This window comes from Lacimicrobium sp. SS2-24, from assembly GCF_002201535.1.
GTDB lineage: Bacteria > Pseudomonadota > Gammaproteobacteria > Enterobacterales > Alteromonadaceae > Lacimicrobium.
In genome coordinates, this window is the sequence record NZ_NIWW01000003.1 from 173,015 (window position 1) to 288,357 (window position 115,343).

Below are 115,343 nucleotides of genomic sequence, written 5' to 3' on the forward strand. Positions count from 1 at the left end.
TCCTGGCGAATCAGGATGATACCCCTAGAAACCTGGATGCCACCCAACTTTACCTCGGCGAAATAGGTTTTTCTCCCCTGCTCAGCGCTGAAGAAGAAGTTTACTTTGCACGCCGCGCTCTCAAAGGTGATGAAGCCTCAAGAAAACGGATGATCGTCAGCAACCTGCGTCTGGTGGTAAAAATTGCCCGCCGCTACAATAATCGGGGTCTCGCCCTGCTGGATCTCATCGAAGAAGGTAATCTGGGACTGATCCGCGCTGTCGAAAAATTTGATCCTGAACGAGGCTTTCGCTTCTCTACCTATGCCACCTGGTGGATACGCCAGACCATTGAACGGGCGATCATGAATCAGACCCGCACCATCAGGCTGCCGATTCATGTGGTCAAAGAACTCAATGTCTATTTGCGCGCAGCCCGGGAACTGGCGCAGAAACTCGATCATGAGCCAACTGCCGAAGAGATTGCCGCCGCACTGGAAAGGCCGGTAGAAGACATTACCAAAATGCTGAGACTGAACGAGCGTATCAGTTCTGTGGATACGCCAATTGGTAGTGATAATGACAAAGCCCTGCTGGATATTATCGCCGATGAAAAAGGTCATGGGCCGGAGGCCGACCTGCAGGACAAGGATATGAAGAGCAGCATTATTCACTGGCTGCATGAACTCAATCCAAAACAGCGGGAAGTCCTTGCCAGACGTTTCGGTCTGATGGGTTATGAACCCTCTACCCTGGAAGATGTGGGCGCGGAAATTGGTCTGACCCGTGAACGTGTTCGTCAGATACAGGTAGAGGCCTTACGCCGGCTACGGGATATGCTTGGCCATCAGGGACTCAACCTTGAGTCTTTATTCAGCAAAGACTACTGATAGCCTCATAACACGTCTTCTGCCAGCAACAACAGCTTACCCAGCCCCTGTTCTTTGAACAGGGTGAGGGTAACCTGGTAGGGATCAGGCTGAAACCACTGATAATCCAACGCCTTTCTGTCCGGTAAAAAATTGTGCACCTTAGCCGGCTTCCCCAACAATGCGATCACTTCGGCTTCTGACATCCCTGCACGCAGGGGAATATCGAGACATTGCAATATCTGTGTGGTCTTATGGGGAGGGAGATTAAGTAAGTCCAGACTTATCAGGCGAGTGTCACTGGGTGACACTTTACTGCGCAGAAACTCGGTGGCGCCGACCGCCTCACCCAGCCATTCGCGGCCCATAAACTGCCAGCTATCAAATTCCTCTACAGATTCTGGTGCTAAAAAATGAGACAACCTCAGTCTGGCAAAGTCACGATGGCTTATCACAACAGATCCTTTTATCGATGTGCCACTGATGCAGGTACCCCCTGCTATTACTAGCCTATTCCACTCTCGTCAAAACACAAACTTCCTGTTAACACTTCTTCAAAAAAGTGTCATATAAATTTACACTTTATGACACGGATGACACAGATAATTTCATATCTTATTGTTTTAAAAGCATAAACAATAATGGCACGGTTTAAGCTACCTGAGCATACAACGAGCAATTTGTTACTACATGTAATGTACTGAGGGAATAAACTAATGAAATTGTCAAATTTGCTAAAAATATCCGCACTCGGCATGGCCGCCGTGCTGACCGCAACCCCCGCTTCCGCCATCCTGCTAAGTGGCTGGACTGGCACAGGTAACTCCGGCACCTTGGGCGCCGATGGTGTTGTGACTCTTTCTCCTTACGGAGACAGCCAGTACGGTTATGTCAGCACCAACGGTGGCGTTACTGGTGTAGGTTTGCCAGGTGTAGGCGGCACAGGCAACGCTACGGATGGTTCGGTGATCACCTCTCCTATTTTTGCCGCAGAGTCAGGTGATGCCCTGGAGTTCTACTTTAACTATGTTACCTCCGATGGTGCAGGGTATGCCGATTATGCCTGGGCGCGGCTTCTGGATGCAGCGTCTAACGAAGTGGCGCTACTTTTTACCGCCAGAACCCGCAGCGATGGTGGCGATACCGTACCCGGATTTAGCATGCCAGCTCCCACAGCCACACTGACTCCGGGCAGCACCCCTATTATTGGCGGTGCACCAACCTGGTCTCCTTTAGGTAGTGAGTCAGGTAGTTGCTACGACACTGGTTGCGGTTACACTGGCTGGATACAGGCAGCTTATAATATTGGCTCGGCTGGAAACTACCGCCTGGAAATCGGTGTTGTTAACTGGAATGACAGTGCCTTTGACAGCGGGATGGCCTTTGACGGAGCCACCATTGCCGGTACGGTAATCGGTGAACCTACTGACATACCTACCCCTGCGCCACTGGCCTTGTTGGGCCTGGGTTTGATGAGCCTGTGGCTGTCACGCCGTCACACCCGCTAACATAGACTTATATTCTCCAATTAAAAAGCGCTCTTACTGAGCGCTTTTTTATGTCCAGGGATGGACGGTATGCCGAAGTGGTAAGGAACTTTCTACGGCGATGCCCAGGGACTGAAAACGCCCGGAAAATGCAATGCGGTTTCAATTAAATGCGCTAAACCAAAGAGACTAGGTTTTCAGGAGTCTACTCTTTCGCGATGCCAGTGCACCGCTAATCAGCCTTGTCTGCCTGCTTGACTTGCTGCCATACTGTTTCCATCTGCTCTAAGGTAGATTGCTCAAGGGATGTGTCTGATTCAGCAAAGTGTTGTTCCACGGCCCGAAAGCGTCTCTCGAATTTATTATTGGCGGCTCGCAGTAAGGTTTCAGGATCTTTTTTTAGCTTACGGGCCAGATTGACCGTGGCAAACAGCAGGTCGCCAACTTCTTCTTCCAGCGCCTGCTGATTAATTTGCGGTTGATTAAGTTCCTGCTGTACTTCGAGGATTTCTTCCTGAATCTTAGCAAACACACCCTGTGTGTCGGGCCAGTCGAAACCTACATTGGCGCAACGTTTTTGGATCTTAGCGGCGCGGGTCAGTGACGGCAGGGCCTGTGGAATATTATCCAGTACACTGCTATTGCCTGTGGATTTTTGCGCTCTTTCTCTCGCTTTTTCGGCCTCCCAGTTAGCTTTAACCTCCTGTTCAGTAAAGACTTTCTCGCCAAACACATGGGGATGGCGGCGGATCAGTTTTTCCGCCATCGTGGCGGCTATATCCTCAAAATCAAACAACGCCTGCTCCTTGCCCAGTTTGGCGTAAAAAACCACCTGAAATAGCAGATCGCCGAGTTCCTCACGAATCTCCTCCGGGGTACCGGTTTCAATAGCATCAGCCACTTCATAGGCTTCTTCCAAGGTAAAGGGCACAATGGTTTTAAAGCTTTGCCTTAAATCCCAGGGGCAACCGTCGTCAGGGTCGCGGAGTTTATCCATCACCCACAAAAGCTTATCGAGATTTGGGTAATTTTGATCATTAATAATGGTCACATGGGTTCCTTTTTTCTGTGAAGTGTCCAAACGTATTAGTGAGGTGAGAGAAGTCAGGGGTGAACGAATCCCCCACCTCACTCCTGACTCTTTACTAACAAACTAGTACTCCGTGCGACGAACTTCGCTCACGCCATTAATCTGTTTTAAACGACTGACCACCCTGGACAAACTGTTCAGATCACGTACTTCCAGTTTGAGACTAATGCGGGCGGTATGATCCTTATTATTACTCAGGCTGTTCACGCCTAATAACCCCACCTTGTCGTTTGCCAACACGGTAGTGATATCCCGCAATATTCCGTCTCTATCAGCACAGCGTATCTCCAGCTCAGATTCAAAGGCGGCACTGCGCTCATTGGCCCAATGTACTTCGATAGCGCGCTCAGGATGGGTCTCCATCAGGTGCAAGAGTTGGTCACAGTCTTCGCGGTGCACACTGACACCGCGCCCCTGAGTAATAAAGCCCTGAATCGCATCGCCTGGCAAAGGTTGGCAACACTTAGCCAGCTGACTCATCAGATTCCCCACGCCCTCTACGACCACAGCGTCTTTGGCCACACTGTGTTTAGGCCGCTTCTTGATACGCGGGTCCAGCTCTGGCGCGGGTGCATGCAACTGCTGAAGATAATGCACCACCTGATACAAACGAACATCTCCACCCCCGATGGCAGCGTACAGATCGTCCACGCTGGTGAGATTGAACTTAGCACAGGCCTGTGCAGCGTCTTTAAGGGCAATATGGTTGCGCTGCAGTTCTTTCTCCAGACTCTCTTTGCCGGCTTGCAGATTCTTGTCTCTGTCCTGTTTCTTAAACCAGGTATGAATCTTGGCTCTCGCACGGTTTGAATGAACATACCCCAGTTGTGGATTCATCCAGTCCCGGCTGGGGTTCAGAGCCTTGCCTGTGAGGATCTCCACTTGATCGCCGGTCTGTAGCTGATAGGTAAAAGGTACGATGCGGCCAAATACTTTCGCGCCAATACAGCGGTGACCCACATTGCTGTGAATATAGTAAGCGAAATCCAGTGGCGTGGAGCCCAATGGCAGATCCACCACATCCCCTTTAGGCGTAAACACATACACCCGGTCATCAAACACCTGACTGCGAAGCTCTTCCACCAGGTCGCCGGATTCGGCCATTTCCTCCTGCCACAACAGGATCTTACGCAGCCAGTTTATTTTATCTTCGTAGCCACTTCTTCCACCCGGACTACCCTCTTTGTATTTCCAGTGCGCCGCCACGCCCAGCTCGGCGTCCTGATGCATCTGCTGGGTACGAATCTGAATCTCAACCGCCTTCCCTTCTGGCCCTACGACCACGGTATGAATGGACTGATAACCGTTAGGTTTTGGTGTGGCGATATAATCATCAAATTCGCGGGGAATATGCTTCCAATTCGCATGCACGATACCCAGGGCGCCGTAACAATCCTGCAGCCGCTCGGCAATAATTCTGACGGCGCGGATATCAAACAACTGCTCGAAACCCAGATGCTTTTTCTGCATCTTCTTCCAGATGCTGTAGATGTGTTTGGGGCGACCATAGACTTCTGCACGAATCTGCTGTTCATTGAGCTGACCTTGCAGGTTAGTCACAAAGTCATCGATATACTGCTCGCGATCCTCGCGTTTTTCATCCAGCAATCCAGCGATCTGTCGGTAGGTTTTAGGGTGCAGATAGCGAAAAGAGAGATCTTCCAGTTCCCATTTCAGCTGACCAATGCCTAAACGGTTTGCCAATGGCGCATAAATGCCGGCACACTCTTTGGCCACCAGCACCCGGGTTTCCTCGTCAGCATCTTTCACTTCCCGTAAGGTACAGATTCGCTCGGCCAGTTTAATCACTACCGCCCGCACATCTTCCACCATCGCCAGTAGCATGCGTCGTAGATTATCTATCTGCACTTCATCGGTGCGGGCCTGCTTATTATTGTGCAGGGCTCGGATGGCATCCATTCGCCGCACACCTTGTACCAGCATCCAGATAGCCGGGCCAAAGGCATCGGTAATCTTTTGCTCATCCCAGTTCTGTTGTTCAAACAAAGGTAACAGTAAGGCTGTCTGCAAGGTTTCATCGTCCATGTGCAGTTCATGGAGAATCTCCACCATCTCGCGTCCGGCCATTGAGACGTCAAACTTTTCAGCCAGCCCGCCTAGCTTGCCTGCTGTGGCCGCCGGTAAATGCATTGAACGAAGCCAGTCAGGAAAAGGGGTCGCTGCCTGTTTATGTACCTTGCGAATGGAAACCATGTCATCTCAATATGTCGTTATCAGTGTACGTGCCCCGAAAAAACGGGGTGAAAAGAAAAATCAGCACCCGCTGCGCGCAAACAATGCCATAAGCTCAGTATGGGCAGTGTTAGGAAACATATCCATCAGGCCTATTTTATCTACCCGCCAACGGTTCTCAACCAACATCGCCGCATCCCGCGTGAACGTTGCGGGATTACAGGAAACATACAAGATTTGCGCCGGGTTTAATTGTTGCAGCCATGACGTTATAGCGCTGGCTCCTGCCCTGGCCGGGTCAAGAAGCACTTTATCCACCTGTCCGATCTCAGACACCAGACGTTTTAGCTCTTTTTCATCACTCAGATCAGCCTGTATAAATGCAGCGCTCAGACTATTGCGATGGGCGTTATCCTGGGCCTGTTCAACCATAGCCTGGCTACCCTCAATGCCGATAACCTGCGCGCCCCGACTGGCCATAGGCAAAGCGAAGTTTCCAACACCGCAAAATAAGTCCAGTACCTTATCCTCAGCCCGAATATCCAGCCAGTTCATAGCCTGATTGACCATAGCCTGGTTGATGTGATGATTGACCTGAATAAAATCGGTAGGCCTGAATGCCAGGCTCAGATGAGGCTCTGGTGCGTAGGTCGCGTCCACCTCCTCGCCGGCAATCGCGTCCAGCTCTCCTTCGGCCTTTTGCAACAGTATGCTGCAGTGTTGCTGCCGGGAAAATTCCTGCAAGGTCAGGCGGTCAGCTTCAGGTAAAGGTTGTGTCATTCGCAGGCATAACTGCAACTGGTTGTCCGCATCCACCATACTGATGTGCCCCAGATGACGCACGGATACCAAGCCTTTCACCAACTTGCGCAGCGCCGGTAAAACCGCCTGCAACGGATCAGTCAGCACCTGACACGCGTGAATATCAACCACAGTATCAGATTGTCTGGCCCGAAAACCGATGCGCACCGATGAGTGAGCAGCTTTGTCCTTACCCGCTCCCCGGCGCGCGTCTACCGCCAGCCGGACTTTACGGCGATATGCCTGCGACTTGTCATACAGCGGTGCCTGCCAATTCAGTGCATCTATGCCTGCGGCTTTTTGCAACAGCTCTGCAACCGCTTCTTGCTTATAGTTCAGCAGGGGTAACTGACCAACATGCTGATGCTGGCAGCCTCCACATTCACCAAAATAGGGACAAAATGGATCGATTCTTTCAGGGCTTGCCTGAATCACCTTGTGTGTTTGTGCCTGCCAGAAACGCTTTTTGCGCGCCTGCACCCTGGCCATCACCACTTCACCGGGCAAGGCGCCTTCGACAAACACTACCGGCTGGTGACTGCGGCTGACACCATTGCCATGATGATCCAACGCATCAACCTTAAGCTTCAGGTCTTTGGCCGGCGTCGCTTTTTTGCGCGCAGCCTTGTAAATTTGCACCATGGTAGTGACTCCTTACTTTTCCAGCACCACCGTCGCCATGGCATAGTGCTGCTCATCGGCAATACTGATAAAGGTGCCACTCAGCATCCACTGCTGCGACAGTTGCTCTAAATAACCGGAGAAATGTAGATAGGGCTTGCCACTGTCGTAGTGACGAATTTCCATTTGCCGAAAACTCACCCCATTGCCAATACCGGTACCAAAGGCTTTCACCGTAGCTTCTTTCGCCGCAAAACGCTTGGCCAGAAAACGCGCCTGAAACGCGTGTGTACGCCACTCAGCCAGTTCTGCCTCGGTCAGAACACGCTCGGCCAGCCTTGATGATTTTTGCAACTGCCCCTCTATGCGACTGATTTCGACAATGTCGGTACCAATTCCGATAATCGCCATGTCAGGCTCCGCTATGACAAGAAGGAGGAAATCTGACGTCGTGCATCCGTGGCTTTTTCGTCCTCAGTTCAAAGGCCATTTCCCTCACCATCTGGCTTCCAGCATCAGGCGTTTCATATCGGCAACGGCCTTTGCCAAACCATCGAAAGCGGCACGGGCAATAATGGCATGACCAATGTTCAGCTCCACCAGTTCGGGTAAGGCCGCAATGGGTTTAACATTATGGTAATGCAGACCATGACCTGCATTGACTTTCAAACCCAGGCTATGGGCATAGGTGACCCCTTTGGCAATACGCGCCAGTTCCTGCTCTTTCATTTCTTCAGATGGAGCGTCCGCATAAGCACCGGTATGGATCTCGACATAGGTGGCGCCGGCTTTGGCACTGGCCTCAATTTGTCGCAGATCGGCATCGATAAACAATGACACCTCAATATCGGCCGCCATTAAACGCTCGCAGGCGTCCTTGATGCGGGCACCGGCCCCCGTCACATCCAGGCCGCCCTCGGTTGTCAGCTCCTCGCGTTTTTCTGGTACCAGGCAACAGAACTGCGGCCTTATCCGCTCCGCGATACTGAGCATCTCTTCCGTGACGGCCATCTCAAGATTCATGCGCGTTTGCAGGGTCTGACTGAGCAGTTCAACGTCACGGTCACGAATATGGCGACGGTCTTCTCTCAGGTGGACAGTGATCCCGTCGGCACCGGCGCCCTCAGCAATCTGAGCTGCATGTACGGGGTCCGGATAGGTGGTGCCACGGGCATTGCGCAGGGTAGCAATATGGTCAATATTGACACCGAGTAAAATATCTTTCACTGACTGAACTCCTGAATAGGTTGTAAAAAAAGTTCCCGGCTCTTAAGGGGCTTGTCGCCCAGTAAAGGTTTCAACGCCATGCGGGTCAGACGCTTCGCCGCTTTTAACGACTGTGGGTGCCAGTGTGCCTGAGCCATGTCCAGTAACACCTCGCCGCTGAAGCTATGCTGGGGTACATAGCGCCCCTTATGGGCAATCAGCCCCAGTTGTGGCGAATACTGATACACGCCTGTCTGCTCTATGGGCTCGCCGCTATCACCGGTATGGCTCAGGGGTATACCGTAGCCCAGTTCCTGCAACAGCAACAATTCATATTCGCGCAGTATGGGTTCGATATCGGCTTTCGCCGCCAGTCCCTGCAAGCTCATGGTATAAGCCTGATAAAGGATATCAAAGGGCATATCCGGTGGTAAAAGCCGCAGCAGCAGCTCATTGAGGTACATGGCGCAATACAGGTGATTGCCCAGCAGGGAAAACCCCTTCCCCGCTGATTCCAGGTGGCGCAGCGTCTTCAGTTCATGGCGCCCGGCAACACTCAGTTGCAAGGGCAGAAAGGGCTGAACCAGGCTGCCCCTTGCTGATTTACTGTTACGTACGCCTTTGGCCACAACCCGCAACTTACCCTGTTCCAGGGTAAACACGTCCACCAGGAAACTGGTTTCCCGGTAAGCCCGCCGGTGCAATACGTAACCATTTTGGAAAAGGGTGTTCAATCGCAAAACCACTGCCAATCCGTCATCTTTTACTCCAGTTCAGGACTGACGGATCCTGACGATCTTCATATATTCAAATTCCATCCCGGCGACAATCTCCGTTTCCGAATAATAGGTAATGTTGACCCTGGCACCCTGCAAGCTGCGATAACGCTTTTTGCGCTTAAAACGAAAGGGCACGTCATGACCTTCGAGCATCAGCGTATTCACCAGCCAGTCGTCATCTTCCCGCTGCACATGGGATATCACCTTCATCTGCTCAGAATGAGTCAGATTGGGATGTTGTTCCAGCAGCTGCTTGGTTTTGTCTTTTTTGGCCATGCTCTTATCCGAATCTGTTAGCGGCTTGCATTTACACGCGTCTGTCTCTAGTCTGACAGACCAGATAAACACAGGAAAGCGCTATCCACATGCATTATATCTCGTTGCTGTTGGCGGTGTTGCTGCTCACGGGCTGTAACGACAGCAACGGGCCATCACAATCACAACTGAGGCTGACTAAAGTACACCAACAGGCGCAGGCATATCTTGATCAGGCTAAGATAACCCTGAGCCCACAGGTCATGCAAAACCCCGCAGGTCATGTTCAGACCATCTTTACCGCCCACCACCTTGTCATTGAAGCCAGACAAGTATACCGCAAAGCTGAAGTTTTTGGACTTGAACTGCCAGCAATCTCCGAGTTTGAGAACAAACTGGCCAGCTTAAACCCGGCTCTGGCAGAACAGGTTCTGACACTGATGAGCGAACTCATGCAACGGACACTGGTATTGCGTGAGAAAGTACAGAAAATACGCAATGCCGAATCAGGAGTGGGCAAGGTCTCAGGAGCTGAGTCGATTAAACGGTTGTCGAGACTGTACAATGAAGAGGTACAACAGTGCTGCCTCAAAGAAACCTACAGCATTATCGAAATCCTGCATGAGCAACAGCCTGAGACTTACAAAGGTATTGTCAGGCTCGGCATGGGTGCCACCGACGACATGGTGAAAATCTTACAGGATAAAGACCATGCTACCGTTTTTGCACAAAAAATCTCCCGCCTCCGTTCTGCCTGACACCCACCGCGGCTTCCGGTTCACGTGTCTCAGCCTGCGGGTGCGAGATCCTCAACCAGCAATTGCAACGACACCCTGCCGCGGAAATAATTGATGTCCAGACGATAAGCCAGCTGAACATGTTTAACCCGGGCGCTGGGCCACTGCGCCAGATCCACATTGAAGGCGATGGCATCAATCAGTTTTCCGCCCGGTTCCCGCACCATCATTTTCAGGTGTTTACTGCCCACCAGACGCTGATCCACCAGCTCAAATTCACCATCGAACAAGGGCTCTTCAAATCCCTGTCCCCATGGGCCACCCTCTTTAAGCAGTTGGGCAAAGTCCAGAGACAGCTCCTCAGAAGACAATGCTCCATCGGTGATAATTTCCCCTTCCAGCGCATGACCTTCAAGCCACTCTGCGGCCACCTGCGAGAATACCGTTTCGAACGCAGCTAAGTTGTCGACTTTAAGTGACAACCCTGCGGCCATGGCATGGCCGCCAAACTTATCAATCACATTAGGGTAGCGGCTGTTTACTTCCTCCAGCAGATCGCGAATATGCAATCCCGGAATTGAGCGCGCGGAGCCTTTGAGGGAAGCCTCATCCTGATGGGCGAAGGCAATGGTCGGACGGAAGTAACGCTCTTTAATACGCCCGGCCAGAATACCAATCACGCCCTGATGCCAGTCGGGTTGGTACAACACCAGCGCACTGGGAAGTTGTTGCTCATTAAAGCTAAGTTGCTGCAAGGTTTTCAGCGCTTCTTCCTGCATCCCTGACTCGATTTCCCGGCGTTCACGGTTGAGGTTATCAAGCTGCACCGCCATCTGCCGGGCTGTACCCTGGTCCTTTGCCAGCAGGCACTCTATGCCCATGGCCATATCATCCAGTCTCCCGGCAGCATTTAATCGTGGGCCCACAACAAAACCGAGATCACTGGCCTGAATTCGCGTGGGATCACGGCCTGCCACCTCTAACATGGCCTGTATACCAGGACGACAGCGGCCATGGCGGATACGCTGCAATCCCTGGTACACCAGAATACGATTATTCCCATCCAGCTTTACCACATCGGCCACAGTACCCAACGCCACCAAATCCAGAAAATCGGCAGGGTTGGGCGTCGCCAGCCCCTGCTGCTGCAACTGCCGGCACAAGGCCAGCATCAGGTAGAAGGCAACGCCCACACCGGCAAGATTCTTGGAGGGAAAGCCGCAATCAGAAAGATTCGGGTTAACGATCGCATCGGCCTCAGGCAGCTGTGTTGCGGGCAGGTGGTGGTCTGTAATGAGCAGCTTTAACCCCAGCTCTCTGGCGCGTCTGGCTCCGTCCAGACAGGCAATGCCGTTGTCCACAGTAAGCAGCAACTGCGCCTGCTGCTGGTGCGCCAAATCCACAATCTCCGGGCTCAGGCCATAACCAAAGTCAAAGCGATTGGGCACCAGATAATCCACATGGGTGAAGCCCATGCTTTGCAGCGCCAGCATACACAATGCAGTACTGGTGGCCCCGTCGGCATCAAAATCACCGATAATCGTAATTCTGGTCTGCTGTTCACGGGCCTCCAGTAACAAGGCGACGGCAGTATCAATACCCTTTAGCTCACGGTAATGGGCCAGATTTGAGGTCTGACGCTGCAATGCTGCTTCACCTTGTATGCCACGACTGGCATAAATTTTTCGCAAACGCGGTGGTATCGCACTACTGCCATCCAGCCATTGTCCTTCTGGCCTGGCTTTAAGCTTGAGCGTCATTTCAATCGGATTGTCTGATGATAAGGTTATTTAACCGGTACCCGGACATCAGGAGCTGATGTCCTGCAAAATTTTAAGCAGCTCCGCGGGAGGCTGGTATCCGGGGATCATGTTGCCATTGCTCAGTACAATTGCCGGGGTGCCTTGTACGCCAACCTGCTGGCCAAAGTTATAGTGAGCACTGACATTATTCTTACAGCTCTTGTTACTGATATCGTCACCGGCTTTTGCGGCAGTCATCGCCTTCTTGGGATTGTCGGCACACCACACCGACACCAGCTCCTTAAAACCGCCGCTACTGACGCCGCCGCGCGGAAACGCCAGATAACGCACACTGATGCCTTTCTCGTTATAGCTGTCTATCTGCGAATGCAGCTTACGACAATAGCCGCAGGTGGTATCGGTAAACACCGTAACCTGATATTTCTCGTCATCGGCCTTAAATTCAATCATTGAATCTGAAAAAGTATCGATCCCCTGCAGACGCACTGCCGACAAGGCCTCTTCCGTTTCATTCTGCAGCCCTTTGTCCAGGTTAAAGACTTTGCCGTGCACCAGGTAAGTGCCATCTTCAGAGATATAGAACAAGCCTCTGTTGGTCATTGCCTGTAATAAACCGGGAACCGGAGACGGCGTCACCTCGATAACAGACAGCCCAATACTGTCGGTAATTTTGGCGCGGATATCAGCATAATCCTGCTGCGCCTGTGCATGAAACGACAAGGACGCCAACAGAGCGATAAGGATGATAGAAAACATTCTGAGCATAAAAAAATCCGAATAAAGAGGTGATGAACTATCAGACCTGCCAACGCAGGAAATCATTACAGCGACACATTGTAAACGCTGGCTCCCCAGGATACCAACCACAACAGGATAAAGCGCCTCAATACTGCGCCGATAGACTGAGCAGAAGCAAACCGCCAACCTGCTTCCACTCGATGTCATCGCGCCGGTGATGCCTTCCTTTGCCCTGTCCGCTGCCGCGGAGCACCGTGTTGAAGGGGCCTAGCCCCGCGGGTGGTGCTCATCAATCAGACTTTGCAGCCGCTGTGTCGCCACATGGGTGTAAATCTGTGTTGTCGAGAGGTCAGCATGGCCGAGCAACATCTGCACCACACGTAAATCTGCACCATGGTTTAACAGGTGGGTGGCAAATGCATGACGCAGCGTATGGGGAGAAAGGTTCTGCTCAATGCCGGCCCTGACCGCATAATGGCGAATACGATGCCAGAACGTCTGGCGTGTCATCTGGCGGCCGCGGCTCGAAGGAAACAGCACATCACTTTGTTGTTTGAGTAACATGCCCCGGCCTGCACGCAGGTATTCCTGGATCCAGCTCAGTGCTTCTTCGCCCAGAGGCACCAGGCGCTCCTTATTACCTTTACCGGTAATACGCACCACGCCCTGCACCGTGCTCAATTGCCCCAGGCGCAAGCCAACCAGCTCGGAAACCCGCAACCCGGTGGCATATAACACCTCCAACATGGCCTTATCACGCAGCTGTATCGGATCGCCGGTATCGGGCTCGTCCAACAATGCTTCCACCTGATGCTCACTTAACGTCTTCGGTAAAAATTTTCCCAGTTTGGGATTTTGCAGCAGTGCCAGCGGATCCTCTTCGCGCATTCCCTGCGTAATATGGTATTTCACCAACGCCCGCAGACTGGACAAAAAGCGCGCCGTGCTGCGCTCTGACAGCCCTTGATCATAGCGATCGGCCAGGTAGTGCTGAAGTTGCTGCAAATTGAAGCTGTCCAGGCCAACACGCTGTTGACTCAGATGAAGACAGAAGCGGCTCAAATCACTGCGATACGCTGACAGAGTGTTATCACTGAGCCCTTTTTCCAGCCACAGGGTATCGATAAAGCCGTCCACGAGTGCCATGTTGTGGCGATGTGTGGCCTCGTTATCAGTGTGCTTGTCAGTGTTGTTAGCCAATGGATATCTGCTGAGTCAGTTTACCTCTATGCTAACACCCCCAGTAACAAACCGGCACTGGATCTCACCTGTTTAAGCAAGCACAATAGGCGCAACGTTTGTTAACCATGCTCACTTTATGACCCAAGCCAGTGCCAGAATTGGTCTTTTTTATGGTTCCAGCACCTGCTACACGGAGATGGCGGGGGAAAAAATTCGCGATGCCCTCGGCGAAGAACTGGTAGATATGCACAATATCAAGGATGTGCCCCTCAAAGAAGCGGAGCACTACGACATACTCATTTTCGGCATTTCCACCTGGGACTTTGGTGAACTTCAGGAAGACTGGGAATCAAAATGGGAAGACATACGCCATCTTAATTTAAGCGGCAAAATAGTGGCCCTGTATGGTCTTGGTGATCAGATTGGTTACACCGACTGGTTTCAGGATGCACTGGGAATGTTGCATGATGAACTGGTACTGCTGGGCTGCCATATCGTTGGATATTGGCCCAACCAGGGGTATGAGTTTGCTGCATCAAAAGCGCTGACCGAGGACGGCAGTCATTTTGTGGGCCTGTCTCTTGATGATGAAAATCAGTATGACCTGAGTGATGAGCGCATCGAAAAATGGGTCGGGCAGATACTCGATGAGATGCAACAACTGTGAACCATACTCCAATAGTGGACGTAGGTTTTTTATTTAAAGCAAATTATGTCTGATTCCAGCGAAGTGATTCTGATCACCGGTGCCGCCCAGCGTATCGGCCTGTATTGTGCCAAAGCCCTGAACCGCAGCGATTACAAAATTGTCATCAGTTACCGTAGCACAAGGCCGGTGATTGACGCTCTTGAAGAAAAAGGCATTGATTGTATTCAGGCTGACTTTGCTACCACTGGGGGGGTGGAGAGCTTTATTGAGGAGGTGCGGGGTCGCTACTCCCACCTGCGCGCTATCATTCACAATGCCTCTGACTGGAAGCCAGATAGTCCGTCACAACAGGCGCAAATTTTCGAGCAAATGATGGCCGTGCATGCCAAAGCGCCGATGCTGATTAACCAGCAGCTGGCGCCGTTACTCAAGGGGGAAAAGGCAGACATCATTCACCTCACCGACTATGTGGCCAGCACTGGCAGCAATAAACATATGGCTTATGCCGCTTCCAAGGCGGCGCTGGAGAACCTGACTCTGTCGTTTGCCCGCCTGCTCGCCCCGAAAGTTAAAGTCAACGCCATTGCCCCGGCACTGATTTGCTTTAACGACAATGACGATGAAAGCTATCGTCACAACGCGTTGCAAAAATCCTTGATGGCGATTGCACCCGGCGAGCAGGAGGTGCTCAAAACCATCACCTGGTTAATGGAGTCAGATTATGTCACCGGGCGCATTATTGCCCTGGATGGTGGCCGTCACCTCAAGTTCTGATGACGCAGACCCGGCTCCATCGCCCCTACTTCCGTAACGGCCCGAACCACAGAGATGGTGAGGACGTAAGTTTTGCTGACATCAACCGCGTGTTTGGTTTTCGCGCCGTCACCATCGGTAAATGGGTGACGCGCAGTGAACAACAGCTGGCTGCCAATCTGTTTTTCGATGCGTTTTGTGATTTGATGCTGATACTTTCGGTACCTGAGACCGTAATATCCCTTAATGGCCAGCTTTCACTGAGCTTTGGCAGCGGTGGAAACAAGTACGCCAGTGCTCACTATGATGCCCGTACCCGCACTTTGGCACTGGCCAAGAATGCCGGTGGTGGTGCACTGGCCCATGAGTGGTTCCACGCCTTTGACCACTATATCTGCCCGCGGGTGTTTGAGCAGGTGGGCCGCACTGATTTTGCCTCAGCCAGTTGGCTGGAAAAAACACCACTGCTAGACCACCCACTTAACCAGCGGTTGGCAAAGTGGTTTAAGCTATTGTTTCTTACCGATGACGGTGAGCATGGCAACGCCTACCTTCAACAGGCGGTCAGCATTGACAAGCAAATGAACAGTTTCTATTTCGCTCAGCCACAGGAACTTGCGGCTCGGGCTTTTGAGGCCATAGTGCAACATCAGCAGTTGAAGAATGCCTTTTTGGTGCAAGGCACCAAACAAAGTCAGGAAGCCCTCATGGGTCTCTACCCTGAAGATGCGCACCTGCTGACACTACAGAGCATCCTTTTTGAATATTTTTATCTGCTTGGCCGCGCCCTGGATGGGCGCAGCTGAATTAATGGCGAGGGAGAATACCCTCCAGCTAGCCGGTTAACATCGATCGAAATGATGACAGCCTGCTCAGTGCATCCTGTATTCAGAACCAAAGCGTTGGTGTGGGCCATCATTAGAGCATGCAGGTCTTTTTCTTTCAGTCACTGCCTTGTGTCTCCCGCTGTTTGGTTTGCCAGTCAGCAGCTGAAAAAGCCTCTACATCGGCCGGTGGTAAGCTACGCCCGAGAATATGGTCAGCACCCTTTTCACCAATCATAATGCTGGGCGCATTAATATTGCCATTGGTGACAAAGGGCATAATAGACGAGTCAATCACCCGCAGGTTTTCTACCCCATGCACACGGCACTCGGGATCCACCACCGCCATTTTATCCGTGCCCATCTTGCAGGAGCCACAAGGGTGATAGGCCGAAGCCGCGGTTTCTGCCACCCAGTCATCAATTTCATCATCGGTTTGCACATCATCACCCGGTGACAACTCCCCCGCTCGATAAGGATCGAAAGCCCGCTGGTCGAAAATCTCCCGGGTCAGGCGCAGGGCATTGCGATAACATTGCCGGTCTTCCTCTTCGCTGAGGTAGTTGAAAAAAATCTTCGGCGCGGCCGCAGGGTCCTTACTGGCCAACTTCACCCACCCCCGACTCGCCGGCTTGTTGGCGCCCAGATGCACCTGATAGCCATGACCTTTGGCGGCACTGGAGCCATCATAGGCAATGGCACCGGGTAAAAAATGATACTGAATATCTGGATACTCCAGACCCGCGCGGCTGCGAATGTAGCCATTAGACTCGAAATGATTAGTAGCGCCGAGCCCCGATTTGAAGAAAAACCAACGCGCGCCAATAAGCAGCTGCCCAAACGGATTGAGCCAGCCATTGAGGGTAATCCGTTTCTTACAGTGATGTTGTACCCAGACTTCCAGATGGTCATGCAGATTCTGCCCCACCCCCGGCAGGTCGTGTACCACATCAATTCCTTGCTCTTTAAGGTGCTCGGCCGGACCAATACCGGATAGCATCAGTAATTTAGGCGAGTTAAAGGCACTGGCAGAGAGAATCACTTCCTTTTTCGCCTGCACCTGCAATGTCTTGCCCTGATACTGATACTCGACTCCCACCGCCTTTTTGCCATACATCAGCACACGAGTTGTCAGCGCATGGGTCTGTACTTGCAAGTTAGGTCTGTTCATGGCCGGTTTTAAATACGCATTGGCAGTGGAGCAGCGCACCCCGTCACGCACGCTCATGTCCATGCGACTGAACCCTTCCTGTCGAAAGCCATTATAGTCCTGACTTTCGCCATAGCCCGCCTGCTTTCCGGCTTCAATAAAGGCCCGGTACAGTTCATTCTGCATGTTGTTGCCATTACACACACCCACCGGCCCGCCGGTGGCCCGATACTCATCGGCCCCATAGAGACAGTCTTCGGCACGCCTGAAATAGGGCAGCACATCCTCATAATCCCAGCCATCAGCGCCCAGCTGCTGCCATTGACGATAATCCCCGGCACAGCCTCTGACATACGCCATACCATTGATGGAAGAGGAGCCGCCAATGACTTTACCTCGGGCCTGATGAATCTTCCGACCTTTCAATCCGGGCTCAGGCTCGGTGTAATACTGCCAGTCGTACTTCGGCTTATTCATGGGAATTGAAAAGGCGGTCGGCATCTGAATAAAAATAGAATTATCTTTGCCGCCGAATTCCAGTACCAGCACCTGATTGGTTCCGTCCTCACTGAGTCGACTGGCCAGGACTGAGCCGGCCGAGCCGGCTCCCACAATGATGTAATCAACACTCTGATCAAATTTAAATTCAGCCATGGGCATGCTCTGTTTTATCCGGGTCATCAGGTAATTGGGTGTCTATTCCCATCGACTCACGCTGAGTGTGCAGGAAGTACAGATGACGTTCGTACTGATCCAGAATATCTGCAATCACCTGCTCCTTGCTGTAACCGGCAAGATCATAACCCTGGCCGCCCTCTCCGATATGAACTTCGAGGCGATAATAGTGACTCGAGGCGCCCGCAGCCTTGATAGAAAAAGCGGGCATCAGACAACGTCGTGGCCACACCTGATAGGTAAAGTCCTGCTCCGTGCCTTTATCCACATTCAGCGCCAGGTACTCTTCCTCTGCACTGCCTTCTTCAATTTCCACCTTCAGGCCTTTGTCTGCCAGCTCCTTAGAAATTTGCTCCATGGCAGGTTTGGCTACCTCTTGCAGGAACTTGCGAGCTTCTTTATGGCTGGGGAAACTCAGCGCGTTACTTAAGCGCTTGCGCCAACTGGTAGAACTTTCTTCACCGGTACGCCCGGATAAAAAGCCGGCCATGCTGCCGCGGTAACTCGCCTCCTTTAAGCCCTCGACCCGTAAGGCTTTGCTCAGGCCCACCATCATCAGTAACAGCACAAAGGCAAAGGGCAGGCCCATTATTACCACGGTCCCCTGTAACGCGCTGAGCCCGTCGGTCATCAGTAAGGCCAGTGTGAGTAATCCAATCAGCGCCGCCCAAAAAACACGCATCCAACCGGGTGCATCATGATTAGGGTCCGTCAGTACCGACGTCAGATTAGAGAGCACTAATGAGCCGGAGTCACCAGAGGTTACGAAGAACACGATGGCCAGAACAGTCACCACCACTGTGGTAATGCCAACCCAGGGCAGACTCTGCATAAACAGGTAAATGGAAGAGCCGGGATTATTCATGGCCTGCTCACCGAAATTCTCCACGCCACCGCCACTCATGATCAGTTCAATGGCGCTGTTACCCATAATTGACATCCATGCCATCATAAAGGTGAGCGGCAAGATCAATGACCCCGCAACGAACTCCCGTATGGTGCGCCCACGTGAGATACGCGCAAGAAACAAGCCTACGAAGGGTCCCCAGGCAATCCACCACGCCCAGAAAAATACCGTCCAGGCATTCAGCCAGTCTGTTGGGGGATCAAATGCATAGGTATCCATCGACAGGCTGATAAACTTGGAGAAATAATCTCCTACATTCATCACCAGGGCATTGAGTAAGAAAATGGTCTGCCCGCTGAACAACACGAAAAGCATCAGCAACAGTGCCAGTAACATATTGAACTCAGACAAACGCCTTATGCCCTTATCCACACCGGTCAGCGCCGAGATCGTAGCAAAGATCACGATCACCACCGCCAGGGATGCCTGAGTTACCACCGACTCAGGAATACCGAACATGTAGTTCAGACCAAAATTAAGCTGAATGATGCCAATGCCAAGACTGGTAGCAATGCCAAAAATGGTGCCCAGTACCGCGGCAATGTCCACAGTGTGCCCGATGGGACCATGAATACGTTTGCCGAAAATCGGATACAGCGCCGAGCGAATAGTCAGGGGTAACCCATGCCGGTAACTGAAATAAGCCAGCGACATGCCCACCAGCGTATACACGCCCCAGCCAGATAATCCCCAGTGCAAGAAGGTCAGCTCCATTGCATGGCGGGCTGCCGCTTCAGTGCCGCCCTCACCCACCGGAGGTGCGAGAAATTGTGTCACAGGCTCTGCAATGCAGAAAAACAACAGATCGATACCGATACCGGCAGAAAACAGCATGGCCGCCCAGGTCACAATATTAAAATCAGGCGTGGAGTGGGCAGGCCCCAGTTTGATGCTGCCATAGCGGGAGAAGGCTATCCAAATCACAAACACCAGATAGGCCACGACCGCAAGAAAGTAGAACCAGCCGAAGGTATCGGATATCCACCCTAATACGGCATAGATAATGTTGCCTGCGGCTTCGGTAAAAAACATCGCCCACAGCGCGAAAAACGCGATACCAATGGCGGATCCATAAAATACTACGGGGTTGATCTTGTCTTTTGGCTGGCCATTGTCGGCCTCTTCAAGATTGCTTTTGCTGGTCATCTCCATCACCTTTTATCAAAAAATCGGGAGTCATGACTGGCAGCACCTGCGCCGCGGTGCCCTGAACACAATCAGGCCTGGCTGATTGCCACTCAGAGGCCTTGGGAATACTAGCAGGAGGTAAAATACATCGGGTTGCTGCCTGACGTTTTGATTGTTGTCTGCCTTTAATAGATAGAGGGGGATACCCGGGGTGTCAAGAAATCCAACGCAATCAGCGATACATTATGATGCGCTAACAATTTGAAAAAAATGGGAAAATATTAGCTTTTACAGGCTTCATGTTGCTCGGGCAGTTTGAATCTGAGCGCCCCTTTGACACACCTAATGGTGGCAGGGGTGGTACCAAAAAATTCGCCATCCCCCTCTATTGGCAAGCCTGACGTGGCCGCCTCAAAGTGCGCATCATGCCAGTATTGCACGGCGTCAGCGTGCAGATGTGCCCCGGCAAATACCCGCATCAGATAGTAAAGTTTCTTTAGCACAGGGGCACGGCCAATCCAGCAGCAATCGAGCATCCCATCGCAAAGTTGCGCCTGAGGCGCAATCTGCATCCCACCACCAAAATACCTGCCATTGGCGAACGCCACCATAAAAGCCGGTTCCCCGATACAGCGTTGCGCGCTGCTAAGCTCAAGGGGCTGTTCCCGATAACACAGTAACTTACCCAGAGCCGCGGCTAAATAGCGCCAGCGCCGGCCTATTGTGGGTGGATGAGCATACATATCTGCCACCAGCTGACCGTCAAACCCCAGTCCCAGCACGTTGATAAAAAAGCGCTCATTACACTTACCCAGATCAATCCATCGACTATGCTCGCCCAGTACCACCTCAATGGCATCATCGTGCTTTCGGTAAATGCTGCGGGCAAAATCATTGCCACTGCCACAGGGTAACAGTCCTAATGCCACCTTACTGTTTGCTGCACCATTCACCGCCAGGTTGAGTGTGCCGTCGCCGCCAATCACAACCCAGTCTGTGTGGTGAGACTGACATTGTCGTAAGTGACGCAGATTGGCCTGATAGTTCTCCGTTGTATGCCAGATATCAAAAGCGATCCCCGCCTCTGTAAGACGCTGTGTGAGACGCTGCCGATACGACTGCGCCGCTGCACGGGCAAGCGGATTTACAATGATCAGAAAGTGACGGGGTAACGAGTTATCTGGCATCGCTCTCAGGGGATTTTTTGATACTGACCCCAGTTTCCCTCAACGCCACAAGCAGTCAACCACAATATTGTTAAATCTCTGTTTATTAGTGATAATTTTTTGCAGCGGACAGATTTTAGCGTATGCTGAATGACTCTGGATACGACTGCATTTTCGAGTTATCTGCGGAGCATCATGAACAACGAGCGTCTCTACCAGCTGCATGTCAGCGGCAATGTACTGTGTGTAAAGCTGCGTCACATCTGGTCGAAGCAGGTTGTAAAAAAGGTTTTTGGCGAAGTTCAACAAGCCGTTGCAGATATCACTGATGAGCCCTGGGCGGCCTATGTGGATATGCGCGAATGGATCATGCCAACCATTGAAGCACTGCAAGACTTTCAGTTAATTTACGATTGGTGCGCACAAAACAACCAGACCCACGAAGCCACCGTATGCAAGTTCGCCATGCAGGAGCGTATCGTCAGAGAAAGTTCAGGCTATGATCCTGAATTTCATTTTTACACCCAGTCCCCGGCAGAAGCGCAAAGCTGGTTATTGGCACAGGGTTTCACCTTTTCATTGCCTCCGTTTTAGCCCCCTTTCGTTTTCCCTATTACGCCCCCGTTAAAAAAATTTGCACAATTACTGTGCGTGACATAGTATTCTTCACATACTGTGCATCAAACAGTATGCGATGCACAGTATTGATAACAGAGAGACACCTTTATGACCACGAGCCAGTTCAACAAAATGCGACTGGAATTGCGACGCGGAGCATTGGTGCTGGCCGTGCTGAGTTCACTCAACACCCCGCACTATGGCTACTCGCTGAGAAAGCAGCTGCAACAAGCCGGTATCGATGTGGAAGAAGGCACACTTTACCCCCTGATACGGCGGCTGGCAGATCAGCAACTGCTGGACAGTCAATGGCGCCACACCGAGGGGCGCGAACGGCGCTACTATCAGCTTTCCAACGACGGTAAAGCGCTACTGGAACAACTGAGCACAGAATGGCAAGGCTTAACCCAATCTGTGAATGCGCTATTAGCGGAGAACATGCAATGAACCTGTTAGAACGTTACATTTATTCCGTCAGGCACTATCTCCCTGAGCCGCTCAGGGAAGATGTCGGGCGCGAACTTAAAGCCAACATAGAGGATGAGCTTGAGGCCATGGCCGAGCAGCAGCCTGACACCACTGAGACACAACGTCAGGAGCAGATACTTCAGCAATTTGGCCACCCTGGTAAAATTGCCGCCAATTACCACCAGCCCACGCCTTTGGTAAATGCGGCATTGATGCCAATCTATATAAAAGTGCTGGGGACGACACTGGGGCTCCTGTTCGCCCTGCACACACTGGAACTGAGTCTTGGCCATGTGGCAGCGAATGATTTCAACCTGATTCGTTTTATCCTGCAGCTAGGTCTGGGCTTTCTGGATACCGTAGTATGGACATTTACCAGCGTCACACTGATATTTTATGGCATCAGCGGCACCAACACTGAATACCGGTGGCTTGGTTATAACACCTGGAAGCCGGGCGACCTGGCACAAATTCATCATCCCTGGCAACAGATTAAGAGCAGTGACACATTTACTGAGATGGTTACCAATGCTTTCTTACTACTGGTAATCTGGCAGCCCCTTTGGCGCTCTGCAGAATCTATGGCCGCATCGGGATATGCGTTTTCAGCATCTTTTGCGTCACTCTTTCCGCTGTTAACCGCCTTGCTGGTGCTCTCTTTGCTGTTCAACCTGTGGTGCCTGGTCAAACCTTACTGGACCCGCACAAGCCTGAGCATCAATGTTGTCCAGAATCTTCTGTATGCGGCGGTGCTACTGTATCTGGCCAGCCTCGATGAGCTTGCTGTGATACGCCCTGGCCACGACAGCATCGTGCATATCGATGACGTGAATAGCAGCCTGTCAGTAGGACTGACGCTCATAGCCTTGTATCTCTTTTATGAGGTATTCAGAGACACACGGCGCCTACGCGCCCTCGCATCCGGCAGTTAACAGGCTGTGCAGTTCCGCCAGTTGCCGCGGATAGTGTCGCCACTTACCCACGGAGCTGGAGTACAGGCTCTGGCGGATCTGAGCGGCGCTGCCGGTAGTGCTTGCATCGGCATTGTGCTCAAATCGCAGGCAATCCGCTTGCCAGTCCAGACCACAATGGCTCAGCACGCTTCGCAGCGTTGTTTCCGGTTCGCGGATAAGCGCCTCATAGTGCAAGGTAAAAAGGCTATCGGGCAACGCCTGATACCAGTGTTGCATCAGCTTCTGATAGGCCAGGTAGTATCTGCCCAGTTCATCCAACTGGTATGAAAACGGGTATGCATGAGTGAACAGATGCTTGTAGACTGCATAGCAGGTATCCATCGGATCGCGCTGAACATGGATGATTCTGGCGTTGGGCAAGGCCAGTTTGATCAGTCCCACATACAGAAAATTAAGCGGCAGCTTGTCAATAAAATGCGCCGTGTGCCCGGTATCGGGCCGGGTACTGTGAAGATAGTGTTCTCCCAGCGCCCTGAAATCCAGCTTCCCGCTGGCTTCGATGGCTTCAAAAATATTCGCAGGTCGACCTTGGGAGCGGATTTGCGCCATCATCGCCTGTGAAAAGTTATTTAACTCCCCCGCCATGCTGACATCACTGTGACTACCCAGCATGCGTTCTATCAGGGTTGAACCGGTGCGTGGCATGCCCAGAATAAAAATCGGCTCGGCACTCTCAAAGCCCTTCCCGGCGTTTTCTTGCAGGCATTTTGCCGAAAAGACCTCGGCGATTTTCGCCATGATCTGCTCATCCTGCGCGACGTCATAATTAAGATGCTGACGACGTACATCGGCGCCCGCTTTGAGCGCGCGAAACGAGGCGTCATAACGCTGCACATCCTCAAGCTCTTTGGCCAGCGCATAGTGCAGGTGGACCCGCTGCTTGGGTGAGAGTCCCTGAGCCTGACATTGTTGTTGCAACTCATGGATATGGTTGTCATCGGCCGATTGAGTGCGCAGCGACGAACGCAAGTGCTGCGCTTCAGCATCAGCGGGATTCAGCTCCAGAGCCCTGTCCAGGGCCTGCTCCGCGGCCCGAAGATCCCCTGCAAACCTGAGCATAGTGGCCAGGTTATAGTGGTATAGCGCATTATCCGGTGCCAGGGCGACAGCCCTGGAAAACCAGTGAGCGGCGTCGTTCCAGGCTTTAATCTGGCTGAAAAAAAATGCCAGCTCAGCCACTGAGCTGGCATCAGGGCCGGTCAGACTCCGACGAGCGAAGTTACCGGCCAACAATGTCAGCAGCTTGCTGGCCTGCTGACGTTGCCCGGCCTCTATCAGGGACCGGGCTTGTTGGAGCTGCTGTTGCATCTCGCCATTGGCGGCTACGGACATAATCTCTCTTAGAAACGGTAATTAAAGGACACACCCACTGTTCTGGGCTGTCCAATATAGTCTTTTGACGCATTACCGTAAAAGTTTTCCGCTGGATCGGTGCCCATATAGGCCTCAGACAACACGCCCGTGACCGCATCTTCACCGAACAGGTTTTTCACATACAGGGTAGCCATCCAGTCATCCGCATGCAGGGTGACTCCGGCATTGGCCAGCCAGAAGCCCGGCAGTTCAATGTCAAAGGTCGGATTACTGCTAAGCGCATTGCGCGAATCGGACTGATAGTAAACCCCTACACGGCTGACCAGATAATAGTCGCTATTGATGTCCTGAGTTTGTTCCAGTCCCAGGCTTAAGGTATGACGCGCGGTACTGGGCAACCGATCACCGGCCTCTGCCTGCAGAAATTCCCCCGGATTCGCCTGCGTACCGGAAGGAATATACAAATCTTCGGTCAGTTTGGCGTTGGTCAGAGCATATTGAGCAGTAAACTGCAGGTCGTCGGTAATATACCCACGGGTTTCAATTTCAACGCCTTTGGTTTCTGCCGCTTCACCATTGACTGCAGCATAGAAGCCCCAGTTAGGCGTCGCCACGTTCAGCTGTGGATCTTCCCAGTCCATCAGATACAACGACAGCGAGTAGAAGAAGCGGCCGGTGTTACCCTTCACACCCAGCTCATAATTGGTGACGCTGTCAGAATCATAATTCAGATACGCCGGATTTTCGGCAAAGGCGCCGGTCAGGGGCACCGCACTGGTGCCACCGCGACGGTAACCTTCAGACACGGTGCCATAGAGCATGGCCTGATCAGAAAGATCATAAGACAAGTTCACTTTGAACAAGGTACCCGAATCATCACTGGCAGAACTCACATCAGCCGGGCCGGGATAAATAGGCAGTTCAATACTGGTAGTATTGTCAATGTCATTATCAAAGCGGCGAAGCCCAAGGGTAGCCCGGAATGCATCATTGAAGTGGTATGTCAGCTCACCAAAAATGGACATATCCTTCACGCTGCCTTTATCGCGGTATTTAAAATCCTGATCGGTCAGCGTACCGCCCCAGGACGCCAGGGTGTCATCGAAGCCACTGGCTTGCGCCCACTCGGAAAAGCCCGGCATAAAGGAGTCCTGCGAGGCAGAGGTATCCTGATCCATATAAAAGGCGCCCACGATCCAGTCTACCGGCCCTTCAGTGTTGGACACCAATCGCAGTTCCTGTGCAAAAGCCTCGTCGGCATAGGTTCTTGATGCCTGCGCCATGGGACGTGGTGAACCGCCATAGAACCAGGCAAACCAGTTATTCTGAGCATAAAACCCGGTGTTATCGCTGATAGAACTGCCATCATGCTCATACTGAGAAGTACTGGAGGAAAGCGTGGCAAACCCTAAGTCCCATTCCATCTCAAGGGCCAGTAAATCGACTTTACGTTCACTGGGCTCAAGCTGAATGGCGCCATTCTGGTAATCACCATACTGCTGTTCTTCACCGGTCGTCCAGTGTGTGCCGCGGGTAACCTGGCGTCGGCCACCAATGTCATCAGACTGATACTGATACGACAGCAACGCACTGAATTCCTCTGATGGCTTAAACAGTAAAGACATACGGCCGTAGTCGATATCCACCGTATCGGCATCTTCTTTACTGGTGAACACCGGCGCGCCATTGGCAATATCACCACCTTCGGCCATCGGTGCCCCGTCACTGTTGAGCGCATACAAAGTGGTGTAATCCACAATACCGTCATTGCGAATTACGCCAACATTGGCGCGAAAAGCCAGCGTATCGGTGAGCGGAATATTGATCATGCCATCAATATTTTTGTTAAAACCTTCCGAGCCCGAACTGCGGCTCAGATTCGCCCCGGCAGAGCCGGAAAAATAGTCCAGATCCGGACGGTTCATTTTATAACGCACCGTACCTGCCAGCGCACCGGACCCGTACAAAGTACCCTGCGGTCCGCGCAATACCTCTACCGCATCAATGTCTTTAAGAATAAAATTAGCAAAAATCGGCGTGTCATTGACATAAGACGAGACCGTGGGCACCGCGTTCAGTGCAAAATCTCCGTTACCGGAAGAATCCACGTTCATACCTCGGATAATGATGTTGTTGATAACACCAGAGTTCCGATATCCCCTGTCTACCGCGGTGACACCGGCCATTTCACGAATCATCTCCACCGAATCAACAATCTGTGCTTCCTGCAGATGGCTACCATTGATGACTGAGATGTTATAGGGCGTGTCTTCAACGGTGGTGATACGACGGCTGGCGGTAACCTCAATGCGCTCCAGTTCCACCACTTCAGTTTTCTGCTGTTCCTGCTGTTGAGCCAGTGCCAGACTGGGTAATACTGTTGCCGCAGCCAGTGCGAGGGTGACAGGAGACAGGGCAAAGCCTGCTTTGGTATTTTTATTCATCGGGTTCTGCATAACATGTTCCTCGGGTTTTTATTCTGTTTTCAACACTGTAAAAAAACAATTCTGTTCAGGTTAGGGCCAGTTTCTATTTATTATTCGGGCCAGTTGCAGGCCTTATTCTGACCAATCCGGCTTGGCTGGTTTTTGCAACGGGCCCAGGGCGTTCAGGGCCGCCGAACCCGCACCTTGCTGATACTGGGGATAAACAACCGGGTTATCCCGAAAACTCTTCAACGGTTGCCCCAGGCTGTGCCAGCCGCTTTCCCGCACCCGCCGTACATAATCAAAATCAACATCCACCACAATGGCCTCCTGGGTCTCGCCGGCCTGATACACTACTTCGCCGCCGGGCCCTGCCACGATAGAGCGACCATTGCCCAGCTTACCGGCGCCATTGATGTCTATCATGTAGCATTGATTCGTGGCGGCATTGGCACGGGCGATCGCCAGTTCCACGTCTCTATCGATGGTATTGGTCAGGGTTGGATGCAGAACCACTTCTGCGCCTTTCCAGGCCAGCGCGCGAATGGTTTCCGGGAACCACATGTCATAACACACGGATAAACCGAACCGCCCCACACCGGGAACATCAAAGGTGACAAACTCATCGCCGCAGGACACACCTTCCTCATAAGGTAAAAAGGGAAAGATTTTGCGATAGCGGGCAATCACGTCGCCTTTTGGGCTCAGCACCGACAGGGTATTGAAAATACGATCCTGATCGCGTTCAAACAGGGAACCGGTGACCAGATACACCTCGGTTTGCATGGCCAGTTCGGCGTATGCCTGTTCCAGCGGACCGGGCATTGGCTCGGCAAAGCGCGGCGCTGGCCCACAATTACATAATTCCGACAACATGATCATCTGCAGGTTGGGAAAGCGCTTCTTCAGCCCCACCACTTCTGCGCGGATAATGTCAAAATTATTCTGATGGGGCTCCAGCTCCAGCTGCAAACCTGCCAGGGTGAATACACTCATCGGTTCTCCTTAATGCCAAACGTCGGCCTTTCGATTGCTTCCCAGCTTAGGGACATCACGCCACAGGCAACAGGACCAGTTTTAGAAAAGTTAAGGAGCCAGAAACCCGGTCTGTGCCGAAATCTGGGGTGAGGCTGGTAACCTCAGACACCATGACGTGTCAAAGGAAGGGGAGTCGCAAGACGACAGCGACACATCTTGCGCCACACAACCCCGCGGAAGCGCAGGCGCAGGCTCAAGCGTAAGCGCGGTGCCTCAAGACCGTGATGAAAAGTAACATAGGTGTCGCACAGGCCACCCATCCCGGGATTGGGTGCGGATTGTGGCATTACTGAGAAACCGCAGCGACGATCAAACGGCGTCACGGTCTTGGGCTGTCGCGAGCATAGCAGGAGTGAGAACACAGAGCAGAACGCTGCTCTTACTCTTCACCCGGAATGGTATAGAAAGCCGCGTCCACTAACTGGCCATCGCGCACCCAGTGAATACGGTTGTCGCTGATATAGATTTCAAACCCCAATAGCTCACCGTACGACCAGCTTTGCCATTGGCGGTACCAGATATCGCCTTTTAGCCACCAGGTACCGGTATCGTGCTTCTCGTCGGTGTGTCCTTCCCAGCCTTCCATGGTGCCATCGGCACGCAACCGGATACGGTACGGATCGCCAAATACCGTGCGGCCGATAAACTGACAGTTCGACACAAACCTCAACAAGGCATCACCACTCAGACGCTGGCCCCATTCTCGATCATGCTGCTCTCTGAACTCTTCGATTAATCTGGCCAGACGCTCTATCCCTTCTCGGATCTTGCCGGCGGGGATACTGCGCACACCCAGGCGGAAGTAGTGCTCTGGTTTATCCTTACTGCCATAAAAACGGTGCACAGGCTCCACCAGTATGCCCACTTTCGCCGCCTCTGCGGCAAAGCGCTGGCTGTTCAGCTCCGCCGGACCTTCTATCCAGACTGTGCTGCCTCCCACTGTCTCGGAGGTCACAATATAGGGACCCAGATAATGATTCAGTGCTTCGCGCATTTCCTGCCAGCGCAGGTTCAGTTCCTGATGGATTCGGCGCATGGTCATATCGTAATACCCCAGCGACAGAAACAGCGCCATGATGCGCTGGTTGTTCGCTGGTGGATGGCGCAGAGACAGCGAGCGCAGTCGCCGTGCCTGCTTAATCAGCGCTTTGGGTGCCACCATAAAGCCTAAGCGCAATCCAGGCGCGAGTACTTTGGAAAAACTGGACACATAGACCACCCGGTCAGCATTATCCAGGCTTTTCAGTGCAGGATGAGGATTGCTGAGAAAATTCGCTTCACTCTCATAATCATCTTCGATAATCACAAAATCATCCTGCTGCGCCTGCTCTATGAGCTTCTCGCGTTTTTCTCTGGACATGGTCACTGCGGTAGGTACCTGATGGCTCGGGGTCACATACAGCACATCGGTTTGCGGAGCGATGTCCTGCAGGCTGATGCCATCGGCTTCTATCGCGGCAAATTGCAGCGGACAATACATCAGCTGGGCCAGTTGACGAATGCCCTGATAGCCCGGCTCTTCGGTGGTAAGCAACCGGGTGTGGTTAAACAGCAACCTTGCCAACAGGTAAAGGGCGTGTTGTGAGCCAAGGGTAATCAGAATTTCGTCTGCGCTGGCAAAAATTCCCCGACGCGGCAAGACCTTAGTGCGGATTTCCTGGATCAGCAGTTCATCGTCTCGGGTGCCACTGTCTCTGGCCCAGCTTTTGATTTCATCCACATTCTGACTGAGGCGCGAACACTCACGCCACTGGTTCAGGGGAAACAACGATTGGTCGTACTGACCATCAATAAAAGGAAAAGGGTATTGTTGCCAGTTATCCGGGTAGGGCGGTGCGCTTTTTTCCACCTTGATGTTATGCACGGCAGAATCCCAGTCATAACAGGAGGCCGACACGGTACTTACCGGCGCTGGCTCGGCATGCTCATCAAACACCTGGTCGTTAACATAAATACCGCTGCGCTCGCGGCTCACCAGGTAGCCTTCATCCATCAGCTGTTCGTACGCAGCCACCACCGTGTTGCGGGAAACGCCCAGTTGTTCAGCCAGTTTGCGACTGGAGGGCATTTTACTGGCGGCGGAGAAATAGCCGCTATGAATGGCGCCAATCAGTTTTTGTTGTAATTGCTTCTGCAGGCTGGTCTTGTCATCATCATCCAGAACAAACAGGTGCTGCGGCATAGAGGCATCAAAATACAATTCACAAGACTGCCATCTTGCCCGCTTCAACTTTGCTTATCAAGCAATCTGGCCGGAAACAGACACGCCAGCAGACACAACACCAGCGCCACCACGGCAATATTAATAAGCTGTCCATAGCCTTCATCTGACAGGATCATCGCTGCCACAAACGGCCCCGATGCCAGCCCGGTTTTTGACGCAAATCCTCCCAAAGCCGCCATTTTACCGGCTTTGTCAAACTCGGCACAGATACCCAGCAAATAAGCAATGCTGAATGCCCAGGTTACCCCCACCAGCACATTGGCTAGCCAGAAGATGGCTGCCATCTGACTGAAATGCAGCGCAAAGGTCGCCAGTGTCGTCAGGCCAATGGCAAACACTAAGGGCAGGGTGCGCCCAAAACGGGTAGAGAACACAATCACCAGTCCCGAGCCCAGCAATCCGATCCAGGCGGAGATGCCCAGAGTCGGTGAAATAAACTTAATATCCAGCCCGGCTTGCTGGCCCAGATCGATAATGTAGGCATACAGTCCCATATTCGCAGCCTGGAACAAGAACACCGCCAGCAAAGCCGATGCCAGGGGTCTGGACTGAATGGGCGCCACCATTTTATCCGGATCCGGCTTCTCAATCGGATAATCACCGAGCATGCTCAGCATCACCAGTGACACCGCGCTGAAGGCGATCAGGGAGAGAAATAACGCAGCGGTACCGTACAGTGGCGCCAGCGGCGGCAACAGCATCACGCCGAATCCACCCAGTCCAAACTGCACAAACAACAGGTACCCGAACGTTTTATGCACCTGACTGACCCGCGCAATCACCGCAAAAGAAATGCCCACTAACAATCCACCCACACCACCGTGCAAAGCCCGCAGCGGCAACATCACCTCCGGCGTGGTGACAATAATGGAGAGTCCATCAAGTAGCATCAATGCCACCAGCAGCACGGCGGCCGCCGGTCGCCAGGGCACGCGGGTCACCAGAAATACCGCCACAAATGCGCCCACAGCGGCCCCGTATATGTTTAAGGAGGCCACCAGTCCCGCATCGGCCCGTGAAAAATTAAGGGAATCAATCAGTCCGGAGACAATCGCCGGCATAATATTCACGTAAAAGAGTCCTGCAGTGGCCAGAAAGGCCAGCATGACCCGAGCGGCGGTGCCATCGGGTGCCAGTATCGGTAATTTCATCAATTTACTGCTTGTATTGAGGATCATATGCACCAGACTATCAGCTTAATCAGCCAGGGTTAGAGCCAGTTAGACGTGAGTTTTGGCACCAGTTTAACATCACACCACAGCGGCACAGTGAACACGGAAGTATTGAGGGTTAAGGCCCGTGATTTCTCCGCGTTCTACATACAGCTGTGGTTATTCAGCCTTTCTCAAAAGGCGCCGGATGCAGGGCAGCAACGCCCGGCCATGACGCCTGTGTACCTGTCATTGCCGCGCAGGCGGGAATCCAGAGCCTTATCGGGGACGCCAGATGCCCGACAACACCACCCGGCCATGACGTCTGTGTACCTGTCATTCCCGCGCAGGCGGGAATCCAGAGCCTTATCGGGGACGCCAGATGCCCGACAACACCACCCGGCCAGGACCAATTGACGTTCCCTTGTGGATACCCTCTCTCACAACCAGCCTGTGTGGTTGTTTAATCTGTTATCTTTTTTCAATTACACACCGAGGCGATTTTATCCAGTTCCCTGACGGTTTTGGTAAAACCATACTCTTTATTGTCACTGACGTAGTAGTACAGCATATTATTGGGCAATATCACCAGACCAATGCCACCAAAACCTGACATGTAGGGTACCCAGGTAGGATTGCTACAGCTGACCTGGGTTGAAGCACCAAGGTCATAAGCCCAGAAACCATTCTGATAACGACTGCTACTGGTGCCGGTGGTTAACCCCCGGTTACTGGATTGCTGCAGCGCATCGCCAAGCAAGCTCGCATCGAGCATAGGTTGCCCGGCAACCTTACCTTCGTCCAGCAGTAAGAACTGACCTATTTTGAGCAGATCATCACCGCTGAAGGTCAATCCATAGCCGCCCCAGACCTGCCGCTCACTGTCATAGCTGCGTTTACTTTGCCAGGTCAACGGACTTAAATGTATGGGTTTGAAGATCTGTTCCACCAGCAGATCATTGTAGTAGTCGGCCTGCGCGCCTTGGTTGGCTTCATACCATTTCTGCATCGCGCGACTGAGGATGTAGGTATCCGAGGTGTGATAGACAAACTGTGTGCCCGGTGTACTCTTACGCGGATAGTCACAGGCATGACTGATCTTGTCGGCGTGACTGGCCACCAGAAAGAACTCATTAATGGTTTTCTGCGCCCCTTCATCGACTGAATCGCCGGCAGAATCGTAGTTGCCCGTGGCCATATCTAATGCTTGTTCAAAGGTGACATCTGACCAGGTTGCCGGTGAACAGGCGCTGACATAGTCACTGATCTTCAGACCCGCCTGTGAGCCCCCATATTGCTGTTCGAGCGCCATCAACCCGATTCCGCCCACCACAGATTTGGCGGTAGAATAAGAAGGCAGCGCCATTACATTACAATAGGGGTAAGCGCCCTGACGGGTATTGCACTGGCCCTGATAATGTACCCCCTGATACAGTACACCGAAGGCGCTCAGATGAACGGATGTCTGATCGCTGCCAATGGCGCTGACATTAACGCCCTGCCCCGGGTAGTCGGTCGCCAGTTCAGACAGAGCCTTGCGCGGCAACCTGTTACTCAGCTCCGCCACATAGTCATTTTTAAGCTGGCTGTCATTGGCAATCACAGCGGGGGTGTAATTCGCCGTAAGTTTGCCGTGAAGGTTGAACTTAAAGTATTCGCAGGTCTCCTGGGCAATCTGGTAAGCCACATCCGAAACCGTGCCATCATCTTTAAACAAAAACGTCATCACGCCGTTGTGGGTGCAATTGGCATTGATTTCCTGCAATGCAAAAGGCAGTGCCACACGGCTATATCCACTGTCGCCGTTTTCATTCCATACCCGGCCCGGCAGGAGTATCCACTCCCAGGCTGGATGGCCGGTGGCTGTCACTTGTCTGTCCACAGGGATGAGATGACTCCCATACTGAACAAAGTCAAAATCAAAAGGCGGCAAGCTGTCGGGATTCGTGTAGGCCGACGCCAGATTGGTGCCCTGCTCGGTCAACGTACCCGGCACGACGGTCAGGCTCAGATTCCCACTGAAGGTGTTGGCCGGGTCGGCGCCACTGGCTGGCAAGGCATAGTGACTATAATTCAGCAGCGCAATGGCGCCGCTGCCGGTCAGCTGACTATAGGTTAACTGACTGCGACTGACGCTACCGTCACCCGCGAGACAATCGAATTCACAGTTACCGGTCTGGGTGCCGGTACCCGATAAAGCGATAAGGAAAGGATTTTGATCGGTATCATTAGAGGCAATACTGAGGCTGTCATTGGCACTGCTCTGATCCACCGGTGTAAACGCCACCTCAAGCTGACAACTCTGAGCTTGCGCCAGATTCTGGTTCGAGCAGTTATCTACATTAACAGAGAAAGGTGCGCTGGCACCGGTGATGCTGCCTATCTCGAGGGTCTGATCACCACTGTTCCTGAGCGTAAAATTGCGATTCACTGTCGAGCCCACCGCCACAGCCCCAAAACTTCCTGAACCGCTGACAGTGAGTTGTGGTTCCTGAGTTTGTCCGCCTGCGGTGCCGCTGAGGGTGATGTTATCGCCATAGCAATAATTACCAAACAGGGTATAGGCCCGCACGCGCAAACTCAGCCCCCCGTTGTCATCCAGACCGCTGTTGATGGTGGCGCTGCGAAAGTTACCGTCATCATCGCCATTATTCAGGGTCAACAGGGTTTGCCAGCTCTGCCCGGCATCGGTCGAATATTCAAGGTGACAGGCATCACCGTTAACCAGATACAAGGCCGCCAGTTGTGCACTTAACACCACATTATTTGCACCGGCAGATGAAAGATCAACGCGGCCCTGCCGTAAGCCATCCACACGCAGCGAATAATTTCCCTGATAGAGGTTAACGCTGTTATTGCCATTACCGGTAAAGCTCCAGCCGCTGCTGTCGCCATCCTGAAAATCGTCACTGAACAGACTATTCTGCGATATGGGCGTACCGGTGACTGCGACATCATCACCATAGCAATAGTTGTCATACAGGGTGTAGGCACGAAAGCGCAGTGCCAGCTGGTTCACATCATCCAGTCCTGCTGACTGCGAAAAGGAAACAAGAGGTCCACCGGATTCGGCCACGCCAATGCTACCCAGTGTCGTCCAGCTGGCGCCCCCATTGACCGAATATTCAGCAAAGCACTGATCACCATACAAAAGCTCCGTCGCCGTCAACACCATTGCCAGACTGACATTTTCATAGCCAGCTGTAGAGAGGGTTAGCTGGGCCTGACGCAATCCATCAAGGCGCAAGGAGTAATTGCCCTGGTAAAGATGAATGGCATCGCTTCCGTCTCCGGAGGGCGTCCACTGATTGTACTGGCCGCTTTGAAAGTCATCGTCGAACAGACTCACGGCAGCGGTCTGAGTTGCCAGCAACAATGTGCTGATAGCGATAAACCAATTTAAACAATACCTGTGCATGGTGTTCACCTTTATTTGTATAAAAAAACACCAACACACCATAGCGCGGGCAGAATTATGGATAAGAACCAGATAACAACTTTGCATAGGGCCAGTTGCAACGCATGGCCCTTCAGGCCCCGTTCATAAAGGTCTGAGTCTTTTTGAGCAGCAGTGCAATAAACGATGAGAGGTTCCAGCAGGTCACTGGATCATTGTCATTTCGGCTATGCCAGCCGCAAACGCCATGATTGAAAATGACATGGGTCATGTCACCAACAAAAACGCCGATCAAAGACCGGCGCTGCAAGAAGGTATTTCAGGTGCCAACCCCGAGGCTTGGCACCGAATGCCATCAGAAGAAGTTATACACCAGGGTCACAGAGGTCTGTGTATCGAGTTTTTCAATATCATCCTCTACATCAGAGTTATGATTGAGAATCAGCGATACTTTGAGCGCCAGTGAGCCATTGATTTGCGCCGAGACGGAAGATTCCGACTTAGACTTGGTATTCTCGTTACCCACTTCCGAGCTGAAGGTCTGACGGAAGGTGGAGGTATCAGAAATCTTCCAGCGATAGTCTAAAGAGCCCCGCACAATCATGCCATTGACACTTTCACCGTTGTCGCGTTCAGCCATCGCATAACCCGGACCGATACTGTAAGTAAAAGACGACACGTTGGTTTTCCATAACTCCTGAGCCCAACCAGCTGCCACAGTCGCCTGATGTTTAAAACCACTGAACCGATCGTCTTCATAGGAAGCAAATGCAAACACCCGGTGATTGGGATTGTCGAGTTTATAGTTACCCTGCCCCGAGAAGAAAATTTTCTGTGCTGTAGTCTGCGTCTTGGTTTCGTCATCAACCGTCACTTCGTCCTGCTTATAGAAGCCTTCCAGCACATAATCATTGCTCCACTGAGGCAACTCCTGGTGAGCATTGATTCTGCCCTTGAAGGTAGACGCTTCGGTATTACCGGTAGTCACTATGATGCCCAGTTCACCGTCCATGCTAAATGGTTTTTCTGCTTCTTCAGGAGTTGTGGTATCGGCAGCAAAGAGCGTATCCAGACTGTTGGCCTGGGCGAAAAACGGTAAGGTCAGAATGGCCGACAGGGCCAGTGTGGTCTTCTTGATCATTCAGTGTCTATTCCGGGTGATTGAAAATTCCGCGTAATTGTAACTAAATTACAGCGCCAATTGCAGGGGGTTAGGTTATTTTTTAACCTTTTATGCCAGTTCAGTCTGATATTCTATTCGAATATTTGTTCTTTTTGTAATAAAAAATCACCGCAAGCCGAATGGCTTACGGTGATTTATCCGATGAGGTTATTCAGGTTTTCGAGGCCTGATAGATGCTCTCAATGGTGGCATCCAGTGTGGCATTGAAGTCTTCTTCAGACTGTTGTGCCGACAACCCCTCGGTCAGCGCCCTTGAGAAACTGGCGATCATGCCCTGATTTCGGCTCAGTCGCTGATTCGCTTCTTCACGGCTGTAACCGCCTGAAAGTGCCACCACCCGAACTACATTGCCATGCTCAATACAATCGCGATAGAAATTGTCTTCTTCGGGCAGGGTCAGTTTCAACATCACTTTCTGGGCGGTAGACAAGGTATCCAGTTCCGCCAGTATATCCTGCTTGAGCAGGGCTTCAGCCTCGGCTTTATCGGGGCAGTGAATATCCACTTCCGGCTCGATGATAGGTACCAGTCCGGCCGCCATGATGTGGCTTGCGACTTCAAACTGCTGCGCCACGACCTTACGGATCCCCTCGGCATCGGCCTGCTTGATGACAGAACGCATTTTAGTGCCAAAAACGCCCTGGTCGTTCGCTTTAGACAGCAGTTTTCCCAGCTCTGGCATGGGCTTCATCAACTGCACGCCCTGTGACTCTTCTGCCAAGCCTTTGTCCACTTTGAGAAAAGGTACCACCTTTTTTTCCTGCCACAGGTAGCGGGAGGAATATTCTCCTTCAATGTAGCGATCCAGCGTATTCTCAAACAAAATCGCACCCAGAATGCGTTCACCATTGAAGGCCGGACTGGTGACAATGCGGCTGCGCATCTGATGCACCAGATCGAACATTTCCTCATCGGAATTCCAAGCTGATTCATCCAGCCCATAGAGTTTGAGGGCTTTAGGGGTACTACCACCACTTTGATCCAGGGCGGCAATAAACCCGTCCTGATTCTGGACTTTCTCCAGCATTTTCGCTTTGGCTTCGGCTGCCATTGGCAACTCCTTTTTATTGTCTTGGCCTCAGGGGCCGGGATACAGAGATATCGTCAGTTAGTATAGCTGAGGGCTTCATTCACTTGCCCTTCTTATTTTTTATGTCAGGTTATTCCGCCGCACGCTGTTCCAGCATGGTTACGGCGGGCAGGGCTTTGCCTTCCAGAAATTCCAGAAAGGCTCCGCCACCGGTGCTGATATAAGAGATCTTATCGGCTATCTGATACTTATCAACCGCTGCCAGTGTATCGCCACCGCCAGCGATGGAAAAGGCATCACTGTCAGCAATAGCCTGGGCAAGCACCTTGGTTCCGGCACCGAACTGGTCAAATTCAAACACGCCCACCGGACCGTTCCACACAATGGTGCCGGCTTTTTTGATCTGCGCCGCCAGTTTTTCAGCGGTTTTCGGACCGATATCGAAGATCATATCCGATTCACTGACCTCGCTCACCTTTTTGTGCGTGGCCACAGCGGTTTCAGAAAATTCACTGCCCACCACCACGTCTTCAGGCACAGGGATCTCGCCTCCGTTTGCCTGGGCTTTGGCCAGTAAACGTCGGGCTTCAGGTATTAAATCCTGCTCATACAGGGATTTACCCACCGGCTCTCCGGTCGCGGCAATAAAGGTATTAGCAATACCGCCGCCGACAATCAGCTGATCCACCTTTTCTGACAGTGCTTCGAGTACCGTCAGCTTGGTGGAAACCTTTGAGCCCCCGACAATGGCCAGCAGCGGGCGCGCCGGGTTTTCCAGTGCTTTACCCAGCGCCTCTAGTTCAGCTGCCAGCAACGGGCCGGCACAAGCGACAGGTGCAAACTTTCCGGCACCGTGCGTGGAGGCCTGGGCGCGGTGTGCGGTGCCAAAAGCATCCATCACATAGATATCACACAGCGCAGCATAACGTTTTGACAAGCTGTCATCGTCTGCCTTTTCACCAGGATTAAAACGCACGTTCTCCAGTACCACCAATTCACCATCGGCGATGTCCACACCGTCCAGATAGTCACTGGCAAGGCGCACCTTACACGCCAATACGTCGGCCAGATAATCCACCACGGGCTGTAAGGAGTACTGTGCCTCAAACTGACCTTCCGTTGGCCGTCCCAGATGCGACATCACCATTACCCTGGCGCCGGCATCTAATGCCGCTTTGAGGGTGGGTAGCGAGGCTTTGATGCGGGCATCTGAAGTGACCTTGCCCTCTTTCACCGGTACATTCAGATCCTGACGGATCAGGACGCGTTTCCCTTTCAAATCCAACTCGGACATTTTCAGTACTGACATGGTCATTCCTTATCTGTTAGCTATCTGTTCAATGAGACGGTAAATCCAGAGCCGCCATGGCCATGGCGGTATCCAGCATACGATTGGCAAAGCCCCACTCGTTATCGCACCAGACCAGGGTTTTTACCAGGCAATTATGACTGACGCGGGTCTGTGTGCCATCGACGATGGCCGAGTGGGGATCATGGTTAAAGTCACAGGACACCAGTGGCTCTTCGGTGTAGCCGAGTATCCCCGCCAGGCGTCCCTCGCGGGCCTGCATCAGGGCCTGATTGACCTGAGCAATATTCACCTTCTGATTCAAGGTTACGCTGAGATCCATGGCAGTAACATTGATGGTGGGCACCCTTACGGCTATGGCTTCAAAACGCCCGGCAAATTTGGGTAAGATCCGCTCAATACCCCGGGCCAGTTTGGTGTCGACCGGAATGATCGACTGACTGGCGGCGCGGGTGCGTCGCAAATCATCATGATAAGCATCGATGACCTGTTGGTCATGCATCGACGCATGAATGGTGGTGATGGTACCGCTGTCTACCCCGAACGCCTGATCCAATGCCTGGATCACCGGCACAATGCAATTGGTGGTGCAAGAGCCATTCGACACAATGCGATCGTCAGCCCTGAGCTTATCCTCATTGATGCCGTAAATAACGGTGGCATCCATATCTGCGCTGCAGGGCTGTGAGAACAGAACTTTTTTTGCACCTTGCTCAAGATGTTGCTGACCCGATGCCCTGTCGCTGAACACACCGGTACATTCCAGTACGATATCCACGTTCAGCTCAGCCCAGGGCAGCGCTTCAAGTTCAGCACATTGCAACAGGCGAATCGGATCCCCGGCCACATGCAGGGTGGTATCCTCGAGTCGCACGTCAAAGGCAAACCGGCCATGAGAGGTATCGTACTTAAGCAGGTGGGCAATGCCCTCGGGCCGGGCCAGTTCATTAATCGCCACGATCTGAATCTGGTTATTGCGGCCGCTTTCATACAAGGCGCGCAATACATTGCGACCGATACGGCCAAAACCATTAATGGCGACTCGTAACATGACTTCCCACGCTCGTTTAAAATGCACAGCTGGTGTGCGGTTGTTGTGCCCCAGAAAACGCTTATCCCGGGGCATTTTTTTGATTGTATCGTTGCGCTTACTTATCGAGCAAGCTCAGGGCTTTGTCGGCCACATTGTCGGCCGTAAAACCAAAGTGTTCCATCAGCGCGCCGCCGGGTGCCGATTCACCAAAGGTGGTCATGCCCACAACCGCACCATTGAAACCGGTATATTTATGCCAGAAGTCCACATGAGCGGCTTCAACGGCCACACGACGTGTTACCGCGGCCGGCAACACTGACTCCTTGTAACTGTCGTCCTGCTGATCGAAGACACTGGTGCTTGGCATGGAGACCACTCTGACGCTGATGCCTTTGGCACTGAGTTTCTCTGCCGCCTGCACGGTAATGGCGACTTCAGAGCCGGTTGCAATCAGGATCACGTCCGCGGTGCCGTCACAATCCTTGAGTACATAGCCTCCTTTGGCCACGTCACTCAGTTGCTGGGCATTGCGCGACTGGGCTTTTAATCCCTGACGGCTGAATACCAGTGCGGTAGGCCCATCGGTACGCTCCAGTGACGCTTTCCAGGCCACCGCCGTTTCAGCGGCATCACAGGGACGCCAGGTCTGCAGGTTAGGGGTCAGACGCAAGTTGGCCAACTGCTCTATGGGTTGGTGAGTGGGCCCGTCCTCCCCCTGACCAATAGAGTCATGGGTATAGACAAAAATATTGGGGATCCCCATCAGCGCTGACATACGCACCGCATTGCGGGCATATTCCATAAACATCAGGAACGTGGCGCCATAAGCGCGGAAGCCGCCGTGCAGACCAATACCGTTCATGATGGCGCTCATACCAAATTCCCGCACACCATAGTAAATATAGTTACCACTGGCATCATCGGCCGTCAGACCTTTGGCCCCCGACCACAAGGTCAGATTGGAACCGGCCAAATCGGCGGAGCCACCAATGACCTCAGGTAAAACCGAGGCAAAGGCTTCGATGCTGTTCTGTGAAGCTTTGCGGCTGGCGATATCTTCCCCTTTGTCCTGACAGGCCTGAATAAACGCCTCGGCGGTCCTGGCAAAATCTGCGGGCAGCTCTCCCTTAAGACGTCGTTCCAGCTCTTTAGCCAGCTCAGGATGGGCTTTGGCATAGGCTGAGAATTTTTCATTCCAGCGCTGTTCACGCTGCGCACCCGCTTCCTTGGCATCCCAGCCAGAATACACCTCGGCTGGCACGTCGAAGGGCGCGTGAGGCCAGTTCAGGTATTCCCGCGCAGCGGCAATTTCATCGTCTCCCAGCGGCGCGCCATGGCAATCGTGGCTTCCGGATTTATTGGGTGACCCAAAACCGATAATGGTCTTGGTGCAAATCAATGTGGGCTTGGCGGTTTCCGCTTGTGCCTGTTCTATGGCCGCTTTGACCTGCTTAGGATCGTGGCCGTCCACATCCTCAATCACGTGCCAGCCATAAGCACGGAAACGTCCGGGGGTATCGTCTGTGAACCATCCTTCAACGTCGCCATCAATGGAAATGCCATTGTCATCCCAAAACGCAATCAATTTGCCCAGCCCCAGGGTGCCCGCTAAGGAGCAGGTTTCATGGGACACCCCTTCCATCAGGCAGCCATCCCCGAGGAAACAGTAAGTGTAGTGATCAATAATCTCGTGGGTCGGACGGTTAAATTGCGCCGCCAGGGTTTTCTCGGCAATCGCCATTCCCACCGCGTTGCTGATGCCCTGCCCCAGTGGGCCGGTTGTGGTTTCCACACCCGGTGCATAACCATACTCGGGATGGCCGGGGGTTTTTGAATGCAGTTGACGGAAGTTTTTGATCTCTTCTATGGGTAAGTCGTACCCAGTGAGGTGCAACAGTGAGTAGATCAACATCGAGCCATGACCATTGGACAACACGAACCGATCCCGGTTGGCCCACTGCGGATTGGCGGGGTTGTGACTCAGAAAATCACACCACAGTACCTGGGCGATATCTGCCATGCCCATCGGGGCACCGGGATGGCCAGATTTGGCTTGTTGTACGGCGTCCATGGACAGGGCGCGGATGGCGTTAGCTAATTGTCGGCGATTGACTTCACTGCTCTGGGGCATAAAAACTCCTGCTGGCGTTAACGGGCTGTTGTGCATTTGGCAAAAAAGGGCGTCTATTCTCGCCCAGCGCCTGTATAACTGCAACGTTGTTGCATCTAATGAAGGCGATAAAAACAGAATAACTTATCCACTCACCGCAGGGTCACCATTGACCGGACAGGGCGAACTGGCAAGCAAACTTAACAAATGGACATTTAGACGTCTAGATGTAAAGGCTGGTATTTTTTGTTCACCAAGGTAGAATGCGACAAAATGCGGTCGATATAGATCGACACACTTTATTACTCGAATAACGGGGACGTTTTATGGCAAAACATCTGTTTACCTCCGAGTCGGTTTCTGAAGGGCATCCCGATAAGATTGCCGATCAGATTTCTGATGCAGTACTGGACGCCATTTTAGAGCAGGACAAAAAAGCCCGGGTAGCGTGCGAAACCTTCGTCAAAACCGGCATGGTCATGGTCGGTGGCGAAATTAATACCACGGCCTGGGTCGATATCGAGCAGCTGGTGCGCGATACCGTACGCGATATCGGTTATACCCACTCCGATATGGGCTTTGATGCTGACTCTTGTGCGGTACTCAATGCCATTGGTAAACAGAGCCCCGATATTAACCAGGGTGTGGATCGCAGCCGTCCTGAAGATCAGGGTGCGGGCGATCAGGGATTGATGTTTGGCTACGCCACCAATGAAACCGACGTGCTCATGCCCGCCCCCATTACCTATGCCCATCGTTTGGTAAAACGCCAGGCAGAGGTACGTAAAAATGGCAGCCTGAGCTGGCTACGCCCTGATGCCAAGAGCCAGGTCACCTTCGCCTATGAAAACGGTAAACCGGTGAGCATCGACGCGGTCGTGTTATCTACCCAACATGACGAAACCATCAGTACCCGCGATCTGACTGACGCGGTGATGGAAGAAATCATCAAGCCGGTTCTGCCTGCTGAATGGCTGACGGCACAGACCAAATACTTTATCAATCCAACCGGTCGTTTTGTGATTGGTGGCCCCATGGGCGATTGCGGCCTGACCGGCCGTAAGATTATTGTCGACACCTACGGCGGCATGGCCCGTCACGGCGGTGGCGCGTTTTCCGGTAAAGATCCCTCAAAAGTCGATCGTTCCGCGACCTATGCCGGACGCTATGTGGCCAAGAACATTGTTGCTGCAGGCCTGGCTGACAAGTGCGAAATTCAGGTGTCTTATGCCATTGGTGTCGCAGAGCCCACGTCCATCAATGTCGATACCTTTGGTACCGGCAAGCTTGACGAAGGCCGGTTAATTGAGCTGGTTCGCGAATTCTTTGATTTGCGTCCTTACGGTCTGCTGAAAATGTTGGATCTGGAGAAGCCCATCTATCAGGCCACTGCGGCCTATGGTCACTTTGGCCGCGATGCCTTCCCCTGGGAAGCCACTGACAAAGCCGAAGCCCTGCGCGCTGCGGCTGGTATTTAAGTTATCAGTTTGCAGCCCTCAGCTTTTCAGAAAAATAGCATAAAGTGACGCACAGAGGCTGATTAGCAGCCTCTGTGCATTCAGCCAACTGCTACCCCATAAACATCTGCGCCTTCAACCTCAATAAACCAGCGTGCAATAGCAGTACTGCGTTTTCTTATTGCTGAAAGCGGATTACGGACTGCTTTGTCCATTGCAGCTTGGCAAATCCCGCCGGGGCGCGCAAAATAGCATGACTGTTTTTACGCAAGGAATTGCCATGACGTTTCGTTTACTCTGTATTTCACTCCTGTGCATAGCCTGTCTCAGTGCCTGCACCACCTCGCCCACCGGCCGCAAGACCATCAAGCTGTATTCCTCTTCCCAGTTAGCCAATATGGGCACACAGGCCTTTGACAGCATGAAGAGCGAACAAAAAGTCTCCTCAAAAACGGTGGAAAATGAATATGTCCGCTGCATTGCCACACACATTGCGCAGCAAGTGCCAGATAACGTGTTTGCCGGTGAATGGGAAGTGGTAGTGTTTGATGAAGACCAGATCAATGCCTTTGCCCTGCCAGGTGGTAAAATTGGTGTCTATACCGGGCTGTTAAACGTGGCGGAGAACCAGCATCAGCTGGCAGCTGTAATTGGCCATGAGGTGGCCCATGTCATTGCCGAGCACGGCAATGAGCGCATGTCCAGCGGCACCCTCATTAATCTGGGGATGGAAGCCACCAATCAGATTTTACAAAGTAATCAGGTAGGACAAACCCCAATGATTATGTCGGCCATTGGTTTAGGTGTTCAGGTGGGCGTGCAGTTGCCCTTCAGTCGCACCCACGAGTCTGAAGCCGATATTATCGGCCTGGATCTGATGGCCAAAGCCGGTTTTGACCCACAGCAATCCGTTAATTTGTGGCAGAACATGGCCAAAGCCAGTGGCGGCCAGCGGCAACCGGAGTTGTTGTCGACTCACCCGGCCCCGGATAGCCGTATCAAAATGCTGCAAAAGAACATGAAAGGCGCCATGCAGTCCTATAAGCTCAGTAAAAATAAGCCCAACTGTCGTCCCTGAGAACCGCTTTTTAGCCAATCAGACTAATGGCATGGCGGTGTCATTAACAATCAGAACGAAAAAGGGAGCCCACGGGCTCCCTGATACTGTTTCAGCTTATTGCGCGTTATTACCTCTTTACGCTTCGCTTTCTTCCTTATGCAAATGCACATCCATTTGTGGGAAGGGAATGCCGATACCTTCCTGGTCGAAACGCAGTTTAACCGCTTCGGTAAAATCAAACTTTAGCGCCCAGTAATCGGCGGTCTTAACCCAGGGACGCACCACAAAGTTGACACTGCTGTCCGCCAGTTCTGACACCGCCACCTGAGGAGCAGGATCTTTCAATATCCGCTCATCGGCCTCCAGCATTTCCTTCAGGATTTCCTTGGCTTTGCGCAGATCGCTGTCATACGAAATCCCTACCACCATATCCACTCGTCGGGTATCCATGGCCGAATAATTGACGATATTGTCACCGTAGATATTGCCATTAGGGACAATCACCATTTTGTTATCCGGTGTGGTAAACATGGTGGTAAAAATACCAATGTGTTTAACGGACCCGGCTGTGCCCCCGGCTTCCACATAATCCCCGGCTTTGAAAGGACGGAATACCAGTAACAACACCCCAGCTGCAAAATTCTGCAGTGAATCTTTCATGGACAGACCAATGGCCAGGCCGGCGGCACCAAATATTGCTACCAATGACGTGGTGTCCACACCCAGCTGATCCAGTGATGCGATGATCACAAAGAGCATTAACAAGGCTTTGATGATGGACTTGATAAAGCTCACCAACATCGTGTCATACTTGGAACGGGCCATGACCTTGCCAAGCAGATTGACAATCACGCTCACCACTATCCGTCCGACAATGAAAATAATCAGCGCAAAGGCGATATTGATTCCCCAGGGAATCAGATAGGTATCGATCATTTCCGCCATTTTTTCAGTTTCAAACATGTCTTCTCTCCTGATGTAAAATACACTCCCAACGCTATACCGATCGGCATAGCTGATGACTCTGTCACAGCGCACACATTTAACGTGTCCGACGACCTTGTTTCGCCCCTTTTCTGAACACCGTCAGACCTTCAAGAGCGGGTCTTGCCGCAGAACATATGCGTATCACTGAGGGAACAATCAGCTATGCAGATTGGTACTGGCTACAGCATAATAGAAGCTCCGGCAAAGGAGCCAGTATTTTCTATGCTGAAAGTGGTACAAGTGCTACCTTACTTGTTAGTATGCCAATACATCTCGGTGAGTAATATCACCGCCCATCGGGTAAACTCGCGCTCTAAATTGACTCATTGCAAACGGACGAAACCACAGCGTTGATCACTTTTTTATTCCAGTTATTCCTTAATCCGGCAAAAACCCTGTTGCGGTTGTTACTGCTATTGAGTCTGGCCTGCCCGCTTTCGGCCTTTGCCGATAGCGCATTGGATCTAAAGATAGAAGGCGCTAACGAGGCGCAGCACTCAAATATACTCGCCTACCTGGGTGCGCTGCCCAAAGACCCGGCACTGGTCAATCGCTTTATCGCCAAAATGCCACAACGCACACAACAGGCGATGATCGCGCTTGGCTATAACACGGCTCAGGTGAATTTGCAGATTGACCGCGAGGTTCAGCCTGTCGAGGTGACACTGAGTATCACTCCTGGAGAGCCGACACGGATCACCCAAATCAACGTCACAGTCTCGGGTGAAGGACAACAGGATCCCGGATTCGAAGACATCATCGCCGCGATTCGCCAGCAAACCGGGGCCGTGCTCAATCACGGAGAGTATGAAGACTGGAAAGATGAGATCCAAAATTATGCCCGTAATCAGGGATATCTGAATGGACGCTGGGTCAACAAAGAGTTACTGGTCGATCCTACACAACACCAGGCCACCATTGTGCTTGAGTATGCATCCGGACAGCGACATCGTTTGGGTGAGATACGCTTTAGTGGCTCGTCTTTGTCAGCTGAGTTATTGGCTCGTCTCTCTCCTTTACAGGAAGACGCGTATTATCAGGTATCTCACCTGAGCAAACTGGAATCGACCCTGCGCAAATCCGGTTATTTTTCCGAGGTGCAGGTTATTCCGCAGATGCAGCAGATCAGCGATTTACATGTGCCCATTAAAGTAAAATTGCAGGATGCCAGCAGCCACAGTTTTCAGGTGGGTCTGGGTTATGTCACGGATACCGGTCCCCGTGCCCAGTTCAACTGGCAAACACCGCGGGTAAACCGGTATGGACACAGTCAGCAAACCACCATTCGGTATTCCACGGTTAATCCCTATGTAAACTTTTTCTACAAGATTCCGGGACAGGATCCCAATAACCAGCATTACCAGTTACGTCTGGGACTTGAGAAGAATGATTTTGGCGATTTGGCCAGTAACCAACAGCACGCCGCCGTAGTCAGGCAGGATGTGAAAGGGCGCTGGGTAGTGAACACGCAGGTGCGCTGGCTGTCTGAGCAGTGGAGTCTGGATGGTCAGGATTTTGAAGGCAATTACTTGCTGCCCGGTATTGCCCTCTCTCGCACCCGTCGTCAGGGTCCGGTACGGGATCCTTCCGGTGGCTTTATGCAAAGTTATCAGCTTGAGGTCACTGACGATGCAATTGGCTCGGCAGGACGTTTATTTCGCGCCACCGCATTCTGGAAGTGGCTGGATCGCTGGGATGATCACCGTTTGGTATTGCGCGCACAGCTGGGGGCAAATATTACCGGTTCTGATGATAACGAGGATATTGCTCCGTCCCTGCGCTTCTTTGCCGGTGGCGATCAGAGCATCAGGGGCTTCGCCTACAACAGCCTCGGTCCAGTTCGTCAGATTGATACCGGTACTAGCATAGAAGACATCGTGGTCGGTGGTAAATTGCTGGCGGTAGCTTCAGCGGAATATCAGCACTACCTCAATAACAACTGGCGGCTTGCACTCTTTACCGATGCCGGGAATGCCTTTAACCGGGGGCACTTTGAACTCAAACAATCGGTGGGTACCGGATTGCATTGGCTGTCGCCTGTCGGCGCCATTCGTCTGGAAGTGGCCTATGGGATTAGCGAAGACAACCCGCCGTGGCGTCTGCATATCAGTATGGGGGCCGAACTGTGAGTAAAAGGCTCAATCTCAAGCGCTGGCTGCGTTGGATACTCATTACCCTTGGGGTACTCCTGCTGCTGATTGCCGCTGCCATTTTCTGGATAGGCGGCACACAGAGTGGCAGTCACTGGGCATTACAACAAGCCAGAGCGGTTGTGCCCGCGTTCAACTATCAAAGCAGCAGCGGCAGTTTGCTAAGAGGCATAACCCTGACGGGGGTAACCTACAGCGACAACAGCATTACACTGAACGTGGCAGAGGTGTCTTTGGATCTCTCCGCCCGGGCACTGCTGCTGCCACGACTGCAAATACAGCGACTGGTGGCAAAGGGCATAGACGCGACGCTGCCGGAGTCCAATTCCCCATCGCCCGAGCCAGGCACATTTAATGGCACACAGAAAATTGATCTGCCCCACTGGTTGCCCCCCATTCGGGTCAGCCAGCTGCAATTACAAAACGTTTCATTACAAACCCCTTCACTGAGGATGAGCTGGCAGCAACTGGATGCCAAAGCGAGACTGAATAAGGCGCGCTTTACCCTGTCGACACTGTCGCTGTTAAAGCTGCACCTGGTGCTAGCAGAAAACAGCTCTGGCGAAACTAACGAGGGACCCTGGCCGCTTGCTGCATTGCCTCATATGATTGCACCGGTCAATACGCTTATCGAGGACCTGCGCCTGATGCAGACGCGTATTGAACAGCCTGGTTCTGATACCCGGATTGCCGAGCTTAAACTCAAACTAAGCTGGCTTTCAGACAAACTTAGCATCAAGACGCTCAGCATCGATGCGCCCGCTTTCGGTACCCTGGCCATGCAGGCAGACGCGACACTCAAACATCCGTATCCTGTGACCCTGTCGAGTACCTTCAGGCCCTCAGCGTCCCTGCTACCTGAAAACATCGACCGTGGTCGCTGGCAGCTGCTGGCAAGAGGCGACCTGACGCGCCTCAACACATCACTGACGCAAGAAAAACTCTTCATCCTTGAAGGCCAGGCCAATCTCACCGACGCCCTGCTCCCCTTTGAGGTCAACTGGACCTTACAACCCTCGCCACAACTTCTGGCGCTGCTGCCTGTGAACATACCAGCCGAAGCGCAATTGCAACTGATTGATGCCAGTGGCCGTATCAATGGCAACCTGAAAAAGCAGATTCTGTCCGCCAATTTAGGCTTCAGCGGCGCAGGATTGGGCCCCAGGCAACCTGCACGCATTAGCCTTAACGCCGAACATCATTCAAAACAGCTACAGGCTATCCGACTCAAGCTGGACGACGCGGATACGGGCTCCTCTTTGGTGTTGTCAGGCGCGCTGAATTATGAACAGCCGCTACAGGCACAGCTGAACGGCGATATCACCCATCTTGCGGTGGATACCCCCCTGTTGCCCTACCTGGGCCACATAAAGGGGCAAATCCAGCTAGACGGCAATATGAGTGAACAGCAGTGGCAGCTCAATGTGCATCACACCGAGCTACTCGGCAGCCTCAACAATACCCCCTTGTCGGTATCCGCGATGGGGCAGATCACGCAAACCAATGACCTATTGAGTATCAGTGAACTCAACCTTGCAGGTAAAGCCCTGGGCGCCGAGCTGAATATCGCCGGTCGGGTTGACAAAAACTGGGCCATCACCGGGACTCTGACCAGCAAGGATCTGAGCCTGATAACCGATACCGTACAGGGCGAAATGGCAACCCGCTTTAATCTCAGTGGAGACCTTAAAACCCCTACACTGACCACTTCAGGTAATCTGGCAAGACTGAATTACCAGCAATACCAAAGCAATGACCTGAGCTTCGAAGCACAGTATCAGCACCGCGACAATCCCATTGTTGATGTGCAGGTAACGGCGCCCGCCATTCATATTGACGCACAACGGCTACTGCATGCCGAATTGTCGTTAGTGGGCTCACAAAACGATCATCAGCTCCGTGTTGACGTTGGCGGTGACCTGCAGGCCAGCGCCAGTATCTCAGGAAGCGCCGACCAGTCACTGAGGCAGTGGCAGGGACAACTGCAAACCTTGAGTGTGAGCGCGATGAAAGAGCACTGGCAGCTCGCTGAGCGCACCGGTATCCGTGTTACTGATGGCCAGCTCAGTATCGATGCCCATTGCTACAAGGGCAAGTTCAGTCAAATTTGCCTTGAGCAACCGCTGAGGCTGCCAGAGACAAAAGATATTCTGATCAGTGCCGAGATGGATTACGGTGAATGGGCCAAGCAGACGCCCGGCAGTCAGCGCCTGTCCGGGCAGGCCAGTCTGCAGGGAAAAATCGGCTTAGTGGAGCAAGGTTTACCCCAACTGGATATTAACCTGACAAGCAGTGCCGGTAGTCTGCATTACGTCAGCGAAAGCGAAGAGATTGCCCTGCTGGACTGGCAGCAAGGCAGCTTCGCCCTGCAATCACAAAATCAGCAACTGGTTTTAACGGGCGAGCTCAAACGTGCTGACAGTGAGCCCTTGCTGAATGTGAAGATGGCGCTGAGCGACAGGGACTCGCAAAGTGTGCAAGGCAGGCTACTCCTCACCCCCATTCCCTTGCAGAGTTTTAAGCAATTTGTGCCCGAGTTCAATGAGCTTAAGGGTACCCTGGCTGCCGACATCAGAGTCAGTGGCGCGCTCTACCAGCCAAAGCTGTCCGGACAGTTGCTGGTTGAAAACACACAACTCAGGTTGTCGGCAAATCAGACTGGTATTCAGGATCTCAACCTGAAAATCGATTTCGAGGGCAACTCGACTCATTTCACTGGACAGTTTGCCATGGGTGAGGGCTCAGCCACGTTACAGGGCAACAGCAACTGGGATACCAGCAAGCAAGATTGGCGCGATGCACTGACTCTGGAGGCATCTCTGCAGGGCAATGCCCTGCAATTGCAATCATTGCCTGAACTACGTGCAACGGTCAGCCCGGATATGCAGGTCAGCTTTGACCAACACCTGAGCCTGTCAGGTCGGCTCAATATCGACAAGGGTGCATTGGCCCTCACCACGTTACCCCCCTCTGCCACAGCGGTGTCAGATGACATGCAACTGGTCGGTGAGCAGAGACGGCAACAGCAAGCCCCCCTTTGCTGTCAAATGAATGTGGATCTTACGATTGTGGAACCTTTCTCGGTAACGGGTTTTGGCTTTCAGGGAGGCATCATGGGGGCGCTGCAGGCCCGCAAAGACCTGGAAACGCCTGTGCAACTCTTTGGTAACCTGAGTGTGGCTCAGGGTACCTATAAAGCCTATGGCCAGAACCTGGAAGTCAAAGACGGTCGTCTGCAGTTCGTCGGTCCACCGAAAAATCCCATGGTGCAACTGCGTGCCATTCGCCCACTGCGCGGCACTAATGTGGAAGCCGGTATACAAGCCAGTGGTCCGGCTAACAATATCATTGTCGAATTATTCTCCAATCCGGTGATGGAGCAAAGTGAGATTCTCTCCTATCTTATCCGGGGACGTGCGCCGGATTCAGAAAGTGGCGACGGACGTTCCATGGCCCTGGTTATGGCAGCCAATCAGGGCATTGATTTGACCAGTTCAAGCGGACTGACCGAGGCCCTTAATGAGATTCCACTGATCAGTGATATCAGCCTCGATACTGAAACCGACGCCGTTAGCGGCGATAGCATGGCGACAGTAAGCGGTTACATTGGTGAACGCATCTACCTCAAATACGGCGTGGGCATTGTCGAACCCGTCAGTCAGGTCACGGTACGCTTCTATCTGCTCAATCAGTTGTGGTTAGAAGCGGTCAACAGCCTGCAACGCTCCATGGATCTGTACTACAGTTTTGAGGTGGAATAAACACAGCCGGGAGTCTTGAAAAGACCTCAGCAGATGGTCATTTGCGGCTGACTATCATAGACTTGGCGGATACACTTATTCCGCCAAATCCATCATTAAATGCGAATACCACGAATCTACCATCCCCATTTGCTCAGCGTCGACACAGAGGTCGAGCTTGAGTCCGATGCGATCAATCATGTCGCCAACGTGCTGCGACTGAAAAATGGCCATCCACTGGTGTTATTTAACGGTGATGGCAACGAATATCCTGCCACCTTAGTACAGGTGGAACGCCGCAAAGCCAAAGTCAGCATCGACGCCAAGCTGGGTATGAGCTGCGAATCCCCCCTTCCCATTCATCTCGGACAGGGCATTTCCAAAGGTGATCGCATGGACACAGTGTTGCAAAAGTCGGTAGAGCTGGGGGTCACGGAGATCACGCCATTGCTCACGGAACGATGCGTGGTCAAAATTGACCAACAGCGCTGGCAGAAAAAACATCAGCAATGGCAAAAAATTATTATTGGCGCCTGCGAGCAGTGTGGCCGCAATACGGTGCCAACACTGCACCCGGTGATGGCATTCAGCGAGTGGGTCAGAGAATCCACTAATGCACTGCGCCTGACGCTGGACCCAGCGGCGCAGAAGTTGTTCAGAGATCTCAGTGCCAATCAGCATGGCTTCAGACTGCTCATTGGTCCGGAGGGAGGCCTGAGTAAACAGGAGGTGTATCAGACACAAGAGCAGGGCTTTACGCCCGCCAAGCTGGGTCCGAGGGTGCTACGCACCGAAACTGCGGCCATTGCCGCCATCGCCTCGCTGCAAAGCCGCTTTGGCGATCTTTAGCAGGTTGGCGATGTGTGCTGCAAAGTTTCCCGGTCTCACTATGTCGGATAGGCCTCAATGCCCCCAATGTAACACTTCAGCGTACTGCTGGACCCAGCGCGGCAAAAACATGAATCGTATTGTGGCCTTTTGCCCCCCCAGTTTTTGCCTTTGTAATCATTTCGGTGAGTGAAATTTTCCACACCATTGCAGTCTTATTCAGGCCACCCGGCAGATTCCGACAAATGCCACACCTGACACAGCAAGCACCAAATGCCTCGTCAGTAACGATACTAATCATGACTTTAGGCACATTATCTCAGCGGGTGATTGGCCTACACTAGGCTTGCGATCACACCAACCCGAGAGAAGAATGAGCCACCCAGCCCCAAATTTAATCCTTTCACGGTCTGCCGGTATAACTCTGCTAGTGCTTTTCCTGCTATACGAAATACCGGTAAGAATGTTGCTGCAACCCGACCCCTGGTTACTGTCTGCAGAGCATTGGTATTTTTCACAACCTCTGCGGCTGGTCACTGAGCTCGCATTGCTGGCTTCGTTATGCCTGATCACATTCAGGTTACTGCCGACGCTACTTAGCCTTCCCAGGCGATGCTATCCGCATCTGGTCGTTGGAGTGCTCGCCAGCGCCCTGTTGTTTGGCGTGATGGAGTGGCAACAGTTCAGCGCCAGCTTAGAAGCCCCTGTTACCCGATTTCTGATGTGGTTACTAAGCGGGTTTGCCATCGGTATGGGCCAGGAACTGCTTTACCGCGGCTGGTTATTTACCGCACTACGATCCCGCTTCTCATATGCTTACTCGGCAGGACTGACCACCCTGGCTTTCGTGCTCGCACCTCTGCATTCTGTAAGACTGTGGGAATACCTGCAAAAAGGTGAGTTAACAGTGGTGATGATATTAGTCGCGATCTATATCGGTGCCAGCTTTGCCTTTCAATGGCTCAGAGATATCAGTCGCAGTGCCCTCTTGCCCGCCATAGTGCATGGCGTAGGGAACGCGATCACCTGGACCGCTGTCTTTACACTGGTGCGATAGATGCTATCCAAACAAGACTGAGTCTTTCGTTTTATTCAGCCCTGCCTGGCGTTACAGCAGTGACTTATGCTGTTACCCGGCTGCCTGTACGATCCATGGATGAGTCACAAAACCCAGATTATGACGCCGGCACTGATCCGTCATAGTCTGTTTAACGGGCTTAGCATCATTGCTCTCACCATTGCTGTATTCAGCGGATGAATCAATCACAAAGGTGACTTTTGGCACATGCCTGAGCTGCCAGTGGTGGGCACACTAACCTTCCGTTTTTAAGGAAGCTATTACCATGATCAGGTTTATACATAGTGCCACGCTTATTATCACGCTGGGTTTCGCTACCAGCGTGGCTGTTGCTCTTCCCAACAAAAACGCCGGGCTGGGCATTAACCTTACCGGCCTGTCCTACTGATCCAGCCAATGGACCTTGCTGGGAATGTGTCTGAGTTATCAGCCTCTATTTCGGCCAACTAAGCTGTAGATACTAGCTCTGCTCCGAGAATCGATTGCTACTGTTTTAACGGTAGCAATCGTTCCTGCCAGTCCAGCCAGAACTGCTCCCGGGCATCTGACGGCTCAAACCACTGCTTATTGATCGCCCTCAGCGGCCCCTGGCGCAGGTCTTCTATATTGGCATTAATATCGTTGATAAGCGGCGTGGTCACCGCGCTTTTGCTGCACACTACCGCACCAAATCCGTATTCACGAACATGTTCCTGCAGGGGGATAAAGTGCATATTCAGTTGAGGATCGAGACTGTTGGCATAGCGCACCATAAAAGGGTAATCAATCGTGTAATCTGCCCTTCCCTGGGCCAGCATACGATAGAGGCTGAAGGTACTGTTGTAGCCCCCGCTGCGGCGCAAGACTTTGCCTTTTTCCTCAAAGGGTTTAATCAGTTCGTTTAACACCGGACCCAAATTGCGGCCGTCCTGAAGTAACAAGATTTGGTCGGAGGATTGAATGAAGCTGGCAAATGAAAGTGGCCGCGCAGCGGGAAACTGATTTAACTGCGACTGATGCACCACCATGCCATGCCATTCGAACATCAGCACCGGAGCCGACCAGACAATATCTTCCCTGGGCATACCGTTTTCATTTGGCCACCGATAGAACCCGGTTGAAGTGCAAGCATTGTCCTGCGTTGCCAGCCAATCAACCAGTCTTGAAAAGGTGGTGGTAATGGGCTGATGGCGATACCCCGGTAGCGCGTCAAATAGCGCCGCTTCAATCTGGTCACCATAACCCTGACCTTGCATTGGTCCTTCCATGATCCATGAGGGCGCCCAATCCACCTGCATCCATAAAATCTTTGGCTTCACGTCTTCTGCGCTGGCTAACAGCGCAACCATGCAAAGCCATGACAACACAATGGATTTGGATAAGATCGTATAAAACCCTGAATATGACATCATCGCACTTGGCCTTTGTGGACTGTATTTACCATAAATTAGCCAAACCGGAAATGCGAGCAATGGGTGCGAATTTCAGCTAATCAGCCCTAATTCTATGGCTCTTAGCACCGCTCTGGTGCGATCTCTGACGCCAAGTTTCGCCAGCAGATTGGAAACCTGATTCTTGACGGTGCCCTCTGATTTAAACAATGACTGGGCAATTTCTTTATTACTGCATCCGGCGGCCATCAGGCGCAAAATCTCCCGCTCCTTATCGGACAAGGCCTCGGGTTGCTGATAGTGTTCGAAGTCAGATTTCAGTCCCTTAAGTGAATCCATCAGGGTAGAGGTGATGGCAGGCTGAATCAGGGTTTCGCCACGATGTACGGTTTCAATGCCGGCGATCAGATTTTCCAGGGAGACATCCTTGAGCAGATAACCTTTGGCTCCTGCCTTCAGGGCCTTGAGTAACAATTCATGATCATCAAAGGTGGTGAGAATGATGACTGGCGTAGAAATACCCTGCTCTGACATGGCATTAAGTGCCTGAATACCATCCATTCTGGGCATACGAATGTCCATCAGGATAACATCAGCCTGATGAGGATGCTCCTGCAGCCAGCTCAGTGCCTGCTCTCCATCATTGGCCTGCGCCACCAACTTCACCTTATCTGACAAGCCCAGTAAACTGGCGATACCCTGGCGTAAGAGCTGTTGGTCGTCCACCAGCAACAAATTTATCACGGTTTTTCCTCCGGCCAGCTCAGCAGAGTCGAAAACCCCGCATCAGTGGCATCAAACTGCACCCTTCCCCCCAACGCTTCCACCCTCTCACGCAGACCATTAAGGCCATTCCCGGGTAAGAAGTCTCCCCCCTCGCCATTGTCTCTGATGCTAAGCGCAAGCCAGCCATCGGATTGATACAATCTTATCCACATTTTATCGGCATGACCGTGTTTTAAACTGTTGGTGAGACTTTCACGCACGCACATCAACACCATATTGGCCTGCTCAATATCGGTCACCTGAGTCTCAAGTTCCACCTTCACCTCCAGCCTGGGGACATTATCTGTCAGTAACGCCAGTGCCTGCTGCAAATTGAGCGCCGAGCCTTTACGGATATCGGATACCGCCTCCCGGACATCGCTGAGTAGTAACGCAGCGATGCTGTGGCACTGCTCCATCAGCTGACGCACATCGCCATCGGTTTTACGCTGAGCCACCTGCAGGTTAATAGAAAGGGCCGTCAAATGATGCCCGAGCAGATCATGAATATTTCTGGCGATGCGGGTTCGCTCAGCTTGCTTACTGGCCTGGCTCAAGAGAGCCTGAGTCGCCATCAGCTCGCGATTGACCTCTTCAGCACGGGCTCGGGCGCGCTGCTCCTTCAGGGCTGTATTCATCATAATCAGGGCAAACAGGTTGAAGCTCCAGAACAATAAAGCGGTGATCCCCGCATACTCCTCCTGCCAGTAAAAGCGTAGCACCAGATACAAAGGTAATGACCATAACGGCGACAGCCACACCGCCTGCTTAAACGATAACAAGTGCGGCATCATGGCAGAGGCCAGCACCATCAGAATCGCCCCATAACTATAGGGGACCAGCAGATACAGTCCTACGACCAGCACCATGACGCTGAGCAGCAAGGTCCAGCGTACACCTTTGTCATGCCGGTAAGGCTTGTCTCTGATCATCGCCAGAAACAGACCGATGAACAACAGGTACCCCGCCGACGCACTGACAACACGCCAGTGATCCCAGCTCAGCTGTTTTTGCAGAAAGTAGACTGACGAACCGGCTACCAGGGCCCAGGTCAGCAATGCACTGAGGATCTCAGTATCAAGTTTTGGGAATGCTTTCATGGTCTCAGCATAAGTGAGTTTAATCAGCACTCCAATAGGCCAAAGGTCATTTAATACAAGGTGACTTTTGGCACTACGGCGTATGTTGCGTCGGATCTACACTGGCATCCTTCAACAAAGGAGAGTCCTGATGTTAATGCTACATAATGTGCTACTGATGTTTCATATCGCTGTTGGCTCTGCCGCGCTGTTGCTGTTTTGGGTGCCGGCACTGACCAAAAAAGGCAGCATGGATCATAATAAATTCGGGCGCTACTACGCCAACGTCATGTACCTGGTGGCCGCCAGCGGATTTATCATGTCTGTTATTACCTTAATGGCACCTCTGGCGATACATGGTTCGGATGTTCGCCCTGAAGACGCACAATATGCCAGTGCCCGCATCCGTCAGTTCGCCTTCTTTTTACTTTATCTGAGCTGGCTGGTACTGACATCCATTCGACATGGTGTACTGGTGCTCAAATGCAAAAATGACAGAGGCCCCTTGCTTAAATTTTCGCACCTGAGCCTTCTACTGGTGCTTTTTGTAGGGGGCATCGGGCTCTTTATCCAGGGCGTTTATGGGAACAGAGTGCTGGATATGATCTTCGCAGCACTTGGGATGTTCATCGCCGCCGGAATGCTGCATTACGTGTTCCGCAATCAACTCAAGCCAAGGCAGTGGTGGGTCGAACACCTGGGCGCAATGATCGGGTCAGGCATTGGCGCTTATACCGCTTTTTTTGCCTTTGGCGCCAGAGCCGTTCTTGCCGACAGTGGATATATCCAGTTAATTGCCTGGGTCGCACCCGGGGTCATTGGCAGTATCGTTATTGCCATACAAAGCCGCAAATACACCATTAAGTTTACTCAATCTAAGGTCGCGAAATGAAAAAGATCATTCTGTTACTCACGCTCATCAGCACCAATATTTATGCAGACTTACAAGCGGCCATCACCGCCTATCAACAAGGTCACAATGACACGGCCAAAGTGCTATTCAGTGAGGCACTGGAGCAGGTTGAGGCTAAGATCTACCTGGCCAGAATCTGGCAGAATCAGGACCTGGACGCTGCAGAACAATGGATAGAACAAGCCCTTGAACAAGATCCTGACAACCCCCTCGCCCATTTCGTGAAGGGATCGGTCATGGCGAATCAGGCCTCCGACAGCAGCATCTTTTCTGCTTACGGCTACGCCAAAGCGTCCCTCGCGGGGTTTAAAAAGGCGGTAGCCCTGGCACCTGAACAGGTCAGGTTCCGACAAGGGCTAATGCAGTTTTATCTTCAGGCTCCCGGTATTGCTGGAGGTAGTGAAGAGCAAGCATGGCAACAAGTGGAAGAGATTGAACGCCTGAGCCCGCTTGATGGCATTAAAGCCAGACTGGCCTTCTACAAAGAAACAAAAAACAGTGAAGAGTATGAGTTGTTGTTATTTAAAGCCAGGCAAACATATCGCGACAAAGCCGACTTCCATTACCTCGCGGCATTAGATCTTCAGAGCAAAAAACGCTATTCAGAGGCCCTGGAATTGTTTGAAAGAGCATCGCTTCTGCCCGGTGAAGATACCGGCGCCGAACTCGACAATTACCAGTCCCTTTATCAGGTTGGGCGCACTGCAGTGTTGGCTCAAGATTTTATCGAGAAGGGAATTCAGGCGCTTGAGCGGTATCTGCAACAAGCACCGGATAGCCGTCAATTGCCACAGAAGTACTGGGCCCGCTTCAGGCTGGCCAACTTACTCGAGCTCAAGGGAGAAAATAATGAAGCACAGCAAATCTATCAGAACTTGCTGGCTATCGACGATAAGCTGTTGCATGAGCGGGTTAAAAAAGCCCTGCAACAGAGTTGAAAAGGACCGCGTCAGTGACTATTAAGAGAAGCTGAACCTCAAAACCAGGATAGCTTGTGAGCCTGACACTCGGCATCGTGATGGATCCCATCACCGACATCAACATCAAAAAAGACACCAGTTTTGCCATGCTGTTGGAAGCCCAGCAGCGTGGCTATCAGATTCAATACATGGAAATGTCTGATCTGTATCTGGACAATGGTAAAGCCATGGCCAGAATGCGTTCGCTACAGGTCAGGGAAGATAGCAACGACTGGTTTACCCTGGGTGAAGAACGCTTTGTTGCGCTGGGTGAGCTGGATGTGATTCTGATGCGCAAGGACCCGCCTTTCGACGGCGAGTACCTGTACGCCACACAACTGTTTGAACTGGCAGAGCAGCAGGGGACTATGGTCGTGAATCGCCCACAAAGTTTGCGTGATTGTAACGAGAAGCTGTTTGCTGCCTGGTTCCCACAGTTTTGTCCGGCCACCCTGGTTACCCGTCAGCAGAAGCTGATCCGCGCCTTTCATCAAAGACACCAGGATATCATCTGTAAGCCCCTCGATGGCATGGGCGGTGCATCTATTTTCAGAATCAAAGAGGACGGCAATAATCTCGGCGTTGTGATCGAAACCCTTACCGACCATGGCAAGCGCCTGGCCATGATTCAGGAGTACCTGCCCGCCATCAGTGACGGCGACAAGCGGGTACTGGTGGTAGATGGTGAAGTCGTGCCCTACACCCTGGCCAGATTACCCAGCCAGGGGGAAACCAGAGGGAATCTGGCGGCTGGCGGCAGCGGCCGCCCCCAGCCCCTGTCTGATTCGGACAGGAAGATTGCCGAGGCTATCGCCCCCATACTGGTTGAGAAGGGTTTGTTGTTTGTGGGACTGGATATTATCGGTGACAAACTGACTGAAATTAATGTCACCAGCCCCACCTGTGTGCGCGAAATTGAAGCGCAGTTTGATATTAATATCTGTGCCATGCTCTTCGATGCTATTGAAAGACGGCTTAGTGGCCACATATAAATGACATTGAAGGTTAACGAGTCAGTGCAATGAAGAGCTTTGAAAATCACTTTCTGATTGCCATGCCCAGTCTGGAGGACCCCTATTTCTCCCGTTCGCTGACCTATATCTGCGAGCATAATGAGCATGGGGCCATGGGTATTGTCACCAATCAGCCAACAGGACTGAACCTGCGCGAAATGCTCAAGCAGGTCGACAAGGAAATTGAAGTCACTGACGATAAAGCTGAGCAGATCGTGGTAGCCGGCGGCCCGGTCAGCCAGGACAGAGGATTTATCCTGCACAGTACCCAACCAGGCTGGAGTTCCAGCATGGCACTGACGAGTGAGATCATGGTAACCACATCGAAGGATATTCTTGCTTCACTGGGAAACCAAAGAGGGCCGGATAAATCACTGGTGGCGCTGGGTTATGCTGGCTGGAGTGCCGGTCAGCTGGAAGAAGAGATTCAACAGAACTCATGGCTACTGATTGAAGCCGACACCGAGTTACTTTTTGATATTCCCGTGCATAAAAAATGGGAAATGGCGGTGAAAAAGCTGGGTGTGGATATCTGGCAATTGGCCCCTGGTGCCGGACATGCGTGACCACAACAAGGGATAAGAATGAACCATGAAGAACTCTTTTCCTGCAACATACGCCTATCAGAACGATGGGCGGGTGGGAAGCATCGGTTGAGAGTGACATCGACCGTTTTACCTGGCGCTGATGGCTTTTCAGTCATCCGTTGCGAACTACAGTCATGAGCCATACCAATAATACTTTATTGGGTTTTGATTTTGGCACCAAGAGCATTGGTGTCGCTGCAGGACAGCACATCACCGGCACAGCAGCCCCCCTTCCGGCACTCAAAGCACGGGATGGGATTCCTGACTGGAGCTTACTGGATAAGCTCATTGAACAATGGCAGCCTGCCGCACTGGTAGTTGGCTTACCACTGAATATGGATGGTACAGATCAGCAGGTAACCTTCGCCGCAAAGAAATTTGCCAATCGCCTGCATGCCCGATTCAGGATACCGGTGCACACCTGTGACGAACGATTGACCAGCGCCGATGCCAGGGCGCGCCTGTTCGAACTGGGCGGTTATAAGAAACTGGATAAACAAAAAGTCGACAGTGTTGCCGCCTGCCTGATCCTGGAAAGTTGGATGAATGGCTAAAATTGCCTGAATAGGCAATACTGTGTTCCAGACTTTCAGCAACACCAACAACACCCATTTATGTACGCCAGACTTCTGCTCCTGACGGTTTTATGCTTTTCTTTTGCTCTGAACGCTTACCCACTGCGCTTTGCTGTGTACGAGCCGGGTTTCCCTCCCTTTATTTTTATTGATGACCAACAAAAAGACATTACAGGCATCGTTCCGGAACTGCTGACCGCGTTCAGCCAACAGCAACAAATCACCATAGAGTATGTCATGGACAACCGTAAAGGCGGAGAACAGCGCCTCTATGAAGGCAATGTGGATGCCATGTTAATCAGTCCACAGTGGGCAAAACACGCCGACCAACTGGTCTTCAGCAACGCCATTCTGCCCTATGATGATTATTTATTTCACCTTGCTTCTGCTGCACCGAAAGCCTTATCCGGTGGCCGTTCAGTATGCACCCGCCAGTACTACGTATATCCGACGTTAGAGCCGCACTTTGCTGCGGGTACCTTACTGAGAATTGATGCCAGCAGTCAGCACGCGCAATTAAAGATGCTGGCCAACGCCCGCTGTGATTATGCTTATCTTAATGAATTAGTGGCTCATTGGCTGGTCGCCCGGTATTTCCCCGATTTGCAACTCACCTCCATATCGGACTTTAAGGCCAGCACGTCTTTGCAGATTGCGTTACATCCAAACTGGCGTAAGCACCTGCCGGCACTGAATCAATTTATCGGAGAAAAACAAAAAAGTGGGGAGCTGAAGGCCATTGTCGAAGGCTTTGTTTTCATGGAGAGCGAACAATAAGTGTCATGACATAAAGAAAGCCCCGTTGATGACGGGGCTTTTTGCTGCTGAGAACTGAAAACCTAATGAAATACCGGCCGACTGATACTGGCATGAACGGCATGGCGCATCATCCGCGAGAAATCCCGTTGCGAAAGATGAATCAACGAACGGTGGTCACCCCCTTCAAAATAAATATCAGGCAAATCCATCAGGCTGTGATCAACGATTGCATCGAGATTAAAGGCCTGAGCCAGTGGCGGAATAGCGCCGTTTTCACAATCTTCGAAGTAGCGGTAGAGCTGTTGCTCTTTCATCAGGCGCAAGCGACGGTTGAGGATGTCATTAATACCCGCCAAATCAACCTTGCTGTCAGCGGGCAACACGGCCATCATACGGTATCCGCGATCATCTTCCAGCACCACCGCCTTGGCCACCTTGCTCGAGGGAACATGGGCGGCTATGGCACTTCCCAGCGAACTGTGTGAGTGATCATGAAACAGTGTCTGATAACGAACTTTTTGCTGATCCAAATAGGATACAACGCGTTGTGAAAGACTCATGGCAGGAACTCCTCAATAGGGCAAACGGGACTAATAAGTATAGTCAGTTTCAGGGCCACAAAGAGAACAATTTACTTTTTCCTGAATGACCCTCAACAGGACTGCACAGGCTGTGCACCGCAGTTCCAACACAGTTCAAAACTGCCACCATTGATCTCCCCACACTCAGCGCAGCGCCAGTCCTGTTGCTGCGTGTTTTTATAGGCAGCGTCCTCAATCAGTCGCTGAGCTTTTGGCTGCCAGTCATCGTCAATAACCCAGACCTCAGGCCAGCAATCAAATGGGGATAAATCACCGGCACCACCAATGGCAAATTCATTTTTGATAAAACAGCCAATGCCCTGACTCTCGAGCAGATCTTTTACCTGCTGCACCAAAAAGCGCTCTTCGTGGCTATACACTTTGATCATGGATACCTCTCATCAGCGCTGTCAGACCATGGTTAATCCATATCAATGGACACATTTGACAGTGAACCCAACTCGGGACCATCACCCTTATCGAGCTTGATCATCAGACGCAAATCATTGGGTGAGTCAGCATGATGCAGGGCCTGCTCCATGGTAATACGTCCTGCTTTAAATAATTCATATAAGGCCATATCGAAGGTCTGCATCCCCGCTTCTTTGCCTTTTTGCATGGCTTCTTTTAAGCCACCGATTTCGTTGCGCTGAATCAGGTCACGAATAAGCGGCGAGTTCAGCAGGATCTCAATGGCGGCTATCCGCCCCTTACCATCTGCTGTGGGAACCAGTTGCTGGGCAACAATAGCGCGGATGTTAAGACTCAGGTCAAAGCGCAGTTTGTCATGTTGATCTTTGGGCGCGAGGTGCATTATCCGCTCAATGGCCTGATTGGCATTATTGGCGTGCAAGGTCGCCACACACAAATGACCGGTATCGGCAAAAGACATAGCATATTCCATGGTCTCCATGGAGCGAATCTCACCAATCAGGATGACATCGGGTGCCTGACGCAACGAGCTTTTCAGCGCATCATCAAAGGACTGCGTATCGATGCCCACCTCACGTTGGGTGACCACACAGTTTTCATGTTCGTGTACGAATTCAATGGGGTCTTCAATGGTCAGGATATGCCCTTTTGAATTGCGATTACGATGGCCAATTAATGCCGCCAGTGAAGTGGATTTACCGGTACCGGTGCCGCCGACGAACAATACCAGTCCGCGTTTGGACATGATGATATCTTTAAGAACCGGGGGGAGCCCTAGTGAATCCACCTGCGGAATCTGCGTGACAATGCGACGCACCACCATGCCGGCCAGGTCGCGTTGCCAGAATGCGCTGCAACGAAATCGCCCGACACCGTCTTCGGCTACGGCAAAATTACACTCTTTGGTTTGCTCGAACTCCTGCTGCTGCTTCGGCGTCATCAGGCTATGCACCAATGCCAGAGAGTCCTCGGCCGTCAGTGGCGATTCATCCAGATGAGTCATCTCACCATTAACTTTGGCACTGACAGGAAATCCCACCGTAACAAAGATGTCGGATGCATCGCATTCCACCATTTGCTCTAAATAAGGACGCATATTCATAAACCGCTACTCCTAGAATTTAGGCTGTTTATCAATGGATTTGGCCGCCGCATCCTGTGCGCTGATTTGCCCCATGGCCACCAGTCGCTGCAGACATTGATCCATGGTCTGCATACCATGGGACTGCCCGGTCTGTATCACCGAATACATCTGCGGCACTTTGTCCTCACGAATCAGGTTTCGGATGGCCGGAATACCGAGCATGATTTCATGAGCGGCGATACGCCCACCGCCAATTTTTTTCAACAGAGTCTGAGAGATAACGGCGCGCAACGATTCGGACAACATGGAGCGGACCATGGCCTTCTCCTCTGCCGGGAAGACATCAATAATCCGGTCGATGGTCTTGGGCGCAGAGTTAGTGTGCAGGGTGCCAAACACCAGGTGACCGGTTTCTGCTGCAGAAATCGCCAGACGTATGGTTTCCAGATCCCGCAACTCCCCCACCAGAATCACATCGGGGTCTTCACGCAGTGCAGAGCGCAGTGCGTTATTAAAGCTGTGGGTATCGCGATGTACCTCTCTCTGGTTGAGAATGCTGAGTTTATTTTCATGCACAAATTCGATGGGGTCTTCGATGGTCAGAATGTGTTCGCGCTTGTTGGTGTTGATATGGTCAATCATGGCCGCCAGCGTGGTACTTTTACCCGAACCCGTGGCGCCCGTTACCAACACAATGCCGGTGGGTTGATTAATAATATCCTTGAAAATCTGCGGCGCACCCAGATCATCCAGTGTCAGTACCTCGCTGGGGATGGTCCTCAGTACCGCCGCGGCGCCGCGGTTTTGCATAAACGCGTTAACACGAAAGCGGGATAGCCCTTTGACTTCAAAAGAAAAATCCGTTTCCAGATTTTCTTCGTACTCCTTGCGCTGCTTGTCGTTCATGATCTCATAAACCAGCGCATGCACTTGTTTATGGTCCATTTCCGGCACATTCAGGCGGCGAATTTCACCGTCGACACGGATGATTGGGGGTAAACCTGCAGAAAGGTGCAGGTCAGAGGCTTTGTTCTTGACACTAAAGGCTAAAAGTTCGGTAATATCCACAGCCGACTCCATCTGAAATTACAATAAGTTATCCAGATGTATCATAGTTTTACCTGAAATAAGGTATGTTTTGACATAACCACAGGCATATCAGGGACACAATCCGGACTGATAATGAAAACCATAGCAGAACGACTCAAAAGCGCATCAGATTCCATTCGCCAACTGTGCCAAACGGTTAATCTTCCACCTGACCAGGTGGCATTGCTGGCGGTGAGCAAAACCAAACCCATCGAAGATATTCGTTGTGCTTATGAGGCCGGACAGCGGCTGTTCGGTGAAAACTATGTACAGGAGGGCGTCGAAAAAATCCAAGCTCTTGATGACCTTACTGACATTCAGTGGCATTTCATCGGTCCCTTACAGTCCAATAAGACCCGTGCGGTAGCGACCCATTTCGACTGGATGCAGTCACTGGATCGCATCAAAATTGCGAAGCGCCTGAATGACCAGCGCCCTGAAGACAAACCGCCTTTGCAGGTGCTGATTCAGATTAATATCAGCCATGATCAACGCAAATCCGGTCTGGAGAATGACACCGAGTTATTTGCCCTTGCCGAGCAGATCGCAGCGTTACCCAACCTTAACCTCAGAGGGCTGATGGCTATTCCGGCAGCGGGACTGGATGACGCCCAGCAACTGGCGGTTTTTATTCGCATGCGGCGTTTGTTTGACGGCCTCAGAGCCCGTTTCCCACAGGCAGACACCTTATCCATGGGCATGTCGGGAGACATGCACAATGCCATCAAAGCCGGTTCAACTATGGTAAGATTGGGCACTGCTATATTTGGTGCCCGCTCCAATGCGGCCCAATAAAACCCATTAAAAACAAGGGGAACAGTCTCTTATGCAACACAGAAAAGTCGCCTTTATCGGTGCGGGTAATATGAGTCGCAGTATCATCAGTGGCATGGTAAAGAGTGGTTATCCCGCCAATCTGATTACTGCCAGCAATCCTTCGCGTCCCAAGCTGAACGCACTGCAGCAAAATCAGGGAATCAATATCACCCAGGACAACCTCGAAGCGGTCAATGCTGCCGAGGTTATCGTGTTAGCGGTTAAGCCTCAGTTGATGGAAGAGGTCTGTAAACACCTTCAACAAGCAGATCTCAGTGGCAAACTCTTTGTTTCTATTGCCGCCGGCATTGAATCGGCGCGCTTGCAGGAAATGCTCGGCGGGCAGTATCCATTGGTACGCACCATGCCCAATACACCCAGTGCACTAGGACTGGGCATGACCGGTCTTTACGCCGATGCGCAGGTCAACGACGCGGACCGTCAGTTTGCCGGTGAATTGCTCGAGCAGGTAGGCGAAGTCGCCTGGGTCGACGATGAGGCCATGATTAACGGTGTGATTGCCGCCGCTGGCAGCAGCCCGGCCTACTTTTTCCTGTTCCTGGAAGCCATGCAGGATGAAGCCAAAAAACAAGGCTTTGACAACGACACGTCAAGACTGCTGGTTCAACAGGCCATGCTCGGTGCCGCTCAGATGGTTTGCAATAACCCTGACCTTGAAATCAGCGAATTACGTGCTCAGGTTACCTCGAAAGCCGGGACAACGGCCGCCGCGCTTAACCATTTTGAAGAAAATGGCATTCGCGAGCTGGTCAGTGGCGCCATGCAGGCGGCCGTAAAACGGGCCGGTGAAATGGCAAAAACCTTCTAGGCTGTCGTGCCATGAGGTTTTAGAATACCGCTTTAACTTATTAATGGCAGACGGCACATCGGCGCCGTCACGCCGGACCAAGGAGTCCTGCAACGATGAATTCGATACATTTTCTGGTCAGTGTGCTGTTCAACCTGTACCTGATGGTGGTGTTGTTAAGGTTATGGCTGCAGCTGGCGCGGGCAGATTTCTATAATCCGTTCAGTCAGTTCGTGATTAAAGCCACGCACCCCATTGTGGGCCCGCTGAGACGAATTCTGCCTTCACTGGGCAGTCTGGATACCGCGACGCTGGTGCTGGCCATCCTGGTGGCCATGGCTAAGGTGGTGGTGGTAACTCTGATGCTGGGCGGTGGCAGTTTCAATCCGCTGAGCCTGTTCATCACTTCATTGCTGATTGTGGTAAAAGAGGCGCTGTCGCTGGTGTTCTGGGTCTTGATATTACGGGCCATACTGAGCTGGATCAGCCAGGGGCGCAATCCCATGGAGCTGGTGTTACATCAGCTCACTGAACCCATGCTCGCCCCCATCCGGCGTATCATTCCCCCTATTGGTGGACTGGACCTGTCGGTTCTGGTGGCCATTATCGCCCTGCAATTCGTGCAAATCCTGCTGCAGGACTTACTTGGCTACTATTTCTGAGTGTCATTTCCCTTCTCTGAGTCATCTATACTCAGAGAAGGGTTTCAATACGGAGGTAATGATGAATAACTGGCTAAGGATCCCATTGCTCTGTGTGCTGATGATGTCATTCTCTGCTGCGGCGGAGCAAAAGCAAACACTCGGCGATTGGGATGTGCATTATATGGTGCTCAACAGTACTTTTCTGACCCCTGAAGTGGCCCGCACTTATGGTATACAGCGCAGTAAATATAACGCCGTGGTCAATGTGTCGGTACTGGACAACGACTCGGCAAAAGCTCAAAACCTGTTAGTCACCGGAACCGCCACCAACCTTATCGGAACGGTAAAAAAATTGCAGTTCAAAGAGGTTATTGAAGGCGACGCAATTTACTACATTGCGACGCTCAGTTTCCGCGACCAGGAGCAATACCGTTTTGCCATTGATTTGAAACAGGATAAAAAACAGCACACCCTGAAATTCAGCCAGAAACTCTATAGCGAGTAATCCGGGCTCCATATAGGAGGCCTGTCTTAACGTGCTGGCAGTGGGTCAGCTGCGGCTCTCAAGCTCACACCACCAGCATACCCACTACCTTAAGACCCACGCTGACAGAGCTGCACCTGAAATGGCTGGTGATAAACTACCATTCGTCGCTGATATTGCGCTTTAATAAAAACCGTTTATTTGTGAAAAATTTTTAGCAAAAAATCGTCTAAAAATCTTCTGAGGATGCCGTTGAAAGGCCCGTTGTGATACCCCACTTTATACTGTGAGAGGGTTATGTCTGAATCAGAGTGACCCTTTTTTAACCCAACAACGAGTCGTTTTTTTTGCATATTGCTTCGAGGAGGATATGTTATGAACTCTATAGATTTTACCCCACTTTATCGCAGTACTATTGGTTTTGACCGTCTGCCATCATTACTCGACAAGGCGCTGCGCGCAGACACTGCCGCCAGCAATTATCCCCCCTATGACATTGAAATGATGTCCGAAAACCAATACGCCATCACCCTGGCGGTTGCCGGTTTTCATCGGGATGAACTGGAGATTCAGGTAGAAAAAGGCGTGCTAAGCGTCCGTGGTAGTAAGGCGCAGGACAAAGCCCCTGATAAAGAATACCTGTATCAGGGGATTGCCACGCGCTCTTTCGATCGCAAGTTTAACCTTGCCGATCATGTGGAAGTGACAGGCGCCGATCTGAGCAATGGCCTGCTAACCATTCAACTGGTCAAGGAACTGCCAGAGGAAATGAAACCACGCACCATTGCTATCAATTCAGAGATCGGGAAACACCTGGAACATAACAAAAAAGGCGACCAAAAAGCCGCCTGATTTGATGTGTGTCGGGTGACGGTGTGACCGTCACCCGCTTATCCAAACCAACGTTTGAACCAGCTGGGTTTGACTGATTTCGTATTCGCGCTGGTCGTCTGTTCATCTTTATGCAATACCATCAACGGAGCGAGATCCTGCTCTAACCCCGCATAAGGTGTGAGGGCATCGGTATAAATGCCCTTTCTGATTTGCTCTAAGCTGGAGGTGGTGATACTGCGCTCGCTCTGCTCCAGGTCAAGCAAACTATCCTGCCAATCTAAGCCCAGATGCGCGAGCACCGGGCTGAGCGTTTGCCTGGGCGCTTTCACCAATGCTTCGTAGTTTACTGAAATCAACCGCTTACCCAGTTTCTGCTTCCAGAAGCCCATCAGCGACTGATACCCCTGATAATACTCCGCCAGGGTGGCCAGATCATTGCCATAACGGTGAAAAGGACTCAGGTTTTGCTCAAATATAGACAAACAGGTAGCAACGGGATCACGCTCACAATGAATAAATGTGGCCCCGGGTAATGCCCTGGCCAGCCATCCAAGATGCATAAAGTTGTGCGGCATTTTGTCTGTAATATACTGCGCATCGGCATCATAATCGCTCAGCGCTGAGAGGTAACGTTCACTGAACTGCTGCATCTTTTGTTCGCTGAGATCGGCAGCCAGATAATGCAAACGCAGCTGATGGGGATGCACCTCCTCAGGCAAATTGGGATTAAGTTCAGTGAGCAGATTCTCAACCAATGTGGATTCACCGGCCGCGAAGATGTCAGGATGGTTACCCAATATAGATTCGATCAGTGTGGTGCCCGAGCGCGGCATGCCCAGTACAAAAACCGGCTTTTTACTGCCTTGATTGACCTCGAATCCTGCATACCCCTTGTAACCGCGCTTAATGCGCTCAAAACATTCCAGTTCCTTACTGACAGAAACAGGCTGACCGCCGGCCTGAATCTGATTGGCCTGCTTGAGCAGAGCAAGCCAGCGGGTTCGATCTCGTTTTTTGTAATGACTGGCGAGAAGAAAATAGAAGGTCGCTTTCACCTGTTTATGGCAATGAACAAGGCGCGGGTCCTGTTCCAATGCTGCCAGCTGTTGAGCAGACAGCTCTGGCTGCATCACCGCTGCCAGTAATTTTTGCTCTGGACTGCTTCGGTCGGCAAAGCGATTAACCACGCTAAGCTCATTGTCCCGCTCCCCCAGGAAGCGATAAACATTATGCAACCGTTGCAATTGAGGATGACTGAAATGCAACTGCCCAGGTCCTTTTAAACTGGCTTTCGCTTGCTTTGGCCGGTTACCGGCCACATAGATTTCGGCCAGCGCCACAGCCCTTTCGGCCACATCACGAATCTGCTCTGCCACTGCTCGCGCCCGTTTTAACAGGCTTGCCTGCCTGAGCGTTTCAACCTGACGCAGTAGCATGACATCGTCATTGATGCCGCCTTTGATGGCCTTGTCATAGTGCGCAGCCGCTCGAATAAAGAAACCCAGTTCAAAATAGCAGGTTCCCAGATTGCGATGCCATTCCGGATTGTCAGCCTGGCTCAATGCCTGTTTAAAGTACCCTGCCGCCTTGCTGTGCTGGTTCTGAAAGAGGTAACAGCTGCCGAGATTATTCAGACAATTGGCATCATCGGGTTCTAATTTCAGTGCGGTCTCAAAATGTTGTTGGGCAAGCGGATACTGCCCACGCTGGAACAGACAAATTCCTGTCATTTTGTGCAAAAGAGGATGCTCAGGATAGGTCTTCAGCAGCTCGCTGGCGCCCGCTTCGACATCCGCTAAGCGTCCCTGGGAAAAATGCTGCTTGAGCTGATCGAGCGCCTGTTCGTCCATCGTGCTTCCTGTTGTTATTGTTCGTCGCGGATAAAGACCGGACTTTGTGCACTGGATTGATCTGCATCATAGCGGTAGCCCGCCATGTCGAAGCCCTGTAAGGCTTTGACTTCGCTTATCTGATTGGTAAGGATGTAGCGCGCCATCATGCCCCGGGCTTTTTTTGCATAAAAACTGATGACTTTATACTGACCGTTTTTTTGATCCTTAAACACCGGCGTTACCACCACACCGTCGAGCTTCGCAGGGCGCACCGATTTGAAATATTCGTTGGAAGCCAGGTTAACCAGCACATTGTCACCTTGTGCCTGCATTGACTGGTTCAGTTTCTCGGTAATGCGATCGCCCCAGAACTGATAAAGATCTTTGCCTCGGGCATTATCCAGCTTGGTACCCATTTCCAGTCGATAGGGCTGCATCAGATCCAACGGTTTCAGCAACCCATACAGCCCGGAAAGAATGCGCAGATGTTTTTGAGCATACTCGAGTTCCTGCTCAGACAAGCTCTGAGCCTCAAGTCCGGCGTATACGTCACCATTAAACGCCAACAAGGCCTGCTTGGCATTTTTCTCGGTGAAAGGGCGGCTCCAGCTGTGATAACGCTCAACGTTAAGGTGCGCCAGTTTGTCACTGATTTTCATCAGACTGCCCACTTGCTGTGGTGATAACCCGCGACATACCTGAATCAGCTCCGCTGCTTCATCCAGCATCTCCGGCTGGGTCGCAGTCTTGACCTGTGCGGGGGACTCATAGTCGAGATTTTTTGCCGGTGACAACACAATCAACATAGTACGCGGACCTCAGTATCAAAAGGGCCACTATACCAATTTCGCGGGTGAGTCTGAAATCAATTTAGACGATTGAAAAGATAGGAAAATAGGTGCATTGAAGGTTTTGATACCAAATAGCCAAGAACACTAAACAGGATCAATGCAATTTGTGATTATCCAGCGCATTCATCAGTGCCTGATGCACAGCGTTATCAAAAGCGCAGAAAATGACTTTGCGAAGAGAAGATTCCTGAGCTAGAAACTGACTCACCGTGTTCACGGCTATATCGCAGGCCTGCTGCACTGGATAGCCATATACACCGCAACTGATGGCTGGAAAGGCGATGGATTTCAATCCCTTCTCTGCCGCCTGTTTCAAAGACTCGCGATAACAGCTGGCCAGCTGTTCTGCTTCGCCATGTCCTCCGCCTTGCCAGACCGGGCCGACCGTGTGAATCACATAGTCAGCGGGTAACTTGAAGCCAGGACTGATCTTGGCCTTGCCGGTGTCACACCCATTCAGGGTGCGACAATAGGCCAGCAACTCAGGGCCCGCCGCACGGTGGATAGCGCCATCCACGCCCCCGCCACCCAACAAACTGTTGTTCGCTGCATTCACAATAGCGTCCACCTGCAGTTCGGTAATATCACCCTGGATAAGCGTTATTTTGCCTGACATCTCCCCCCCTTTTTCAGCCCTTGCCTGTTAAACTATGGACCATCTGGATCAAAATAGTCCAACACCCTTTGAGACATATTAGAAAAGGCTATAAGTAACACTATCAAATACCAGCAACTTGATAGAGTTCATTCTTTATTTGTAGTAAATTTACATCATTAATTAGGAGAAATGACCCAAAATGGCCAATCAACTGGACGAATTAAAGAAAATAACCACGGTTGTTGCGGACACCGGTGACATTGATGCAATCAAGAAATACCAGCCGGTGGATGCCACCACTAACCCCTCACTGTTACTCAAAGCGGCAGACCTGCCCCAATATCAGGCGCTGATTGACGCATCTGTCATATGGGCCAAGCAACAATCATCGGATCCGGCACAGCAACTTATCGATGCCGGAGATATGCTTGCAGTCAGTATCGGCAAGGAAATTGTGCAAATCGTGCCGGGGCGTATTTCCACCGAAGTGGATGCGCGTTTGTCTTTCGATACTGAAGCAACCATTGAAAAAGCACACAAACTGATTGGCCTGTACGAGCAAGCCGGCGTCAGCAAAGACCGCATCCTGATCAAAATCGCCTCGACCTGGGAGGGTATCCGTGCCGCCGAACGGCTGGAAAAAGAAGGTATCAATTGCAACCTGACACTGCTCTTCAGCTTTGCACAGGCCAGAGCCTGCGCCGAAGCCGGTGTATACCTGATCTCACCCTTTGTGGGCCGAATTCTGGATTGGTATAAAGCCAATACCGACAAACAGGATTACGCCCCGGCTGAAGATCCCGGTGTTCAGTCGGTAACAGAAATTTACCGTTATTATAAAGATCACGGCTACAGCACCGTGGTCATGGGCGCCAGCTTCCGCAACATCGGCGAAATTACAGAGCTCGCAGGATGCGACCGCCTGACCATCAGCCCCCAGTTACTGGGTGAACTGGAAGCCTCCAACGAGCCACTTCCGGTTAAGCTCAAAGACAACGGCAAAGTGAAAACACCTGAAGCAAAACTGAGTGAAAGCCAGTTCCGCTGGATGATGAATGAAGATGCCATGGCCACTGAAAAACTGGCTCAGGGAATACGCAACTTCGCCGCCGATCAGGTCAAACTGGAAGCGAAACTTTCAGGTCTGCTAAGCGCCTGACACCTTAACGAAAACGGAGAGACAATGAACAGCCTGACACAATCGCAAAGCTGGAAAACCCTTCAGTCACTGGCCGCACAGTTGGACGGCCAGCACATGCGAGACTGGTTTAAGGACGATCCCGAACGGGCCGATCGCTTCACGCTGGAAGCCTGTGGTATCAGCCTGGATTATTCCAAAAACCTGATTACTCAGGACATACTGGACGGGCTGTTGTCTCTGGCGAAGCAACAACAAGTCGCCGAAAAACGCGACGCCATGTTCTGTGGTGACATTATTAACCACACCGAAGAGCGTGCCGTGTTGCATACCGCATTGCGTAATTTTTCCGACAAGGCGGTGATGGTTGATGGCGTTGATGTGATGCCGGAGGTGATGGCAACACAGGATAAGATCCGTGATTTTGTTGAGCGCATTCACTCTGGTCAACACACAGGCTATACCGGCAAACCGCTTACCGAGATTGTGTGTATCGGTATCGGCGGTTCTTTCCTTGGCCCCAAAATCATGTCAGAAGCCCTTAAGCCCTATTGGCACGAGGGCGTCAACGTGCATTTTGTAGCCAATGTGGATGGTTGTCATATCCACGATGTCCTGGCTGAGCTGGATCACGAGCAAACGCTGGTGGTGATGTCCTCCAAATCCTTTACCACGCAGGAAACCCTGCAAAACACCCTGACCGCCAAAGACTGGTTTTTGCAATCCGGGGGCAAGCAACAGGATATTGCCAAACACTTCATCTGTGTGTCGTCGAACATCAAAGCGGCCACAGAGTTTGGCATTGCCGAGGAAAACATCTTTCCCATGTGGGATTGGGTGGGCGGACGCTATTCACTGTGGTCTGCCATTGGCCTGCCCATCGCTCTGCGACTGGGTTATGCGCACTATCGTGAATTGCTTGAGGGCGCCTATAACATGGACTGCCATTTTCAAAGCGCGCCTCTTGAGCAAAACCTGCCGATGATCATGGCCTTGCTGGGCGTCTGGTATACCAATTTCCTGGGCGCACAAAGCCATGTGTTGCTCCCCTACTACCACTATTTGCGAGGCTTTCCCGCCTATGTCCAGCAACTGGATATGGAAAGCAACGGTAAGTGTATTGCCGGTGACAAGGAGCATGTGGATTACGCCACTGGCCCGGTAATCTGGGGTAGTGAAGGCACTAACGGCCAGCACAGTTTCCATCAGCTGATTCACCAGGGCAAGGTACTGATCCCGGCCGATTTTATGCTGCCGCTGCGGGTGCCGAATCAGAATGATACCCACCATGCCATGCTTGCCTCCAATTGCTTCGGCCAGACTCAGGCTCTGATGCAAGGCAAAACCTATGATGAGGCCTATGCCGAACTGGATAGTAAAGGCTTGAGCGATGAAAAGCGCGAATCTCTGGCTCACCACAAAACCATGCCGGGAAATAAGCCCAGCAACACCCTGTTGTTCCAGCAGTTGGATCCCAACACACTGGGTGCTCTGGTGGCCCTGTATGAACACAAGGTATTTGTTCAGGGCGCTATCTGGGGCGTCAACTCCTTTGATCAGTGGGGTGTGGAACTGGGTAAAGTGCTGGGCAACCAGGTACTGGATAAAATCCAGAATCCGCAGCAACCTCTGGATCTGGATGCCTCTACTAACGCCCTTATTCAGCGCTTCAGACAAGCGTTATAAGAGGCTTTCACTGCGTTAATCAAAGGCACCCTAGGGTGCTTTTTTATTGCGGGAAATGACACCGGTATTTTATGCATTCTGACAAAAGGGCAAGATCATCATCAGGACCATGACCTGGTGAGCACACACCAACAGCGCTCAGACGAAGACTCCCTATCTAAGCATCTTCCTCTGGCTTACTGGTGATTATCTCTCTGTGCTTTGAGTGCCTTGTCGAGGAGAGCATAAGCTCCACACTGATGGTTAAGATAAACACCTACCTGCATCGTCATAAGCGGCGTATCTGCAGGTTGCAACTGAATGGAATCATGGGAGGCTTCAAACAAGCCCGCACTGGTAGTGTCGGCCAGCACAAAATCCACGCGCTCGCGAATCATCATTCTGAAGCCTTGCTCAACGGTCTCGACAAATATCAGCTGCAGATCGTAATCGCTCAGTCGTTCATGGATCTGCCCCTCTTTTGATGGACGCAGCACAGCCACCGTTTTACCTGTCAAAGTCTCTCTATTCAATCTGAAGGGATCATCTTGTTGCACTCGTATAAGCGCAATGTCCACATTATCTCCAAGAGGATAGTAATCATTGCCCATCACACCCTGTTTGGGTGGATAAAAGCTGACGCACCAATTGCCTGATGCAATCATTCCCTGTGCTCTGGCTGGAGGGACGATAAAGGGAGACCAATCTATTGATGTGTTAGCCAACCTTTGGCGCAGCAATTCAAAGCCGATTCCATTTGTTGGCATTTCATTGCTGGTAAAAGGGGGATATTCCACAGCAAGGATATCAACTGAATTGTTAGTGGTTCCTGCTGCTGGAATAACAAACAAAAGATAAAAACACAGTGCAAAACCAACAGCCACTGCCTTGATGCCAGAGAAAGCTCCCTTACTTGTATTCATATCCCCTCCATGACTCCACAGGTATCGCTTTCAATATAGTTGTGGAAGGCAAATGGATCTATTTCGCTATCAAGAGATATTCAAAAGAATATGCCACCCCGCTCCAGGATGAAAGCCAGACAGCATTCAGGTATGGAAAACTCAAGAAGAGCTCCTCTGGGGTGGCGAGCCATGTTAATGCCTCTCCTTACATTGACTGTCGATTAAGCATAAGAAAATTCATTTCCCTTCTGGATCAGTCAGCTTCTATCTCATCATGTACGGCGATAATGGATTTGGTCAGTTTATGTCCCGGGGCAAGGTGAATTAATGGCTTTTGCTCCTGGTGGGATTCTCGCATTTTAACCGACTGTGAGATGTAGTGCGGTATCACCGGATAGCCCTCACTGATCAGTTCATCCACAATGCGACTGGGTAGTTTGGCGTTGGCCATATACTGATTGGCAATAATCCCCTCGATTTTCAGCTTTTCGTTGTGATCTTCGGTGATCTCCGCGATTTGCTGTTGCAGGCTTTTTAATCCCTGGATGGCAAAGTCGTCACAGTCCACCGGTATCAGCACTGTGTCCACCCCAATTAAGGCCGACAAACTGAAAAAATTCAGCGCCGGTGGGGTATCGATATAAATCCGATCATAGTCTTCATTGAGTTGCTCGAGCGCCTCTTTGAGCTTGTAGATCTTGTGCCGGCTGCTGAGCTCGCTCTCAATATCCCCCAGTTGCGCAGAGCCCGGGATCATATGCAGGTTTTCATAATCGGTAGGCTGACAATATTCAATGGCAGGCTTCTTACGCAAATGAAAGGTAATAGTCTGATCGAACAATTCAAAGACACTGCTGTCTTTTTCTGCATTCTCCTTCCCCAGGTAGCGACTGGCGTTACATTGGGTATCCAGATCCAGCACCAGGGTTTTCAGTCCACGTTGGGCACTGATGGCCGCCAGATTCACGGTAAGACTCGACTTCCCTACTCCGCCCTTTTTATTAAATAATGCTCTGATCATGCTGTATAAGGCCCTGTGTGCTTTGTGTTCGCCACCTCATTGTCTGCAAGTGCACCTGAAACAGCAAGTGTTATCGTTAGCAGCAGTACACGACGCTCAGCGTCGTAGTGGCAGTTAAATCAATGCATTGGACTGATCCCATCATGCTATACGCAGTAAACATATCGGTATAAGCTAAAGTTAAACGACATGAGCAACGTCAGGCAACGGATTGTGTCTGCCGCGACGCCAGATTTAATAGCGAGATGCCCTATGCTGCGATTCAACCCGAAGGTTCCCAAGCAAGAGACAGAGCAGGCCTTCCGAATAGATAACCCCAGCAAATACATGACCATCACTTACGTAGTTTCGTTGTCGGTTATCGCGCTGCTCTCCCTTGCTGTACATGTCGTTTTGGATAAAGTTATTCAGCAACAAGGCCAAACTGCAAAAATCGTCAACATCAGTGGTCAACAACGAATGTTGTCACAACGTGCCAGTCTTTACACACTGAACTATTTGACTACGGGTTCTGAAGAGTCTAGAAATCTGGCGGAAGATGCCACAAACCTCATGTTGGAAAATCATCAGTTTCTGATTAGTCAGAAAAGCAGCAAGGAGGGGTTTTCTGATGCCCTCAACAGTATGTATTTTTCGGCCCCCTATGCGATAGATGAGCAAGTAAAAGCCTTTTCCGAAAACATCACCAAACATCTAAATGGTCCCCCCTTACAAAACAATAGCAGAGCAGATAATGGGGCATTTTTATTTTCTGAGATGGCGAAAAATGATCTTATCGAGGCCTTACACGCCGCCGTCGGGCAATATGAACAGGAGAGCTATGAAAAAGTTGAGGAGCTGAGAATGGCTCAGAACATCGTACTTTGGATTATCATCCTCACCATCTTAATTGAGGCTGTCTTTATCTTTCGGCCCATGGTGGCGAAAGTCAGCAGTTTTGCGCAACGCTTGCAGCATGATGCCAATTTTGATGTGCTCACAGAAATTTTCAACCGCCGGGCATTTAATTTACTTGCCAAGCGCACATTCGACCTGTCGGTTCGCCACAAACACGCTTTAAGTGTAATCATGGCCGATATAGACTTTTTCAAGAAAATTAATGATACCTATGGGCATCAGGTCGGTGATGAGGTGATACGGCTGGCTGCTCAGGTGTTTAAACAGCGCTGCCGTGAGACCGACATTGTGGCAAGGCTGGGAGGCGAAGAGTTTGCAGTCATTTTGCCAGAAACCCCGATTGATGCCGCCACTAAAGTCGCCGAAGCACTGCACCGGGCGATCGCCAGTCGGTGTTTAACGGTCGAAGGCCAGAAGGTCGCGTTTACGATGAGCTTTGGTATAAGTCAGCGAAACAATAATGACACGAATATTGATACGGTCATAAATCGTGCAGACAAAGCATTATATAAGGCTAAAGAAAACGGCCGTGACCGCGTCGAAGTTGAGACAGTGGCAGAGCCTTCAGTTCAGGCCTCGGTAGTATCATCAACACCTGCTGCTGAGCATTAAACGCTGGCCACAAATCTAAAAGTTAAAATTGAATTTTAATCTTGAAGCTCATTGCCAACCCGGTACAAGCAAAGGGCTAGATTGCATAGGGTTGGAATTCACATCACACTCACAGTCCATTGCAAAATAACCGCGGACGTTGGATAGCGTAAGACTCCCCGTTTTTTTAAACGGCTAACACATTCTCCTCAGGTCAGTTAAAAGCTGTTGGCCAAGCACGTTATATTGCTCCCTCCCCAGAAGCGTTGCTTTAATCTGAATCAGCTATGCGCACGTGTGGCGGGTAGTAACAAATATCCAGTTTGCCGTTGCCTTTGTATTTAAAAAACGGGTTGTCCATGCTGCGTCCCTGCTCCAGACGTGTTTGCATCGCCTTAGAATCGGTGCGCTGAATTTGCAAGCTCAGGCGCGCTGTTTCAGGCACCTTGCTGGCCAGCCTGGCGGTTACAATCTTGCCCCGGTGCTGAGGCGTTTCAATCACTCCAGAATTTACCATCGCATCCCCTCTGGGCAGGCCCTGAATATGCTCCATACCATATATAACCCGGCCAAAGACGCTCATATTGCGATCCAGATGGCGTGGCGCCGGCCCAATCACCACGTAAAAATCGGTAGTGGCACTGTTGGCGTCAACGGAGCGGGCCAGATTGAGATTGTCTGTACACTAAGATCTCTTGGGTTAGGGCATCCCCGGCACTGTCTCGCTTTCAAGTGCCGCTTTATACGGCGACTGTGCAGCGAATTGCTCTGCCTTACGCGGATTATTCGCCATCAAACCTCGATATACCCGTTTTGCCGTTTCCAGTCGTTTTTCCTCACTTTGGATCTTATCAAGATGAGTCATTGAAAAATCCGGATGCCGGAATACGGCGCGCTCAATGAGCTGGCTTAATGCGCTATCTCTGTCACTGTAATCCGTCTGATCAAGCCAGCTCATTCCGGCTTCGGGGGCTGTCATAGCGAATGAGTCCATCACCATGTTTATACTTTTTTGTATGTTTCCGGCAGGCGACTGGCGCATGAACCAGTCCGCTGCCTGATTCATTTCAGCCTCTTTTGACACCATCCAGTTGAATAATACAGTGCGCTGCATGCCTTCATTGTTGAGTGTGCTGGTTGTTAACCACTGACTGGCGCTGCGCGGATCCTGACTTGCCCAATCCGAAACGAGTGCCTTTGCGACGTCACTATTTCCTTCTAACTGTGCAAGATCAATCAGCTCAATCAACTCACCGGAATGATTCAGGTTATCAGTGATCCCTTTCACTGCCATATGCAGTTCATTGCGTGAGAGGCTCAGGCCATTAAGCTTGTCCATGGCGTCATATCTGTCATGCGCCGCCAGCCCTTTAAACAAAGAGAGAGGAAATTGCCCGCCATAAGGGGAGTAGGCGTCTTTATTACGAACAAACCAGTCGTAGGCCGCCTGTGGATTTTGCCTTGACCACTCAGACATTATCGTCGTGGCATGGGACAGTCTTTGCAGCGGCTCTTTAACATTGCGATGCAGATAAGCCATGGCCTCCTGGGCATTGAATTGGCTGTATCGGGTCAGCATCATCGCCAGTAAGCTTCGATGCGCCGGCAAAGCCGCAATGGGCTCGAAATACTGTAGTGCGTCGGTTAACTCAGCCTCGGTCAGCTGACTGATAGTATTGTATGCCTGACCGAGCTGCCCGTAATTGACCCGTTCACCATTCTCAGTTGCCAGCGTCAGTTTTAAGCGCTCAATCAATGCCTGGCCGTTTACATCATCGGAAGGCCCTTCAATAGCACTATCTGTCGCTGGCTTATGCTTTTCGGGCGGCGCTATCGCCGAATCAGGATTATGTCTGACAGTTTGTTGAGGAGCCTGCTCGGTTTGCTGGTCATAAGCGGAGCTGGTTGAGTTAAAGTGTTGTGGCTCTGTAAAACGGCCAATCAAAAAGGCCACCATCAGGCTCACAATCCATAACACAACAACAATCGGCTTCTTCATATCCGGCGACTCCCTGTCAGTAGTTCCAGTTACTATTACATGGGCAGAGCGACAGTTCAATTAAGCATGCCAGGGCGAGTGAAATCCCTTTTCGTCCAGAAGCGTTGCTTTAATCTGAATCAGCTACGCGCACGCGTGGCGGGTAATAACAAATATCCAGTTTGCCGTTGCCTTTGTATTTAAAAAACGGGTTGTCCATGCTGCGTCCCTGCTCCAGACGTTGTTGCATTGCCTTGGAATCGGTGCGCTGGATTTGCAAGTTCAGACGCGCTGTTTCAGGCACCTTGCTGGCCAGCCTGGCGGTTAAAATCCTGCCCCGGTGCTGAGGCGTTTCAATCACTCCGGAATTTACCCTGGCATCCCCTCTGGGCAGGCCCTGAATATGCTCCATACCATATATAACCCGGCCAAAGACGCTCATATTGCGATCCAGATGGCGTGGCGCCTGCCCAATCACCACGTAAAAATCGGTAGTGGCACTGTTGGCGTCAACGGAGCGGGCCATGGCAACAACGCCCGGACAATGGATGAGCCATTCCTGTGCATCGATGATGGCGCGCCCTGCCTGAAAACCATGGAGATAACCCGTTTGTGGGGCAAAGAAGTCGTCTTGCTGAACCAGCTCAAAAACAGAGGTGCCAGTGAGAGGGCGGGTAAACTCTGCCATCAGAGGAGTTTTAAAGTCTGAAGCTTTTTCGCCCGACATATCTCCGCCTTGCGCCACAAAGCCCTCAATCACGCGGTAGAAATCCAGTCCGTCATAAAAGCCTTCATTAACCAGACTCGTAAACTGTTTCACATGCTCCGGCGCCACAAAGGGTGCCAGCTCTATGACCACAGTACCGCTTTCCAGCTCCAGATAAACGGTATTTTCAGGATCCGGCGTTCGCCACTCTGAAGCCTGGACCGACGATATGAATAGAGAGAATAATAACAGGGCGTATTTCATACTAGCGCACTCCTTGATACTGGGTAGCTCATTATAATTAGCAATTTCACTCATAAAACGCAGGTCTGCAGGCAGAGAACAGAGAAGATGCAACCTACAACAGCAAACGCCCTTCTACTGGGATAAAGCGGCTGGCGGCGTTAACCAATGACAAGGCAGTTAATTCGGGTACACCATAGACTTCAACCTGGCAGCCATACTTTTGCTGAATTCGCTCTGCCAGTAAGGCAAAATCACCGTCACCAGAGGCCAGCACCACCGTATCAACCCGATCGGCAAAGTCCATGGCATCTAAGGTAATGCCCACATCCCAGTCACCTTTGGCTGACCCGTCGGCACGCTGAATAAAGGGTTTCAGGCGCAATTCAAAACCAATGGCCCGTAGAATATTCTGAAACTGCCGTTGCTTTTCATTGCCCCGGTCAATGGCGTAGGCAAAGGCCTTTGCAACCTCTCGACCGGCAGTCGCCTGAGCCCAGAACTGGTTATAGTCAAAATGACGGGAATAAGCATCCCGGGTGGTGTAATACAAATTCTGCACATCCGCCAGAATCAGCACCTTTTCTTGCGCCATTACAATTCCTTGGTCATAAAGTACTTAGAGCCGGTCAGCGGATAGTGCTGTTGTGTCCATTGCACCCGATAGCCGCATTTCTCGTAAAAAGGCCGGGCCTGGATATTGAGGGTGTCGAGGAGACAGAACTTACAACCCCTAGAGGCTGCTTGTTGTTCCATCGCAACAAGGAGCTGGCTGCCTACCCCTTTGCCGCGTTGGCTGTTATCCACCCACAAGGTTTTCAGTTGCAGCCAGTTACCAAAGGTTTCACCAGCGGCTCCGCCGACAATGGTACCGGCTTCATCTCTTAGCACCGCTGCAAGAGGTTGTCGCTCATTCCATTCCCGGTGAGCCCGATTAAACTCGACAATCTGCTGGTGTAAAAACTCGGTAAGAGATTCTGATGGGGTGTTTTCTATTTCAATTTTCATGTGTTGCATCAGGCAGATAGGGTGAGGCAAGCCTATCTTCTGTCTGCTATGTAACGCAAGACCTTAATCAGTCAGGTCACAGGGAAGCGTCAGCGTGAAGGTTGTACCTTGTTCCGGTTCAGAGGTGGCCTCCAACTGCCCTTTTAACTTAGCGGTGGCAAGGTTGTAGCTGATGGACAATCCGAGCCCCGAACCACCCTGGCCTCTGCGGGTAGTAAAAAACGGCTGGAAGATATCTTTTAGCACCGCTGCAGGCATCCCCTTACCATTATCTCTGAACACTATGACCACCTGTTGTCGGCCTCCTTGTTGCTTTGGTGTTACCTCAATCAGCAATTCATTACGGCGTTCATTGCTATCAAAAGCATGCACGCAGGCATTGTTGGTCAGATTGGTGAGGATCTGCGCCAGCGCCCCCGGATAACTGTGCATTGCGACAGGTTCATCGGCGCGCAGCAAATAGTTCACTTGATGTTTTTTGAGCATGGGCAGCAAACTCGACATGACCACCTGAATATACTCACCCAGTTCAAACTTGGTTAAGGCCAGATTATGTTGATCTACTGCGGTTTTTTTGAAATTTTGCACCAGTTCTGCGGCCCTATCCAGGTTTAAGGTCACCAGATTGAGACTTTGATACATACTGTCGATATGTTGATCGAGGGCTTGGCGGGTAAGGCGGTTATCAGTAATTTTACTACGCAACTGGTCAAGCAAATGTTGACAATGACTGGCCCCGGTGACAGCTATCCCCAGTGGTGTATTGACTTCATGGGCGACACCGGAAACCAGACTGCCCAGTGAGGCCATTTTCTCATTTTCAATTAACTGCTTTTGAGCCTGTTTCAGGGAATCCAGTGTTTGTTCAAGGCTGGCGGTGCGCTGCTGCACCAGATTTTCCAGAGAGGCATTGGTTTCTTCGAGTTTGCGGGCGTAGTCATTGCGCTCTTTGGCACTGATGGCCCGGCCCACCAAATCGGCCATTGCCGCCGCGAAGCTTTGTTCATCCTGACTCCAGTGTTTCTCGCCGCCAATGTGTTCACAGCAAACGATGCCCACCATTTCTCCCCGATGACGTATCGGCATGTCCAGCATCGCACCGATACCCATGGGTTTGAGATACACTTCTGTAAAGGCTTCTGTGGCAGGGTGGCTACAGGCATCATCTGCGGAAATGGTGCGCTCAGTATCCAGTGCATCAAAATAAGCAGGGAAGTCCTTGCGGGTGAGTAAGATGTCTTCATCACGGGTCTGGTGATGCAAATCAATGACCAGATTACAGCGAATGCCTCCTGCTTCTTTATCCAGCATCCATACGCCGGCACGCTGAATTCGCAGGCCTCGCAGCAAGGAGTTGATGATAAGCTCCTCAGCCTGCTGCATATCTCCTAAATCAATTAACCGTGATTTAGAGACCTCCAGTAACAGGTTTTCCAGTTCTGCCTGCATGGCGATTTTGTATCCGCTTGTTCTGTGCCAGTACGCTGCAACATTGACTCTGATGAATAAAGCCTAATCCATCCTACTCAATTTGGTAAGGTTTTTGCTGTATTTCTTGGGAAGACTGATGATGCAAGGCCAGTAACATCCTGTTGGCATGTAACAAAAGCTTCATTTTTTGTTAATAAAAAGTAAAGAAAGCTGTTCTACTTTAACTTTGCTTATGGTATATCTTGATTGTCGATACCGCCAAGCCCCACTGAAAGAGGGGGCAGCCTGTCGATGCTCTATGCGCTAACACAACAAAGGAGATCTCACGTGGATCAGTCAGATTTGATGTCTATGCTCGACTTAGAGTCCCGTCCTGTTAAAAACAAAAGTAAAAAACGCAAATGGAGAGAGATCGAAGCCATACAAGATCAATACAAGCTTCGCAAAGAACTGGCAGATATGGATGTATTGCTGGATTACGAATTAAGCGAGCTTGATGCCTGACACGTAACGCCCTGCCACGCAGGGCGTTGTTGTTTCTGGCTAACAATAAGCAAGAAAGGCTGATTCCATACAGGCTATGGGCACTGTCAGCCTGACCTTGTGGCCGGTATTGCATAGCACCCGGAAGTAGCCCTGTTGTCCCTGATACGGATAGCCGTGGTTGACTATTCAATACGCCAGTCAATGGCGCTTTTTCCCTGCTTTAGCAAGTACTCATTGGTCATGGAAAAATGACCGCAGCCCAAAAATCCACGGTGTGCTGACAGAGGCGATGGGTGGGGTGCTTTTAGCACCAGGTGGCGCTGCGTATCCACCATCTTGCCCTTTTTTTGTGCATGACTGCCCCATAACAGGAACACCACGCCCTGAGTATGGCGGTTAATCTGTTCTATGACTTTATCGGTAAACCTTTCCCAGCCAATTTTGGCATGGGAATGTGCGTTACCCTGCTCCACCGTCAGTACGGTGTTGAGCAACAACACACCCTGTTGGGCCCAGCTCTGAAGACAACCATGAGCCGGTAGACTGAATCCGTCAACATCACGGGCCAGTTCTTTATAGATATTCACCAATGAAGGAGGCGGTTTTATCCCGGGCTGTACGGAAAAACACAAGCCATGGGCCTGATTCGGCCCGTGGTAAGGATCCTGGCCAAGAATAACCACTTTGAGCTGATCCAGCGATGTCATTTTAAACGCATTAAACACCTCACTCTGCGGCGGATAAATCACTTTACCCGCTTCGCGCTCCCTACTCACAAAGTCGATGATCTGCTGAAAATAGGGCTGCTGTTTTTCCTCGCCCAGTATCGCCTGCCAGTCCATTACCCCTTAACCAGCTTATACAGATGCTTTTTCAAAAGTTCATAATCACAGGCCAGCGTTTCAGACAGCCCTTCTTTACTGGCACATTCCGCCAACTCGGGGGGCAAGCTGATCGGCTGACCCAACACATTTTCCACCGTATCACGGAATTTCGCCGGATGGGCCGTGCCCAGGAAGATACCGGTCTGGCCGGCTTCTAAAACCCGCTCCAGCGCCTTATAGGCAACCCCCGCATGAGGTTCACTGACATATCCCAATGCGGCAAGCTGACGCATGGCAAGCTGAGTGTATTGCTCATCCACCATGTCGGCGACCAGCAGTTCCTTATCCAGATAACCAAATTCAAACAAGGCTTCGATACGCGGCCAGTTGTTCGGCTGACTGACATCCATGGCATTAGACAGGGTTGCAACCGTTGGATTAGGCGCCCAGTCACCATTTTTAAGATAACGGGGAACCGTGTCATTAAGATTGGTAGAGGCCACAAACCGGGTTACGGGCAGGCCCAGCACCTTGGCAAACATACCGGCGGTGAGGTTACCGAAGTTACCGCTAGGTACAGAGAAAACCAGGTTGGAGCGATCTTCGAGCTGAGAAACAGCCTCGAAGTAGTAACAGATCTGCGCCATCAGACGACTGATATTAATGGAGTTGGCCGAGTTTAAATGCAGCGCCTTGCGCGCTTCTTCATCATTAAAGGTACTTTTCACCAGTTGCTGACATTGATCAAAGTCTCCTTCGATGGCAACCGTGTGGATATTCCCTCCCAGCGTGGTGAACAGCTTTTCCTGTAAGGTACTGATTTTGCCTTTAGGAAAAAGAATCACCACGTCGATATTATCCAGACCATGAAAAGCATGGGCTACCGCCGCACCGGTATCACCGGAGGTGGCCGTCAGAATGGTGATCTTTTCGCCCTTGGCCACTTCCGCCAGACACTGTGCCATAAAACGGGCACCGAAGTCTTTAAACGCCAGTGTCGGTCCATGGAACAGTTCCAGGCAATAGATGTTGTCGTCGACCTTCGCCAGTGGAGCCGGAAAATCGAAGGCTTCAGACACCATTTGCGCCAGCCGCTCACGGGGGATTTCATCACCGATCAGACGATGCAGGATTTCTGCACTACGCTCTGCCAGGGGCATTGCCAGCAATGCGTCAATATCTTCAAAGGTCGGCAGTTGGGCGGGGAAAAACAAGCCCTGATTCTGCCCCAGGCCTTGCTTGACGGCCTGGCTGAAACTCACTTTTTCATCGGGTTGCTTTAAATTGAAAAGTTGCAAACTTACACCTTATTCGCTGTCGACCCTTGCGGATCCAGTTGACATATATGGCTGAACCCATCGCTATTCTGAATATAATGGGTACTCAACCACTGGTTGATTTTTTCTGCCGTGGCCAGATTATCGGTAACGGCGAAGACCGTTGGACCAGAGCCTGAAATGCCGAAGGCCAGCGCGCCTTCCTGCATAGAAAAAGAACGGGCATCGTCAAACCCGGGCAACAGGGCTTTGCGATAGGGCTCGGCGATGACATCCTGCATCATAGCGGCCGCAAGTTTACGATCACCGCTGTGCAGAGCATGCACAAACACCCCCAACTGACGGCCAAAAGTGAGGGTGTCAGCCAATCCTACCTGCTGAGGCAGAATGCGCCGGGCCTCGGCTGTAGAGACCTTTATACCGGAATAACAGGCCACCCAATACCAGTCGTCAAACACAGGCAAATTCAGTGCGATTCTGTCGGCTTGCTCCGCCATCAATACCAGCCCGCCCAGATAACATGGAGCTACATTGTCATAATGCACCGAGCCGCTGATCTGTCCCTCCAGCTCGCCCATCATCAGTAGCATCTGCTGCTGATTGAAATGCTCCCCGTAAAAGGCATTCAGGCCATCCAGTGCCGCCACCACGGAACTGGCGCTGGAGCCAAGTCCGCTACCGATGGGCAGGTTTTTATATAATAACATGGAGCAGGGCTCAAGCTCATGGCCCTGCTCCCGTGCTTTTTCATGGTAGTGGTGGTAGCACTGGGTAAGAATGTTGTCCTCAGCGCGGGTCGGCAATTTGTGTGCAAACGCCCCTTTTACCCCAAGACTAAAGGCCGTGGCAGGCCGAATCTCGACTTCATCACCTAACAGGCTGCCATCAAGGGGTTTAAGTGCCGCGCCGAGCAGATCGAAACCCAGGCTGACATTGCCGATTGACGCCGGCGCATAGGCCCTTACCGGTGCCTTTGACATCGACCCCGCCATTATTCCTGCTTCCACGGCATCGTGCGCAGCACATCTGCAAACACACCGGCGGCAGTCACTGCTGCACCTGCACCGTAACCACGAATAACAAAAGGGATGGGTTGGTAATAGTGGCTGTGAATGGCCAACGCATTCTCTCCATCTTTCACGACAAACAGCGGGTGGCTGTTGTCCACCGCCTGGATCCCCACTTTACATTTTCCTTCTTCTATCGTGCCCACATAACGCAATACCTTACCGGGATTCTCAGCCAGTTGCTGCTTATACAGTGCATCCAGCTGCGGCAACCTGGACAGAAATTCGTCCACGGAGCCGGTGTCATCAAAATCTTCAGGTAAAATAGACTCGATTTCAATATCTTTAAGTTCCAGTTTAAGACCGGCTTCTCGGGCCATAATCAGCAGTTTTCTGGCCACATCCATACCACTGAGATCATCACGGGGATCGGGCTCGGTGTAGCCTTTTTCGCGGGCGATTTTGGTCGCCTCGGAGAGACTCAGGCCCTCTTCAAGTTTACCAAAGATATAAGACAGTGAACCGGATAATATGCCCTCGAAACGGGTCAGTTCATCACCGGCATAGAGCAGTTTTTGCAGGTTTTCGATAACTGGCAAACCTGCACCAACAGTGGTTTCATATAAAAACTGGCGTCGGGTCGACTGCGCCTTTTCGCGCAGCGCAGCGTAAAAATCCATTCCCGCAGTATTGGCTTTCTTGTTCGGTGTTACAACGTGGAAGCCGGCTTCCATCATGTCCAGATACTGGTCGGCAACACTGGTACTGGTAGTGCAGTCAATAATTACCGGATTGATCAGGCTGTTGTCCTGTACAAAGTTTTCCATTACCGCCAGAGAAAAAGGCTGTTGGCGCTGCGCCAGTTGATCACGCCAGCCATTTTTCAGGTCGATACCGCCGGGTTTTAATAACATGCCTTTACTGTTGGCAATACCATACACCTGCAGATTAATGTTGCGACTTAACAGTTGCTGCTGCTGACGTGCAATTTGCTCCAGCAGCTCGCTGCCCACTGTGCCGCACCCCACTAAAAAGGCATCAATGGTATGTAAGTTGGAGAAAAAGTTCTGATGCACCACCTTGACGGCCTCCCTGGCTTTACGACTCTCAATAACAGCCGAAATAGAACGTTCTGAAGAACCCTGCGCAATGGCCACAATGTTGACCCGCGCTTGTGCCAGCGAGCTGAAAAAGCGCGCCGCCAGACCTTTCGCCTTGCGCATGCCATCACCCACCAACGTCACGATGGCCAGAGATTCACGCATCTCAATCGGCTCCAGCAACTGGTTAGCCAGTTCCAGCACAAACGCCTCTTCAAGCAGATGCTTGGCACGCAATGCGTCTTTGGCATGCACACAAAAACTGATGCTGTATTCAGAAGATGACTGGGTGATCAGACTGATCGATATATTGGCATTGGAAATCACTTCAAACACACGACTCGCCATGCCCACCATGCCTTTCATGCCCGGGCCGGCAACGTTAAACATGGTGATATCAGACAGGTGCGATATACCTTTTACACTGGTCCAGGTGTCGCTGGCCTCAGTGCTGATCAGCGTACCCGGTGCCGCCGGGTTCAGGGTATTACGGATTAAACAAGGGATATGGTACTGGGCGATGGGGCCGATGGTTTTGGGATGCAGGACTTTGGCACCGAAGTAGGACAGCTCCATGGCCTCCTGATAGGTCAGCTTATCCAGCAGTACCGCGCCTTCAACCTGATTAGGATCGGCGTTATACACCCCATCTACATCTGTCCATATTTCACAGCACTGTGCATCAATGCAGGCGGCCAGTATTGCGGCGGAATAATCCGAACCGTTGCGCCCCAGGGTGACCTTTTCACCCTTTTCATTGACCGCCACAAAGCCCGGCATGATTAGCATCTGCTCACCATTTTTCGGTACATTGGTAAAGCGCGCACGACTGGCAGCCACGTCGGCGATACTGTCGAGGTAATCCCCTTCAGCAATCACATAGTCGACCGGGTCTATAATCTGGTTACTGACTCCCATCGCACTGACAATCGCGCTGAAGATATTCACACTGACATATTCACCAATGCTCAGCAGCTTTGCAGTGACCGCATCAGGGCTACAGTGAATCAACGCAATGCCTTGCAGGCTTTGCTCAAGTTCAGTGAGCTTTTCGTTAATCAAAGTGTGCAGCGGGGCTGGCTCAAAGCTATCCAGACGACTGTCCAGATCATTAACGATGCCGATCAGCGTCATGCTCAGTTTTTCAAACAGTTCCTGCCAGGGCTCACCGGCTACGGCCTGTTCCACCAGCAATGACAGCGCATTAGTGACACCTTTGGGCGCAGAAAGTACCACCGCAGCACCTTTTTCGGTGTGGGTGTGCAGCACAATATCCCGAACTTTAAGATAGCGCTCGGCATCGGCTAACGACGAGCCCCCAAATTTCATCACCTTCATATGCTGCTCCTGTTACTTGCTCTGATAATTAGTATCCAACCTGTAGACCGGATAGAGATCTCACCACACCCGTTCAACTGGCATCCGCTCGGCTCCCGGCTGCCCATCCGTCCTGGATATCGTCGCTCCTGCTCATCCCTGATCTCGCGACATACCATCCGTCCTGGATATAAAAAAGCCCGCTTCCTTTTGGGTCGCGGGCTTGGTGTTCTATTCGTTGCGCACTAGCCAGCGACCGCCTTGGTAAAGGTGGTAATCATCATAATAATGGTGGTGCGGCTAATCATTTTCATGGCTGTCAATTTGCCGTATAGACGTCTATATGTCAATACGCAATTTGTTTGATTTAAGCATAAGATAGATTTTCTTGCATGGCGCGCTGCTCGCGGTACAGCCCGAAATCCGTCAAAACCTGCTGTAGCTGCTCAGGACTGACCGGCTTAGCAATAAACGCCAGTGCGCCTAACTGCATCACCCGCTCTCTCATTTGTGGCTGAATGTCACCGGAGATCACAATCACGAAGACCTCCAGTTTCTCCTGACGTATGACCTCAAGCACTTCAACACCATCCATTTGTGGCATGGTCAGATCCAGTAACAGTAAACCATAATGCTGTTGCCTGAGCAGTTCCACTGCCTCAACACCGTTGCTGGCAAAGGTCACAGAGGTATCCCAGTCGTCCGGTAACGCCCTTTTTGCTGACTTTCGGGCCAGCAACGAATCATCACAAATTAAAATTGGAAATCCCATCTGCAACCTTCCCCTGTTATTCTTCTTTTATACGTTCACTGTTTCTGGTCGGAGTGATTTTGTCATCACCTAATGTTGCACAACTTGCCTATCAAATCCTCAAAGGATTCGAAAAGAGCTTTCGCTGGTACAGCCGTATCACCGGTGCCGCCCAGCAACGCTTTGAGCAGGCACAATGGGAAGCCGGTCAAAAGGCCGCCAAAGAGCGCATCGCCATCTACGATCAGAGTCTGGCCGAAGTGGTGGCGCAAATTTACCAGCAACTTCACCCCCATCTGCAGGATAACCCCTTCTGGCGAGAGCTGAAGCAGCACTACCTTAAACAATTGGATGACCACCCGCAATTTGAATTAGCTGAAACTTTCTACAATTCCGTGATTGGGCGGTTATTCCGGCATCAGAAAATTGATGACGAGATTATGTTTGTGCTGCCCAGTCGCTGCTACCTGCCCGGGCAGGTGCGTCATAATGTGATCAATACCTTTGATGCCCGAGGCACCATTCGCGCCACCCTGGAGGAGATCATCAGGGCCTATCCGTTTCAGCTGGACTATGCCGATAAAGATCGCGACCTCACCCGCCTGGAAAACTATCTGCGCGACACCTTCAGTACCCGACAACTGGCCAGCATTCAGCGCATTGAAATGCTGCAACCGGTGTTTTTCCGTAGCAAGGCGGCCTATCTCATCGGACGCATGTGCAGCGACACAGAGGTAATTCCCTTTGTGATCACACTGATGCTCAACTCTCAGCGTCAGTTATATGTGGATACCTTACTCACCGCCCGACGTGATCTGAGTGTACTGTTTGGCTTCGCCCGCTCTTATTTTATGGCCGACACCCAGTATCCGGCCGAGGTCGTGGCGTTCTTACAAGAGCTGATGCCCAACAAAAAACACTTTGAGCTGTACATATCACTGGGTTTTTACAAGCACGGTAAAACCGTGTTTTACCGTAACTTTCTTCAGCATCTTGCACAAAGTGATGATCAGTTCGAAGCCGCCCCCGGTATTCGCGGTCTGGTCATGGCGGTGTTTCACCTGCCCTCGTACGGCGTGGTGTTCAAAGTGATCAAGGATGAGTTTCCAGAGAGTAAAAAAATCACCCGGGAACAGGTCAAAGCCTGCTACAAGCTGGTGAAGATGCATGATCGTGTGGGCAGAATGGCGGATACCCACGAGTATATGAATTTCCGTTTACCCAGAGCACGGGTCAGCCCAGAACTGCTTGCAGAACTGCAGGAAGTGGCCGGTAGCAGCATTGACGTCACGGATGAAGAGGTGATGATTAAACACCTTTACATCGAACGGAAAATGACGCCCCTTAACCTCTACCTTGAGCAGGAGACTGACCCCGACAAGATCCGTCATGCACTTGATGATCTTGGCCTGTGTATCAAACAAATCGCTGCAGCAAATATTTTCCCCGGCGACATGCTGCATAAAAACTTTGGTATTACCCGTCACGGCCGGGTGATTTTCTACGACTACGATGAAATCTGCTATATGAGTGAGCGTCAGTTTCGTAACTTGCCAGCAAGTGATGATCCCTACGCACTGGACACCCTGTCAGTAGGACCCGATGACGTTTTTCCGGAGCAGTTTGAACACTTTATCGTCGGCAAGAAAGCGCTCAAGGAACAGCTCAAAGCGCTGCACCCTGAGCTGATGCGGCCGGCCTACTGGCGCAGTATTCAGCAGGAAGTGGCCAGCGGCAAGCTCAAAGATGTGCTGCCCTACCCCGAATCACAACGCTTTAATAAGCGCTTCCCAGAGCAGCAAGATTGAGCAGGCAAAGGCCACCAGCCATACCAGACTGCGAAGCTTATCCCAGTCGAGCAGATAAAAGGCGTGATACAACACCCTGGCCACCACGAAAGTAACCGCCAAACCAATGGTATAGGCTGAGAAAAGCTCCATGACCATCACCATGATCGCGCCGGGCATAAACATCAACAAGGCTTCAAAGGCATTCTCATGACCTGCACGTGCCCGTGCACCGAATCCGGTCAGACTAGCCTGCTGTTGTCGAGGTAAGCGGTTGTCATATCTTCCAGTTTTGGCCTGGGCAATGGCCAAAGGTGCCTTTGCCAAAATCGGAAGTACGGTGGCGATAAACAGACAGAGCAAAATACTGTACATTGGCAGACCCTGATCATTGGTAAAACGTTAGCTTAAACCCCGTGAAGCAACAATACGAGAGCTTGCTTGAACAAAAACTGGGGATCTGCACCCCTTCACCGGTGCAACCTCTTCATCTTGACTGGCCGGGCAGCGACAGGTTGCACCTGTTCGTTAAGCGCGACGATCTGATTCACCCTATCATCAGCGGCAACAAGTGGCGAAAACTCAAATACGCCCTCAGTGATGCTGTTCACGACGGGGTCAATGAGGTGATCAGTTTTGGCGGCGGACATTCCAACCATTTGCATGCGTTGGGTTACGCCTGCATGAAACTGGGCATTCAACTAAGAGCGATGGTGCGAGGTGATTACCGCGAGCACCTGACGCCGACTCTGACCGATCTGCAAAACTGGGGAGCACAGCTGCATTTTTTGAGTAAGGCGGAATATCAACAACGCAGCGACCCGGCTTTTTTGCACAAATACCATCACCAATACCCCGACGCCCTGCTCATTCCCGAAGGTGGCAGTCAACAACAGGCGCTGGCAGGTGTTGCTGAAATCTATGCTGAACTGACACAACAGGTGGATGTCATTATGACACCAGTTGGCAGCGGGGGCACACTGGCCGGCCTGATCCATGCCAATGCGGCTGTGGAATTAGTCGGTGTGGGCGTACTCAAAGGTGAAGGGTACCTGGAACAACTGGTCACAGATCTGTTGCCGCAACCCTCCCATCAGCGCTGGCAGATTTTGCACCGGTTTCATTGTGGAGGCTACGCCAAAGCCACACCGGATTTACTCCGGTGCTGTGAGGATGTAAAGCAACAATGTGGCTTCCAGGTAGAGCCGGTATACAGCGGCAAACTGTTTTTTGCACTGGCACAATTACTCAAAGAGAACTACTTTAGCGCGGGTAGCCGCATTCTCATCCTGCATACCGGTGGACTGCGACAATGACAACTTGTGCTAACCTGACTATACCTGTTAGCTCAAAATCAACATTAAGGGAATACGCATGAAAAAAGTACTGCTCGGTTTGGTCATTATTATCGCTGTGATTGCAGCAGGGGTGACGTATATGGCCTCAAATCTTGATGAACTGATTCGCACTCAAATGGAAACGCAGGGCAGTGCCACCCTGAAAACACCGGTCACCGTGGATGCGGTGAGTGTGGCGCTCAAAGAAGGCAAGATCACCATCAGGGGCGTAAATGTGGCCAACCCTGAAGGTTATTCCGAGAATCGCGCATTTAACCTGGAAGAGATTAGCCTGGATGTGAAACTTTCTGCTGAGGAGCCCTACACGGTGGAATCACTGGTAATCGACCAGCCCACAGTACTCTATGAGGTGGACGCCAGCGGCAAAGGCAACTTAATGGTGCTCAAAGACAATGTTCAGGCCAGTATGCCCAAGCAACAAAGCACGGAACAAACCGGTCCTAATCCTCTTGTGGCAGTGGAGAATATCAGTATTCGCAACACCCGCCTGATCATCGATTTTGAGTCGATGGATCTGCAAGGTCTGAATATTGAGGATTTACAGCTGGACAAGAAACGCTATGAAGTGACCTTACCCACCTTCAGTTCAGATCCCGTCGGCGTGCCCAATGGATTACCCGCTGACCAGGTAGGTAAAGCGATTCTCGACAGCATGTTGAGTAACCTCAATCGCCAGGCTAAACAAAAAGCCAAAGACCTCATCGAGGCCAAAGCAAAAGAGAAAATCAAAGAAAAAGTCGATGAGAAAAAAGAAGAGCTGAAAGAAAAAGCCAAGGACAAAATCAAAGATCTGTTTAAACAGTAAGGTATTTATGCAGCAAAGCCTGGCCGACAACCACAATGTCGGTCAGGCCTGAGCTGATGTATAGACTGTTTTGAGCGATCTACAGACAGTCAGCACTGTTTACTCATTTACACTGATTTTAACAATAGCGGACAGTCGATTTTTGTACACTATTTGGTTTGTTATCACGCTCGACTTACCTAAATTATTGCAACCTAGTGCGTTCTCCAATTTATTATTACCAAATGGGTAAAGTCATTCATGCTTGTTTAACGCTGCAACCTGCGTAGGCCGTTACACTACTTAATAAACGGATTGGTATTTAACTCATTCAACTTGTGTTTATTGTGTCAGGTTTATTTACAAAATTTCATTTCGAAAACGCATAAAAATCAGTAAGCCATTGTTTTTACTTAAATATAAATTAGCGGTGTGAATTTTGCTTAAAGATTTAACATTAGGCAGTAATTTCTTTTCTTTATTAATTCTCACACAATTCCGTGGTGAGTTTTTCTTAAATAAAAATCCTTATTTCAGGAATACACCCGCCAATTGTGGGCAATTTTAAGTACAAACTTAGGAAGATTTAACATGAAAATAATAAAATTAACTTGCGCATTGTTATTGAGTGCTTGGGTGTCATCGGCAAATGCTACGCTCATTTTCGATTTCTCGTTTACGGATATCCTAAATGGTGGTGGGGTCATTTCAGGCGAAATTTTAGGTTTAAGTGACAACGCTACTGGAGCGGCGTCGAGCTTACGGATCCTTGCTAATTCAGGCGGTTTTGGCGTTGGCGAATACGTCGGCAACCCATCATTAAATTCATTCACGGTGGTAAACGGCGTGCTTACGAATGTTAGTTTTGTGTCTTATGGCAGTAATAACGCCGCCCCAGATATTGTTGATTCATCATTTTATTGGAAAACGTTGGAAGGGATAGGATTAACTAATAGTGATTTTTTCGTTTCGGCGGATCCGCGTTCGTCAGCAAGTTTAGCGATTTCACTTCGGAAGGTTAATGTCCCGGAACCCGGAACGGTTATTTTATTGTCGCTGGGTATAGCAGGCTTATTTGCATCCCGATACAGAAAAAATTCTTAATCGGTTTTTCTACTAACCCTGCATTTGCCCATCGTAGCCAGCGGGTAATATAGTCATCACGCATCGCGGCTCTTTTGGGAGCCGTTTGCTTTTGCTCCCTCTCTATAAATAAAGTGTGCTGACGTGCTTTATTAACCGCGTTAGTTATCGTTTTTTCTGCCAGTCCCAAGTCTGGCAGGTCAAATAGATAACCCACAAAATTGTCAGGAACAATTTTGAACAGCTTTAGCTGGCCCGAAGGATGGAAGGCAGGATGCCTGAAATAAAAAAAACAAATCCCTTTTTAATACGCCCAATAAAGGTCTTATTCTGCGCTTGTTCCACTTTTAATTGGTTAAAGTGTTGATTGACTGTTTTCACCCCTTTACGCAGGTGCCAGCGAGTTTTAGCTAATACAATGACGTCATCCATATAACGCCTATAAAAATAACGAGTGTCATCTTCCATCTGTTTATCTCAGGATTTTAAGTAGTAAGCTGCGATAACCGGTGATAGTGAGCAGCCTCTTGATATACCGCAGGTAATGGATTTAAACGTACCGCCTCTTTCCACCGTACGTTTTATAAATTGCACAAACAAGCGCCATATAAAAGGGTCGGCAATGTCTTTATCCAGTTGTTTGAGCAATAGCGTATGGTCAATCGATTGGTAGTAATGTTTTACATCGGTTTTCATCACGTAGGGATAATCGTGCAGTGCTGCGTGGACATCGTTAACTGTAGCCTTTAATCCACCATGCCCTTTGATAGGGGCACAGAGAGGGGATAATGCCAAAGCATCCGAGAAGGCCATCGCTAGTATTTTTAATACCAAGGCATCTTTGCAATGTCGTGCCATTAGCCTTGGTGACCATACTCAGAGGCATAAAGGTGTAATCTTGTTTGTGGAGCGACTTGAGCAGTTCCTGTCGAGCGTTCTGCCAATGAAAATGCTGGTGTCAAATGTCGCCATTGGCAGGAAAGTTAGCACACTGCTTACACAACCATAAATAGGCTGTATCGATAGCGTCCTCAGTAAAAACATCTTTAGCATCTAGCATGGTTCAAGCATAGCTGAATGGCAGCGAAGGGAACAAACTTAGGTTGTTTTTAGAAAGGCTGAATGACTCCTGTTGGCACCTCGCCGACAGCCAGACCCGGTTAAACTCAGGAAAAGCAAAGTGTTGGGTTGTACCTGTGTCGGGTCGCTTTAGCGGGCGATGCTATAGCTTACAGATGACGTTGAACAAAGGCGTCCAGTTCCTCTGCGTCATCACTGGCGAGCAAGGGAATACTCAGAATAGGCTGAAAACTTTTGTTGATGGTGTCTTTAAACAAGGGGCCCACTTCACAGGCGATGGCGATGCAACCGTTCTCACTGGCCAGCTGATAGGTCTCTCCCAGTGCTTGCATGGCGTCATTGGTGACCGCAGCGACATTTTGAGGGTGTTCGAATAAGACCCAGCGCGATAAGGGCTGGCACGCATCCAGGACCCCTCGCTGGTAACGTAATAATCCTGGCCGGTTAAAACTGCCCACCGGCCAGGTGTGTAGTACCACACCCTTGATTTCGACTCTGAATTCGCCGTGTTCTAACATGGCCGTTCCGGCTTATTTTATTAATCTGAGTGCAAATGGTACGCGGAAAAGCTTGCCTTCATAAGCGGCCGCAGCCCCCATAACGCAAAAGATCAGATGGCATAGCGCAATAATCGGGAAGAGTATTGCACCAATCAGAACAAAGGTCAGAATGGTGGCGACCAGATACGCAAGGCCGGCGGTTATCGACCAGTTCAGGGATTCTTTTGCCTGATCAAACACATAGGCATCTTCTTTTTTGATCAGATAGAGCACCAGGCCGGGTACAAATCCGAAAAAGATGGTGCCGATCCAGTTCAACAGGGCCAGGTTTTTTGAGTCCTGGCTGATACCCGTTGCATCAATTTTAAGAGAATCAGACATATTCACTCCTTGTATGTGAGGACACCCCATCAGGGATATTCTCCAACTTTATCTGAGGTTTCCAGAAAACACTAATAAGACCAGTATGTTATCCTGAATACTCATTATTGCGACAGCACTTTAAAGACATCCCCCACCTTAACCTGATTCGCCTCAAACCAGCCCTGATTCATTTCCCAGGCATATGTTGCTGGCTGTTCTGTGCCCACTGGCGTCAGATCATGGGGCTGCATAGACTTAATCACCAGTATCCGCCCGTCCTTATCTGCAAACGCCACATCCAGTGGGATCAGGGTATTCTTCATCCACATTGAAAGTGGTCGCGGCTGAGAATACACAAACAACATGCCACAGTCTTCACATAGCGTCTCGCGGTACATCAGGCCGCGGCTACGCTGCTGCGGCGTCTCAGCCAGCTCAAGGGTCAGTTCCTGCTTGCCAATCTGGATGGCGACCGTACCGAACTCTAGCGCCTGTACTGATAATCCCACCAGCAAAGGTGCCCATAGCAGCAGTTTGTATAATCTCGTCATGATTCACCTATTCAGGGACGATTGCGGCCCAGTCGGTCATGACTGGATACCCAATGCCCGGCGATAACCGCACTGGCCAGTGAAATATCGCCTGCTAATACCGTTGCCGCCACGATTTCAGCCAGTTTATTCGCCTTACCCTTACCATAGCAATCCATCAGATTGAGACATTCCCTCTGGGTAGGTAAACCTGTGCCCCCGCCATAGGTGGCGACAATCAGTGAAGGCAATGTCACCGACATATACAAGTCATCATTATCCAGCAATTCGTGAGAAAGATGACCGGCATGAGACTCCACCACATTGGCTTCATCTTGTCCGGTAGCAATAAACAACGAGGCAATACCGTTGGCGGAATGGGGACCGTTATAGGCCGCCCCGGCTATCCTGGCACCGGTATTCGACATGACCGCGGCCTTTGCCATCATGCGTGTATCGGTATGCAGCATGCGTCTGACCACATCTTTTTTCAACACCGCTTCGGCAATCACCCGACGACCACGGGAATGAATCATATTCAGATGAGAATGTTTTTTGTCTGTGTCCATATTGCCCGACAGCAGATAATCGCAGGGAATCGGGGAGTTTTCTTTAATCCATTCACTGGCCACCAGTGTGGCCTTACTCACCATATTCTGCCCTGCCGCATCTCCGGTGGTGTAGTTAAACCTCAGATAACGGCTTCTGGCCACTGACCATTGTTCAATATGCATCAGTTTAGCCACGCTACTGGTACTCTCTGCCACAGCAGCGATATGGGAGAAGTTATCACTCACCCACTGACCAAAGTCTCGCGCCTGACGAGCATTTTCAAATAAAAATGCCGGAGCGCGCTGCATAAACTGCTCCACCACGGTGGTGGTCACGCCGCCACATTCATTTAAAACCCGCATCCCGCGGCTATAACTGGCTACCAGAGTGCCTTCGGTGGTTGCCAGCGGCACATAAAAGTCACCTTTAGCGTGCTCACCCTCAATGTGAATCGGTCCGGCAATGCCTACCGGCATCTGCACTATGCCAATAAAGTTTTCAATATTGCCCGGCAGCACACTGGGATCCAGGGTGTACTGCCCCGTCAGCTCCAGAGGCTCTCCCGTTTGCTGGTGCAAAAATTCACGGCGCTCCTGAGCTGATTCGGCGCTGTAGTCATTTTTTCTGTCTCTGGGGATTTTAGGGGCTTGGGTGTCTTTCATTGTGTGTCCTTTTCTTATTGATGGCGTCAAACCAGTTTCTACCTTAGCAAGTTGACGAAAAGATACCTAAGGCTATTTCATCTTCTTGAGGTGAAGGTGGCGACATGACTAACGTCTTTTCCAGATAAAGCATTTTCCAGGCCATTACACCCAAATCAGATGGCGATATTGTGACAGTAGCCCGTTATCTGTGTCGGAGGCGGTATACGGGGTGGCTTTTCACGGTATGTGCGCTGTTACATTGCACCTTTTTAGTGCAAAAAAAGGATTTTATTACGCCTGTACGGGAGACCATTTCTCAGTACTCACTACAGCGGCGCGAAGAAAAGATGAGAAGAGAAAAGAAGAAAAAAGAGTTGAATCACGAGGCAGCATAAAAAAGCCGGGACATGCCCGGCTTGATTAACACAAAAGAATGTCGCTTACGCCACGTTCAGGGTGGGTATGATTTTTTCTTTCGCGTTGGTCTCCGCTTTCTTGAACTCATCCATGCGGTCAAAGTTCAGATAGCGATAAACATCCGCAGACATGGAGTCAATCTTACTGGCGTACTGCAGATATTCCTCAGCCGTTGGGATGCGTCCGATAATTGCACCCACCGCAGCCAATTCTGCAGAGGTCAGGTACACATTCGCGCCATCACCCAAACGATTGGGGAAGTTACGGGTAGAAGTAGACAATACCGTACTGCCTGCAGCCACCCGTGCCTGGTTACCCATACACAGTGAACAGCCGGGCATTTCTGTGCGCACACCGGCACGGCCATAGATATTGTAGTAGCCCTCTTCCATCAGCTGTGCCTGATCCATCTTAGTGGGCGGCGACATCCACAAACGGGTGTTGAGCGGATCTTTATTCTGCTCAAGCAGTTTACCTGCCGCACGGAAGTGACCGATATTGGTCATACAGGAGCCGATGAAGACTTCATCCACCTTATCGCCAGCCACTTCAGATAAGGTTTTGGCATCGTCCGGGTCATTCGGACAACAAACAATCGGCTCTTTGATCTCATCAAGATCAATCTCAATCACTTCGGCGTACTCGGCATCTTTGTCGGCGCGCATCAGTTCAGGGTTAGCCAGCCACTCTTCCATTTTCGCAGCACGGCGCTCAAGGGTACGGGGATCGCCGTAGCCTTCGTTAATCATCCAGCGCAGCATGGTGACGTTAGAGCGCAGATATTCCGCTACAGACTCTTCTGACAGGTTAATGGTACAACCCGCAGCAGAGCGCTCGGCAGACGCATCCGACAACTCAAAGGCCTGTTCCGCAGTGAGATGCTCAAGCCCCTCAATTTCCAGGATACGGCCAGAGAACGCGTTCTTTTTACCCTTTTTCTCAACAGTCAGCAGGCCGTTTTTGATCCCGTACAAGGGAATGGCATGAACCAGGTCACGCAGGGTAATGCCGGGCTGCATCTTGCCTTTGAAGCGCACCAGAATCGACTCTGGCATATCCAGAGGCATCACGCCCGTTGCTGCAGCAAACGCCACCAGGCCGGAACCGGCGGGGAAAGAAATACCCAGCGGGAAGCGGGTGTGCGAGTCACCACCAGTACCCACGGTATCGGGCAGCAGCATACGGTTCAGCCAGCTGTGAATAATGCCGTCGCCAGGACGCAGAGAAACACCACCACGGTTCATAATGAAATCGGGCAAGGTGTGCTGCGTGTCGATATCAACCGGCTTAGGATAAGCCGCAGTGTGACAGAATGACTGCATGGTCAAATCGGCAGAGAAGCCCAGGCACGCCAGGTCTTTCAGTTCATCACGGGTCATCGGACCGGTGGTATCCTGCGATCCCACTGTGGTCATGCGCGGCTCACAATAGGTGCCAGGACGGATACCCTCAACCCCACAGGCACGACCCACCATTTTCTGCGCCAGCGTGTAGCCTTTGTCAGAATCGGCTGGCTGCTCTGGTTTACGGAAGAAATCCGCTGGCGGAAGGCCAAGAGACTCACGGGCTTTTTCCGTCAGACCACGTCCGATGATCATATTGATACGACCACCCACGCGAACCTCGTCCAGGATCACTTTCGAGTTGTACTTGTACTCTGCCAGTACTTCACCGGTTTCGTGATGTTTGATCACGCCTTCATGGGGGTAGATGTCGATTACATCACCCATTTCCATTTTGTCTACATCGGCTTCAAAGACCAGTGCACCAGCATCTTCCATGGTGTTAAAGAAAATAGGCGCCACTTTAGAGCCAAAGCAGATACCGCCGCTGCGCTTGTTCGGCACTCCAGGCATATCTTCACCGAAATACCACAGCACCGAGTTAGTGGCGGACTTACGTGAAGAACCTGTTCCGACAACATCACCGATAAAGGCAACCGGATAACCTTTGGCTTTGATTTCTTCGATCTGCTTAAGGGGTCCAACTTCGCCCTGTTTTTCAGGCTTGAGACCATCGCGCTCCATTTTGTACATGGCACGTGCGTGCAGCGGAATATCAGGACGTGACCAGGCGTCAGGCGCCGGGCTCAGATCATCGGTATTCGTCTCACCCGTGACTTTGAATACAGAAACGGTAATTTTTTCTGCCAGTTCTGGTTTACTGGTGAACCACTCGGCATCTGCCCAGGACTGCATAATATCTTTGGCATACTCGTTGCCCGCTTTGGCTTTTTCTTCCACATCGTGGAAGGCGTCAAACATCAGCAAGGTGTGCTTTAATTCTTCAGCGGCCTGCTCTGCCAGATCCTTGTTATCCAGCAGTTCCACCAGCGGCTCAATGTTGTAACCGCCATGCATATTGCCCAGCAACTGTACGGCAGCATCCTTATCGATCAGCGGAGAACTGTCTTGTCCGCGCACGATGGCGGCCAGAAAGCCCGCCTTCACATAGGCGGCTTCATCCACACCCGGGGGAACACGTTCGGAGATCAGTTCGAGCAGAAATTCCTCTTCGCCTGCGGGAGGGTTTTTCAACAATTCCACCAGGCCGGTAACCTGTTCGGCATTTAATGGCTTAGGGGGGACACCTTCAGCGGCACGTTCAGCAACGTGTTGACGATATGCTTCTAACACTATGTGGTCCTCTTGATTGACTGCACCTGACAACTCAGGATTGAAGTATCTGTGCAGGGATAGATAAATTAAACCCGCTGATTATAAGTGTTTAAAACGCAAAATTAAATTTTACCTGGGTTTAGATCACTTATAGCCAATATAAATAAGCGTGATGTTGTTTAAAAATTGATAAAAGCGGTGAATAAGATAAGAACCATTCTCAGTTATCTACGCTGAGCAAGCCGCAATTACTCCTTTGTCGCCTGCAAACTGTTTAGCTTCGCGTAGTAAAGGTCCCGGGTTTCATCTGTATAGGTGGCTTGGATAGCATTTTCCATCGCCCCCACTGCAGATTCTGTTTTACCCAGTCTGAAATAGGACCGGGCCAGACCCAGGTGTGGCTGCTCCATATAAGGCGCTATCCTCTCTGCTTTCCTGAACAACCGCACAGCCAGCGCATATTTTTGGTTGCTAAAAGCCTGTTCTGCCAGTTGCAAGAATTTAAATGGATTATTCTCATCAACATCGCCCAGCTTGCTTTCAATTTTCTCTGCTTCGGCAATTCTGTTTTGCCGGCGCAAAAGGTGGCGGTAGTTATCCAGCAAGTCCAATGATTCGGGTGCATAATTCATCGCATACTCATAGATGTGCGCGGCAAGATCTTCTCGCCCCGCTCTGCGGTAAACCACGGCCAGGGTATTCAGACTATGTGGATCGAGCGGTGCAAACTCCAGACCTTTGTGGATAAGTCCATTGGCAAGAGCCAGATTACCTTCAGTCAGTGCATTAGCCGCCAGGTTACGATAGTACATTGAAATGAAGTTCTGCCTGTCCACCTTCGTGCCGTAACGATCACCCCTGCGCGGGAAATAGTCGATGATCAGGGCCGGTTTACTGACGTAGATAAGATTTTGTTCAGGCACAAAATCAGGATCGTACAAAATCGTGCGGACATGGTGAGATACCGTTATCAGGTTGTTTTCCAGCCGATAGACCGGTGCCGCATTCACCCTTTGATATTCAAACTCAATATCCGTTAATTCCGTAAAGGCGGTGGTCATGATGGCTAAAGACAGGCAGTTACCGCTGTTGGTATCAACGGCATCCTGTGCAACTAATGTATCACCTTTATAATTAAAGCCGTGTAGCTTGCGCTCAAGATACTGAAACACACGGCGATGCCTGGGCACATGGCTGTAACGTGGATCGTTGTAGTAAACAAGAAAGTCATGTTTCTGCGCAGGCGTTAAATAAAAAATATCCTCTACCTGAGGAATATTCTCTACCGGCTCAAAAATTTCAAATCGCGGCATTGGCGTAATTTGTTCTTCGGCAACCTCAGGGGATGGGGCCGAAGCGCATCCCCAGAGCAGCGAGAGTCCCATGAGGCCAATGATAAATTTTGCGTAAAAAGGATTCATCCGTAATTCCCACACCATAATTAACCGAAGCCCCAAGCTACCATCAAGTTGTTAGCGCTGCTACTTTTCCTCTATTAACGTAGGCACAATCATACCTGACCCAAGGAGCAAGCATGTCGCCTGATTAACATGGCTAATCAGACTTAATCATCCTCTTCAAACGCTTCTACCAACGAGCGGAACTCTCTTAAACGGGCACGCACGCCATCCAGTTCCTGTAAGGTACTTTTCGCCAGACCAAGGCTTTCTACGGATGATTCAGAGATGGTATCCACGCCGCTTTTTACCTCACCTACTGCGGAACTATGTTGTTCGGATGCCACGGCAATCTGTGTCATACGATCATTAATATCTTCAATGCCTTCCCTGACCTGACTGATCTCCTCGCGTAACTGGTTACTCAACTGACCACATTCTTTGACCAGTTCGCCTTGTCGCTCCATCTGCTGCTGCCAGCTTTTTACCGCCTGGCTCATCGAGCCCATACTTTTCTGCACTTCATCGACAGCGTTTTGCGTGCGTTGAGACAAGGTACGCACCTCATCCGCCACCACCGAGAAGCCTCTGCCTGTATCACCGGCTCTTGCGGCCTCAATCGCGGCATTCAGTGCCAACAGGTTGGTTTGTTCAGCAATACCGTCTATCTGCTCGGTCACCTTCGCCACTGTGTCGGCATTTTTTACCAAGGTATCGGTTGCCTCCTGGCTTTGCTCTACCATATCCACCAGCTGTGTAATGCGTTCAGAACTCTGGTTCGTAAATTTATTGGCGTCCTGTGTTTGTTCTTTTACCGCTTTACAGGCGTCCGAGGACTCCGAGGCATTGCGTGAAATTTCATCCACTGTGGTTCGCATCTGCTCCATGGCCGCTGCTATCTGATCGAGTGATGCGCGGGATTGCTCTGAATTACTGACCGTTTCTTCTGAGTGTTTACGGGTCGCCACCACGGCTTCATCAATAACTGCTGTGCCTCTGGCGAGGCGGCTGGTCATGGCTTCAATAATGCCATCCTTGAGCACAGACTCATACGCTAACGCTGAGTCCTGATGTTCAGGCGCATAAATCTGATGTTGAGATTGACAGTAACGGGCCTCCAGCGGTTTACCCAGAATACTTTGTTGCTGCCGGCTACGTGTTGACCAATAAACAATGCCAATGGCAATAGCGCCGGGAAGCAGCACCCAGGGACTGACCAATATGCCAGTGACCACAAACAACACAGCAAGCAGCACCATCATCAGGATATTTTGCTTCAAACTGACAGCCTTCAGCCCCCCACGATATATGGCCTGAGCCCGGTCACTCAGTTGTGCCTCAGCCGGGGTGGCCAGCCATTGACTGCCATTTTGTTTCCCATTTCGAAACTGCGGTCTGACGAGCACATCTAACCATTCGCTGCTGCCTTTTGTATCCAGTGGAACAATACCTCGCCAGGCAAACCCGGCTTGCAATGCCTGCTGTATTTCCTGCCAGATAGCGTTTGGCAACTGTCGAAACAGGCTTTTCCCGTCACGCCCCTTAAGCGCCTGTTCCTGTGCTCCCATCAGCTCACACAGGTCCTGATTGGCGGCCCTGAGTTTACTGTCACTGCCCAGAGCAAAAACAATACTGGTCTGATGATTCGCGCTGATTGATGACATAAGAGTTCCCTGCGAAGATGTGGGTAAGAGAGATGTGTAAGATGGTCTGGAATAGTATGAATTGAACCAGACCTAACATGTCGCAAACCTGATATTGAGTTCAGGCTGGTATAGCGCGGGTTCAGGAACTCCCTCCCCACTTTACTGTTTGAAACGTTACCCGCTATTTAGTAAGAAAGACTAGCAATAATAATGCATTACGCAAATTGAGGCGCAAATCTGAAACAGCAGGTGTCACAGCCCTCAGAACAATTCGGGATTCATCAGCGCCAGCAGTTTATGGGCATCCATTTGAGTAAATTTAACGGTATCCTGCACATCCTGTGCTTCCAGCTTCAGCTTTTTCAGTGCCACTGGCGACAGTAAACTGTCTGTTTGGTAGCGATTATCTACCATATGCAACGCCAGTCGCACACTGACATGACCAATCGCCAGATCTTTACCACATGCGCTTTTGAGGTCGTCATGCATATGCTCAATGATATAGCTGAATTGATTCGGCAGTTGCCACTGCTGCAAAATCAGCGCTGAGCATTGTGTGTAGGTAAAGCCGAGCAAACGCTGTTGCCGCTGCCAGGGCAGCTCATCTTTGTCATATTGCGCGCAATCGGCCACCAGCTCAGGCTCATTGGCAGCCAGTACCAGTTCGCTGAGCTGGTGCAGTAATCCGGCAACAAAGTATTCATCACTGCCTCTGACTTTGGCGTCCCGTGCCAGGTGCTTGGCAGCCAGACCGGCATACACACTCTGCTGCCAGAAACGGCGCAAATCTACCACATCGTTGGCGAAATGCCGGAACGCAGAGCTGGCCGTTTCTGCCAGCGCGAGATTATACAGTGCCTCTCCACCAATCACATTTACGGCTTTGGCAATAGAGTTAACCTGAGCAGGAAAGCGAAACAGCGCACTGTTAGCAAGCTTGAGTAATTTTGAACTTAAAGAAGGATCCAACGCGATCACATCTGCAATATCCGCCGCGTCTGCACTGGGGTCGTCCAGCAGTGAACGGATCTTGGAACAGCTCTGTGGCAAAGCAAAAGATTGCCCCGCATACCTGGCTACTTCTTGTGCACTTCGCATTCGTTCTCACTCCCCAAAAACAAGGATTCTTGCTGCATTTCCTGTTGTGGATGTAGGGACTGCGTCGCAAGTTCTGCTTTTCGTTTACGCCTGTTGCAGGCCTTAATAATACGTCTTTTCACACTGGCATCCAGTTTGTGCCAGTAAAGTCGCTCGTCTCTGGAACGATAGCAACCCAGACAATACCCGGTTTTACCTGATTGGCACACGCCAATACAAGGACTGGGGATGTCAAAAAACTCGAGTTGTTGCATTGCTATCCAATCATCTTCTAATCAGCCCCGACATTATACGATCTGCAAAAGCCAAGACCCACCCCCCTGTGTCAGCAATCAGCACAGACAACCGAGGTTGATCCATATCAACCGGTAAGGTCCGGGCCGTGGCTATACTCGGTCTCAACGTATCAGCATACCTGAATGTTCCCTGATATTGTGGTAATCATTTTAACAACTATAGATTGCTGGGGTAGAGTATGAACAACAAGCCTGCTTATGGTGGCACGATCCGATGAAGAAAGCGCACCTTCTTAAAGCCATGGATATGGGTATTAATACCCATCATGAACCTGTTATCTATATGCGGGAGGATTGTGAAATATGCCGCTCGGAAGGTTTCAGTGCCAACTCACGGTTACAGCTGGAATACGCTGACAGCAGTATCATCGCCACGCTTAATATCGTCGATAATCCGGTATTACCAAAAGGCTATGCCGGCTTATCCAAGATTGCCCTTCAACGCCTGGCCATTCAGGCCGGAGACACCATTGACATCAAGCAGGCTCCGGTCGTGTCATCCCTGGCTGCCGTCAGGAAAAAGATTTTTGGTAACCGGCTGAGTCTGGACGATTTTACCGGCATCATTACCGATATCAGTAACCACCGTTACAGTGATATCGAGATAGCCAGCTTTCTCAGTGTCTGTGCAGGTAGCCGTCTCAATCTTGAGGAAATTATCGGTCTGACTCTGGCCATGGTCAATTCTGGCAAGCGTCTGAGCTGGCCGGAACACAAGCAGGTGTTTGATAAACATTGTGTCGGTGGATTACCGGGCAACCGCACAACCCCTATCGTTGTTTCCATTGTCAGTGCGGGGGGATTGACTATTCCTAAAACCTCTTCCCGTGCCATCACCTCTCCGGCGGGTACAGCTGATACCTTAGAGACCATCACCCACGTCAATCTTTCTTTGGCTGATATGCAACGGGTGGTTTCGCAAACCGGCGCCTGTCTGGCCTGGGGCGGCGCCGTCAGTCTGAGCCCCACCGACGATTTGCTGATCCGCATAGAGCGCGCGCTGGAACTAGACGGCGAGGGACAACTTATCGCCTCCGTCTTATCGAAAAAAATCGCTGCCGGATCGACCCATGTGGTCATTGATGTGCCAGTGGGGGAAACCGCCAAGGTGCGCAGCCATACTGATGCGCAGCGGTTGATTGACCTGTTTACTCAGGTCGGTGAAGCTTGCGGGTTGACGGTACGCTGCGTCTTAACCGATGGCAGTCAGCCTGTTGGGCAAGGTATCGGCCCCGTGCTGGAAGCCCAGGACTTGCTGGCCGTATTGCAAAACAAGCCAGACGCCCCAACAGATTTGCGTGACCGAGCCTTGTTACTCTGTGCTCACCTGTTTGATCTGGCTGAACAATGCGGTCAGCAAAAGGGTCTGGAAAAGGCCACTACGATACTCGACAGCGGCGCGGCCTGGGAACAGTTTCAACGGATCGCAGAGGCTCAGGGGGGATTGAAGACACCAGGTAAGGCCCGCTATCGGCATACAGAGCGTGCATCTCGTAACGGCATGCTCAATGCTATCGATAATCGTCAACTTGCCCGATTGGCAAAGCTTGCCGGCGCACCATCCAGCGCTGAAGCCGGCCTTTTTTTACACACAAAAGTCGGTGAGATGGTGACCACAGACAGTCCGGTTTTTACCCTGCATAGCCAGTCCAAAGGTGAGCTGGACTACGCTCTTGCCTATTATCATCAGGCCAGTATTTTCAGTATCAAGGATACCCAATGAGTTTACACACGCCCCCGGTTATACTTTTTTGTTTGCCGCAGCATCCCTTAGCGAAGCCACTGACTCAGGCACTTAATGCAGAAACCGGAGAGCTGGATACGCGCCAGTTTCCGGATGGAGAAAGTTATCTTCGCATTACCAGCGAGGTGTCCGGAAAAGACTGTGTTGTGGTCGCCGATCTGAGCAATCCGGATGAAAAGTTTCTGCCGCTGATCTTCCTGACAGAGACCCTGCGCGAAATGGGTTGTCGAACCGTGGGCCTTGTAGTGCCTTATCTGAGTTACATGCGACAGGATATTCGCTTTCATTCGGGGGAGGCGGTCACGTCACGCATCTTTGCCAAAGCCCTGTCACAACACATAGACTGGCTCATTACCGTCGATCCCCATTTACACCGTTATCATTCGTTGCAGCAGATTTATACGGTGCCCTGCACCGTCATTCAGGGAGCGCCCGCGCTGGCCTCCTGGCTCAGTAACCGACCATCACTTTTACTAGTGGGCCCGGATGAAGAAAGTGAGCAATGGGTCAAGGCCATCGCGCAGGAAAGCGGACACAGTTACACCATCGGCGCCAAGCAACGCTTTGGTGATGAGGATGTGGCCGTTACCCTAGGCGATCTGAGTCAGCATCAGGGTAAAACGGCTGTGATCATTGATGATGTGATTTCCAGCGGTCAGACAGTGATTGAGACCATCAGTGCGCTGAAAAAGCAGGGCTTTGAAAGAATAGACGCCGCCGCAGTGCATGGTATTTTTGCCAATAATGCAGACCGGCTGCTGCATCAGGCGGGTATTGATAATCTCATCACCTGTAACACTGTAGTACACCCCTCAAATCAGCTGGATGTCACGCCATTGCTGGTGCCGGCCATCAGAGACAGTATGGGTGGCTGCTGACACGGCCCATTGATGCAAAGTAACGGCCCGGGTGGATAATGCCAGCCGGGCCGGCTCAAGTTCAGATAGAGTCTGTTGATGCCTTGACCTGATGCCTTTCGATTAACAAAAACAACACCGGTATCACTAACAGAGACACCAAGGGCGCCAGAATGATGCCACCTAACATGGGCGCGGCAATGCGCTGCATCACTTCATGACCGGTGCCGGCGGTAAACATAATGGGTAACAGGCTGGCAATCACCGTGAGTACCGTCATCGCCTTAGGACGAATACGCTGAACGGCTCCTTCGATAATCGCATGATTAAGGCCAGAGGCAGTTTTTTTCGGCTGCTCACTCCAGGCCTGATTCAGATACAGGTACATGATCACGCCAAACTCTGCCACCACGCCCGCAAGCGCAATCATTCCGACCGCCACGGCAACCGACAGGTTGAATTCCAACAGCCAGAGCAACCACAGACTACCGGTCAGTGCCAATGGCAACGTCGCCATCACAACCAGACTCTGTTTCCAGCTCGACAGCGTGATGTACAGCAACAGCAGGCAAATGAACAGAGTCAAGGGAATGAGCTTAGCCAGACTCGCCTCAACCCGTTTGATTGACTCATATTGCCCGGACCAGGAGACCGTATAACGGGCAGGCAATGTCAGCTCTGCTTCCAGCAACGCTTTAGCCTTTTGCAAGTACTCTCCCACTGAGACATTCTGGATGTCGATAAAAGTCCAGCCTACCGGTCGTGCGTTTTCGCTTTTAATCATCGCCGGTCCTTCAACAATGCTCAGGGTTGCCAGTTTGAACAGCGGAATATAAGCACCATCTGAGGTACTGATGGGGAGTTCCCTGAGCTTGTCCACATTGTCCCGCCAATGGCGGGCAAAACGCAGGTTTATTGGATAACGCTCGTTGCCCTTGATCACCTCATCAATGGCCGCTCCACCGATGGCGTAGCGCACCAAATCATGCAAGCGAGCCACGCTCAGTCCATATTCAGCCAGCGCACTGAGATCCGGTTCCAGCTCAAGGTAGCGGCCACCGGCTACACGTTCAGAATACACCGATGCCGTATCTGGCAGTTGTTTCAATATGCTCTCTACCTGCTCACCGATTGCTTCTATTTGCGCCATATCAGGACCCGAAATTTTAAGACCCAACGGGGTCTTGATACCGGTCGATAACATATCAATGCGGGTTTTAATCGGCTGTACCCAGGCATTCGTCAGCCCGGGAAAACGCACCTGCTGTTGCAATTCCTGCTTTAGTTTATCCAGGGTCATGCCCTCTCGCCATTGGTCACGGGGCTTCAACTGGATCGTCGTTTCCAGCATGGTCAGCGGCGCCGGGTCCGTCGCCGTTTCCGCCCGGCCTACTTTGCCAAATACGGTCTCAACTTCAGGCAGCTGTTTGATCAGTCGATCGGTTTGCTGAAGAAGCTGAGCCGCCTTACCCGCACTGATGCCCGGCAGCGTGGTGGGCATGTAAAGCAAGTCACCCTCATCGATTTGTGGCATGAACTCGTTACCAAGCTGTTGAAGCGGATAGTAGCCACTCCCGAGCAATAGCAGGGATAAGACCAGCGTCATTTTTGGAAAAGCCAGTGCGCCGTTTAGAATCGGCCTATATAAGGCAATCAGAAACCTCGACAACAAATTACGTCGCTCAGGGACAATATTGCCGCGCACCCAATAGCCCAGTAACACGGGTACCAGAGTTACCGCCAATAGCGCCGAGGCCGCCATGGCAAATGACTTTGTCAGTGCCAGTGGCGTAAACAGGCGCCCCTCCTGCCCCTGCAATGCAAAAACCGGAAAGAAGCTCACGGTAATGATCAAAAGCGTCAAAAACAGCGCTGGGCCGACTTGCTGACAGGCCTGTGAAACCAACTGCCAGTGCTCATTTTTGCTAGGCTTTCGTCCTTCTTTTTCGGTGAATTTTTCCAACGTCTTGTGAAGATTTTCGATCATCACGATGGCCGCATCGACCAGTGCACCAATGGCAATCGCAATACCACCCAGACTCATGATATTGGCACTGATATCCAGCATCCGCATCATCAAAAACGCAATGAGTAAGGCTAAAGGTAAGACCAATACTGCCACCAGAGTAGAGCCCAGATGCCACAGAAATAACAACAACACCACGGAAACTATGGCAATTTCCATGACCAGTTTGTCAGTAAGGTTATCCACCGCGCGCTGAATAAAGGCGGAACGGTCATAGGTGGTCACCACTTCTACGCCGTCCGGCAACGAAGCTGATAATTGGTCGAGCTTATCTTTGACCCGGCCAATCACTTCACGTGCATTCTCACCGCTGCGCATCACCACAATGCCGCCAACGACCTCGCCCTCACCATTGAGCTCTGCAATGCCACGGCGCAGTGAAGGCCCCAGACGCACCTCTGCCACATCTTTTAGCTGTAGCGGAATATTCGCCTGATTTCGTTTGCCCAATGGGATGTGGTTAAAGTCATTGATATCGGTAAGATAGCCTTTGGCTCTGAGCATATACTCGGCCTCGGCCATCTCAATGCTGGCCCCGCCCACCTCACTGTTGTTATTGCGAACGGCAGTAAGCACATCCATCACCGATAACTGATAGGCAGAGAGCTTTAAAGGATCGAGTACAACCTGGTAGGTCTGGGTCATTCCCCCCACCGTTGCCACTTCAGACACCCCGGCAACAGACTGTAGCTCCTGCTTTAAAAACCAGTCTTGCAGACTTTTCAGGTCAGCCAGGTTGAGATTGCCTTTTGTGTCTTTCAGAGCATATTGATAAACCCAGCCGACGCCGGAAGCGTCAGGACCTATTTGCGGCTGTACACCCGGGGGTAATTGCGACGCGGCCTGATTCAGGTATTCCAGCACCCGGGAACGGGCCCAGTAAATGTCGGTGCCATCCTCAAAAATGAGATATAAGTACGAATCTCCATAGAACGAGAATCCACGTACCGTTTTCGCCCCGGGCACGGCCATCATGATATTGGCAAGCGGATAGGTGACTTGCTGCTCCACCAGTTCCGGGCTTTGCCCTGCATAGGGCGTTTTGATAATCACCTGCACATCGGATAGATCCGGAATAGCGTCCACATTCAGGCTTCGCATTGCCTGCCAACCCGCAATGCCAAGTGCGGTCATAAGAAGCAGCACCAGGGCACGCTGGCGAATACAAAATGCGATCAGTTTGGATAACATAGGGCCTCCTTAATGATTCGCATGGGAACCCGAATCGGTTCGATTCAAACCACCAGAGAGACTGGCCTCTGAGTCAATCAAAAACTGCCCCGATGTCACCACCTGCTCACCCTCAGATAAGCCATACAGAATTTCGCTTTTACCTTGTGCCTGCATGCCGGTCTCAACCCGGCGTACTTCAAACCTGTCGTCATCTGTACGAACCACTACACGACTGGTATTTGCCCCCCGAATAATCGCAGACCCATTCACCACCAATACATCACGCAGGGGGCCACCGAATATCTCAACCTTGGCAGTCATACCGGCTTTGATGCGTTTTAGCGGATTATCCAGTCTGAGACGAACCTTCAGGCTACGTGTTACCGGATCCAGCTGTGGATAAATGTAGTCAATGGTGGCTTCAGCATCATGTACACCAATGCCGGGGAAATGGATGCTGGCAGGACGCCCTTCTTGCAACCAGTCAAATTGATCCTCAAACACATCGGCGATAACCCAAAGCTGACTGAGATCGGCGATTGCCATCATTTCAATATCCGGGGTGACATACATACCATGACGCACATTCAGTTCGGTCAGAACACCCGAGCGCTGCGCATAAAAAGGCACCGTATACAGGGACTGCCTGCTTTCCTCAAGTTGACGTATGACACTGTCATCCATACCCAGCAACTTCAGCCGCAAACGCCCTTGTTGCAACATTCTTTCCCGCACTCTGCCGTCGGTATTATTCAGCACCTGTAGATAATCGTCCTGAGCCACCACCAGCTCTGGGGAGTACAGGGTAAACAGTAGCTCGCCTTTCTCCACCGGCTCACCGATTGCGTGGGGTGTAAGCGACTCCAGCCAACCAGACGCTCTCGGGTGAATATGACTGATGTTGGCTTCATCAAATGTCGCCGTTCCCAATGTCTGAATGTACTTCCACAAATCGTCCCGCCGCACCGTTTCAGTAACCAGCGCCATCGCCTGCTGCATCTCTCCGCTGATGGTTACCTGGCTGCCATTGTCGCCTTCATTGGCAGAACGTTTGACCGGTTCAAGATCCATCCCACAGATTGGACAGGTTCCGGGATGATCTTTGACGATATGACTGTGCATGGGGCACACATAGCGCACCTGCTGGGTGATGGGATCCGTGGTATGTTGATGTTCAGATTGTGCGGCTACACCAAGTGATGAAAAGAACATCACACAGGCCAGTAGCACTAGGGCTAAGCTAATATGCTTCATTGTAAACTCCTGAAAAAACGCTAATTCGGGCCAATGCCCGTTGTGCCGCTGCAATGAAAATTGCAGCCATTCAACGCTCAATCAGGATTTGGGTGGACGGAAGGGCCCTGAAGGATAGGAGGTGAGTAACTGATAACCCGAGACCTGATATCCCAGGGAGACTGAGCCACAGACAACAACTCCCCCTGTATCGACGACCGCTGAGCAGCCCATTGCGCACTCACAGCCTCCCTGAGCACAGCACATGTCCTTAGTGGCCTCCTGGGAATCCTGCTCCTGACAACAGTCATGCTCAACCATCTCTGTCATTGGTGTATCCGCCATGGCGGTATCTGCGCTCATCCCATGCCCCGTGGGCACGATCGACACGCAAAACAAAATCAATATCAGAATGTGAACCAGGGACTTCAACGCGATCTGTACCTTAACTTTCGCCAATTGGGTTTGATGAGACTGTGATACAACAGCACAAACCCGCTCAGAGTAAACAACCAGGCCACAAAAGCCAAGCTTATTAGAAGCGGATTATTAAAATCGGTTCTGTTTTCAAAATCCAGAATATGCAACATCCAGAAAAAATCAAACAGGCGCCATAAGTCCGAGCGCACGCGAAGCACTTCCCCCGAATACGGGTGAAGGTAAAAGCTGGTATGAATACTGTCGCTGAAATCTACCCGATAAAGTGGCGAGGTTAACCCTCTGACTTCAGCAGGCGTTTGCTCCAGCAAAGCCACACCGGTTACTTCGCCTGCGCCAAGGTACTGCTGAGTTGCGTGCCCGGCAATCTGATCACTGCTCAGCATTGACAAAGGCAATGCCGTGACAGGGTCCAGGAAAACCTCCTGCTCACTGAAATCGGTGGCTCTGAGGGCCAACTGGTCTGGTCGTTGGAACCATTGCCACGACCGCCATTCCGAAAAATTCAGTGACACTGACCGGGCTGGCGGTTGTATGGGTTGCTCCGTGCGCCCGATAAGGTGGGCGCCCCGCACCATGTCGATGGGAATGACGCTCATCACAACACCACCACTGATCCACAGCAACACCTGTATACCCAGTATCAGACCAATCCATTTGTGCCATTTGCGCCAAAATTTCATACTTCTCTCTCTAGTGTCTTGTTCCAGTTTTTTCAGATCACCCTTGTCAATTCACCGCTAAAGGGGTATAAATCCCGACTATCTTTACGTTTAATTTACCTAAAGTCGATCCCTGCGCTGTTTTTTTACAGCATGGCTCAGAATAAAGAGCCGATGAAATGACTTTTAACAGGTTATTGAAGGAAACCGAGTATGAAGAAAAAGCATGGTTCAGAGTCAGAAGACGCAAGCATTGATATGACCCCGATGCTCGACATCGTATTTATCATGTTGATCTTCTTTATCGTGACCACCTCCTTTGTAAAAGAGAAAGGACTGATTGTTAATCGTCCGGATGATCAACAACAAACCAATAAGCCCAGCAAGAACGTGTCGATTCGTATTGATGAGAACGGTTTTATTTACATGAATAACCGTCAGATTGATATAAAGCGTGTTGAAGCCAACGTACAAAGCTTCCTTGCCGAAAACAACACCGACTCAGCCGTTGTCCAGGCTGCCGAGAAAACCAAGCACGGTGTGGTTGTTGAAGTACTTGATCAAATCACTCGCGCTGGTGTTCCCAAGCTCTCCGTAGTGGTTAAAAACTGACATCAGGTCAGAAGCGGTATTCATAGCCCAGGCTCAGCCTGGGCTGCTCACCCGGCATTGACAACCCACTCACTCTCGGCTCATACGTCACGTATTCCTTATCAAATAAATTCGTTGCCTCCAGAAAGACGGTGCTGTTTGCTGTACCTTGCCAGCTGATTTTCGCGTTGACCAATACCAGACTACCTTGGTAAAAAACGCTGTCCGTATTAATTTCATCACGCCACAGTGCATCCACATTAATGCTCCATGGTGCCTGCTGATAACCGAGCCCAACTTGCCCATACCGCTTGTAGCTGTCACTAAAGGGTTTATCAAATAGCTGAGTATATGCTGCTCTGGACTCCAAAGAAGGGCTCAAGCGTATGTTGGCACTCACTTCAATACCGCGCATACGATGACTTTGGGTGTTCGCAAAAGTGAACTGTGACTGTCCGTCCGCGGGGACTTTATCCACAAAATCCTGCATATTGTTATGAAAATACACCACCTCGAGCTGTGATTGTTGTCCCTGCCAACGCCAGATGCCTTCGATGGTTTCTATTTTCTCCTGCTGTAATGCAGGATTGCCGACCGTCACGCTATCACGGGAAAATAATTCGTTCGTGGTAGGGGTGCGAAAAGCCTGACCATATTGTACGCGCCAGCTTTGCTGTGCGGTCGGCTGGTAGATCAGCGACATGCGCGGCGACCAGTTTGCATCGAGACGTTCGATATTGTCATAACGCATACCAGCATAAATTGTCAGCCTTTCTGCGGCCTGCCACTTGAGCTGAGCATAGGCAGTTTTCGCATCCTGGCTGGCCATCAGATCATTAAATACGGTGATTTCATCAAAGCGGGTGATCTGTCCCAGATAGGCATTGTCCTCAAGCTGAAAGTCACTCCGATCGGGTGCGATGTGCGTGGTCAGCGTCCCGGCCTGAGTCTGCTTCGCCTTTAACAGCGTAACGCCGGCGCTCAACTCTGTTGTTTGTCCCCATTGCCATACGCCGTCTGTAGAGAACTTAAGGTTGCGGGTGATCCAGTTAGGACCGGTAAAGAAATCGTTACTCAGCCAGCTATTGGCGGGGACCACCAGGCCACTGGTGGCGATATGATGTTCTGACCACTCCAGCTGCGTCGTCAACTGACTCCCTTCATGCTGCCACCATTGATATTCCGCGCTCAGTGCAACATTTTTTGACTCATAGAGGTTATCTGCTGAAGCTCCCCCCAGATTGATAAAACCATCCATGTTCGATTCATTGGCCCTGGCACGTAGCGTAAAATCTCCGGCTTTGACCCCGGCCTGCAGATACCAATGGGTTTGTGGATCTGTGACCAGCTCTTCCTGATACGCATGCGTAGCGCCGCTTCTATCCCGATAGTCGAGTAATACATGCCCGGTCACATCCTTACTAATACTGTGTTGATAACTGGCGGTCAGGCTTTTTTCGCCGTGACTGCCGACCCGGAGTTTGGCCACATTGTCCTGTTTACGGGTGATCATATTGACCA

General features: G+C 51.3%; 106 protein-coding genes (2 of these 106 running past the window's edge). 40 read left to right on the plus strand and 66 right to left on the minus strand.

The window, feature by feature from the left end; translation table 11 throughout:
* A protein-coding gene (gene rpoS / locus CCY32_RS06840; RefSeq protein ID WP_088329858.1) for an RNA polymerase sigma factor RpoS crosses the window boundary here: on the plus strand, window positions 1-869 show its 3' portion. The gene continues 106 nt to the left of window position 1, outside the view; the window shows 869 of its 975 coding nt (coding positions 107-975); its start codon lies off the left edge, out of view; it ends in the stop codon at window positions 867-869.
* Window positions 870-874: 5 nt separating this feature from the next.
* Here rpoS and CCY32_RS06845 read toward each other — a convergent pair whose 3' ends face one another.
* Window positions 875-1,303 (minus strand): hypothetical protein, encoded by a 429-nt coding sequence (locus CCY32_RS06845; protein WP_088329859.1) that lies wholly within the window; start codon window positions 1,301-1,303, stop codon window positions 875-877.
* A 261-nt stretch (window positions 1,304-1,564) separates the two neighbouring features.
* Between CCY32_RS06845 and CCY32_RS06850 the strand changes: the two genes are divergently transcribed.
* A complete protein-coding gene (locus tag CCY32_RS06850) occupies window positions 1,565-2,356 on the plus strand; it encodes an NF038132 family protein (RefSeq protein ID WP_088329860.1) in 792 nt (263 codons plus the stop codon).
* A gap of 211 nt (window positions 2,357-2,567) precedes the next feature.
* On the opposite strand, the gene mazG is transcribed toward CCY32_RS06850, so the two are convergent.
* The 7 genes from mazG to CCY32_RS06885 form a co-directional block, all read right to left on the minus strand.
* Window positions 2,568-3,386: a nucleoside triphosphate pyrophosphohydrolase gene (mazG, locus tag CCY32_RS06855; protein ID WP_348638938.1), complete on the minus strand. Its 819-nt coding sequence runs from the start codon at window positions 3,384-3,386 to the stop codon at window positions 2,568-2,570.
* A 102-nt stretch (window positions 3,387-3,488) separates the two neighbouring features.
* Window positions 3,489-5,639, minus strand: a complete 2,151-nt coding sequence (gene relA, locus CCY32_RS06860; RefSeq protein WP_088329861.1) for a GTP diphosphokinase — start codon at window positions 5,637-5,639, stop codon at window positions 3,489-3,491.
* Window positions 5,640-5,699: 60 nt separating this feature from the next.
* Window positions 5,700-7,061 carry a 23S rRNA (uracil(1939)-C(5))-methyltransferase RlmD gene (gene rlmD, locus CCY32_RS06865; RefSeq protein ID WP_088329862.1) on the minus strand — a complete coding sequence of 454 codons (1,362 nt, stop codon included), beginning with the start codon at window positions 7,059-7,061 and terminating at the stop codon, window positions 5,700-5,702.
* Window positions 7,062-7,073: 12 nt separating this feature from the next.
* The gene (gene acpS, locus CCY32_RS06870) at window positions 7,074-7,451 is read right to left on the minus strand and encodes a holo-ACP synthase (protein WP_088329863.1); all 378 of its coding nucleotides are present in this window, start codon (window positions 7,449-7,451) and stop codon (window positions 7,074-7,076) included.
* An 84-nt stretch (window positions 7,452-7,535) separates the two neighbouring features.
* Window positions 7,536-8,267 carry a pyridoxine 5'-phosphate synthase gene (gene pdxJ / locus CCY32_RS06875; protein ID WP_088329864.1) on the minus strand — a complete coding sequence of 244 codons (732 nt, stop codon included), beginning with the start codon at window positions 8,265-8,267 and terminating at the stop codon, window positions 7,536-7,538.
* Window positions 8,264-8,980 carry a DNA repair protein RecO gene (recO, locus tag CCY32_RS06880; protein ID WP_088330134.1) on the minus strand — a complete coding sequence of 239 codons (717 nt, stop codon included), beginning with the start codon at window positions 8,978-8,980 and terminating at the stop codon, window positions 8,264-8,266. The genes pdxJ and recO overlap by 4 nt, the downstream gene beginning before the upstream one ends.
* A gap of 39 nt (window positions 8,981-9,019) precedes the next feature.
* Window positions 9,020-9,301: a hypothetical protein gene (locus tag CCY32_RS06885; RefSeq protein WP_088329865.1), complete on the minus strand. Its 282-nt coding sequence runs from the start codon at window positions 9,299-9,301 to the stop codon at window positions 9,020-9,022.
* Between the two features lie 89 nt (window positions 9,302-9,390).
* Here CCY32_RS06885 and CCY32_RS06890 point away from each other — a divergent pair, with 89 nt between their 5' ends.
* Complete coding sequence (locus CCY32_RS06890) at window positions 9,391-10,038, plus strand: hypothetical protein (protein WP_088329866.1); 648 nt, start codon at window positions 9,391-9,393, stop codon at window positions 10,036-10,038.
* Window positions 10,039-10,067: 29 nt separating this feature from the next.
* Here CCY32_RS06890 and recJ read toward each other — a convergent pair whose 3' ends face one another.
* The 3 genes from recJ to xerD form a co-directional block, all read right to left on the minus strand.
* Window positions 10,068-11,777 (minus strand): single-stranded-DNA-specific exonuclease RecJ, encoded by a 1,710-nt coding sequence (recJ, locus tag CCY32_RS06895; protein ID WP_088329867.1) that lies wholly within the window; start codon window positions 11,775-11,777, stop codon window positions 10,068-10,070.
* Between the two features lie 48 nt (window positions 11,778-11,825).
* On the minus strand, window positions 11,826-12,545 hold the full coding sequence (gene dsbC / locus CCY32_RS06900; RefSeq protein WP_088329868.1) for a bifunctional protein-disulfide isomerase/oxidoreductase DsbC: 720 nt from the start codon (window positions 12,543-12,545) through the stop codon (window positions 11,826-11,828).
* Between the two features lie 240 nt (window positions 12,546-12,785).
* Entirely contained in the window at window positions 12,786-13,664 is an 879-nt protein-coding gene (gene xerD, locus CCY32_RS06905) for a site-specific tyrosine recombinase XerD (RefSeq protein ID WP_088330135.1), read from the minus strand.
* A 172-nt stretch (window positions 13,665-13,836) separates the two neighbouring features.
* Between xerD and fldB the strand changes: the two genes are divergently transcribed.
* From fldB to CCY32_RS06920, 3 genes are read left to right on the plus strand one after another with little or no spacing between them, the layout of a single operon-like run.
* Window positions 13,837-14,367, plus strand: coding sequence for a flavodoxin FldB (fldB, locus tag CCY32_RS06910; protein ID WP_088329869.1), 531 nt, complete (start codon window positions 13,837-13,839; stop codon window positions 14,365-14,367).
* Between the two features lie 45 nt (window positions 14,368-14,412).
* Window positions 14,413-15,123, plus strand: coding sequence for a dihydromonapterin reductase (folM, locus tag CCY32_RS06915; RefSeq protein WP_088329870.1), 711 nt, complete (start codon window positions 14,413-14,415; stop codon window positions 15,121-15,123).
* A complete protein-coding gene (locus tag CCY32_RS06920; RefSeq protein WP_088329871.1) occupies window positions 15,123-15,908 on the plus strand; it encodes a CLCA_X family protein in 786 nt (261 codons plus the stop codon). Before folM ends, CCY32_RS06920 begins: the two co-directional genes overlap by 1 nt.
* Window positions 15,909-16,044: 136 nt before the next feature.
* Here CCY32_RS06920 and betA read toward each other — a convergent pair whose 3' ends face one another.
* From betA to CCY32_RS06935, 3 genes are all read right to left on the minus strand, one after another.
* Window positions 16,045-17,730 carry a choline dehydrogenase gene (betA, locus tag CCY32_RS06925; protein WP_088330136.1) on the minus strand — a complete coding sequence of 562 codons (1,686 nt, stop codon included), beginning with the start codon at window positions 17,728-17,730 and terminating at the stop codon, window positions 16,045-16,047.
* Window positions 17,723-19,804, minus strand: coding sequence for a choline BCCT transporter BetT (gene betT / locus CCY32_RS06930; protein ID WP_210401697.1), 2,082 nt, complete (start codon window positions 19,802-19,804; stop codon window positions 17,723-17,725). Before betT ends, betA begins: the two co-directional genes overlap by 8 nt.
* 263 nt (window positions 19,805-20,067) lie before the next feature.
* Window positions 20,068-20,973, minus strand: coding sequence for a diacylglycerol kinase family protein (locus tag CCY32_RS06935; RefSeq protein ID WP_088329873.1), 906 nt, complete (start codon window positions 20,971-20,973; stop codon window positions 20,068-20,070).
* 174 nt (window positions 20,974-21,147) lie between these two features.
* On the opposite strand from CCY32_RS06935, the gene CCY32_RS06940 reads away from it, so the two are divergent.
* The 3 genes from CCY32_RS06940 to CCY32_RS06950 all read left to right on the plus strand — a co-directional run bounded on the left by CCY32_RS06940 (window position 21,148) and on the right by CCY32_RS06950 (window position 22,970).
* On the plus strand, window positions 21,148-21,546 hold the full coding sequence (locus CCY32_RS06940) for a hypothetical protein (protein ID WP_088329874.1): 399 nt from the start codon (window positions 21,148-21,150) through the stop codon (window positions 21,544-21,546).
* Between the two features lie 132 nt (window positions 21,547-21,678).
* Window positions 21,679-22,017 (plus strand): PadR family transcriptional regulator, encoded by a 339-nt coding sequence (locus tag CCY32_RS06945; RefSeq protein WP_088329875.1) that lies wholly within the window; start codon window positions 21,679-21,681, stop codon window positions 22,015-22,017.
* Window positions 22,014-22,970 (plus strand): hypothetical protein, encoded by a 957-nt coding sequence (locus CCY32_RS06950; protein WP_088329876.1) that lies wholly within the window; start codon window positions 22,014-22,016, stop codon window positions 22,968-22,970. Before CCY32_RS06945 ends, CCY32_RS06950 begins: the two co-directional genes overlap by 4 nt.
* Here CCY32_RS06950 and CCY32_RS06955 read toward each other — a convergent pair.
* From CCY32_RS06955 to CCY32_RS06975, 5 genes are all read right to left on the minus strand, one after another.
* Window positions 22,944-24,344 carry a sulfotransferase gene (locus CCY32_RS06955; protein ID WP_088329877.1) on the minus strand — a complete coding sequence of 467 codons (1,401 nt, stop codon included), beginning with the start codon at window positions 24,342-24,344 and terminating at the stop codon, window positions 22,944-22,946. The genes CCY32_RS06950 and CCY32_RS06955 overlap by 27 nt on opposite strands.
* A gap of 8 nt (window positions 24,345-24,352) precedes the next feature.
* Entirely contained in the window at window positions 24,353-26,782 is a 2,430-nt protein-coding gene (locus CCY32_RS06960) for a TonB-dependent receptor (RefSeq protein ID WP_246840552.1), read from the minus strand.
* 102 nt (window positions 26,783-26,884) lie between these two features.
* A complete protein-coding gene (locus tag CCY32_RS06965) occupies window positions 26,885-27,748 on the minus strand; it encodes a carbon-nitrogen hydrolase family protein (RefSeq protein WP_088329878.1) in 864 nt (287 codons plus the stop codon).
* A 421-nt stretch (window positions 27,749-28,169) separates the two neighbouring features.
* Window positions 28,170-29,972, minus strand: coding sequence for a PLP-dependent aminotransferase family protein (locus tag CCY32_RS06970; protein WP_088330138.1), 1,803 nt, complete (start codon window positions 29,970-29,972; stop codon window positions 28,170-28,172).
* 44 nt (window positions 29,973-30,016) lie between these two features.
* Window positions 30,017-31,165 carry an MFS transporter gene (locus CCY32_RS06975; RefSeq protein WP_088329879.1) on the minus strand — a complete coding sequence of 383 codons (1,149 nt, stop codon included), beginning with the start codon at window positions 31,163-31,165 and terminating at the stop codon, window positions 30,017-30,019.
* Between the two features lie 117 nt (window positions 31,166-31,282).
* On the opposite strand from CCY32_RS06975, the gene CCY32_RS17080 reads away from it, so the two are divergent.
* On the plus strand, window positions 31,283-31,582 hold the full coding sequence (locus CCY32_RS17080; protein ID WP_141096188.1) for a hypothetical protein: 300 nt from the start codon (window positions 31,283-31,285) through the stop codon (window positions 31,580-31,582).
* A 64-nt stretch (window positions 31,583-31,646) separates the two neighbouring features.
* On the opposite strand, the gene CCY32_RS06980 is transcribed toward CCY32_RS17080, so the two are convergent.
* The 6 genes from CCY32_RS06980 to tkt form a co-directional block, all read right to left on the minus strand.
* A complete protein-coding gene (locus CCY32_RS06980) occupies window positions 31,647-34,583 on the minus strand; it encodes a choice-of-anchor D domain-containing protein (RefSeq protein ID WP_168171445.1) in 2,937 nt (978 codons plus the stop codon).
* Between the two features lie 334 nt (window positions 34,584-34,917).
* Complete coding sequence (locus CCY32_RS06985; protein WP_088329881.1) at window positions 34,918-35,703, minus strand: DUF481 domain-containing protein; 786 nt, start codon at window positions 35,701-35,703, stop codon at window positions 34,918-34,920.
* 193 nt (window positions 35,704-35,896) lie between these two features.
* The gene (locus tag CCY32_RS06990) at window positions 35,897-36,796 is read right to left on the minus strand and encodes a fructose bisphosphate aldolase (RefSeq protein ID WP_088329882.1); all 900 of its coding nucleotides are present in this window, start codon (window positions 36,794-36,796) and stop codon (window positions 35,897-35,899) included.
* A gap of 109 nt (window positions 36,797-36,905) precedes the next feature.
* Window positions 36,906-38,084, minus strand: coding sequence for a phosphoglycerate kinase (locus CCY32_RS06995; RefSeq protein ID WP_088329883.1), 1,179 nt, complete (start codon window positions 38,082-38,084; stop codon window positions 36,906-36,908).
* A 28-nt stretch (window positions 38,085-38,112) separates the two neighbouring features.
* Window positions 38,113-39,135 (minus strand): erythrose-4-phosphate dehydrogenase, encoded by a 1,023-nt coding sequence (gene epd, locus CCY32_RS07000; protein WP_088329884.1) that lies wholly within the window; start codon window positions 39,133-39,135, stop codon window positions 38,113-38,115.
* 97 nt (window positions 39,136-39,232) lie between these two features.
* Complete coding sequence (tkt, locus tag CCY32_RS07005; protein ID WP_088329885.1) at window positions 39,233-41,248, minus strand: transketolase; 2,016 nt, start codon at window positions 41,246-41,248, stop codon at window positions 39,233-39,235.
* Between the two features lie 305 nt (window positions 41,249-41,553).
* Here tkt and metK point away from each other — a divergent pair, with 305 nt between their 5' ends.
* Together metK and CCY32_RS07015 are read left to right on the plus strand one after the other, a co-directional pair.
* Window positions 41,554-42,705, plus strand: a complete 1,152-nt coding sequence (gene metK / locus CCY32_RS07010; protein WP_088329886.1) for a methionine adenosyltransferase — start codon at window positions 41,554-41,556, stop codon at window positions 42,703-42,705.
* Between the two features lie 259 nt (window positions 42,706-42,964).
* Complete coding sequence (locus CCY32_RS07015; RefSeq protein ID WP_168171446.1) at window positions 42,965-43,762, plus strand: M48 family metallopeptidase; 798 nt, start codon at window positions 42,965-42,967, stop codon at window positions 43,760-43,762.
* 117 nt (window positions 43,763-43,879) lie between these two features.
* On the opposite strand, the gene CCY32_RS07020 is transcribed toward CCY32_RS07015, so the two are convergent.
* Window positions 43,880-44,707 carry a mechanosensitive ion channel domain-containing protein gene (locus CCY32_RS07020; RefSeq protein WP_088329887.1) on the minus strand — a complete coding sequence of 276 codons (828 nt, stop codon included), beginning with the start codon at window positions 44,705-44,707 and terminating at the stop codon, window positions 43,880-43,882.
* A gap of 374 nt (window positions 44,708-45,081) precedes the next feature.
* Between CCY32_RS07020 and CCY32_RS07025 the strand changes: the two genes are divergently transcribed.
* From CCY32_RS07025 to CCY32_RS17445, 6 genes are all read left to right on the plus strand, one after another.
* Window positions 45,082-46,860, plus strand: a complete 1,779-nt coding sequence (locus tag CCY32_RS07025) for an autotransporter assembly complex family protein (protein ID WP_088329888.1) — start codon at window positions 45,082-45,084, stop codon at window positions 46,858-46,860.
* On the plus strand, window positions 46,857-50,642 hold the full coding sequence (locus tag CCY32_RS07030; protein ID WP_088329889.1) for a translocation/assembly module TamB domain-containing protein: 3,786 nt from the start codon (window positions 46,857-46,859) through the stop codon (window positions 50,640-50,642). The genes CCY32_RS07025 and CCY32_RS07030 overlap by 4 nt, the downstream gene beginning before the upstream one ends.
* 99 nt (window positions 50,643-50,741) lie before the next feature.
* Window positions 50,742-51,470 carry a 16S rRNA (uracil(1498)-N(3))-methyltransferase gene (locus tag CCY32_RS07035; protein WP_088329890.1) on the plus strand — a complete coding sequence of 243 codons (729 nt, stop codon included), beginning with the start codon at window positions 50,742-50,744 and terminating at the stop codon, window positions 51,468-51,470.
* A gap of 442 nt (window positions 51,471-51,912) precedes the next feature.
* The gene (locus tag CCY32_RS07040; protein WP_246840553.1) at window positions 51,913-52,506 is read left to right on the plus strand and encodes a CPBP family intramembrane glutamic endopeptidase; all 594 of its coding nucleotides are present in this window, start codon (window positions 51,913-51,915) and stop codon (window positions 52,504-52,506) included.
* A gap of 66 nt (window positions 52,507-52,572) precedes the next feature.
* Window positions 52,573-52,707, plus strand: a complete 135-nt coding sequence (locus CCY32_RS17440; protein WP_281492505.1) for a hypothetical protein — start codon at window positions 52,573-52,575, stop codon at window positions 52,705-52,707.
* Between the two features lie 85 nt (window positions 52,708-52,792).
* Complete coding sequence (locus CCY32_RS17445) at window positions 52,793-52,915, plus strand: hypothetical protein (RefSeq protein ID WP_281492506.1); 123 nt, start codon at window positions 52,793-52,795, stop codon at window positions 52,913-52,915.
* A 97-nt stretch (window positions 52,916-53,012) separates the two neighbouring features.
* On the opposite strand, the gene CCY32_RS07045 is transcribed toward CCY32_RS17445, so the two are convergent.
* The 3 genes from CCY32_RS07045 to CCY32_RS07055 form a co-directional block, all read right to left on the minus strand.
* Entirely contained in the window at window positions 53,013-53,918 is a 906-nt protein-coding gene (locus CCY32_RS07045) for a hypothetical protein (RefSeq protein ID WP_088329892.1), read from the minus strand.
* 72 nt (window positions 53,919-53,990) lie between these two features.
* Complete coding sequence (locus CCY32_RS07050; protein WP_088329893.1) at window positions 53,991-54,641, minus strand: response regulator transcription factor; 651 nt, start codon at window positions 54,639-54,641, stop codon at window positions 53,991-53,993.
* Window positions 54,638-55,762, minus strand: a complete 1,125-nt coding sequence (locus tag CCY32_RS07055; protein ID WP_088329894.1) for a histidine kinase — start codon at window positions 55,760-55,762, stop codon at window positions 54,638-54,640. Before CCY32_RS07055 ends, CCY32_RS07050 begins: the two co-directional genes overlap by 4 nt.
* A 130-nt stretch (window positions 55,763-55,892) precedes the next feature.
* On the opposite strand from CCY32_RS07055, the gene CCY32_RS07060 reads away from it, so the two are divergent.
* From CCY32_RS07060 to CCY32_RS07085, 6 genes are all read left to right on the plus strand, one after another.
* A complete protein-coding gene (locus CCY32_RS07060) occupies window positions 55,893-56,633 on the plus strand; it encodes a hypothetical protein (protein WP_088329895.1) in 741 nt (246 codons plus the stop codon).
* Entirely contained in the window at window positions 56,630-57,592 is a 963-nt protein-coding gene (locus CCY32_RS07065; RefSeq protein ID WP_088329896.1) for a hypothetical protein, read from the plus strand. Before CCY32_RS07060 ends, CCY32_RS07065 begins: the two co-directional genes overlap by 4 nt.
* Window positions 57,593-57,648: 56 nt before the next feature.
* On the plus strand, window positions 57,649-58,605 hold the full coding sequence (gene gshB, locus CCY32_RS07070; RefSeq protein ID WP_088329897.1) for a glutathione synthase: 957 nt from the start codon (window positions 57,649-57,651) through the stop codon (window positions 58,603-58,605).
* A 29-nt stretch (window positions 58,606-58,634) separates the two neighbouring features.
* Window positions 58,635-59,192, plus strand: a complete 558-nt coding sequence (locus CCY32_RS07075) for a YqgE/AlgH family protein (RefSeq protein ID WP_088329898.1) — start codon at window positions 58,635-58,637, stop codon at window positions 59,190-59,192.
* Between the two features lie 155 nt (window positions 59,193-59,347).
* Complete coding sequence (ruvX, locus tag CCY32_RS07080) at window positions 59,348-59,767, plus strand: Holliday junction resolvase RuvX (RefSeq protein ID WP_088329899.1); 420 nt, start codon at window positions 59,348-59,350, stop codon at window positions 59,765-59,767.
* Window positions 59,768-59,827: 60 nt separating this feature from the next.
* Entirely contained in the window at window positions 59,828-60,565 is a 738-nt protein-coding gene (locus tag CCY32_RS07085; protein WP_088329900.1) for a transporter substrate-binding domain-containing protein, read from the plus strand.
* 62 nt (window positions 60,566-60,627) lie between these two features.
* Here CCY32_RS07085 and CCY32_RS07090 read toward each other — a convergent pair whose 3' ends face one another.
* From CCY32_RS07090 to CCY32_RS07105, 4 genes are all read right to left on the minus strand, one after another.
* Window positions 60,628-61,107, minus strand: a complete 480-nt coding sequence (locus CCY32_RS07090) for a YbaK/EbsC family protein (protein ID WP_088329901.1) — start codon at window positions 61,105-61,107, stop codon at window positions 60,628-60,630.
* A 92-nt stretch (window positions 61,108-61,199) separates the two neighbouring features.
* Complete coding sequence (locus CCY32_RS07095; RefSeq protein ID WP_088329902.1) at window positions 61,200-61,517, minus strand: DUF2007 domain-containing protein; 318 nt, start codon at window positions 61,515-61,517, stop codon at window positions 61,200-61,202.
* 32 nt (window positions 61,518-61,549) lie between these two features.
* On the minus strand, window positions 61,550-62,662 hold the full coding sequence (locus tag CCY32_RS07100) for a PilT/PilU family type 4a pilus ATPase (protein ID WP_088329903.1): 1,113 nt from the start codon (window positions 62,660-62,662) through the stop codon (window positions 61,550-61,552).
* 12 nt (window positions 62,663-62,674) lie between these two features.
* Window positions 62,675-63,712, minus strand: a complete 1,038-nt coding sequence (locus CCY32_RS07105) for a type IV pilus twitching motility protein PilT (protein WP_088330140.1) — start codon at window positions 63,710-63,712, stop codon at window positions 62,675-62,677.
* A 114-nt stretch (window positions 63,713-63,826) separates the two neighbouring features.
* Between CCY32_RS07105 and CCY32_RS07110 the strand changes: the two genes are divergently transcribed.
* The 5 genes from CCY32_RS07110 (at window position 63,827) to CCY32_RS07130 (ending at window position 67,337) form a co-directional block, all read left to right on the plus strand.
* Window positions 63,827-64,528 carry a YggS family pyridoxal phosphate-dependent enzyme gene (locus tag CCY32_RS07110; protein ID WP_088329904.1) on the plus strand — a complete coding sequence of 234 codons (702 nt, stop codon included), beginning with the start codon at window positions 63,827-63,829 and terminating at the stop codon, window positions 64,526-64,528.
* Window positions 64,529-64,559: 31 nt separating this feature from the next.
* The gene (proC, locus tag CCY32_RS07115) at window positions 64,560-65,378 is read left to right on the plus strand and encodes a pyrroline-5-carboxylate reductase (RefSeq protein ID WP_088329905.1); all 819 of its coding nucleotides are present in this window, start codon (window positions 64,560-64,562) and stop codon (window positions 65,376-65,378) included.
* 95 nt (window positions 65,379-65,473) lie between these two features.
* Window positions 65,474-66,019, plus strand: coding sequence for a YggT family protein (locus CCY32_RS07120; RefSeq protein WP_088329906.1), 546 nt, complete (start codon window positions 65,474-65,476; stop codon window positions 66,017-66,019).
* A gap of 61 nt (window positions 66,020-66,080) precedes the next feature.
* Complete coding sequence (locus CCY32_RS07125) at window positions 66,081-66,506, plus strand: DUF4426 domain-containing protein (protein WP_246840564.1); 426 nt, start codon at window positions 66,081-66,083, stop codon at window positions 66,504-66,506.
* 354 nt (window positions 66,507-66,860) lie between these two features.
* Entirely contained in the window at window positions 66,861-67,337 is a 477-nt protein-coding gene (locus CCY32_RS07130; protein WP_088329908.1) for an Hsp20 family protein, read from the plus strand.
* 38 nt (window positions 67,338-67,375) lie between these two features.
* Here the strand turns inward: CCY32_RS07130 and CCY32_RS07135 are convergent, their stop codons facing one another.
* The 3 genes from CCY32_RS07135 to CCY32_RS07145 form a co-directional block, all read right to left on the minus strand.
* Window positions 67,376-69,169, minus strand: a complete 1,794-nt coding sequence (locus CCY32_RS07135) for a sulfotransferase (RefSeq protein ID WP_088329909.1) — start codon at window positions 69,167-69,169, stop codon at window positions 67,376-67,378.
* Between the two features lie 14 nt (window positions 69,170-69,183).
* On the minus strand, window positions 69,184-69,957 hold the full coding sequence (gene yaaA, locus CCY32_RS07140; protein ID WP_088329910.1) for a peroxide stress protein YaaA: 774 nt from the start codon (window positions 69,955-69,957) through the stop codon (window positions 69,184-69,186).
* Window positions 69,958-70,096: 139 nt separating this feature from the next.
* Entirely contained in the window at window positions 70,097-70,618 is a 522-nt protein-coding gene (locus CCY32_RS07145; protein ID WP_088329911.1) for an O-acetyl-ADP-ribose deacetylase, read from the minus strand.
* 181 nt (window positions 70,619-70,799) lie between these two features.
* Between CCY32_RS07145 and tal the strand changes: the two genes are divergently transcribed.
* Together tal and pgi are read left to right on the plus strand one after the other, a co-directional pair.
* Entirely contained in the window at window positions 70,800-71,759 is a 960-nt protein-coding gene (gene tal, locus CCY32_RS07150; protein ID WP_088329912.1) for a transaldolase, read from the plus strand.
* A 24-nt stretch (window positions 71,760-71,783) separates the two neighbouring features.
* On the plus strand, window positions 71,784-73,424 hold the full coding sequence (gene pgi, locus CCY32_RS07155; RefSeq protein ID WP_088329913.1) for a glucose-6-phosphate isomerase: 1,641 nt from the start codon (window positions 71,784-71,786) through the stop codon (window positions 73,422-73,424).
* A 176-nt stretch (window positions 73,425-73,600) separates the two neighbouring features.
* On the opposite strand, the gene CCY32_RS07160 is transcribed toward pgi, so the two are convergent.
* Both CCY32_RS07160 and CCY32_RS07165 read right to left on the minus strand, forming a co-directional pair.
* Complete coding sequence (locus tag CCY32_RS07160) at window positions 73,601-74,326, minus strand: hypothetical protein (protein WP_088329914.1); 726 nt, start codon at window positions 74,324-74,326, stop codon at window positions 73,601-73,603.
* 235 nt (window positions 74,327-74,561) lie between these two features.
* Window positions 74,562-75,329 (minus strand): ParA family protein, encoded by a 768-nt coding sequence (locus CCY32_RS07165; RefSeq protein WP_088329915.1) that lies wholly within the window; start codon window positions 75,327-75,329, stop codon window positions 74,562-74,564.
* A gap of 252 nt (window positions 75,330-75,581) precedes the next feature.
* On the opposite strand from CCY32_RS07165, the gene CCY32_RS07170 reads away from it, so the two are divergent.
* Window positions 75,582-76,838 (plus strand): diguanylate cyclase, encoded by a 1,257-nt coding sequence (locus CCY32_RS07170; RefSeq protein ID WP_088329916.1) that lies wholly within the window; start codon window positions 75,582-75,584, stop codon window positions 76,836-76,838.
* Window positions 76,839-77,088: 250 nt separating this feature from the next.
* On the opposite strand, the gene CCY32_RS07175 is transcribed toward CCY32_RS07170, so the two are convergent.
* The 6 genes from CCY32_RS07175 to CCY32_RS07200 all read right to left on the minus strand — a co-directional run bounded on the left by CCY32_RS07175 (window position 77,089) and on the right by CCY32_RS07200 (window position 82,201).
* Window positions 77,089-77,484, minus strand: coding sequence for a peptidylprolyl isomerase (locus CCY32_RS07175; protein WP_088329917.1), 396 nt, complete (start codon window positions 77,482-77,484; stop codon window positions 77,089-77,091).
* A 33-nt stretch (window positions 77,485-77,517) separates the two neighbouring features.
* The gene (locus tag CCY32_RS07180) at window positions 77,518-78,816 is read right to left on the minus strand and encodes a hypothetical protein (protein WP_088329918.1); all 1,299 of its coding nucleotides are present in this window, start codon (window positions 78,814-78,816) and stop codon (window positions 77,518-77,520) included.
* A 109-nt stretch (window positions 78,817-78,925) separates the two neighbouring features.
* Complete coding sequence (locus CCY32_RS07185; protein WP_088329919.1) at window positions 78,926-79,765, minus strand: peptidylprolyl isomerase; 840 nt, start codon at window positions 79,763-79,765, stop codon at window positions 78,926-78,928.
* Window positions 79,766-79,859: 94 nt separating this feature from the next.
* Window positions 79,860-80,339, minus strand: a complete 480-nt coding sequence (locus tag CCY32_RS07190) for an NYN domain-containing protein (RefSeq protein WP_088329920.1) — start codon at window positions 80,337-80,339, stop codon at window positions 79,860-79,862.
* Window positions 80,339-80,752 carry a GNAT family N-acetyltransferase gene (locus tag CCY32_RS07195; protein WP_088330141.1) on the minus strand — a complete coding sequence of 138 codons (414 nt, stop codon included), beginning with the start codon at window positions 80,750-80,752 and terminating at the stop codon, window positions 80,339-80,341. Before CCY32_RS07195 ends, CCY32_RS07190 begins: the two co-directional genes overlap by 1 nt.
* Before the next feature lie 63 nt (window positions 80,753-80,815).
* Window positions 80,816-82,201: an ATP-binding protein gene (locus CCY32_RS07200; protein WP_088329921.1), complete on the minus strand. Its 1,386-nt coding sequence runs from the start codon at window positions 82,199-82,201 to the stop codon at window positions 80,816-80,818.
* A gap of 309 nt (window positions 82,202-82,510) precedes the next feature.
* On the opposite strand from CCY32_RS07200, the gene CCY32_RS07205 reads away from it, so the two are divergent.
* Window positions 82,511-82,687, plus strand: coding sequence for a DUF3545 family protein (locus tag CCY32_RS07205; RefSeq protein WP_088329922.1), 177 nt, complete (start codon window positions 82,511-82,513; stop codon window positions 82,685-82,687).
* A 164-nt stretch (window positions 82,688-82,851) separates the two neighbouring features.
* Here CCY32_RS07205 and ung read toward each other — a convergent pair whose 3' ends face one another.
* The 5 genes from ung to CCY32_RS07230 form a co-directional block, all read right to left on the minus strand.
* The gene (ung, locus tag CCY32_RS07210; RefSeq protein WP_088329923.1) at window positions 82,852-83,511 is read right to left on the minus strand and encodes a uracil-DNA glycosylase; all 660 of its coding nucleotides are present in this window, start codon (window positions 83,509-83,511) and stop codon (window positions 82,852-82,854) included.
* The gene (gene thrC, locus CCY32_RS07215; RefSeq protein WP_088329924.1) at window positions 83,511-84,791 is read right to left on the minus strand and encodes a threonine synthase; all 1,281 of its coding nucleotides are present in this window, start codon (window positions 84,789-84,791) and stop codon (window positions 83,511-83,513) included. Before thrC ends, ung begins: the two co-directional genes overlap by 1 nt.
* A 2-nt stretch (window positions 84,792-84,793) precedes the next feature.
* Window positions 84,794-85,762: a homoserine kinase gene (gene thrB, locus CCY32_RS07220; protein ID WP_246840554.1), complete on the minus strand. Its 969-nt coding sequence runs from the start codon at window positions 85,760-85,762 to the stop codon at window positions 84,794-84,796.
* Window positions 85,762-88,215: a bifunctional aspartate kinase/homoserine dehydrogenase I gene (gene thrA / locus CCY32_RS07225; protein ID WP_088329925.1), complete on the minus strand. Its 2,454-nt coding sequence runs from the start codon at window positions 88,213-88,215 to the stop codon at window positions 85,762-85,764. The genes thrB and thrA overlap by 1 nt, the downstream gene beginning before the upstream one ends.
* 346 nt (window positions 88,216-88,561) lie before the next feature.
* A complete protein-coding gene (locus CCY32_RS07230; RefSeq protein ID WP_088329926.1) occupies window positions 88,562-88,966 on the minus strand; it encodes a response regulator in 405 nt (134 codons plus the stop codon).
* A gap of 59 nt (window positions 88,967-89,025) precedes the next feature.
* Between CCY32_RS07230 and aceK the strand changes: the two genes are divergently transcribed.
* Entirely contained in the window at window positions 89,026-90,753 is a 1,728-nt protein-coding gene (gene aceK / locus CCY32_RS07235; protein ID WP_088329927.1) for a bifunctional isocitrate dehydrogenase kinase/phosphatase, read from the plus strand.
* Here the strand turns inward: aceK and CCY32_RS07240 are convergent.
* Window positions 90,712-91,107 (minus strand): MAPEG family protein, encoded by a 396-nt coding sequence (locus CCY32_RS07240; protein WP_088329928.1) that lies wholly within the window; start codon window positions 91,105-91,107, stop codon window positions 90,712-90,714. The two genes, aceK and CCY32_RS07240, sit on opposite strands and share 42 nt — an antisense overlap.
* Window positions 91,108-91,148: 41 nt before the next feature.
* On the opposite strand from CCY32_RS07240, the gene CCY32_RS07245 reads away from it, so the two are divergent.
* From CCY32_RS07245 to CCY32_RS07255, 3 genes are all read left to right on the plus strand, one after another.
* Window positions 91,149-92,048, plus strand: a complete 900-nt coding sequence (locus tag CCY32_RS07245) for a pyridoxal-phosphate dependent enzyme (RefSeq protein ID WP_246840555.1) — start codon at window positions 91,149-91,151, stop codon at window positions 92,046-92,048.
* Window positions 92,049-92,106: 58 nt separating this feature from the next.
* Window positions 92,107-92,895, plus strand: a complete 789-nt coding sequence (locus CCY32_RS07250) for a hypothetical protein (protein ID WP_088329930.1) — start codon at window positions 92,107-92,109, stop codon at window positions 92,893-92,895.
* A 570-nt stretch (window positions 92,896-93,465) separates the two neighbouring features.
* Window positions 93,466-93,978, plus strand: a complete 513-nt coding sequence (locus CCY32_RS07255) for a PEP-CTERM sorting domain-containing protein (RefSeq protein WP_088329931.1) — start codon at window positions 93,466-93,468, stop codon at window positions 93,976-93,978.
* Window positions 93,979-94,203: 225 nt separating this feature from the next.
* On the opposite strand, the gene CCY32_RS07260 is transcribed toward CCY32_RS07255, so the two are convergent.
* The 11 genes from CCY32_RS07260 to CCY32_RS07310 form a co-directional block, all read right to left on the minus strand.
* Window positions 94,204-94,425 carry a hypothetical protein gene (locus tag CCY32_RS07260; protein WP_088329932.1) on the minus strand — a complete coding sequence of 74 codons (222 nt, stop codon included), beginning with the start codon at window positions 94,423-94,425 and terminating at the stop codon, window positions 94,204-94,206.
* A 9-nt stretch (window positions 94,426-94,434) separates the two neighbouring features.
* Window positions 94,435-94,815, minus strand: a complete 381-nt coding sequence (locus CCY32_RS07265; protein ID WP_088329933.1) for a reverse transcriptase domain-containing protein — start codon at window positions 94,813-94,815, stop codon at window positions 94,435-94,437.
* Window positions 94,816-95,186: 371 nt separating this feature from the next.
* Window positions 95,187-95,555 (minus strand): hypothetical protein, encoded by a 369-nt coding sequence (locus CCY32_RS07270; RefSeq protein WP_088329934.1) that lies wholly within the window; start codon window positions 95,553-95,555, stop codon window positions 95,187-95,189.
* A 12-nt stretch (window positions 95,556-95,567) separates the two neighbouring features.
* Window positions 95,568-95,918: a DUF4870 domain-containing protein gene (locus tag CCY32_RS07275; protein ID WP_088329935.1), complete on the minus strand. Its 351-nt coding sequence runs from the start codon at window positions 95,916-95,918 to the stop codon at window positions 95,568-95,570.
* Between the two features lie 104 nt (window positions 95,919-96,022).
* A complete protein-coding gene (locus CCY32_RS07280) occupies window positions 96,023-96,451 on the minus strand; it encodes a DUF192 domain-containing protein (protein WP_088329936.1) in 429 nt (142 codons plus the stop codon).
* A gap of 11 nt (window positions 96,452-96,462) precedes the next feature.
* Window positions 96,463-97,644 carry a hydroxymethylglutaryl-CoA reductase gene (locus tag CCY32_RS07285; RefSeq protein ID WP_088329937.1) on the minus strand — a complete coding sequence of 394 codons (1,182 nt, stop codon included), beginning with the start codon at window positions 97,642-97,644 and terminating at the stop codon, window positions 96,463-96,465.
* Window positions 97,645-98,066: 422 nt separating this feature from the next.
* Window positions 98,067-100,679: a bifunctional aconitate hydratase 2/2-methylisocitrate dehydratase gene (gene acnB, locus CCY32_RS07290; RefSeq protein ID WP_088329938.1), complete on the minus strand. Its 2,613-nt coding sequence runs from the start codon at window positions 100,677-100,679 to the stop codon at window positions 98,067-98,069.
* Window positions 100,680-100,909: 230 nt separating this feature from the next.
* Complete coding sequence (locus tag CCY32_RS07295) at window positions 100,910-102,082, minus strand: hypothetical protein (protein WP_088329939.1); 1,173 nt, start codon at window positions 102,080-102,082, stop codon at window positions 100,910-100,912.
* Window positions 102,083-102,225: 143 nt separating this feature from the next.
* A complete protein-coding gene (locus CCY32_RS07300) occupies window positions 102,226-103,722 on the minus strand; it encodes a methyl-accepting chemotaxis protein (RefSeq protein ID WP_088329940.1) in 1,497 nt (498 codons plus the stop codon).
* A 243-nt stretch (window positions 103,723-103,965) separates the two neighbouring features.
* Window positions 103,966-104,802 (minus strand): HDOD domain-containing protein, encoded by an 837-nt coding sequence (locus CCY32_RS07305; RefSeq protein WP_088329941.1) that lies wholly within the window; start codon window positions 104,800-104,802, stop codon window positions 103,966-103,968.
* Window positions 104,781-105,056, minus strand: coding sequence for a DUF1289 domain-containing protein (locus CCY32_RS07310; protein ID WP_088329942.1), 276 nt, complete (start codon window positions 105,054-105,056; stop codon window positions 104,781-104,783). Before CCY32_RS07310 ends, CCY32_RS07305 begins: the two co-directional genes overlap by 22 nt.
* Window positions 105,057-105,312: 256 nt before the next feature.
* On the opposite strand from CCY32_RS07310, the gene CCY32_RS07315 reads away from it, so the two are divergent.
* Window positions 105,313-106,821 carry a thymidine phosphorylase family protein gene (locus tag CCY32_RS07315; RefSeq protein ID WP_088329943.1) on the plus strand — a complete coding sequence of 503 codons (1,509 nt, stop codon included), beginning with the start codon at window positions 105,313-105,315 and terminating at the stop codon, window positions 106,819-106,821.
* Window positions 106,818-107,720 carry a ribose-phosphate diphosphokinase gene (locus CCY32_RS07320; protein WP_088329944.1) on the plus strand — a complete coding sequence of 301 codons (903 nt, stop codon included), beginning with the start codon at window positions 106,818-106,820 and terminating at the stop codon, window positions 107,718-107,720. The genes CCY32_RS07315 and CCY32_RS07320 overlap by 4 nt, the downstream gene beginning before the upstream one ends.
* 61 nt (window positions 107,721-107,781) lie before the next feature.
* Here the strand turns inward: CCY32_RS07320 and CCY32_RS07325 are convergent, their stop codons facing one another.
* The 4 genes from CCY32_RS07325 to CCY32_RS07335 all read right to left on the minus strand — a co-directional run bounded on the left by CCY32_RS07325 (window position 107,782) and on the right by CCY32_RS07335 (window position 113,252).
* Complete coding sequence (locus tag CCY32_RS07325; protein WP_088329945.1) at window positions 107,782-110,916, minus strand: CusA/CzcA family heavy metal efflux RND transporter; 3,135 nt, start codon at window positions 110,914-110,916, stop codon at window positions 107,782-107,784.
* 9 nt (window positions 110,917-110,925) lie between these two features.
* Complete coding sequence (locus CCY32_RS07330) at window positions 110,926-112,152, minus strand: efflux RND transporter periplasmic adaptor subunit (RefSeq protein ID WP_088329946.1); 1,227 nt, start codon at window positions 112,150-112,152, stop codon at window positions 110,926-110,928.
* An 81-nt stretch (window positions 112,153-112,233) separates the two neighbouring features.
* Window positions 112,234-112,494: a hypothetical protein gene (locus tag CCY32_RS17085; RefSeq protein ID WP_141096189.1), complete on the minus strand. Its 261-nt coding sequence runs from the start codon at window positions 112,492-112,494 to the stop codon at window positions 112,234-112,236.
* A gap of 65 nt (window positions 112,495-112,559) precedes the next feature.
* Window positions 112,560-113,252: a PepSY domain-containing protein gene (locus tag CCY32_RS07335; protein ID WP_088329947.1), complete on the minus strand. Its 693-nt coding sequence runs from the start codon at window positions 113,250-113,252 to the stop codon at window positions 112,560-112,562.
* Window positions 113,253-113,444: 192 nt separating this feature from the next.
* On the opposite strand from CCY32_RS07335, the gene CCY32_RS07340 reads away from it, so the two are divergent.
* Complete coding sequence (locus tag CCY32_RS07340) at window positions 113,445-113,843, plus strand: biopolymer transporter ExbD (protein ID WP_088329948.1); 399 nt, start codon at window positions 113,445-113,447, stop codon at window positions 113,841-113,843.
* Window positions 113,844-113,850: 7 nt separating this feature from the next.
* On the opposite strand, the gene CCY32_RS07345 is transcribed toward CCY32_RS07340, so the two are convergent.
* Window positions 113,851-115,343, minus strand: the 3' portion of a protein-coding gene (locus tag CCY32_RS07345; RefSeq protein WP_141096190.1) for a TonB-dependent receptor. It continues 496 nt past the right edge of the window; only the last 1,493 of its 1,989 coding nucleotides appear in the window; its start codon lies beyond the right edge, outside the window — the gene reads right to left on this strand; it ends in the stop codon at window positions 113,851-113,853.

Bases quoted from the DNA above. Each gene is read 5' to 3' on its own strand.
- CCY32_RS06940 (WP_088329874.1), top strand. From the start codon at position 21,148: ATGAACAACGAGCGTCTCTACCAGCTGCATGTCAGCGGCAATGTACTG.
- CCY32_RS06985 (WP_088329881.1), bottom strand. From the start codon at position 35,703: ATGATCAAGAAGACCACACTGGCCCTGTCGGCCATTCTGACCTTACCG.
- CCY32_RS06945 (WP_088329875.1), top strand. From the start codon at position 21,679: ATGACCACGAGCCAGTTCAACAAAATGCGACTGGAATTGCGACGCGGA.
- CCY32_RS07065 (WP_088329896.1), top strand. From the start codon at position 56,630: ATGAAAAAGATCATTCTGTTACTCACGCTCATCAGCACCAATATTTAT.
- CCY32_RS17440 (WP_281492505.1), top strand. From the start codon at position 52,573: ATGCTGTTACCCGGCTGCCTGTACGATCCATGGATGAGTCACAAAACC.
- CCY32_RS07305 (WP_088329941.1), bottom strand. From the start codon at position 104,802: ATGCGAAGTGCACAAGAAGTAGCCAGGTATGCGGGGCAATCTTTTGCT.
- CCY32_RS07200 (WP_088329921.1), bottom strand. From the start codon at position 82,201: ATGCAGGCAGAACTGGAAAACCTGTTACTGGAGGTCTCTAAATCACGG.
- CCY32_RS07160 (WP_088329914.1), bottom strand. From the start codon at position 74,326: ATGAATACAAGTAAGGGAGCTTTCTCTGGCATCAAGGCAGTGGCTGTT.
- CCY32_RS06970 (WP_088330138.1), bottom strand. From the start codon at position 29,972: ATGCCGCAGCACCTGTTTGTTCTGGATGATGATGACAAGACCAGCCTG.
- CCY32_RS06955 (WP_088329877.1), bottom strand. From the start codon at position 24,344: ATGTCCGTAGCCGCCAATGGCGAGATGCAACAGCAGCTCCAACAAGCC.
- CCY32_RS07310 (WP_088329942.1), bottom strand. From the start codon at position 105,056: ATGCAACAACTCGAGTTTTTTGACATCCCCAGTCCTTGTATTGGCGTG.
- CCY32_RS07270 (WP_088329934.1), bottom strand. From the start codon at position 95,555: ATGTTAGAACACGGCGAATTCAGAGTCGAAATCAAGGGTGTGGTACTA.
- CCY32_RS07075 (WP_088329898.1), top strand. From the start codon at position 58,635: ATGAAGAGCTTTGAAAATCACTTTCTGATTGCCATGCCCAGTCTGGAG.
- CCY32_RS07100 (WP_088329903.1), bottom strand. From the start codon at position 62,662: ATGAATATGCGTCCTTATTTAGAGCAAATGGTGGAATGCGATGCATCC.
- CCY32_RS07125 (WP_246840564.1), top strand. From the start codon at position 66,081: ATGAATAACTGGCTAAGGATCCCATTGCTCTGTGTGCTGATGATGTCA.
- CCY32_RS07185 (WP_088329919.1), bottom strand. From the start codon at position 79,765: ATGAAATACGCCCTGTTATTATTCTCTCTATTCATATCGTCGGTCCAG.
- CCY32_RS07295 (WP_088329939.1), bottom strand. From the start codon at position 102,082: ATGAATCCTTTTTACGCAAAATTTATCATTGGCCTCATGGGACTCTCG.
- CCY32_RS06995 (WP_088329883.1), bottom strand. From the start codon at position 38,084: ATGTCAGTACTGAAAATGTCCGAGTTGGATTTGAAAGGGAAACGCGTC.
- recJ (WP_088329867.1), bottom strand. From the start codon at position 11,777: ATGACGCTCAAGCTTAAAGCCAGGCCAGAAGGACAATGGCTGGATGGC.
- CCY32_RS07240 (WP_088329928.1), bottom strand. From the start codon at position 91,107: ATGTACAGTATTTTGCTCTGTCTGTTTATCGCCACCGTACTTCCGATT.
- CCY32_RS07190 (WP_088329920.1), bottom strand. From the start codon at position 80,339: ATGGCGCAAGAAAAGGTGCTGATTCTGGCGGATGTGCAGAATTTGTAT.
- CCY32_RS07195 (WP_088330141.1), bottom strand. From the start codon at position 80,752: ATGAAAATTGAAATAGAAAACACCCCATCAGAATCTCTTACCGAGTTT.
- CCY32_RS07045 (WP_088329892.1), bottom strand. From the start codon at position 53,918: ATGATGTCATATTCAGGGTTTTATACGATCTTATCCAAATCCATTGTG.
- CCY32_RS07055 (WP_088329894.1), bottom strand. From the start codon at position 55,762: ATGAAAGCATTCCCAAAACTTGATACTGAGATCCTCAGTGCATTGCTG.
- CCY32_RS07340 (WP_088329948.1), top strand. From the start codon at position 113,445: ATGAAGAAAAAGCATGGTTCAGAGTCAGAAGACGCAAGCATTGATATG.
- CCY32_RS06975 (WP_088329879.1), bottom strand. From the start codon at position 31,165: ATGAAATTACCGATACTGGCACCCGATGGCACCGCCGCTCGGGTCATG.
- CCY32_RS07230 (WP_088329926.1), bottom strand. From the start codon at position 88,966: ATGGGATTTCCAATTTTAATTTGTGATGATTCGTTGCTGGCCCGAAAG.
- CCY32_RS07130 (WP_088329908.1), top strand. From the start codon at position 66,861: ATGAACTCTATAGATTTTACCCCACTTTATCGCAGTACTATTGGTTTT.
- folM (WP_088329870.1), top strand. From the start codon at position 14,413: ATGTCTGATTCCAGCGAAGTGATTCTGATCACCGGTGCCGCCCAGCGT.
- proC (WP_088329905.1), top strand. From the start codon at position 64,560: ATGCAACACAGAAAAGTCGCCTTTATCGGTGCGGGTAATATGAGTCGC.
- CCY32_RS07330 (WP_088329946.1), bottom strand. From the start codon at position 112,152: ATGAAGCATATTAGCTTAGCCCTAGTGCTACTGGCCTGTGTGATGTTC.
- CCY32_RS07060 (WP_088329895.1), top strand. From the start codon at position 55,893: ATGTTAATGCTACATAATGTGCTACTGATGTTTCATATCGCTGTTGGC.
- CCY32_RS06990 (WP_088329882.1), bottom strand. From the start codon at position 36,796: ATGGCAGCCGAAGCCAAAGCGAAAATGCTGGAGAAAGTCCAGAATCAG.
- CCY32_RS07300 (WP_088329940.1), bottom strand. From the start codon at position 103,722: ATGTCATCAATCAGCGCGAATCATCAGACCAGTATTGTTTTTGCTCTG.
- CCY32_RS07085 (WP_088329900.1), top strand. From the start codon at position 59,828: ATGTACGCCAGACTTCTGCTCCTGACGGTTTTATGCTTTTCTTTTGCT.
- CCY32_RS07265 (WP_088329933.1), bottom strand. From the start codon at position 94,815: ATGGCACGACATTGCAAAGATGCCTTGGTATTAAAAATACTAGCGATG.
- tkt (WP_088329885.1), bottom strand. From the start codon at position 41,248: ATGCCCCAGAGCAGTGAAGTCAATCGCCGACAATTAGCTAACGCCATC.
- ung (WP_088329923.1), bottom strand. From the start codon at position 83,511: ATGGACTGGCAGGCGATACTGGGCGAGGAAAAACAGCAGCCCTATTTT.
- acpS (WP_088329863.1), bottom strand. From the start codon at position 7,451: ATGGCGATTATCGGAATTGGTACCGACATTGTCGAAATCAGTCGCATA.
- metK (WP_088329886.1), top strand. From the start codon at position 41,554: ATGGCAAAACATCTGTTTACCTCCGAGTCGGTTTCTGAAGGGCATCCC.
- thrB (WP_246840554.1), bottom strand. From the start codon at position 85,762: ATGGCGGGGTCGATGTCAAAGGCACCGGTAAGGGCCTATGCGCCGGCG.
- CCY32_RS17445 (WP_281492506.1), top strand. From the start codon at position 52,793: ATGATCAGGTTTATACATAGTGCCACGCTTATTATCACGCTGGGTTTC.
- yaaA (WP_088329910.1), bottom strand. From the start codon at position 69,957: ATGTTGATTGTGTTGTCACCGGCAAAAAATCTCGACTATGAGTCCCCC.
- CCY32_RS07020 (WP_088329887.1), bottom strand. From the start codon at position 44,707: ATGTTTGAAACTGAAAAAATGGCGGAAATGATCGATACCTATCTGATT.
- relA (WP_088329861.1), bottom strand. From the start codon at position 5,639: ATGGTTTCCATTCGCAAGGTACATAAACAGGCAGCGACCCCTTTTCCT.
- dsbC (WP_088329868.1), bottom strand. From the start codon at position 12,545: ATGCTCAGAATGTTTTCTATCATCCTTATCGCTCTGTTGGCGTCCTTG.
- CCY32_RS07280 (WP_088329936.1), bottom strand. From the start codon at position 96,451: ATGACGAGATTATACAAACTGCTGCTATGGGCACCTTTGCTGGTGGGA.
- CCY32_RS07090 (WP_088329901.1), bottom strand. From the start codon at position 61,107: ATGAGTCTTTCACAACGCGTTGTATCCTATTTGGATCAGCAAAAAGTT.
- CCY32_RS07335 (WP_088329947.1), bottom strand. From the start codon at position 113,252: ATGAAATTTTGGCGCAAATGGCACAAATGGATTGGTCTGATACTGGGT.
- CCY32_RS07135 (WP_088329909.1), bottom strand. From the start codon at position 69,169: ATGGACGAACAGGCGCTCGATCAGCTCAAGCAGCATTTTTCCCAGGGA.
- CCY32_RS07255 (WP_088329931.1), top strand. From the start codon at position 93,466: ATGAAAATAATAAAATTAACTTGCGCATTGTTATTGAGTGCTTGGGTG.
- CCY32_RS06885 (WP_088329865.1), bottom strand. From the start codon at position 9,301: ATGGCCAAAAAAGACAAAACCAAGCAGCTGCTGGAACAACATCCCAAT.
- betA (WP_088330136.1), bottom strand. From the start codon at position 17,730: ATGGCTGAATTTAAATTTGATCAGAGTGTTGATTACATCATTGTGGGA.
- CCY32_RS07180 (WP_088329918.1), bottom strand. From the start codon at position 78,816: ATGAAGAAGCCGATTGTTGTTGTGTTATGGATTGTGAGCCTGATGGTG.
- CCY32_RS07145 (WP_088329911.1), bottom strand. From the start codon at position 70,618: ATGTCAGGCAAAATAACGCTTATCCAGGGTGATATTACCGAACTGCAG.
- pgi (WP_088329913.1), top strand. From the start codon at position 71,784: ATGAACAGCCTGACACAATCGCAAAGCTGGAAAACCCTTCAGTCACTG.
- fldB (WP_088329869.1), top strand. From the start codon at position 13,837: ATGACCCAAGCCAGTGCCAGAATTGGTCTTTTTTATGGTTCCAGCACC.
- CCY32_RS07320 (WP_088329944.1), top strand. From the start codon at position 106,818: ATGAGTTTACACACGCCCCCGGTTATACTTTTTTGTTTGCCGCAGCAT.
- tal (WP_088329912.1), top strand. From the start codon at position 70,800: ATGGCCAATCAACTGGACGAATTAAAGAAAATAACCACGGTTGTTGCG.
- CCY32_RS07260 (WP_088329932.1), bottom strand. From the start codon at position 94,425: ATGGAAGATGACACTCGTTATTTTTATAGGCGTTATATGGATGACGTC.
- ruvX (WP_088329899.1), top strand. From the start codon at position 59,348: ATGAGCCATACCAATAATACTTTATTGGGTTTTGATTTTGGCACCAAG.
- CCY32_RS07110 (WP_088329904.1), top strand. From the start codon at position 63,827: ATGAAAACCATAGCAGAACGACTCAAAAGCGCATCAGATTCCATTCGC.
- CCY32_RS07285 (WP_088329937.1), bottom strand. From the start codon at position 97,644: ATGAAAGACACCCAAGCCCCTAAAATCCCCAGAGACAGAAAAAATGAC.
- CCY32_RS06890 (WP_088329866.1), top strand. From the start codon at position 9,391: ATGCATTATATCTCGTTGCTGTTGGCGGTGTTGCTGCTCACGGGCTGT.
- CCY32_RS06920 (WP_088329871.1), top strand. From the start codon at position 15,123: ATGACGCAGACCCGGCTCCATCGCCCCTACTTCCGTAACGGCCCGAAC.
- CCY32_RS07035 (WP_088329890.1), top strand. From the start codon at position 50,742: ATGCGAATACCACGAATCTACCATCCCCATTTGCTCAGCGTCGACACA.
- CCY32_RS07325 (WP_088329945.1), bottom strand. From the start codon at position 110,916: ATGTTATCCAAACTGATCGCATTTTGTATTCGCCAGCGTGCCCTGGTG.
- CCY32_RS07165 (WP_088329915.1), bottom strand. From the start codon at position 75,329: ATGATCAGAGCATTATTTAATAAAAAGGGCGGAGTAGGGAAGTCGAGT.
- CCY32_RS07120 (WP_088329906.1), top strand. From the start codon at position 65,474: ATGAATTCGATACATTTTCTGGTCAGTGTGCTGTTCAACCTGTACCTG.
- CCY32_RS06960 (WP_246840552.1), bottom strand. From the start codon at position 26,782: ATGCAGAACCCGATGAATAAAAATACCAAAGCAGGCTTTGCCCTGTCT.
- thrA (WP_088329925.1), bottom strand. From the start codon at position 88,215: ATGAAGGTGATGAAATTTGGGGGCTCGTCGTTAGCCGATGCCGAGCGC.
- CCY32_RS07040 (WP_246840553.1), top strand. From the start codon at position 51,913: ATGTTGCTGCAACCCGACCCCTGGTTACTGTCTGCAGAGCATTGGTAT.
- CCY32_RS06935 (WP_088329873.1), bottom strand. From the start codon at position 20,973: ATGCCAGATAACTCGTTACCCCGTCACTTTCTGATCATTGTAAATCCG.
- CCY32_RS07250 (WP_088329930.1), top strand. From the start codon at position 92,107: ATGAAAAAAGTACTGCTCGGTTTGGTCATTATTATCGCTGTGATTGCA.
- CCY32_RS06950 (WP_088329876.1), top strand. From the start codon at position 22,014: ATGAACCTGTTAGAACGTTACATTTATTCCGTCAGGCACTATCTCCCT.
- CCY32_RS06965 (WP_088329878.1), bottom strand. From the start codon at position 27,748: ATGAGTGTATTCACCCTGGCAGGTTTGCAGCTGGAGCTGGAGCCCCAT.
- epd (WP_088329884.1), bottom strand. From the start codon at position 39,135: ATGTTACGAGTCGCCATTAATGGTTTTGGCCGTATCGGTCGCAATGTA.
- CCY32_RS07095 (WP_088329902.1), bottom strand. From the start codon at position 61,517: ATGATCAAAGTGTATAGCCACGAAGAGCGCTTTTTGGTGCAGCAGGTA.
- rlmD (WP_088329862.1), bottom strand. From the start codon at position 7,061: ATGGTGCAAATTTACAAGGCTGCGCGCAAAAAAGCGACGCCGGCCAAA.
- CCY32_RS07275 (WP_088329935.1), bottom strand. From the start codon at position 95,918: ATGTCTGATTCTCTTAAAATTGATGCAACGGGTATCAGCCAGGACTCA.
- CCY32_RS06850 (WP_088329860.1), top strand. From the start codon at position 1,565: ATGAAATTGTCAAATTTGCTAAAAATATCCGCACTCGGCATGGCCGCC.
- xerD (WP_088330135.1), bottom strand. From the start codon at position 13,664: ATGGCACTCGTGGACGGCTTTATCGATACCCTGTGGCTGGAAAAAGGG.
- CCY32_RS07315 (WP_088329943.1), top strand. From the start codon at position 105,313: ATGAAGAAAGCGCACCTTCTTAAAGCCATGGATATGGGTATTAATACC.
- CCY32_RS06980 (WP_168171445.1), bottom strand. From the start codon at position 34,583: ATGCACAGGTATTGTTTAAATTGGTTTATCGCTATCAGCACATTGTTG.
- CCY32_RS07170 (WP_088329916.1), top strand. From the start codon at position 75,582: ATGCTGCGATTCAACCCGAAGGTTCCCAAGCAAGAGACAGAGCAGGCC.
- CCY32_RS07015 (WP_168171446.1), top strand. From the start codon at position 42,965: ATGACGTTTCGTTTACTCTGTATTTCACTCCTGTGCATAGCCTGTCTC.
- betT (WP_210401697.1), bottom strand. From the start codon at position 19,804: ATGACCAGCAAAAGCAATCTTGAAGAGGCCGACAATGGCCAGCCAAAA.
- CCY32_RS17085 (WP_141096189.1), bottom strand. From the start codon at position 112,494: ATGAGCGCAGATACCGCCATGGCGGATACACCAATGACAGAGATGGTT.